This is a genomic window from Enterobacter sp. Ap-867 (assembly GCF_011752855.1).
Classification (GTDB): domain Bacteria; phylum Pseudomonadota; class Gammaproteobacteria; order Enterobacterales; family Enterobacteriaceae; genus Cedecea.
Genome location: NZ_VWWS01000010.1, coordinates 1 through 113081 on the forward strand (window position 1 = coordinate 1; position 113081 = coordinate 113081).

The following is a 113081-nucleotide window of genomic DNA, read 5'->3' on the forward strand; positions in this document are numbered from 1 at the left end:
GAGTCAGTCGCTTTCGCTTGCTAACTCGAGGTGGCGTATAATACGCTTTCCTCTTTCAGAGTCAAGCGTTTATTTTCGCTTTCGTCTGACTGACTACCGGGTTGTGAAGCCGCTTTCGAAGCCGCTTTCGAAGCCGCTTCGCCGTGTCAGTGGAGGCGCATTATAGGGAGTTCTCAGAGCCTGACAACCCCTAATTTGAAAAAAACTTTCAAGCGTCGTTTTTTTACTCAAAACGGCACTAAAGTGCCAGTTTTTCGAGCCTTTCAAAGCCGTAACGTTGTAAAACGGGCATTAATTGCGCAGTTTCAGGCGTGAATGCCATACAATAGGCAATATTCGGATCTGCAGACGCCGCTTCAGGCGCTTCATGTTCCAGTAACCAAACGGTACGCCTTGCAATCGCGGCACCGGAATCGATCAGCCTCGTCCCCTCAGGTAACACTTCCAACAGTTCTTCCTGTAATAAAGGGAAATGCGTGCAGCCTAATACAACAGTATCCGGCGGCTCCGACATCCGTAACCACGGCCGCAGGATTTTACGCAGCTCGTCCAGCGGTACAGGCTCACCATGAAGCTTCGCCTCCGCCAGCTCCACCAGTTCGGCAGACCCCAGCATCTCAATTTTGCATTCGGTAGCAAATCGGGAGATAAGCTCGTGGGTATAAGGACGCTTGACCGTGCCGCGTGTTGCCAACAGACCCACAACCCCATTTGTCGTCAAACGCGCAGCCGGTTTAATCGCAGGCACAACGCCAACAACAGGGAAGTCGAACTTTTCGCGTAAAGCAGGGAGGGAAACAGTGCTTGCGGTATTACAGGCAATAACAGCGAGGGCTAAAGGATAATGCTGCTGGACAGCAGTCACTATTGAGACCACCCGGTCGACGATAAACTCTTCGCTCTTTTCGCCGTATGGAAACGCCACGTTATCGAAGGCGTAGATGTAATGAAGATCCGGCAGAAGCTGCCGAATCTCATTGTAGACGGACAGCCCACCAACGCCGGAGTCAAAAACCAGCACGGTGGGATGTGCATCAGAAGGTGTAGCTGCCAGACAAGTAGTATTCCCGTCCTGCAGTATGGTAGCCATAAACCGTCTCGTAATCTTTATCGAACAGGTTAGCTATTCTACCACGAACGGTCAGCTGTGACGTGACTGGATACGACAAGGCAACATCCCACAGGCTGACACCGCCCATTTTCACGGTTTGATAGGTATTGAAATCGGTGTCGTAGCGTGAGCCCAGGTAATGATAAGTTACGCTCCAGTCCAGATCGTAGAGCGCCCAGTCAAGCTGGTACTTCACCTGTTGCTTAGCGCGACGCGCCAGCGGTGCATCGGTCAGGCCATTGCGAGCGTCAACATAGTCATAGCTAACGCTGTGCTGTACTGGCCCGGTATCAAAGGAAGCCGTCCCTTCAATGCCTTTGATATTGGCCTTGCCTACGTTGTAATAGCTGTTCGTCCCGCTGTTGAAGTCGATCAGGTTATCAACAAGGTTGCGGTAACCCGAAACGCGCCAGTTCACACCGGAAGTTAACCCTTCAAATGCGCCTTCCCACTGACGGCTTTCTTCTGGATTCAGATCTCTGTTCCCGTAGAAGCCAAACAGCTGCCCCTGGTTTGGCGCCTTAAACGCCGTACCGTAGGAGGCAATAAAGCGATACCCCTCAACAAATTCCCATGCCGCACTACTCTGCCAGGTGCCGTGATTACCGAACTCTGAGTTGTTATCGTTACGCGCGGCGCCTTCAAAGGTGAAATCACCCAGCTTTTGCAGCGCTGTCAGATAGACGCCGGTATTACGCTGGTCGTAGCCGTCAGTTACATAGTTAGTACCCGGTTCAGTGCTTTGCTTCTGCCAGTCAACGCCCGCCCCAACATTTCCTGCACCGAGATCAACAGAGTTAGTCCACTGCAGGTTGTACTGCTTAATTTCATCCAGGGTAGCGCTTGAGTCGTAGCGCCCGAGGCGTGGATCGAAATTGTAATCTTTGCTGTGGCCGTAGCTGGAAATCAGCTGTGAGTGGAAGATATCGTTATTAAAGCGCAGTCCCGCGTCCCATGTCTGACTGTAGAGCTGACGGGTGTCCACCAGTTGGTTTGGCGTAAAGCTGCTATAAAGGCCGTCATAGGCCGTACGGTTATCGTAGCCGTAGCCACGCACAAAGCCGCTCCATTGCTCAGAAAAGCTGTGCTCAAGTGCTCCGTAAAGAGATTTACTCATAAAGCCGTCGCGATCGGGCTGACGCAGGCCGCCGGTATTACCCTCAGCCACAACGTCAAAACCTTTGGTGTACTCATAGTTGCCAGCCAGAGTCACGCGAGTGCTATCCCCCAGCTTTTGCTGCGTGCTGGCGTCATAGTTCTGGTAGCCGTTTGAGCCCACTCCCGCCGTCAGCGTTGTGCCGTCTTTATCTCGGGTGGTGATAATGTTGATGACACCGCCGATAGCATCAGAGCCATAGACAGCTGAACGAGGCCCACGGATGTACTCTACGCGCTGAACAAGAGAGACTGGAATCTGGCTGAGGTCGGAAGAGCCGGTCACGCCGGCCTGATTAAGGCGGATGCCGTCAATCAGCACCAGCACATGGCTGGAATTAGTCCCGCGAATAAACACTGAGGAGAGCTGACCAAGGCCACCATTTTGCGCAATATCTACCCCCGGCAGGCGGCGCATCACGTCAGTCAGAGATTTTGACTGCCAGCGATCGATATCTTCACGCGTGACCACCGAAGTCGGCGCCAGAACGCTATTCACCGGCTGCTGAAAACGATTCGCAGTCACTACCAGGGTATTGTCAGTGTTGCTGTCCTGCGCCCAAACTGAAAAAGCCGTTGCGGACAGAGCCGTCAACAGCGAAACCTTCTTTATCATCATTTATATAAGCACCCGCTTTCGACCAGGATGCCGCAGACATGGCAAATAGCACGCGATAGCCATATCACTTGCGACGTCGTTCCGGCAGGTCTTCGGGCTTGGGGGCTTAATTAAGATGAGGACTTCCCGCTTATATAAGAAAGCAGTGTCTGCTGAGTGCGTTCATCTTGCCGTTCCTTACCGCTGCGCGTCAGCCCCAGAATCACACTGGGTTCCCTTTTAACTCTCAGGAGGCCGGAAAAGCCATGCTACCGTTAGGCTTATACGGATGTCCAGACTTCCGGCCGAACTTCTTAACGCGATCGGGCTGGACATCCCGGGGCGAATCCCTACAATCGCCGCGTAGTTTGTATTCATTGACCGACTGGATGGCTAGCCATGACCCCTGAACACCTCCCGACAGATCAGTACGACGCGCAACTGGCGGAAAAAGTCACTCGCCTCGAAGGCATGATGGCGCCTTTTGCCGCACCGGCCCCGGAGGTATTCCGCTCACCGGTAAGTCACTATCGCATGCGAGCTGAGTTCCGCATCTGGCATGAAGGTGACGACCTGTATCACATCATGTTCGATCAGCAGACTAAAAGCCGCATCCGGGTCAACAGCTTCCCGGCGGCCAGCGAGCTGATTAACGCCCTGATGCCAGCTATGCTGGATGGCGTCCGCGATATTCCAGCCCTGCGCCACAAGCTGTTCCAGATTGACTACCTGACTACCCTGAGCAATCAGGCCGTAGTGTCTTTGCTCTACCACCGCAAGCTGGATGATGAATGGCAGCAGCATGCCGAGGCGCTGCGCGACAGCCTGCGCGCCCGCGGCTTTAACGTGCATTTGATTGGCCGTGCAACAAAAACCAAGATTGAGCTGGACCAGGATTTTATCGACGAACGCCTGCCGGTTGCCGGTAAAGAGATGATTTACCGCCAGGTTGAGAACAGCTTCACTCAGCCAAACGCGGCCATGAACATTCAGATGCTGGAATGGGCGCTGAGCGCGACAGAAAATTCAAGCGGCGACCTGCTGGAGCTCTACTGCGGGAACGGCAACTTCTCGCTGGCTCTGGCCCGCAACTTCGACCGTGTGCTGGCGACCGAAATCGCTAAACCGTCCGTGGCTGCGGCGCAGTACAACATCGCAGCCAACAATATTGATAACGTGCAGATTATCCGCATGGCGGCGGAAGAGTTTACCCAGGCGATGAACGGCGTAAGGGAGTTTAACCGCCTACAGGGAATCGATCTCAAAAGCTATCAGTGCGAAACCATTTTTGTCGATCCGCCGCGCAGCGGCCTGGATGCTGACACGGTAAAAATGGTTCAGGCCTACCCGCACATCCTTTATATCTCCTGCAATCCACAGACGCTGTGCGAGAACCTGGAAACATTATCCCAGACTCACAGCATCACCCGTCTGGCGCTGTTTGACCAGTTCCCGTACACGCATCACATGGAATGCGGCGTACTGCTCACGCGCAAATAGAAAAAGGACGCCTCGGCGTCCTTTTTGCTATTTATCGGGCTTACTCAGCCGCTTCTGATTTGCGGGAGCGAACTTTAAACAAAATCCAGAACAGCACAACCACCGACAGAATCGAAGGGATAAAGTTAGAGCCAATCGCCGGGTATTCAACGCGAACCACTGAACTATAAAGCAACACACCTAACACAAAACAGGCTGCAGCAAGGCTCGGTAACCCAACCGGCATCGTACGGTTCTGATAGCGCTGATGCAGGCAACAAACCGCCAGCACCAGAGCAATAATAGGAAATATCGAGAACGGAACAACCGAGCTGAACAGCGCGGCAAAAGATCCGTTAATCGACAGACCAGCGATTAACGCCAGCGCCAGCGTACCTCTATCTTGTAACTGTTTCATTGCTCGTTCCTTCACTCTTCGGATAAATGAGCCAGTGCCATTTTTTCTTGTTCCCGGCGATACCAGTAGTAAGCCCCTTTCGAGATCATACGTAGCTGCAACACCAGTCGCTCTTCGAGCTGGCGACGCTGTTCAATATCAACGTCCAGCGCTTCGGCACCTGCACTAAAAACAATCGTGACCATCGCTTCCGCCTGCGCTTCGGTGAAGCTGCGAGGCATGCGATTTTCGAGTTCTAAATAGTCGGCAAGTTCCGCAATGAAGTGCTGAATTTCACGGGCCACCGCGGCACGAAACGCCGCAGACGTGCCTGAACGTTCACGCAACAACAGGCGGAAAGCGTTAGGGTTATTGCCGATAAACTCCATGAACGTTGACACTGAGGTACGGATCACGCTGCCGCCTTTGGCGATGCGCTGCCGCGCCTGCCGCATTAACTGCCGCAGCATCAGGCCACTTTCGTCTACCATTGTAAGACCGAGTTCATCAACATCGCGGAAATGGCGATAAAATGACGTTGGCGCAATACCGGCTTCGCGGGCAACTTCACGCAGGCTCAGGCTGGCAAAGCTTCTTTCGGCGCTTAGCTGGCTAAATGCAGCCTCGACTAAAGAACGCCTGGTTCTCTCTTTTTGTTGCGCTCTTACACCCATCATATTGCCTGAATCCTTCAAACAGAGCTGGAACTATATCAGAGAATCAAGCTACCGCTTTTATAGTGTATTGTGAATGATTGTTTACGGAACATTGACCTGCCCAGGCGGGAAAAAGCACAACGAGAATTGGGGAAATTCCTGGTTGATGTTACCATCGTGTTGCCTTTATGTATAAAAACAGGTAAGCCTTACCATGCCACAAACCTACGATTATGACGCAATAGTGATTGGTTCCGGTCCCGGAGGCGAAGGTGCCGCCATGGGGCTGGTGAAACAAGGAGCCAGGGTAGCGGTGATTGAGCGCTACCACAATGTCGGCGGCGGTTGCACCCATTGGGGCACCATCCCTTCGAAAGCCCTCCGCCACGCCGTCAGCCGCATTATTGAATTCAATCAAAACCCGTTATACAGCGACCACACTCACCTTCTTCGCTCCTCTTTTGCCGACATCCTGAACCACGCCGACAGCGTGATTAACCAGCAAACCCGCATGCGCCAGGGCTTTTACGAGCGTAACCGCTGCGAGATGCTGCAGGGCGATGCGCACTTTGTGGATGAGCACACTGTCGAGCTTCTGTGCCACGATGGGTCGGTCGAAACCTACACCGCCGAGAAGTTTGTCATTGCCTGCGGTTCTCGCCCTTACCGCCCGCCAGAAGTTGATTTTACCCACCCACGTATCTACGACAGCGACTCAATTCTCAGCCTGCATCACGAACCGCGCCATGTGATCATCTATGGTGCCGGGGTGATCGGCTGTGAGTACGCATCGATCTTCCGCGGGATGAACGTCAAAGTTGATCTGATCAACACTCGCGATCGCCTGCTGGCTTTCCTCGATCAGGAAATGTCGGATTCACTTTCCTATCACTTCTGGAACAGCGGCGTGGTTATTCGCCACAACGAAGAGTTTGAGAAGATTGAAGGCGTGGACGACGGCGTGATTGTCTCTCTGAAGTCCGGCAAAAAAGTGAAGGCGGATTGCCTGCTTTACGCCAACGGACGTACCGGGAATACAGATTCACTGGCGCTGGAAAATATCGGGCTCGAAGCCGACAGCCGTGGACTCATCAAGGTCAACAGCATGTACCAGACCGCGCTGCCGCATATTTACGCGGTGGGTGACGTGATCGGTTATCCAAGCCTGGCTTCAGCAGCCTACGATCAAGGCCGTATCGCCGCTCAGGCGCTGGTGAAAGGGGAAGCCACGGGGCATCTGATCGAAGACATTCCGACCGGCATCTACACCATTCCAGAAATCAGCTCCGTGGGCAAAACGGAACAACAGCTAACCTCGATGAAAGTACCTTACGAAGTGGGCCGGGCGCAGTTTAAACATCTCGCGCGGGCGCAAATCGTGGGTATGAACGTTGGGACGCTGAAAATTCTGTTCCACCGTGAGACGAAAGAGATTCTGGGGATCCACTGCTTTGGCGAGCGCGCGGCCGAAATCATTCACATCGGCCAGGCGATTATGGAGCAGAAAGGTGGCGGTAACACCATTGAGTACTTCGTTAACACCACCTTTAACTACCCAACAATGGCAGAAGCCTATCGGGTAGCGGCGCTTAACGGCTTAAATCGCCTGTTTTAGCGCTGAGTCGAAATGGCCATCCATCTGCGTGCGGATGGCCTCTGCCAACTGCTCATAGCGGCTGCGCAGCGGCGATCCCGGACGATAAACCAGGCCGACGGTACGACGCGGTTCTGGTTTATAACACGGCAGATAAACTACGCCGTCTCGCTGGCGTTCATGCGGCACAGCCAGGGCTGGCAAAAGCGTGATGCCACTTCCTGCAGCCACCATGTTACGCAGCGTCTCTAAGCTTGTTGCCCGGAAATGGGTATCTTCATCCGCACCCGCTTCAAAGCAAAAACCCATGGCCTGATCGCGCAGACAGTGCCCGTCTTCCAGCATCAGCAGCTTTTCACCGGCCAGATCGGACATCGGCACACGGTCGCGATTTGCCCACGGGTGATCCTGATAAACCGCCAGCACCATCGGCTCATCAAACAGCGGCACCTCGATAAACGCTTCGCTCTCTTTTACCAGCGCCAGAATGGCACAGTCCAGCTTGCCGCTGTCGAGCTGCGCCAGCAGCTGATGGGTCTGGGCTTCATGCAGATACATTTCCAGCTTAGGGAAAGTCTGATGCAGCATAGGAATAATTTGCGGCAGCAGGTAAGGCCCCACGGTTGGGATCAGGCCAATATGCAGCGGGCCGGACATGGCTTCGCCCTGCTGGCTTGCCATCTCTTTCAGTACTTTGACTTCACGCAGCACCGTCCGCGCCTGATCCACCAGCAGCAACCCCGCCTGGGTGAACAGCACTTTACGGCTGGTACGCTCCAGCAGCATAACGCCCAGTTCATCTTCCAGCTTGCGAATCTGGCCGCTCAGGGTCGGCTGGCTAACGTGACAGGCATCCGCTGCCCGACGAAAATGGCGGTGCTCGGCCAGCGCCACCAGGTATTCAAGATCTCGAATATTCATTCTCTATCCTCCTGCGCCACGATAGTTCATGGCGATAGATAGCATAGCAACGAACGATTATCCCTATCAAGCAATGTTGGTGAATAATAGCCAGCAACAGCAAGGCGCATCGCTCTGACTTACCCCAGAACGACGCGCGGCTGCAGAGACTCTCTGTTCTCTGAACCTGACGAATTATTAAAGCCAACGTGAACTTTTAGCGGACAGTATGTCCGCTTTTTTTTGTTCAAATTTCGAGGGGATTAGACCAGGCGCTGTTTCGCGTCGGCGATAGCCTGAGCAACCTGCTTAGGTGAAACACCGCCTTTCGCGGCGCGCTTGTCGAGGCAGGATTGCAACGACAGAATCGGATAAACGTCGTCGCCAATAACCGCGCTGAATTTCTGCAGGTCGGCCAGGGTTAAGGCTTCCAGCGCTTTACCTTGTTTAATTGCTTCCACGACAGCCTCGCCGACAATGTGGTGAGCTTCACGGAACGGCACGCCTTTAGCAACAAGGTAATCCGCCAGCTCGGTGGCGTTGGCATAGCCTTGCTCAGCGGCTTCCTGGCAGCGAGGACGTTTAACCTGAATGCCGTCCAGCACCAGCACGGACATATGCAGACAGTCAAGCCAGGTATCGAGGGCGTCGAACAGGCCTTCTTTGTCTTCCTGCATATCTTTGTTATATGCCAGCGGCAGGCCTTTGAGGGTCATCATCATGCCGGTCAGGGCACCCTGCACGCGGCCGCACTTGCCGCGGATCAGCTCCAGCGCATCCGGGTTTTTCTTCTGCGGCATCAGGGAGGAACCAGAAGTCACGCGATCGGACAGCTCAACAAAACCGGCCTCCCCGGTGTTGAAGAAGATCAGATCTTCTGCAAAACGGGACAGGTGAACCATGCCGATAGAAGCGTTGGACAGCAGTTCCAGCACATGATCGCGGTCAGAAACGCTGTCGAGGCTATTGCGGGTCGCGGAAGCAAAACCTAACCAGCCGGCAAGCTGTTCGCGGTCAATTTCATAGGCGGTGCCTGCCAGCGCGCCGCTGCCCAGCGGGCTGACGTCCAGGCGCTGCAGAGTGCTTTGTAAACGGCTTTCATCGCGCGCCAGCATCTCGACGTACGCCAGGCACCAGTGAGCAAAAGTGACCGGCTGCGCGCGCTGCAGGTGTGTATAACCCGGCATCACCGCATCCTGATTGGCTTCGGCTGTTTCAATTAATGCTTGCTGTACCTGGCGGGTGGCAGCCAGCAGCTCGCTGATTTGCATTTTGCACCACAGCTTCAGGTCGGTGGCGACCTGATCGTTGCGGCTACGGCCAGTGTGGAGTTTTTTACCCAGCGCACCGACTTTATCGATCAGCTTGCCTTCCACCCAGCTGTGAATATCTTCCGCGTCGCTTTCCAGAATAGCCTGCGGGTTAACCTGCACTTCTTCCAGCAAGACTTTCAGGGCCTGCTCAAGCTGCTGTTGCTCAGCTTCAGTCAGCACGCCCACGGTGACCAACGCTTTGGACCAGGCGACAGAACCTACGATGTCTTGCTCAGCCAGGCGATAGTCAAAGCGTAAAGAGTCATTGAATTGCTTAAACCGTTGATCGGCTGCCTGAGTAAAACGCCCACCCCAAAGTGCCATAGTCATGCTCCATTCATCATATTGATATTCGTTTGCCCCTCACGCATTCCCGGCCTGGGAACACGTGAGGGTAAAAAATTACTTCTTAAGTTCGTTCAGCGCACGGATACGGGAAGAGAGCGAGAACAGACGGATAAAGCCGCCCGCGTGGCTGTGATCGTAAACTTCATCTTCGCCAAAGGTCGCAAACTCTTCGCTGTAGAGGCTGTTCGGGGATTTTTTCTGAATCGCCGTCACCTGGCCTTTATACAGCTGCAGCACAACTTCGCCGTTCACTTCTTCCGCCAGCGACTCGGCAGATGCCTGCAGAGATTTACGCAGAGGTGCAAACCAGCGGCCATCGTACACAACGTAGGACATTTCGAGACCCAACTGCTCACGCCATTTGAAAGAGTCACGATCCAGCACCAGTTGCTCAACGCCACGCAGAGCAGCCATCATAATGGTGCCCCCTGGGGTTTCATAGCAACCACGAGACTTAATACCCACCAGACGGTTTTCAACGATATCGATACGGCCAATACCGTGCCTGGCCCCGATAGCGTTCAGGGTTTCCAGACACTTGAATGGACTCATCGCTTCGCCGTTCACGGCCACAACCTTGCCGTGCTTAACGGTCACAGTGACCTGTTCAGCCTGATCCGGCGCTTCCTGCGGGTCAACGGTCCACACCCAACAGTCTTTGTTCGGGGCATTCCACGGGCTTTCCAGCACGCCGCCTTCGGTAGAAATGTGCCAGGCGTTTTCGTCACGGCTGTAGATTTTTTCCAGTGAGGCAGTCGTCGGGATATCACGCTCTTTCAGGTAATCGAGCAGCGCTTCACGGGAACGCAGGTTCCACTCACGCCACGGAGCAACAACCTTCAGATGCGGAGCCAGCGCGACCCAGGTAGATTCAAAACGCACCTGGTCGTTACCTTTACCGGTTGCACCGTGGCACAGCGCATCTGCGCCCACTTTATTCGCCACATCCACCAGCGCTTTAGCGATCAGCGGACGCGCCATAGAAGTGCCGAGCAGATAGCTGCCTTCATACAGCGCCCCGGTCTGCAGCACAGGGTAAACATAGTCGCTGATAAACTCTTCACGCGCATCGACCACGTAGCACTCAGACGCCCCGGAGCGCAGCGCTTTTTGCTCAACGCCTTTCAGATCTTCACGATCCTGGCCGATATCCACCACGCAGGCGACCACTTCGCAGCCGCCGTAGTTTTCTTTCAGCCATGGAATGATGGCTGAAGTGTCGAGGCCGCCAGAGTATGCGAGAACGATTTTTTTGATGCCGTGATTTTGCATTGTCTTGTCCTTGTTAAAACTATTCTTTGTCTATGCCAGAATCCGGGTGCCGATAGCCACACCGTTGAATAAAGAGGGTAGCTGATCCGCGTGGCGCCATGAGGCAATATCCACCGGGCGTCCCAGGGTACGGGCCGCATCCAGCGCCGCGTTCACTTTCACAATCATGCCGTCGGTGATAATGCCTTGCTCAATCAGCTGTTCGGCTTTGGCCGCCGTCATCTCAGCGATGCGCTGACCTTTACCGTCCAGGATACCGCTCACGTCGGACAACAGAATCAAATCCGCGCCGAGCGTTGCGGCCAGCGCCGTTGCCGCCTGATCCGCATTGACGTTCATCAGCTCGCCTTCAGTGGTCACACCGATGGAGCTAACAATCGGCAGGAAGCCGTTTTCCAGCAGCGTATTAATCAGTTTTGGCGAACCCGGTTTAGCCAGGCCGACGTGGCCAAGCGCTTCGTCAAGCTGAGTCACCGTAACGCTATCCCCGTCCCCGAGGCTCAAGCCAACGCCGTTAATGCCATGCTTCTTCGCCCAGGCCAGCAGCGTCTTGTTGGCCGTGCCCGCCAGCGCACCGGTAATAATGTCAATCTGGTCGGCAGGCGTCACACGCAGGCCGTTTTTCTTTTGTACCGGCAGCGCCAGCTTCTTCATCAGCTCATCCACCAGGCAACCGCCGCCGTGAACAATCACCAGCGGACGCTGATGGGACTGGCGATAGTTCACCAGCGCGGTAAACAGGCGCTCCAACGCCTCTTCGCTATCCAGCAGCACGCCGCCCAATTTGATAATTAAAGGATTCATCATTTCACCCGACCGACGGTTAAATAAGGGACTGCGTTTCGGCGAAGCCAAAACGAATATTAAGACACTGTACTGCCTGAGCCGCGGCACCTTTCAGCAGGTTATCCTCGGTGGCAACAACAATCAGGTGCTCATCCTGCACGGCAAAGCCGATGTCGCAGAACGGCAGGCCAACCACATTTTTCAGCGCCGGAACGCCTTTTTCGTACAGGCGAACCAGCGGCTTGTCGCCGTAAGCCTGGCTAAACGTCTCCGCAATCTGCTGCTGCGTAACGCCAGCTTTCAGGCGACAGGTAATCGTCGCCAAAATGCCACGCGGGAAATTGCCGAGGTGCGGGGTGAAAATCACCGACGCGCCAAGATGGGTAGCGATTTCTGGTTGATGGCGATGATTAAACACGCCGTAAGGCTGCAGGCTAACTTCGCAGAAGCTGTTGGAAATCGCGGCCTTGCGCCCGGCACCGCTGACGCCGCTGGTGGCGTTGATCACCGGCCACTGGTTCAAATCCAGCAGATCGGCATCAATCAGCGGCTTCAGCGCCAGCTGAGACGCCGTCGGATAGCAGCCCGGCACGGCAATTAAATTGCTCTCTTTGAGCGCAGCACCCTGCCATTCGGCCAGGCCATAAACCGCTTTTTCCAGCAGCTCAGGATGCTGATGGGTAAAACCGTAATAACGTTCATAGAACGCCGGGTCGTTAACGCGGAACGCGCCTGAGAGATCGATCACCACGCAGCCTGCCGCCAGGAACTGCGGAGCCAGATCGTGGCTGACTTCGTGGGCGGTGGCGAGGAACACCACATCCACACCCTCGCTGAACTCGCTGATGTCGGACATCGCCTGCAGCGGCAGATCAACAATGCCCTTTAACTGCGGATGCAAATCAGATATCAATTTTCCTGCATCTGAACTTTGCGCTGAAACCGTCAAAGCGGTTATGTTCATATCAGGATGGCGATTCAAATAGCTTACAAGCTCTGCGCCTGCATAACCGCTTGCACCCACAATCAGCGTATTCAACATCTGGGTCGTTCACCTTGTCTTTTCGGTCTGCTCAGAGTGCCAGCCTGACGCTTTCACCCACGTCCGTTAGCGTGGTTTTTTATTCACCGGAACGCTTAACTGTTCCTTTACGCTCAACGTTATTGTATTTTTATTCACAATTAATGCATGAATATTGATACTATCCTAACCTAAGGCCTGTCAACAGTGAAGATGAAATTACCGCCTTTTATCGAGATCTACCGCGCCCTGATCGCGACACCTTCCATCAGCGCCACCGACAGCGCGCTGGATCAAAGCAATGAGTCTTTAATCAATTTACTGGCGGGCTGGTTCCGCGACCTCGGTTTTAACGTCGAAATTCAGCCTGTGCCAGGCACTCGCAATAAATTCAATATGCTGGCGAGCAGCGGCCAGGGCGCTGGCGGCCTGTTACTGGCAGGGCACACCGATACTGTGCCGTTCGACGATGGCCGCTGGACGCGGGACCCGTTTACCCTGACCGAGCACGACAACAAGCTTTACGGCCTGGGTACCGCCGACATGAAAGGGTTCTTCGCGTTCATTCTGGATGCCCTGCGCGACGTGGATGTGACAACCCTGAAAAAGCCGCTCTACATATTGGCCACCGCCGATGAAGAGACCACCATGGCAGGTGCACGCTATTTCGCTGAAACAACCTCGCTTCGTCCGGACTGTGCGATCATCGGTGAACCGACATCGCTACAGCCGGTACGTGCGCACAAAGGACACTTGTCTAACGCCATTCGTATTCTGGGGCAGTCCGGCCACTCGAGCGATCCGGCGCGCGGCGTTAACGCCATTGAACTGATGCATGATGCCATCGGCCACATTCTCACGCTGCGCAATACGCTGAAAGATCGCTATCACCATGACGCCTTCACCGTGCCGTATCCAACCCTCAACTTAGGGCACATTAACGGCGGCGACGCGGCAAACCGCATTTGTGCATGTTGCGAACTTCACATGGACATTCGCCCGCTGCCGGGTATGACATTAAACGATCTGAACGGTTTACTGACCGAAGCATTAGAACCGGTAAGCCAGCGCTGGCCTGGTCGCCTGACGGTCTCTGAACTTCATCCGCCGATCCCAGGCTACGAATGCCCGCCGGACCACCAGCTCGTGCAGGTCGTTGAGAAACTGCTCGGCGCGCAAACGGAAGTGGTGAACTACTGCACCGAAGCACCGTTTATCCAGACCGTATGCCCAACGCTGGTGCTTGGTCCTGGCTCCATCAACCAGGCTCACCAGCCGGATGAATACATCGATACCCGCTTCATCAAGCCAACCCGGGAGTTAATCACTCAGGTAGTGCATCATTTTTGTTGGCATTAATTAATCGCGGTAAAAGGGGGTTTTACCCCCTTTTTAATCTGGAATAATCAGTATTCCTATAAGAAATGCTTATATGCGAAGTTGGTAATTAAATTTCATAAATTCGCGTCATTTCCTCGTTTGCTGAAACGATTTCGTAGCAATTGACGAATGGTTTATGACGTGGCTTTATAAAAGGCGGTGTTGAACCTTCACGGGTGAAATTAAGTTACATAATAGATTGGGCTGGAGTCATATGAACGAACGCTATTCTGCTTTGCGAAGTAATGTCAGCATGCTCGGAAAACTGCTCGGAGATACCATCAAAGATGCGCTGGGAGAAAATATCCTCGACCGCGTAGAAACGATCCGTAAGTTATCCAAGTCCTCCCGCGCCGGTAATGAAGCCAATCGTCAGGAGCTGCTGAGCACGCTGCAGAACCTCTCAAATGATGAACTGCTCCCCGTCGCCCGCGCCTTTAGCCAGTTTCTTAATCTTGCCAACACCGCAGAGCAGTACCACAGCATCTCCGCGACGGGCGAAGCGGCCAGCAACCCAGAAGTCATCGCTAAAACGCTGCAAAAACTGAAAAGTCAGCCGGGCATCAGCGAAGCAGACATTCGGGCAGCCGTTGAGTCTCTCTCTCTGGAGCTGGTGCTCACCGCTCACCCTACCGAGATCACTCGCCGTACCCTGATTCATAAACTGGTTGAAGTGAACAGCTGTCTGAAGCAGCTCGACCACAGCGATCTCGCCGACTACGAGCGCAACCAAATCATGCGCCGCCTGCGTCAGCTGGTTGCTCAGGCATGGCATACCGACGAAATTCGTAAGCATCGCCCTTCCCCGGTCGACGAAGCCAAATGGGGCTTCGCGGTGGTAGAAAACAGTCTGTGGGAAGGGGTGCCAAACTACCTGCGTGAGCTTAACGAACAGCTCGAAGAGAATCTGAATTACAAACTGCCCGTGGACTTCGTCCCGGTACGCTTTACCTCCTGGATGGGCGGCGACCGCGACGGCAACCCGAACGTAACGTCCGAAATCACCCGTCACGTCCTGCTTCTCAGCCGCTGGAAAGCCACCGACCTGTTCCTGCGCGATATCGCGGTCCTGGTTTCCGAGCTGTCGATGGTGGAATGCACGGCGGAGCTTAGCGAACTGGCAGGGCCGGATGCGGGCCAGGAACCTTACCGCCACATCATGAAAGGCCTGCGCCAGCAGCTGCTCTCCACCCAGGCCTGGCTTGAAGCCCGCCTGAAAGGCCAGCGTCTGCCAAAGCCGGAAGGTCTGCTCATTCAAAACGAGCAGCTTTGGGATCCGCTCTACGCCTGTTATCAATCCCTGCAGGCCTGCGGCATGGGCATCATCGCTAACGGGCAGTTGCTGGACACCCTGCGCCGCGTGAAATGCTTCGGCGTGCCGCTGGTACGCATTGATATTCGCCAGGAAAGCACCCGCCACAGCGAAGCGCTGGGCGAAATGACTCGCTATCTTGGCATCGGCGACTACGAAAGCTGGTCAGAGGCTGATAAACAAGCCTTCCTGATCCGCGAACTGAACTCCAAGCGCCCTCTGCTGCCTCGCCAGTGGGAGCCAAGCGCTGACACTCAGGAAGTGCTGGAAACCTGCAAAGTGGTAGCCGAAGCGCCACGCGGTTCCATTGCTGCCTACGTTATTTCGATGGCCAAGACGCCGTCAGACGTGCTGGCCGTTCACCTGCTGCTGAAAGAAGCGGGCTGTACCTTCGCCCTGCCGGTTGCTCCGCTGTTTGAAACCCTCGACGACCTGAATAACGCCGACGACGTCATGACCCAGTTGCTGAATATCGACTGGTACCGTGGCTTTATCCAGGGCAAACAGATGGTGATGATTGGCTATTCCGACTCGGCGAAAGATGCTGGCGTGATGGCTGCATCCTGGGCGCAATATGAAGCGCAAGATGCGCTGATCAAAACCTGTGAGAAAGCCGGTATCGCCCTGACGTTATTCCACGGGCGCGGCGGCTCCATTGGCCGTGGCGGTGCGCCAGCGCACGCAGCTCTGCTTTCTCAGCCACCAGGCAGCCTGAAAGGTGGCCTGCGCGTCACCGAGCAAGGTGAGATGATTCGCTTTAAATACGGCCTGCCAGAAATCACCATCAGCAGCCTGTCGCTCTACACCAGCGCGATCCTTGAAGCTAACCTGCTGCCGCCGCCAGAGCCGAAGAAAGAGTGGATTCAGATCATGAACTCACTTTCTGCGACGTCCTGCGAGATGTATCGCGGCTATATTCGCGAGAACACAGACTTCGTGCCGTATTTCCGTTCCGCCACGCCGGAGCTGGAATTGGGCAAACTGCCGTTGGGCTCTCGCCCAGCTAAACGTCGCCCAAACGGCGGGGTAGAATCTTTACGTGCGATCCCGTGGATCTTCGCCTGGACCCAAAACCGCCTGATGCTGCCGGCCTGGCTGGGCGCAGGCGCGGCGCTGCAAAAGGTCGTGGAAGAAGGCAAGCAAAGCGAGCTGGAAACAATGTGCCGCGACTGGCCGTTCTTCTCCACTCGCCTTGGCATGCTGGAGATGGTGTTTGCCAAAGCCGACCTTTGGCTGGCGGAATACTACGATCAGCGCCTGGTGAAGCCAGAGCTGTGGAAACTGGGCAAACAACTACGTGACCAGCTGGAAGCCGACATCAAAGTCGTGCTGGATATCGCCAACGACTCACACCTGATGGAAGATTTACCGTGGATTGCCGAGTCGATTACCCTGCGTAATATCTATACCGATCCGCTGAACGTCCTGCAGGCCGAACTGCTGCACCGCTCGCGCCAGTCGGAAGAGAAAGGCGAAGCGCCTGATGCCCGCGTAGAGCAAGCCCTGATGGTCACCATCGCCGGGGTTGCCGCCGGGATGCGTAATACCGGCTAAGATTTTTTAGCTTCGTCATTTCCCCCGCAAACGCGGGGGTTTTTATTTCTAACTAGTGAAAACGCTCATCGCCACTCAACGCGCTTAACACGTTTATTGCACCCGCCATCTTCAACAAATAAACAACAAAAAACCAAAAGCATTGGCCTTATAAATATCCCCGGAACAAGCCTGAAATTACGCTGTCATTATTCCGACACATTTTCTATATTGTGCGCAAAAGTCACCCAGCAATGGGTGACTTTTTTCGTGAGTACAAGCCATCGTAGCGTTCATAACTAAGGCTTACTTAAGGTTTTCTCATTACGGTTAATGATAATTTAATAGCACAGGCAAGAGTATGCACTTCACATTGAAACAGTCTGAACGGAAGTTCAGCATTAAAGCCCTTGGATGGGTTTTACTCTACTTTTGGTATTTTTCCTCGGTTTTGCAGATTGCCATCTTAACAACAGGCTACAGCGGTACAACGGGGCTGCGTGACTCCTTACTGTTTAGCTCTCTGTGGTTTATTCCTGTATTTCTGTTTCCACAGCGTACGCGCATTATTGCCGCCTTTATTGGCGTTATCCTTTGGGCAGCCTCAATCGCCGCCCTGGGTTACTACGTCGTCTACGGGCAGGAGTTCTCGCAAAGCGTTCTGTTTGTGATGTTCGAAACAAACGCCAGCGAGGCCAGCGAATACCTGAGTCAGTATTTCAGCCTGAAGCTGCTGCTCATTGCGGTTGCCTATACGCTGGGTGCCATCTTTCTTTGGACCCGTCTGCGCCCGGTTTATATTCCAAACCCGTGGCGCTGGTTGGTTTCCTTCGCCATCCTGTTCGGCCTGGTGCTCAATCCGGTGGGTAAAGAGTGGCTTATCAACAAACGCAGCCTTGGCGAATCCTTCTCCAGTATTTCTTATCGCCTTGAGCCTGCGGCCCCCTGGCAGTTTATCGTCGCCTATACCGAATATCGCCAGCAGTTGGACAGCCTGAATAACCTGCTAACGTCCAACAATGCGCTGCCGCCGTTGGCTAACCTGAAAGACGCCTCTGGTAATGCGCCGCGCACTTTGGTACTGGTTATTGGTGAGTCAACGCAGCGTGGCCGCATGAGCCTGTACGGCTACCACCGCCAGACAACGCCAGAGCTGGATGAGCTGCATAAAACTGACCCGCAAATGACGGTGTTTAATGACGTCGTCACTTCACGTCCTTACACCATTGAAATTCTGCAGCAGGCGCTGACGTTTGCAGACGAGAAAGATCCGGACCTCTACCTGACTAAGCCTTCGCTGATGAACCTGATGAAGCAGGCCGGGTACAAAACCTTCTGGATCACTAACCAGCAGACCATGACCGAACGCAACACCATGCTGGCCGTATTCTCGAAGCAGACCGACAAACAATATTATATGAACCAGCAGCGTACCCAGAGCGCGCGCGAATACGACACGAACGTCCTCGCGCCGTTTAAAGAGGTTCTGGCCGACCCTGCACCGAAAAAATTCATTATTGTGCACCTGCTCGGCACGCATATTCGGTATGACTTCCGCTACCCGGAAAACTGGAACAAGTTTGATGGTAAAACGGACGATTTACCGGCTGGATTAACCAAAGATCAGCAAGAATCCTACAACAGTTACGATAACGCCAACCTGTTTAACGACCACGTGGTTTCCACGCTGATCAAAGACTACAAGGCCAGCGATCCTAACGGCTTCCTGCTCTATTTCTCTGACCACGGGGAAGAGGTTTACGACACACCGCCGCATCAGACCCAGGGGCGTAACGAAAACAAACCTACGCGTCATATGTACACCATCCCGTTCATCGTCTGGACGTCACCGACCTGGCAGCAGGCCCACCCGCGTGACTTCTCGGGAGATATAAACCGCAAATACAGCAGCTCAGAACTGATTCATACCTGGTCTGATTTAGCCGGTTTAAGCTATGACGGCTACGACGCAACACGGGCCATCACCAGCCCGCAGTTTGTCGAAGCGACCCGCTGGATTGGTAACCCGTATGATAAAAATGCGCTGCGGGATTACGATGCGCTGCCTTACGGCGATAGCGGCAGTAATCAGTAACGCTTTTAGCCCGTAAAGTAAAAAGCCCCGCTCACAGTTGAACGGGGCTTTTTTTATGTGAAATCAATGTCTACAGCTTGGGTCGAACGCCTAAAGTGTGGCAGATCGCATAGCTCATTTCCGCCCGGTTAAGCGTGTAGAAGTGGAAATCCTTCACGCCTTCCCGGCTCAGGATTTTCACCATATCCATGGCAATGTTCGCGCCCACCAACTGGCGGGTTTCGGCATCGTTATCCAGGCCTTCAAACATTTGTGCCATCCACGACGGAATACGCACGTTAGTCATATCGGCAAATTTCTTCGCCTGCCGGAAGTTTGAGACAGGCAGAATACCCGGGATTATCTCGACATCAATGCCTGTGGCCGCGCAGCGATCGCGGAAGCGAAGATAGCTTTCAACATCAAAGAAGAATTGAGTAATCGCGCGGTTAGCACCGGCTTCAATTTTACGGCGCAGGCTGAGTAAATCCGCCTGGGCGCTTTTGGCTTCGGGATGGACTTCCGGATAGGCCGCAACGGAAATATCAAAGTCGCCGACTTCCTTGAGCAGCCCCACCAGGTCAGAAGCATACATATCCGGCTTACCGCTGCCAGGCGGTAGATCACCACGCAATGCAACGATATGGCGGATGCCGTTGTTCCAGTAGTCCTGCGCAATCGCCTGCAGTTCATCTCGCGTTGCATCGACACAGGTCAGATGCGGGGCTGCTTCAAGGCCGGTACGCTCTTTGATGCCTTTGATGATGCTGTGGGTACGGTCACGCTCGCCGGAGTTCGCCCCGTAGGTCACAGAAACAAACGTTGGCTTCAGGATGCTTAGCCTGTCGATAGACTTCCACAGGGTTTGTTCCATTTCACTGCTGCGCGGCGGGAAAAACTCAAAGGAAACATGAATATGCCCGGCCACTTCGGCCAGACTCTGGTTCAGCGCTTCCCGCTGATTCGCGTGAAAAAAGCTCATACCCTTACCTCGTCAATCGCATCGTTATCGTGTGGTGGCGTTTTATTGCTATCCAGACGTTTAGACGTCCAGATAGAAAGATGACCGAAAAGGCGAAAGGCGTCAATGAAAATGTCACCACAAAATGTGGAGGAATTCTCACATAAGATGAATTTTTTTCAGGAGAAACGGAGAAAGGGACATGCAGGAAAACGCACTCTCTTCCAAAGAAAGAGAGTGCGGGAAAGAAACTACAGCAGTTGTGCCAGGCGGTTCAGATCGGACTGAATGGCCCCGGCGGTAACATCGCGCCCGGCGCCAGGCCCGCGGATCACCAGCGGGTTGTCACGGTACCAGCGGCTTTCAATCGCGAAGACGTTGTCACACGGCAGCAAAGCGGCAAGCGGATGCTCTGCCCGCACGGCTTCAACCCCCACGCGAGCCTTGCCGTTCGCATCAAATCGGGCCACATAACGCAGCACCAGCCCCATCTCCTGGGCAGCCTCGAGCCGCTGCAGCATTTGCTCGTTCAGCTCATCACCGTTTTCAAAGAAATGGTCAATGGAGCCGCCTTCACAACCTGCGGGCACCAGAGATTCCACACGAACCTGATCCGGCTCGATGTCATAACCCGCCTCACGGGCCAGGATCACCAGCTTACGCATGACGTCTTTACCGGACAGGTCCACGCGCGGATCTGGCTCGGTTAGCCCCTGCTGCCAGGCCTGATCAACCAGTTCTGTAAACGGCACTGTGCCGTCAAACTGCAGGAACAGCCATGAAAGCGTCCCCGAGAAAATACCGCTGATAGCCAGAATAGCATCGCCGCTGTCACGCAGGTCGCGAACCGTATGGTTAACCGGCAGCCCTGCGCCCACCGTGGCGTTATACAGCCAGTGCCGGCCCGTTTTCTCAAACGCATCACGAATCTGGCGATACTTCTGGCCGTTCCCTGCGCCGGCAAGCTTATTGGCGCTGATCACATGGAAGCCATGACTGGCGAAGTCCAGGTATTGATCGGCGAGCTGCTCGCTGGCGGTCACGTCCAGTACCACTAAATCATCATACGGATGAGCCCGCATCCACAGGAACAGCGACTCTTCGTCCTGCTGAACTGCCTCATCATTGAAGAAGGCCAACGCGCGACTGGCATCCAGACCGTCGTAATTCAGCAAGCTACGGCTGCTGTCCACCACGCCAGCCAGCACAAATTCAAACCCGGTACGGGCGGAGAGAATTTCCTGTTCGCGGGCAAACAGCTCAAGCCAGCGGGAACCGATGTTGCCTTTGCCGAACAGCATCAGACCGATACGCTTCTCAGCACGAAACAGCGAATTGTGTAGCCCCTGAATCAGGCTTTCCGTTGGGCCTACGCGCAGCACGGCCACCAGGCTAATGCCGTCTTCCGACTGCCAGATAAACTCCACGGGATGATCTTTCAACTGCTGCCAGAAACGGTGGCTATGCAGCGGGTTACGGCAAACGCCGGCCCCGACCATTGCCACCAGCGCCAGGCCTTCACGCAGACGAAGCTCGCCCTGCAGGCTGGCATTCTGGAGAAGTTGCAGCACGCTGTTGGCGACTTCCGAGGTGTAGCAGAGCTGCAGCAAATTACGGTCGGGATGCACGCCAATCGACAGCGGACGCACCTGACCGCGCTTGAGGATCATATCCAGCTCTTTTTGCGCCAGCTTGAAATCCTGATGCGACGGCACCTGGTATTCGATCAGGCAAACATCGTCATGACTGGTGACAATCCGGGCACCCGTGCCGGACGCCAGAACGCGCTCAATACGGGTCGAACCTTGCTCTGGCGAATAGCTGCAGCGCAGTTGCAGGTCAATATCGCTGCCGGATACGGGCTGTAATGTACGAGCGTGTAGCACCGGCGCGGCAAGACGAGCCAGCTCGCTGGCTTCATCCAGACGCAGCAGAGGCAACAGGCAGGCATCTTTCACTTTACGCGGATCCGCACTGTAAACCCCGGCCACGTCGCTCCAGATAGTTACGCGAGAAACGCCAGCCAGCGCGCCAATCTGCGTCGCTGAATAGTCAGAACCGTTACGCCCCAGCAGCACAGTTTCACCCGCTTCATTGCTGCAGATAAAACCGGTCACAACCAGGCGTTTATTCGGGTGCTGGGCAAGCAAGTTTTGCAGCAGCGGCCAGGAACGGCCTTCGTCAACCTGTGGCTGGGCCGCACGTTCAGCACGCATAAAATCGCGGGCGTCCAGCCAGGCGGCTTCAACGCCCTGCTGATTCAGCACCGCAGCCATCAAACGCGCCGACCAGACTTCCCCGTGACCAACAACCTCTGCATAAACGGCATCGGTCATTTTACCGTCCAGCAGAACAGCAAGGCGCTCAAGGTCGTGGATAAACCCGGCAATCAGGCCATCCGCCACTTCCGGCGGCAATAAACCGCTAATAAGGTCGCTCTGATAGCGGCGCAGCGTTTGCTGAACCTGATGCGCGGAAAGCCTGTCGCTCTGGCTCAGCTTAAGCCAGTTAATCAACTGGTTAGTGGTACTGCCGGCGGCCGAAACCACCATCATGTCACCCGGTCTGGAATATTCGGTCATGATACCCGCCACGCGCAGGTAACATTTCACATCGGCAAGACTGCTGCCCCCAAACTTGTGCAGTTGACGAACCGGCGTCCCTGCTGGTGCTGAAACACTCATGCTTACCCCTCGGCAGCGACCCGGAAGGCATTTTCCAGATCGGCAATTAAATCTTCACTATCTTCTATACCTGTTGAAACGCGCAGCAGCGTTTCAGAAATGCCGGCGGCAGCTCGTGCCTCCGGCGCCATGCCCGCATGTGTCATGGTTGCGGCGTGAGAAATCAAGCTTTCAACGCCCCCCAGCGATTCCGCCAGGGTAAACAGCGACAGCGCCCCCAGGAAACGACGCAGCGTTTGCTCGTCACCGTCGAGCTCAAAGCTTAGCATCGCGCCAAACCCTTTTTGCTGACGGGCCGCAATCTCGTGGCCCTGGTTTTCCGGCAGTGAAGGATGATACAGCTTTTTCACCAACGGTTGCTGCTTGAGAAACTCAACAATGGCCTGAGCATTACGTTGAGCCACTTCCATACGTGGCGACAGAGTGCGCAGGCCACGCAACAGCAGGTAGCTGTCAAATGCGCTGCCGGTGACGCCAATGTTATTCGCCCACCATGCCAGTTCGGTGACCGTGGCAGGATCTTTTGCAATAACAACGCCCGCAACCACATCCGAATGGCCGTTGAGGTACTTGGTGCAAGAGTGCAGAACCAGATCGGCCCCCAGCGCCAGCGGGTTTTGCAGTGCCGGGCTCAGGAAGGTGTTATCCACCACGCTAATCGCACCCGCTTCACGCGCTGCGGCACAGATTTTCGCAATATCCACGACGCGCAACAATGGATTACTTGGACTTTCTACCAGTACCAGCTTTGGTTTTTCCGCCAGCGCAGAGTTTAAAGCCTCTTCATCATTCTGATCGACGAATAAAACGCGGTAAGCCCCACGTTTTGCCAGACTATCGAACAGGCGGTAGCTGCCACCATAGCAGTCGTGAGGCGCCACCAGCAGGTCGCCGGGTTTCAGGAATACGGTGGTGACCAGATGAATGGCCGACATGCCGGTATTGGTCATTACTGCCCCAGCCCCGCCTTCCAGCTCCGCTAATGCCCGCTGTACTACGTCGCGCGTTGGGTTACCCCGGCGTGAATAATCATGGGCACGCGGTTCATTAAAGCCGGTAAAGTTATAGGTGCTGGACAGGTGAATAGGTGGAACGACGCAGCCGTATTGCTCGTCATCATTCAAACCGCTACGAACTGCGATGGTTGCCTGTTTACGCGTCATGGTGTGCCCGATCCTTGCTGGTCGAATAAAAGTCAGGCCTCAGAGTAAACAACCGCAGTATAGACGTCAATACATCTGGACATCTAAACCTCTTTGCGTATAGATTGAGCAAAAGGCAAATAGCCGTTAAAATTATGCGTTTTAGAGTGTATATGTCTGAGTTTCGCGCTCAGGAAAGGGTTATCCTGTGCTGTACACTAAAAGAGATAATCGTCAACGCCGCGGATTTACCCGGCTTTGGCACGTTTTCATAGATTAAGAGGATTAAGGTATCTCATGGCTGAATGGAGCGGCGAATATATCAGCCCCTACGCTGAGCACGGTAAGAAGAGTGAACAAGTAAAGAAAATTACGGTTTCCATTCCTCTGAAAGTGTTGAAGATCCTCACCGACGAGCGCACGCGTCGCCAGGTGAATAACCTGCGTCATGCGACCAACAGTGAATTGCTGTGTGAAGCTTTTTTGCACGCCTTCACCGGCCAGCCGCTGCCGAACGATGCTGACCTGCGTAAAGAGCGCAGCGATGAAATCCCGGAAGATGCGAAGGTCATTATGCGTGAACTGGGGATCGATCCGGATACGTGGGAATATTAAGATCTGATGTTAAGGCGTCTGCGGGCGCCTTTTCTTATTGCGTTACCGGATAACAGACACAAAAAAGGCGCCTTCAGGCGCCTTTCTCTTTCCAGGGTGCGAAACTTATTTCTTCGCGCCTGGTACGCTGAAGCGCTTGTTGAAGCGATCAACACGGCCGCCGGTAGCAACATCACGCTGTTTACCAGTGTAGAACGGGTGGCACTGACCACATACGTCCAGGTTCAGATCGTGACCTACGGTGGAGCGGATCTTGATAACATTACCGCAAGAGCAGTTTGCAGTAATTTCTTCGTATTTAGGATGGATATCTTTTTTCATGGTAAACCTCGGTAAAGGCCGCGTCGCTCTTCCAGCCCTAACGCCAGACACCACGCGATGTTAATAAATTAGGTTTTTTGATACCAAAACTGCGCATCAAAGGCGGCGAATCATACAGAAATTGCTCACCCGGTGCAAACTGATCCGCAATTTTGCAAGCGCACAGTGTACACTAATACGTCATTTTTTCAGCCTGGATGCTTTCATGCCCGTAGCCCACGTTGCACTGCCGGTTCCGCTGGCCCGTACCTTCGACTATCTGCTGCCAGAAGGCGTGCAGGTTAGCGCAGGCTGCCGCGTACAGGTGCCGTTTGGCAAGCAACGCGAAGCTGTCGGTATCGTCATGTCGGTCAGCCAGTCGAGCGATCTGCCGCTGGAAAAACTCAAGCCCGTTGGCGAAGTTCTCGATGGGCGCTCACTGTTCACGCCGTCACTCTGGCGTGTGCTGCTGTGGGCTGCGGAGTATTATCATCACCCAATTGGCGAAGTGCTCTTTCACGCTCTGCCAATTCTTCTTCGCCAGGGGAAACCTGCGCACCATGCTCCGCTCTGGTACTGGTTTGCTACGGAAGAAGGAAAAGCCGTTGATCTGAACAGTCTCAAACGCGCGCCTAAACAGCAGCAGGCACTGGCGGCGCTGCGGCACAATATCGTCTGGCGGCATCAAATCGGCGAGCTGGAAATCAGTGAGCCGGGGTTACAGGCGCTGAGAACAAAAGGCCTGTGTGATTTAAAAAGCGCGGCGCCTGCGGAAGAAGACTGGCGGGCAAGCTATGCCGTTGCCGGTGAGCGGCTGAGACTGAATACGGAACAGGCCACCGCCGTGGGGGCTATCCACAGCGAATCTGACCATTTCTCCGCCTGGCTGCTCGCCGGCATCACCGGCTCCGGCAAAACTGAGGTTTACCTCAGTGTGCTTGAAAATGTGCTGGCGCAGGGCAAGCAGGCTTTAGTGCTGGTGCCCGAAATTGGCCTGACTCCGCAAACTATCGCCCGCTTCCGGGAGCGTTTTAACGCGCCGGTTGAAGTCCTGCACTCCGGGCTGAATGACAGTGAAAGGCTCAGCGTGTGGCTAAAAGCACGCAGCGGTGAGGCGGCCATCGTCATTGGTACTCGTTCTTCTCTGTTCACGCCGTTCTGCCGTCTCGGCGTCATCGTCATCGATGAGGAACATGACAGCTCCTATAAACAGCAAGAAGGCTGGCGCTATCACGCTCGCGATTTAGCCGTTTACCGGGCGCATGCCGAAAACATTCCGATCATTCTCGGCTCGGCAACGCCAGCATTAGAAACTCTGCACAATGTTCAGGTGGGAAAATATCGCCAGCTACGCCTGACTAAACGTGCCGGAAACGCACGCCCGGCTCACCAGCAGGTTATCGACCTGAAAGGGCAGCAGCTCAAAGCCGGCTTAGCCCCTGCACTGCTCAAAAAGATAGGCGAGCATCTTGCCGCAGATAACCAGGTGATCCTTTTCCTTAACCGCCGCGGCTTCGCACCTGCCCTGCTCTGCCACGAATGCGGCTGGATTGCGGAATGCGCACGGTGCGATCATTACTACACGCTGCACCAGGGCCAGCGCCATCTGCGTTGCCACCATTGCGACAGCCAGCGCGCGATCCCGCAGCAGTGCCCGCAGTGCGGCTCCACGCATCTGGTTCCGGTGGGAATGGGGACCGAACAGCTTGAACACAGCCTTGAACCGCTGTTCCCGAACGTACCGATTTCCCGCATCGACCGCGATACCACCAGCCGCAAAGGCGCACTGGAACAGCAGCTGGCCGAAGTGCACCGGGGTGGCGCGAGAATTCTTATCGGCACACAAATGCTGGCTAAAGGGCACCACTTCCCTGATGTCACGCTGGTCGCCTTACTCGACGTAGACGGCGCGCTTTTCTCCGCAGATTTCCGTGCCGCCGAACGCTTTGCCCAGCTCTACGTCCAGGTTTCTGGTCGAGCGGGGCGAGCCGGTAAGCAAGGTGAAGTCCTGCTGCAAACGCACCATCCTGAACACCCTTTGCTGCAAACTCTGCTGACCAAAGGCTACGATGCGTTTTCCAGCCAGGCATTGAGCGAGCGCCAAACGGTATTTTTGCCGCCGTACACCAGCCATGTATTGATTCGGGCCGAAGATCAGAACAACCACCAGGCCCCGCTATTTTTGCAGCAATTGCGTAATCTGCTGGAGGCCAGCCCGCTGCGCGATGAGCAGCTCTGGATCATGGGGCCAGTTCCCTCGCTGCAGCCCAAACGCGGCGGGCGTTTTCGCTGGCAAATCTTGTTGCAGCATCCATCGCGCGGGCGCCTGCAAAAACTGGTCAGCCATTCACTCACGCTGATCAACACACTCCCCGAAGCCCGGAAAGTGAAATGGATGCTGGATGTTGACCCTATCGACGGGTAGCACAATCGGGCTGGTTATGCGAAGCCGATCGAAAAATCTAATACTCATCACATTTCTTGTGAAAAATTTGTAACCGCTTACAGCCAACTTCTGCTAAGAATGTGATGACTGTCAGACACACAGGAGTGTTGACGATAGCGGCGTGCATGTGAGGAGAAGAAGTGAAGCCGAAGAAACCGGTGGTGAATGCCACCATGAAAGATGTCGCCGTGCAGGCAAAAGTGTCTACTGCAACGGTATCCCGCGCCTTAATGAACCCGGACAAAGTTTCACAAAGTACCCGTAATCGCGTGGAACAGGCGGCGATTGAAGTGGGGTATTTGCCTCATTCTCTGGGGCGTAACATCAAACGCAGCGAATCACGCACTATTCTGGTCATCGTGCCGGATATCTGCGATCCGTTTTTCAGCGAAATCATTCGCGGTATTGAAGTTACCGCAGCTTCACACGGCTATCTCGTGCTGATTGGCGATTGCGCCCACCAAAATCAGCAGGAAAAAACCTTCATCGACCTGATAATCACAAAACAAATTGATGGCATGCTGCTGCTGGGCTCACGCCTGCCGTTTGACGCCAGCAAAGAAGAGCAACGCAATCTGCCGCCGATGGTCATGGCCAATGAGTTTGCCCCTGAGCTGGAACTGCCCACGGTGCATATCGACAATCTGACCGCCGCCTTTAACGCCGTTTACTATCTGCAAGAGCTCGGGCATCAGCGCATTGCCTGTATTGCCGGGCCTGAAGAAATGCCGCTTTGCCATTATCGCTTACAGGGATACGTTCAGGCGCTTCGCCGCAACGGCATCGTCGTCGATCCTCACTATATTGCGCGCGGTGATTTTACCTATGAAGCAGGCGCCGCAGCGCTGGCACAGCTTATTGCCCTGCCCGAACCCCCAACCGCCATTTTCTGCCATAGCGACGTGATGGCGCTAGGGGCGCTTTCTCAGGCAAAGCGCAGCGGGCTTAAAGTCCCGGAAGATTTATCGATTATGGGCTTCGACGATATTGCCCTGTCGCAGTTCTGTGACCCGCCCCTCACCACCGTCGCACAACCCCGTTTCGATATTGGTAAGGAAGCTATGCTGCTATTGCTGGACAACATGAACGGCCAAAACGTTAACAGCGGCTCACGCCTGCTGGACTGCGATCTTATTGAGCGAGGCAGCACTGCCGCGCCCGGCAGCAGAAATTGAGCCGTTTTTAAGACTGCATAAACTGGTCAAAGCCCCGCCCCTTAAGTAACATGGCGGACTGATAAACGAATAAAGACAGCGAAACGATAGTGGCACAACGAGATTATGTAAGCCGCGGGCAATCGGCAGGGACGCGGCGCAAAAAAAGTACACCCCGCAAAAAGCAACGTAGTCTGCCCTCCGTCTCTCCAACGATGGTTGCCATTGCGGCCGCAGTCGTGGTGGCCTTTGTCGGCGCTCTTTACTTTATTACTCACCATAAGAAAGAAGAGATTGACGCGCTCCCTGGCCACAAAGTGACCGGCAATGGCCTGCCGCCAAAACCGGAAGAGCGCTGGCGTTACATTAAAGAGCTGGAAAACCGCCAGCCTGGCGTACGTGCGCCTACCGAACCGACAGCCGGCGGCGAAGTCATGAATCAAAGCCAGCTAACCAACGAACAGCGCCAGTTGCTGGAGCAAATGCAGGCGGATATGCGCCAGCAGCCTACGCAGCTGAATGAAGTCCCGTGGAATGAGCAAACCCCTGCCCAGCGCCAGCAAACGCTGCAGCGCCAGAAACAGATTGTGCAGCAAACTCAGCCTGTGCAACAGCAGCAGTGGAACACGCAGACGCAGCAGCCTCGCGTTCAGCAGCGTGTAGCGGAACAGCCATACCAGCAGCCGCGTAACACGCAACAAACCACGCAGCCTTATCAACAGCCAAAAACTGTGCCGCAGCAACAGCCGAAAACCTCTACGGCAAATAATCAGCAGCCGTATCAGGATCTGCTGCAAACGCCACCGCACAGCCAGCAAAAAGCGCCACAGCAAACCAAACCGGTTCAGCGTGAAGCTCAGCCTGCACCAATTACGCGTGAGCCAGAAGTGGCTAAGCAGGCTCCTGCTGCTCAGGAGAAAAAAGATGAAAAACGCTGGATGGTGCAGTGTGGTTCATTTAAAGGCAGCGAGCAGGCGGAAACCGTTCGTGCTCAGTTGGCGTTTGAAGGCTTTGACTCCCGCATTACCACCAACAACGGCTGGAACCGCGTCGTTATTGGGCCAATCAAAGGTAAAGACAATGCCGATGGCACCATCAATCGGCTGAAGATGGCTGGGCATACCAGCTGTATTCGTCTTGCCGCCGGGGGTTGAAACCCCAAAATTGCCCCCCATTTATAATGGCATTAGGCCCTGCGCACCGCGCAGGGCTCCTGTTTAGCTGATGCAAAAGGGGTCCGATCGTGACAACAATAGTAAGTGTACGTCGTAACGGCCATGTGGTTATTGCCGGCGATGGCCAGGCCACGCTGGGTAATACCGTCATGAAAGGTAACGTCAAAAAAGTACGTCGCCTGTACAACGATAAAGTGATCGCGGGTTTTGCCGGCGGTACTGCGGATGCCTTCACGCTGTTCGAACTGTTTGAGCGCAAGCTGGAAATGCATCAGGGTCACCTGGTGAAAGCCGCCGTTGAGCTGGCGAAAGACTGGCGTACCGACCGCATGCTGCGCAAGCTTGAAGCGCTGCTGGCCGTGGCCGACGAAAGCGCGTCGCTGATCATCACCGGTAACGGGGACGTCATCCAGCCTGAAAACGATCTGATTGCCATTGGCTCCGGCGGCCCATACGCCCAGGCCGCAGCCCGTGCCCTTCTGGAAAATACCGAAATGGGCGCGCGCGATATCGCTGTGAAAGCGTTGGATATTGCAGGTGATATCTGCGTTTATACCAACCACTTCCATACCATCGAAGAATTACCGTCTAAAGCGTAAGGATCTCCCATGTCTGAAATGACCCCACGCGAAATTGTTAGCGAGCTGAATAAACACATTATCGGCCAGGACAACGCTAAGCGCTCCGTCGCTATCGCCTTACGTAACCGCTGGCGCCGTATGCAGCTTGATGAAGAGCTGCGCCATGAAGTTACCCCTAAAAACATTCTGATGATCGGCCCAACCGGCGTGGGTAAAACCGAAATTGCCCGCCGCCTGGCAAAACTGGCCAACGCGCCGTTCATCAAAGTTGAAGCGACCAAATTCACCGAAGTCGGCTATGTGGGCAAAGAAGTGGACTCCATTATCCGCGATCTGACCGATGCCGCAGTCAAAATGGTGCGCATGCAGTCTATCGAGAAGAACCGCTACCGCGCTGAAGAAATGGCCGAAGAGCGTATTCTCGACGTGCTGATCCCACCGGCGAAGAACAACTGGGGTCAGGCGGAAGCCCAGCAGGAGCCATCGGCTGCTCGCCAGTCGTTCCGCAAGAAACTGCGCGAAGGCCAACTGGATGATAAAGAGATCGAAATCGATCTCGCTGCTGCACCGATGGGCGTAGAAATCATGGCACCTCCTGGCATGGAAGAGATGACCAGCCAGCTGCAATCCATGTTCCAGAACCTGGGCGGCCAGAAGCAAAAGCCACGCAAGCTGAAAATCAAAGATGCGATGAAGCTGCTGGTGGAAGAAGAAGCGGCGAAGCTGGTGAACCCGGAAGAGCTGAAGCAGGACGCCATCGACGCAGTTGAGCAGCACGGGATCGTATTTATCGACGAAATTGACAAAATTTGTAAGCGCGGCGGCAACAGCTCCGGCCCGGATGTGTCCCGCGAAGGTGTACAGCGTGACCTGCTGCCGCTGGTAGAAGGCTGCACCGTATCCACCAAGCACGGCATGGTAAAAACTGACCACATCCTGTTTATCGCTTCCGGCGCGTTCCAGGTTGCTAGCCCGTCAGACCTGATTCCTGAGCTGCAGGGGCGTTTGCCTATCCGCGTTGAGCTGCAGGCGCTGACCGTAGATGATTTCGAGCGCATCCTGACCGAACCTAACGCCTCCGTGACCGTACAGTACAAAGCGCTGATGGCAACCGAAGGCGTGAACATCGACTTTACCGAGGACGGTATTCGTCGTATTGCTCAGGCAGCCTGGCAGGTAAACGAATCTACCGAAAACATCGGGGCGCGTCGCCTTCACACCGTGCTTGAACGTCTGATGGAAGATATCTCCTATGACGCCAGCGAGTTAGATGGTCAGTCCATCCTGATCGATGCCGAATACGTCGGTAAACATCTGGATGAGCTGGTTGCAGATGAAGACCTGAGCCGTTTTATCCTATAATCCGGCTAACGCATTTTCTTCATTTGAAATGGAGGGCTTATGCCCTCCATTTTTTTATCTAAACTGGCAACCAAATAATGAGCGATTCGCAACCTACAAGTGTCACCCAGGCCTGGCTGGAAAGCCTTCGCCCACGCACGCTACCTCTGGCGTTTGCTTCAATCGTCTGCGGTTCGGCCCTGACTTACTGGCAAGGTGTCTTTGACCCGGCTGTGGCGCTGCTGGCGCTGCTGACCGCCGGACTTTTGCAGATCCTGTCTAACCTCGCCAATGACTATGGCGACGCGGTCAAAGGCAGCGACAAAGAAGACCGTCTCGGGCCACTACGCGGGATGCAAAAAGGAATGATTACTCAGGCGCAGATGAAACGTGCGCTGGTCATCACCGTCATCCTCATTTGTTTGTCGGGTCTGTCGCTGGTCGCCCTTGCCTGCCATACCTTCTCGGATTTCATGGGCTTCTTGCTACTTGGGCTGCTGTCTATCGTCGCCGCCATTACCTACACCGTCGGCACCCGTCCTTATGGCTACATGGGGCTGGGAGATATCTCAGTGCTGGTGTTCTTTGGCTGGATTAGCGTGGCGGGTACCTGGTATCTGCAGGCTAATTCGCTGGCGGCGCTGGTGATTCTGCCGGCCACGGCCTGTGGGTTACTCGCCACCGCAGTGCTGAATATCAATAACCTGCGTGATATCGATAGCGATCGTGAGAACGGTAAAAATACCCTTGCTGTACGTCTTGGGCCCATTGTTGCACGCCGCTATCATGCCGCTCTGCTCATCGGGGCTTTGGCCTGTCTCGCCCTGTTTAACCTTATCTGGCTCAAGAGCCTGTGGGGATGGTTATTTGTTCTGGCCGCGCCGCTGCTGCTCAAGCAGGTTACCTACGTCATGCGGGAGCAAGATCCCGTGGCGATGCGTCCGATGCTGGAACGCACCGTCAAAGCCGCGTTGCTGACGAATCTGCTGTTTGCACTGGGCGTCGTCCTCAGTACCGTTGTGTTATGACTGACAAATATCAATTAACAATTGATGATTTTGCCAACAGTTAACAGAACGCGATATACTGACAACTCCTGCAGCAAATGAACCTTAATCCTATGAAATACGATACTTCTGAGCTTTGTGACATCTACCAGGAAGAGGTCAACGTCGTTGAGCCGTTGTTCTCCAACTTTGGTGGCCGCTCGTCATTTGGTGGGCAAATCATCACGGTGAAATGTTTCGAGGACAACGGGTTGCTGTACGATCTGCTCGAAGAGAATGGCCGTGGGCGAGTCCTGCTGGTAGACGGCGGTGGTTCAGTACGCCGCGCGCTGATTGATGCGGAACTGGCTCGTCTTGCGCTGCAAAACGAGTGGGAAGGCATTGTGGTTTACGGCGCGGTGCGCCAGGTGGATGACCTGGAAGAGCTGGACATTGGCATCCAGGCGATTGCCGCCATCCCGGCTGGCTCCGCGGGAGAAGGCATCGGCGAAAGCGATGTGCGCGTCAATTTTGGTGGCGTGACCTTCTTCTCAGGCGACCATCTGTATGCCGATAACACCGGCATCATTCTCTCCGAAGATCCGCTGGATATTGAGTAATCCGGTCGATGAATAGCAAAACGGGCGCCTCAGGCGCCCGTTTTTTTGTCGGAAGCAGGAATTACACTTCTTCCATTTTGCCCAGCAGCGCGTGTAAACGCTCCTGCCAGACATGCTGTTGTTCTTTCAGGCTGCTGTTTTCACGCACCAGCTCTTCATGGTTGCTTTGCGCCTGCTGAACTTCCTGAGCCAGACCGTTATTTTTCTCTTTCAGCTCTTCGATTTCCATCTGTAACAACGTAATCGTGTCAACCGCCTGCTGAACTTTTGCTTCCAGTTTCTCAAACACTTCAAATGACATTTCGAACTCTCCTGAATGGCAAGGCGTTGATGGATGGCTATCCTCGTCCCGATTCTACGGCGACGCCTTTATGAACGTATGCACAACACGTAGCGTAACTCGATTGTAAGTAGCCCGGATGCCCGTGTCCAGCGGCTTACCGCGCTCTTTGCGTAACATGACGTTTTTCAGCCTATGCTGAAAGCCAGGGTTCACGGTCGATTCGAATTGTTAAAAAACACGTTAACAAAACGCGTAATTCCCCCTTCTTTCCCATGAGGCACCGCTCATTTTTTAGCGCGAAAACGCTCATTTTCTTGACGCACCACGCACATTTTAAGTTCGATATTTCTCGTTTGTGCTCGTTAACGATAAATTAACACCATGCCTACATGGCATAAAGGTGACAAGGATGCTCGACAACAATAATCATCAATTTGCCTTCAGGACCCCACTATGAGTCAGACCGCTACAACAACCTTAAAAGGCCAGTGCATCGCCGAATTCATGGGTACCGCGTTGTTGATCTTCTTCGGTGTGGGATGTGTTGCTGCATTGAAAGTGGCCGGTGCCACGTTCGGGCAGTGGGAGATCAGCATCATCTGGGGCTTAGGGGTGGCAATGGCCATCTATATGACCGCAGGGGTTTCCGGCGCACATCTTAACCCGGCAGTAACGATCGCACTCTGGCTGTTCGCTTGTTTTGACGGACGCAAAGTCGTGCCGTTTATTATTTCACAGTTCCTTGGCGCATTCTGCGCCGCCGCGTTGGTTTATGGCTTATATTACAATCTGTTCCTCGACTACGAACAAACGCACCATATGGTGCGCGGCAGCGTAGAAAGCCTGGATTTGGCGGGCATCTTCTCCACCTATCCGAACCCACACATTAACTTCGTCCAGGCATTCGCCGTAGAAATGGTGATCACTGCCATTCTGATGGGCGTCATTCTGGCGCTGACCGACGATGGCAACGGCGTGCCGCGTGGCCCACTGGCTCCGCTGCTGATTGGCCTGCTGATTGCGGTGATCGGCGCGTCCATGGGACCACTGACCGGGTTTGCGATGAACCCAGCGCGTGACCTTGGGCCGAAGACCTTTGCGTGGCTGGCTGGCTGGGGCGACGTCGCCTTCACCGGTGGGAAAGATATTCCTTACTTCCTGGTGCCGCTGTTTGCGCCTATTCTCGGCGCTTCCCTCGGCGCATTCGGCTACCGTAAATTGATTGGTCGCCACCTGCCATGCGACGTCTGCGTTGTCGAAGAAGACAAGCCGGACAGCAAGGTGACCTCTCAGCAAAAAGCACTGTAATACTGACTTCAGGACTTGATTATGACTACAGAAAAAAAGTACATCGTCGCTCTCGACCAGGGAACAACCAGCTCGCGTGCCGTCGTCCTGGATCATGACGCCAACATCATTAGCGTTGCACAGCGTGAATTTGAGCAAATCTATCCTAAGCCAGGCTGGGTAGAGCATGACCCCATGGAAATCTGGGCCACCCAAAGCTCCACGCTGGTAGAAGTGCTGGCGAAAGCCGACATCAACTCCGACGAAATCGCGGCCATCGGCATCACCAACCAGCGTGAAACCACAGTAGTTTGGGAGCGCGAAACCGGTAAGCCAATTTACAACGCTATCGTCTGGCAGTGCCGCCGTACCGCTGATATCTGTGAAGAGTTGAAGCGCAACGGCATGGAAGAATACGTGCGTCACAACACCGGCCTCGTGGTGGACCCGTACTTCTCCGGCACTAAAGTTAAATGGATCCTCGACCACGTCGAAGGCTCCCGCGAGCGTGCTCGCCGTGGCGAACTGCTGTTCGGTACCGTGGATACCTGGCTCATCTGGAAGATGACTCAGGGGCGTGTACACGTCACCGACTACACCAACGCTTCTCGTACCATGCTGTTTAACATCCACGAGCTGGACTGGGATGACCGCATGCTGGAAGCGCTGGACATTCCTCGCGCTATGCTGCCGGAAGTGCGCAAGTCTTCCGAAGTCTATGGCCAGACCAACATCGGCGGTAAGGGCGGCACGCGTATTCCTATTGCCGGGATCGCGGGTGACCAGCAGGCCGCGCTGTTTGGCCAGCTGTGCGTGAAAGAAGGGATGGCGAAGAACACCTACGGAACCGGCTGCTTTATGCTGATGAACACCGGTGAGAAAGCCGTGGCCTCCACCAATGGCCTGCTGACGACTATCGCCTGCGGCCCGAAAGGTGAAGTGAACTACTCGCTGGAAGGCGCCGTATTCATGGCGGGGGCATCCATTCAGTGGCTGCGTGACGAAATGAAGCTGATTGGCGATGCGTTCGACTCCGAGTATTTCGCCAACAAGGTGAAGGATACCAACGGCGTCTACGTTGTGCCTGCGTTCACCGGCCTCGGCGCACCTTACTGGGACCCGTATGCACGTGGGGCTATTTTCGGCCTGACCCGCGGCGTGAACTCTAACCACATCATTCGCGCCACTCTGGAATCAATCGCCTACCAGACCCGTGACGTGCTGGAAGCAATGCAGGCAGACTCAGGTATTCGTCTGCACGCGCTGCGCGTGGACGGCGGTGCGGTAGCCAACAACTTCCTGATGCAGTTCCAGTCCGACATTCTGGGTACCCGTGTTGAGCGTCCTGAAGTTCGCGAAGTCACTGCGTTGGGTGCGGCTTACCTGGCCGGTCTGGCCGTGGGCTTCTGGCAGAACCTCGATGAGCTGCAGGAGAAATCCGTCATCGAGAAAGAGTTCCGCCCTGGTATCGAAACCACCGAGCGTAATTACCGCTACGCCGGCTGGCAGAAGGCGGTTAAACGCGCCCTTGCCTGGGAAGATCACGAAGAGAAATAATCCCTACAAGGCCCCTGAAAAGGGGCCTTTCAGTCTCTGCCTTTCCCGTCCCTTTTCTCGCCTGTGCTAAACTCCCCGGCAATTCTGTTTGCTAAATGAGTCTGCTATGAAACGAGAACTTGCCATCGAATTTTCCCGCGTGACCGAAGCCGCCGCCCTTGCTGGCTACAAATGGCTTGGCCGCGGCGATAAAAATGTCGCCGACGGCGCAGCGGTAAACGCCATGCGTATCGTCCTTAACCAAATCAATATCGACGGTGAGATCGTCATTGGCGAAGGCGAAATTGACGAAGCGCCGATGCTCTACATTGGTGAAAAAGTCGGGACCGGGAAAGGCGACGCGGTAGATATTGCCGTTGACCCCATCGAAGGTACGCGCATGACGGCGATGGGCCAGGCCAACGCTCTGGCTGTGCTCGCGGTGGGAGATAAAGGCACGTTCCTCAATGCGCCCGATATGTATATGGAAAAACTGATTGTTGGGCCTGGAGCCAAAGGCGTCATCGACCTTAATCTCAGCCTCGAGGACAATCTTCGCCGCATCGCCGCTGCGCTGGAAAAACCGCTTAGCGAATTGACCGTAACCATTCTGGCCAAGCCACGTCACGACGAAACGATCAAAGAGATGCAAAAGCTTGGCGTGCGCGTGTTCGCTATTCCGGATGGCGACGTAGCGGCTTCTATTTTGACCTGCATGCCGGACAGCGAAGTGGATGTCCTCTACGGCATCGGCGGTGCGCCGGAAGGTGTGGTTTCAGCGGCAGTAATCCGCGCGCTGGACGGCGACATGCAGGGCCGCCTGCTGGCTCGCCACCACGTAAAAGGCGACAGTGAAGAAAACCGCCGCATCGGCGAACAGGAACTGGCGCGCTGCAAAGCAATGGGCATTGAGGCTGAACGCGTGCTGAAGCTCGATGAAATGGCGCGTAACGACAACGTTATTTTCTCCGCTACCGGCATCACCAAAGGCGATCTGCTGGAAGGGATCACCCGTAAAGGCAATATGGCCACCACGGAGACGCTGCTGATTCGCGGTAAATCCCGTACGATCCGCCGCATTCAGTCTATTCATTATCTCGATCGTAAAGATACCGAGGTACAGAAGCATATTCTGTAACGTTTCTCGTTTGTTGGTTCGAGCTTTCCGGCTCGTTTGGGCTGGAAATGCTGCCACATTCTGGTGAAGATAGGTAAAAAGCAACGACGGGAGTACAACATGGCGGAGTGGGTTACAGGTAAAGTTACCAGAGTTCAAAACTGGACGGATTCTCTCTTCAGCCTGACGGTTCATGCGCCGGTGCATGCGTTTACCGCCGGGCAATTTACCAAGCTTGGGCTGGAAATTGACGGCGAACGCGTACAGCGTGCCTACTCCTACGTGAATGCCCCCAGTAATCCCGATCTCGAGTTCTATCTGGTCACCGTTCCCGAAGGGAAACTCAGCCCACGTCTGCATGCGCTCAAGCCTGGCGATGAAGTGCAGCTGGTAAGCGAAGCCGCCGGGTTCTTTGTTCTGGAAGAAATTCCTGAGTGCAAAACACTCTGGATGCTGGCGACCGGCACCGCGCTGGGGCCTTATCTTTCAATCCTGCAGGAAGGCAAAGACCTTGAACGTTTTGAGAATATCGTGCTGCTCCATGCGGTCCGCTATGCCAACGATTTAAGCTATCTGCCGCTGATGCTTGAACTACAAGAACGCTACCAGGGCAAACTGCGTATTCAAACCGTGGTCAGCCGCGAAACGGTCGCAGGTTCGCTCACCGGGCGTGTTCCGGCGCTGATAGAAAGCGGTGAGCTGGAGGCCGCCGTTGGTTTACCGATGGATATTGAAACCAGCCATGTGATGCTATGCGGTAATCCGCAAATGGTGCGTGACACGCAACAGCTCTTGAAAGATACCCGGCAGATGGCCAAACATCTGCGCCGCAGGCCTGGCCACATGACCGCCGAGCATTACTGGTAAATCAGCGGAATTTAACTTCGCTGGTCTCTTTCCCGAAACGGTTTTCACCCTGGGTGCCAACAAAAGCGCCCAGGTCCATCAGCACCATGACGAAAATCAGCGTCGGGATAAAACGCCCCAATCCCCACTGCCACAAGGTGCCAAAGGTTTCCCAGTTTCCCGCCACCAGCAGCCAGGCAGGAATAAAGAGCAACGCCCACCAGCCTTTTTTATCTCTGTCATGCAGGCGCTTCACAATCACCGCCGCGGTTGGAATCAGCGAGCCGGTGAGGAAGAAGCCCGCCGTGGAATACGGCATGATTTCGGCCCCGGCCAGGGTAAACAGAATAATCAGCCCGACTATCCACGCGCCGATCCAAATCCAAAAATCGCGGCGTCCAATACGCCCTTTAAAAGAGAACAACCATTGCTGTATGGTCATGGGTAAGGTCCTTATTATTTTATCGCGGCGTAGTGTACCCTGGTCACCGCCCGTTTTGACAAGCCAACGGATTGCCGATTTAATCGGGATGATGAACCCATCAGGAGAAGTGTGTCGATGAAATACCTGCTGCCTGCCCTCGTGCTGCTGGCGCTGCCTTTGGCGGTGAGCCGGGCAGATCCTGCGTCAGACGCAGTTTCTCAGCTTCCGGCGGCGCCTTATCTGCTGCCCGGCGCACCCACTTTCGATCTGACCATTACCCAGTTTCGTGGCAAATTTGATATTGATAATCCGTCGCTACCGCTGAACGAATTTCGCGCCGTGGAGAAGAGCCGTGACAAAGCCAATCTGACCCGCGCCGCTACCAAGATCAACGAAAACCTTTATGCTTCTGTGGCACTGGAACTCGGCACCCTAAAAATTAAGTCGATGCAGATAACCTGGCTCCCCATTCAGGGGCCGGAGCAAAAAGCCGCCCGTGGCAAAGCGCTGGAATACATGGCTGCGATCATCCGCAGCTTCACGCCAACGCTTTCCAAAGCGCAAAGCCAGCAGAAGCTGACCAAACTACTCAACGACGGCAAAAATAAACGCTATTTCGCGCAGAACGACGGTGCTATTCGCTATGTCGTGGCAGATAACGGCGAAAAGGGGCTAACTTTCGCCGTTGAACCGATTAAGCTAACGCTATCTGAGACGCTAAACAGCGGCGAATAAATGACAAAAAGCAAAGCCTTTCGCCCGCCGACTCTCTATACTGTTTCACAGACCAAGCTGCCCGACGGGCAGTGATTCTTTTTATTGCTTACCGCGTGGAGAATTAAAATGCGACATCCTTTAGTGATGGGTAACTGGAAACTGAACGGCAGCAAACACATGGTTAACGAGCTTGTTGCTAACCTGCGTAAAGAGCTGTCTGGCGTGGAAGGCTGCGGCGTGGCTATCGCCCCACCAACCATGTACCTGGACCTGGCGAAACACGCTGCTTCCGGTAGCCACATCATTCTTGGCGCGCAGAACGTAGACGTTAACCTGTCCGGCGCGTTTACCGGTGAAGTTTCTGCAGAGATGCTGAAAGATATCGGTGCTAAATACATCATCATCGGTCACTCTGAGCGTCGTACCTATCACGCTGAGTCTGATGAGTTCATCGCTAAGAAATTCGCCGTGCTGAAAGCAGCAGGCCTGGTGCCAGTTCTGTGCATCGGTGAAAGCGAAGCTGAAAACGAAGCGGGCAAAACCGAAGAAGTTTGTGCACGCCAGATCGACGCCGTGCTGAAAACTCAGGGCGCAGCAGCATTCGAAGGTGCGGTAATCGCTTACGAACCAATCTGGGCTATCGGTACCGGTAAATCTGCAACCCCAGCTCAGGCTCAGGCGGTACACAAATTTATCCGTGATCACATTGCTAAAGCTGACGCGAAAGTGGCTGAGCAAGTGATCATCCAGTACGGCGGCTCCGTTAACGATAAAAACGCTGCAGAGCTGTTTGCTCAGCCAGACATTGACGGCGCGCTGGTTGGCGGTGCATCCCTGAAAGCTGACGCTTTCGCGGTTATCGTTAAAGCAGCAGCTGAAGCGAAAAAAGCGTAATCACGCCAATAATATTGATGAACGGCTCCGCTTGCGGAGCCGTTTTTTTTTAGAGTTTGTGCAGCAGTTGGAACCAGCCATAGTCCAGCGGCAGCAAAATCGAAAACGTCACCACGGCCAGCGCCAGGCAAAGCTTCATCCCTTCCCTTGCCGGGACTTTTCCCAACCCCATCGCCACCACAATCGGCGACGCCATATACGGCAGAAGCGGCGTTGAGTAACCCAGCACCTGAATCATAATCACCGACAAAAGTGGAAAACCGGTCGCCTGTGAGAAGCTTTCGGCAAAAGTGGTATAGAGCGCCGGAACGCCGTTCGCAGTGACGATGAAGTTGAGCAGGCTGGTGATACCGGTTAGCGCGGCAAAGCTGGTGAACGGCCTGCTGGCCTCCAGGGGCATAATCGCCATTAGCTTCTCACCCACAAGTGCCCCAAGACCGATATGCGTCACAGTCGTGGCCAGCGCTAAAATGCCCGCCACATAGAAGCAGGTACGCACATTCACACCGCTGGCAAACTCCTCGCCGGAGATAAACCCCACTCGCGGTAACAGCGTCATACAGGCGGCAATCAGCCCTATCCATGCAGGACCAATGCCGTGCCAGCTTTCCGTCACCCACAGCCCGAGCACAACGACCAGCAGCCACGCCAGCCGTTTTTCTTCAGGGCTCATCGGTCCTGGACTCTCAATTTGCTTTGGCGGCTGCGGTTTGCCAGGAAATAGCCAGACAATCAGGCCTATCAGCACTAATCCTTTCAGAATGCCAAGCACCGGAGTGTGCAGCAGCAAATAAGGCAGATAGTTAAGATGCAGGCCATAAGACCCTTCCGCCGCTCCGCTCATCACCAGATTCGGCACATTCGCCGGTAAGATCGTCGCCGAGAGCTGGAAAGTGCCAAACCCCACGGCCAGCGCCAGACCGTACCAGGCGCGGGTGCCGTCGCCGATGGACGCTCTTTTCGCCATCGCCGCAACAATCGGCATCAACAGGGCAATGCGCCCCATATTTGAAGGCATAACAAATGCCAGCGCATAGCTTAGAAGCACGACGCTGCCGACCATATGTAGCCAGGAGTCGGTCAGCCGGGCGGACAGCGCCCGCGCAACTCGATCGGCCAAACCCGTTTTGCGAATCGCAATCCCCAGCACAAAACCGCTGAACACCAGCCAGAAGGCCGACGAGGCAAAACCACTAAAAATCACCTCGGCCGGGGCTATCTTTGCCACCATCGCCGCGGCAAAAAATAACAGTGCAGTCAGGTATTCCGGGAGGGCAGAAGTGGCCCAAAGGACAATGGTGATAAGGATAATAATGCCGGGCAGGATTAGAGGGTCCGACAACCAGAGCGACATACCTGTCTCCTGTAGAGTTTTTCAGCACTCTACGGGAAGATATTCTGCGAGTAAATGTCAGACCGTGGAAACAAAAATGGCCCCGTAGGGCCATTTAACGTTAACGCTTGCTGATTTGGTCGAAACTGCCGCCGTTGGAGAAGTGATCCTGCTGTGCTTTTGCCCAGCCGCCAAACTCTTCATCTATCGTGTAGAGCTTCAGTTTCGGGAATTCTTTTTCGTATTTCTTCGCGACTTCAGGATCGCGCGGACGATAGTAATTCTTCGCCGCAATCTCCTGGCCTTCAGGTGAGTAGAGATACTTCAGGTATGCTTCTGCCACGGCCTGAGTCCCTTTCTTCTCAACAACCTTGTCCACAACGGACACAGTCGGTTCCGCAAGAATAGATTCGCTCGGGGTCACAATCTCAAATTTGTCTTTGCCCAACTCATTGGTAGCCAGTAACGCCTCGTTTTCCCACGCAATCAGCACATCACCAATGCCGCGCTCAACAAAGGTGTTGGTCGAACCACGGGCACCGGAGTCCAACACCTCTACGTTTTTGAATAAGGCTTTTACGAAGTCCTGTGCTTTCGCCTGATCGTTATTGTTGTGGTGCAGCGCATAACCCCACGCCGCTAAATAGTTCCAACGTGCGCCGCCGGAGCTTTTCGGGTTTGGCGTGATGACAGACACACCCGGTTTGATCAGGTCGTTCCAGTCATGAATTTGTTTAGGGTTGCCTTTGCGCACCAGGAATACGATGGTGGATGTATATGGCGCAGAGTTGTCTGGCAGGCGCTTGATCCAGTTTTTATCAATGCGCCCGCGCTCGGCGATGGCATCAACGTCATAGGCCAGCGCCAGGGTTACGACGTCGGCTTCAATGCCATTAATGACCGACGTTGCCTGCTTCCCGGATCCGCCGTGTGACTGGCGCACGGTGACCGTATCACCGGTTTGCTGCTTCCAGTGAGCACTGAACGCTTTGTTGTATTCTTCATATAGTTCACGAGTCGGATCGTAAGACACGTTGAGTAACTGAATATCCTTCGCTAATACGCCACCAGAAGCCAAAAGTAATGTTAAACCCACGCCCCACTTGTTCATCGCACGCTCTCTTTATGAAGTTTGATGCGACCAGCCTGCCAGAAACTATTTCAAGGATTAAAGAATAAAAAAAGATTGGCTATAACTTTTGGCGATATAACAGGCAATAAAAAACCGGGCCATGCCCGGTTTTTACTGACAGCTATCTGGATTAATACAGCTTTTTAGCGCAATCCAGCCAGTCACCTTTGAACGGACGCTTCATGTTTTCAATCGCGTCGATGATGTCATGGTGAACCAGTTTTTCGTTCTGAATACCGACGCAGCGGCCGCCGAAGCCCTGTAGCAGCAGTTCGATGGAGTAAGCCCCCATGCGGGATGCCAGAATACGGTCATACGCTACCGGGGAACCACCGCGCTGGATGTGGCCCAGAACGGTAGCACGGGTTTCGCGTTTGGTTTCGGTTTCGATGTATTTAGCCAGTTCATCAACATCGCAAATGTGCTCGGTAATAGCCACAATGGCGTGTTTCTTACCTTTCGCAATCCCGGCTTTGATTTCTGCCACCAGATCTTCACGGCTGAATTCAACTTCCGGCAGCACCACAAACTCACAGCCGCCGGCGATAGCCGCAGCCAGGGTCAGGTCGCCGCAGTAACGCCCCATCACTTCAACGATGGAGATACGCTGGTGTGAAGAGGAGGTATCGCGCAGGCGGTCAATCGCTTCAACCACGGTTTCCAGCGCAGTGAAGTAACCGATGGTGTAATCGGTACCTTTAATATCGTTATCGATGGTGCCCGGCAGGCCGATGCAAGGGAAGCCCATTTCGGTCAGGCGCATCGCCCCCATGTAAGAACCGTCACCGCCAATAACCACCAGCGCATCAATGCCGCGTTTTTTCAGGTTTTCGATAGCCACGGCGCGAATGTTTTCATCGCGGAACTCAGGGAAGCGAGCAGAGCCGAGGAATGTACCGCCACGGTTGATCATGTCGGACACGCTGTAGCGGTCCAGCTGCACCATGCGATCTTCGTACAGACCCAGGTAGCCATCATAGACACCCATGACTTCCAAACCTTCTGACAGCGCTGCACGCACCACACCGCGGATAGCCGCGTTCATGCCCGGCGCATCACCGCCACTCGTCAACACACCAATTTTTTTGATCATGACTACCTCTGAACTTTGAAAGCAAAATTAATCCTGTTGCCGGAAAACGCTGCGGGCAATCCGAAACTTCGACGCTGCCCAAATAGTATAACAACGGCTCCCAGCTGAATTGATTCAGGTCAGGCCAAATGGCGGTACATTATGCAAAAACTGCCAGTCAGCGCCAACTTTCCAACGTAAAACTAAAGCTCGAAATGCCCCTGCCGTCCCGTCGGAACAACAGAGCAAGGATCCTGGTGGATAATCACATCCGATCCTGGGAAACGCTGCAGAATCGCCTGCTCCACCTGTTCAGCCACAACATGCGCCTGAACCAGCGGTAAATTATCTTCCATCTCAATATGAAGCTGTATAAAGCGGGTCGGCCCTGACTGCCGCGTTCGGAGATCGTGGGCTCCTCTGACACCGGGCCACGCGTTCACGATATCAATAATAGCCTGACGTTCCTCGTCTGGTAACGCCCGATCAAGCAGCGATTGCACGGCTTCATAACCCATTCGCAGCGCGCTATACAAAATGTACACGCCAATACCCAAAGCAAACAGCGAATCAGCACGATGCCAACCGTACCAGGAAAGGGCCAGCGCAATAAGAATTGCGCCATTCATCATAACATCAGACTGATAATGAAGCATATCGGCCCGGACGGCCTGGCTTTGTGTTTTTCGTACCACCCAGCGCTGGAACGTCACCAAAACTAAGGTACTTATCAGTGCCACAATCGTCACCGCCACGCCAATGCCAGGATCTTTCATAGGTGAAGGGTCAGCCAGATGCTGAATACCGGTTAAAAACAGGAACAGGGCCGAGCCTGAGATGAACATGCTTTGTGCGAGAGCGGCCAGCGATTCCGCTTTGCCGTGACCGAATGTATGTTCTTCGTCTGCGGGCTGGAGTGAATAACGCACCACAAGCAAGTTCGTCAATGAAGCTGCGATATCGACCAGTGAGTCCACCAGCGCCGCCAGAATACTCACCGAGCCGGTATACCACCAGGCGAAAATTTTTATTAAAAGTAGCAACGACGCCATGACGGTCGCCGCGATTGCAGCCCGGCTAACCAGCTGCCCATATTGTTGATTCATGGGGGCTCCCGCAGGTGAATGCCGGTAGTATAGCGGATCAGGCTTGAGCGTCAGGCAAAAAAAACCCGCCTGGTGAGGCGGGGAAGACAGGGATGGTGTCTATGGCAAGGAAAACAGGGTTTGTTACTGGTTACTACGGGTACTGCTACTACTCATGGCCTGCAGCGAAACACCCTGCTGCAGTTCCGACAGTTCACGGAGATGGTCCATGCGCTGCTGGTGTTTCTCATTTAAAGCGGCTTGCTGTTCAGGACTGAGTAAGTGGTACATTTGGTTGCGTACTTTTGCCATCTCGACCTGGCGGGCAACCTGTTCTTGTGCCATTTTTTCAGCCTGAGCTTTCACTGCCACTTCATCAAATTTATCGGCGGTGATCAGACGATGCATGATCTCCATTTCGCTAACATTAACGGGTGGGCTATCATGCCTTGCCCGGTGCATAAGATCTCGCATCTGTTGGCGCTGTTGCTCAGTCAAACTTATGCCGTCAAACATGTGGTTCTGAGCGTTGTTTCGTTTTGCCAGATTATCGCTTTGTGGCCAGTTAACGCCGGTCGGCAAATCATCGGCCGAGCTGGCTAAAGAGATAAATGCCAGTGTTGAGGCCATGACGACAGCGGTAACATTGCGCATCACTTGCTCCCGAAATCTGTGTGTGCTGCGATTCAACGAGAGCCAGTCTACGATTCCCGCTGCAAACTAGCGTCAGGGGGTGTAAAACAACGTAAAGTCATGGATTAGCGCGCCTTGATGACGTAATTTCTGCCTCGGAGGTAATTTCACAATGAATAAAATCCTGTTAGTTGATGATGACCGAGAGCTGACTTCCCTGCTAAAGGAATTGCTCGACATGGAAGGTTTTGACGTGATTGTTGCTCACGATGGTGAGCAAGCGTTAACGCTTCTGGACGACAGCATCGACCTGTTATTGCTTGACGTAATGATGCCCAAGAAAAACGGTATTGATACGTTGAAAGAACTTCGCCAGACACACCAGACACCCGTCATTATGCTTACCGCTCGCGGTAGCGAACTTGACCGTGTACTCGGCCTTGAGCTGGGTGCCGATGACTACTTACCAAAACCCTTTAACGATCGTGAGCTGGTCGCCCGTATTCGCGCCATCCTGCGTCGTTCACACTGGAGCGAGCAGCAACAAAACAGCGACAGCAGTTCACCGACGGTAGAAGTCGATGGGCTGAGCCTCAATCCAGGCCGCCAGGAAGCGAGTTTCGACGGACAAGCGCTGGACTTAACCGGCACAGAGTTTACGCTGCTGTATCTCCTCGCTCAGCATCTGGGCCAGGTGGTTTCTCGTGAACATCTGAGCCAGGAAGTATTGGGTAAACGATTAACACCGTTCGACCGCGCCATAGACATGCATATTTCCAACTTGCGTCGTAAATTGCCGGATCGCAAAGACGGTCATCCGTGGTTTAAAACCTTACGTGGTCGCGGCTATCTGATGGTTTCCGCTTCATGATAAGTAGCCTTACCGCGCGCATTTTTGCCATCTTCTGGCTGACACTGGCTCTGGTACTGATGTTAGTTTTGATGCTGCCGAAGCTGGATTCACGCCAGATGACCGAGCTGATGGAAAATGAGCAACGTCAGGGCTACATGATTGAGCAACACGTCGAAGCTGAACTGGCAACCGATCCACCGAATGATTTGATGTGGTGGCGGCGTCTGTTCCGTGCCATCGACAAATGGGCACCTCCAGGCCAGCGTTTGCTGCTGGTCACCAGCGAAGGGCGTGTCATTGGCGCCCAACGCAACGAAATGCAGATCATCCGTAACTTTATCGGCCAGTCCGATAACGCCGATCATCCCCAGAAAAAGAAATATGGGCGAGTTGAGCTGGTTGGCCCATTTTCGGTGCGAGATGGTGAAGATAACTACCAACTTTACCTGATTCGCCCGGCCAGCAGCTCGCAATCTGACTTTATCAACCTGCTGTTCGACCGCCCTTTACTGCTGCTAATTGTCACCATGCTGGTAAGTTCTCCGCTGTTACTTTGGCTGGCCTGGAGCCTTGCGAAACCTGCCCGCAAGCTCAAAAATGCAGCAGATGAAGTCGCCCAGGGCAACCTACGCCAGCATCCAGAACTCGAGGCTGGGCCACAGGAATTCCAGGCCGCGGGCGCGAGCTTCAACCAAATGGTGACTGCGTTGGAGCGAATGATGACGGCGCAGCAGAGGTTGCTGTCGGATATCTCCCATGAACTCCGCACGCCGCTGACCCGCCTGCAGCTTGGAACCGCGCTACTGCGTCGCCGCAGCGGTGAGAGCAAAGAGTTAGGGCGCATAGAAACAGAAGCCCAGCGTCTGGACGGCATGATTAATGACCTGCTGGTGATGTCGCGCAATCAGCAAAAAAATGCGCTGGTCAGCGAAACAATGAAAGCGAACCAAATCTGGGCAGAAATGCTGGATAACGCTGCGTTTGAAGCAGAGCAAATGGGTAAGTCGTTGGAAGTCACCTACCCGCCGGGTCCGTGGCTGATGTACGGTAACCCAAATGCCCTGGAAAGTGCGCTGGAGAATATTGTTCGCAATGCTCTGCGTTACTCGCACACCAAGATAGCTGTGAATTTCTCCGTCGATAATCAGGGCATTACCGTCACCGTTGACGATGACGGTCCGGGTGTCAGTCCGGAAGACAGAGAGCAGATTTTCCGTCCTTTTTATCGTACGGATGAAGCACGCGATCGCGAGTCGGGGGGGACAGGTCTCGGTCTGGCTATCGTGGAAACCGCCGTGCAGCAGCATCGTGGCTGGGTAAAAGCTGACGACAGCCCGCTGGGCGGCCTGCGCCTGACGCTCTGGCTGCCGCTTTATCACCGCTGACAAACAGGATAAACATTCGCAATACCAGGCTCTACGGAGCCTGTTTTCATTTCTGCTCAGGCGCTATTTTGCTATTCTGCGCCCCTAGTTGATGGGGGTTGTATGTTAAATATCGTTTTGTTTGAGCCAGAAATTCCACCCAATACCGGGAACATTATCCGCCTGTGCGCCAACACTGGTTTCCGCCTGCACATCATCGAGCCAATGGGCTTTCCCTGGGATGATAAACGCCTGCGTCGCGCCGGGCTGGATTATCACGAATTTACGACAGTGCTGCGCCATCGCGACTATAACGCCTTTCTGGAAGCCGAAACCCCTCAGCGCCTGTTTGCTTTAACAACCAAAGGAACACCCGCCCACAGTGCTGTGAGCTATCAGGCTGGAGATTATTTGATGTTTGGCCCGGAAACTCGCGGGCTACCCGCTGAGATACTGAACGCCATGCCGCCAGAACAAAAGATTCGCATTCCCATGATGCCGGACAGCCGCAGCATGAACCTCTCTAACTCGGTGTCCGTGGTGGTCTATGAGGCCTGGCGCCAGCTAGGGTATCAGGGCGCTGTTCTCAGAAGCTAAATGCCGTCGCCGTATTCAAAGCCTGCGCCGTTGAAGTGCTGATCCATATCTATCGCTGGCTTGTCACTTCCCGGCGTACCCACTATTCGCGCCGGCACGCCAGCTGCCGTTGTATGCGGCGGAACAGGCTGGAGCACGACGGAGCCTGCGCCAATTTTTGCGCCGGTTCCAACCTCAATATTGCCGAGGATCTTGGCACCCGCACCAATCATTACGCCTTCGCGGATTTTCGGATGGCGATCGCCACTTGTTTTACCGGTACCGCCCAACGTGACCGATTGCAGAATAGACACATCGTTTTCGACGACCGCAGTCTCACCAATGACAATCCCGGTGGCATGGTCAAGCATAATCCCGCACCCAATTTTTGCCGCAGGGTGAATATCAACCTGGAAAGAGACGGAGACCTGGTTCTGCAAGAAGATAGCCAGCGCCTGTCGCCCCTGCAGCCAAAGCCAATGGCCAATGCGATACGCCTGCAGCGCATGGAAGCCTTTAAGATAAAGCAGCGGCGTTGAATACTTGTCTACCGCAGGGTCACGCGTACGCACCGCCTGGATGTCGCAAGCGGCAGAGGCAATCATCTGCGGATCGGCAGCATAGGCCTCTTCAACCACTTCGCGAATGGCAATGGCCGGCATAATCGGTGAAGCCAGCTTATTGGCCAACATGTAGCTGAGCGCGTTTCCAAGATTATCGTGCTTGAGGAGCGTCGCATGATAAAAACTGGCCAACATGGGTTCACAATCCGCAAGCGCTCGCGCTTCGGCTTTAATATTGCTCCACACCAAATCCAGTTCTTCAGACGACATTGCTCTCTCCAGACAGAAAAACAACGCCCGACACCAGGGTCGGGACGTTTCAGTTATTGCGGTGTATTAGGCGATCCTTCATTTGCCGCTTCGTTCATCCTTACGAGTACGGCCAAGCAACGTTAATGCTGCCTCGCGCGCATTTTTTCCGCAATACAATACCTGATAAATTTCCTCGGTTATTGGCATTTCGACGCCTACCCGAGCCGCCAGCTCGCGAACTTCTTTGGTATTGCGATAGCCTTCAACCACCTGGCCAATCTTTTGCTGTGCTCCATCTACATCCATTCCCTGACCGAGCATCATGCCAAAGCGACGGTTGCGGGACTGGTTGTCGGTACAGGTCAGTACCAGATCGCCCAAGCCGGCCATGCCCATAAAGGTTTCCGGCGAAGCACCGAGCGCGCAGCCAAGGCGAGTCATCTCCGCGAGACCACGGGTGATAAGCGCGGTACGCGCATTGGCGCCAAACCCGATGCCGTCCGACATCCCTGCGCCAATAGCGATAACGTTTTTAACCGCACCGCCAAGCTGAACGCCGATGAAATCAGGATTGCTGTAGACACGGAAGCTTTTACCGCAGTGCAGAAGATGTTGGAGGTCATCCGCAAACTGGTCATCGGTTGCCGCAAGCGCAATCGCCGTCGGTAAACCTGCTGCCAGCTCTTTCGCGAATGTTGGGCCAGAAATGACGGCCAGGGGAACATCATCCCCCAGCGCCTCACGGGCAACATCCTGCAGTAGACGACCCGTTTCAGCTTCCAGCCCTTTTGTCGCCCACACAATACGTGCATCCGGGCGCATCAGCGGCTTGATTTGGCGCAACACTTGCCCAAACACATGGCTCGGTACAACCACCAGAATATTACGGCTGGCGGCCAACGCTACGGCTAAATCACTCTCAAGATGTAAAGTGTCGGGAAAAGGGACATCGGGCAGGAAAGCCGCATTGCAGCGATCGGCCTGCAGCGTGGCAATATGTTTGGCATCATGACCCCACAACACAACGTGGTGGCCATTTCTCGCAAGGGTGATTGCGAGAGCGGTGCCGTAAGAGCCGGCACCGATAACAGTCATTGAAGCATTAAGGCTGTTCATCAGGCATCCTGATGGTTTTCAGCACCTTCGCCAGCTTGCTGCTGCAGATAATTCATGAACAACGCATCGAAGTTAACCGGTGCAAGGTTCAGCTGCGGGAAAGTGCCGCGAGAAACCAGGCTAGTGATACATTCACGCGCATATGGGAACAGAATGTTCGGGCAGTATGCGCCCAGGCAATGCGCCAGCTGCGTGCCTTCGATACCGTCAACGGAGAAGATACCCGCCTGCTGAACTTCACACAGGAAAGCGGTGTCTTCACCCAGCGTAGCGGTCACGGTTACGCGCAGCACAACTTCATAAACATTTTCAGCCAGTTGGCTGGATGCAGTATCCAGATCCAGTTTTACTTCCGGCTGCCAGTCTTTCTGGAAAACGTGCGGTGCGTTAGGTGCTTCGAAAGAGACATCCTTGGTGTAAACACGCTGAATCTGGAAACCCATTTCTGTATTGTTTTGTTCTGACATTGTTAACCCTTAAATTTAAACGTCCTTACTCTGCGATACACGGCAGACAAACCGCACTAGCTCAGCAGGGGATCGAGTCCACCACGCGCATCCAGTGCGTACAAGTCATCGCAACCGCCAATGTGCTGTGCGTCAATAAAAATCTGCGGTACCGTGGTGCGACCACTGCGTTTGATCATCTCTTCCCGCTTAGCGGCATCACCATCAATAGGTAATTCCTGAAACGCCACGCCTTTTTCGTTCAGCAGGGCTTTTGCACGGTGGCAAAAAGGACAAGTCGCTTTGGTATAGATCTCAATATTCGCCATGGTTTACCTCAGTTTTCCAGATTATTTACCGCGAACCAGCGGCAGGTTTTCCCCGCTCCAGCCGGCAATACCTTCTTTTAGCAGCGCAACCTGCTCAAAACCAGCCTTGTGCAACAAAGCCGCTGATTCTTGTGAAGAAACACCGTTAGCGCATACCACAATAATGGGCTTCGCTTTATGCTTTTCAAGTTCACCCAAGTTGCCGTTTTTGATTTCAGTTGGCAGCACGTTCAGTGAATTTGCAATGTGGCCTTTACGGAAGTCGTCACGCTGGCGCACATCAACCACCACCGCATCTTCTTTGTTAATTAAGCGAGTAGCTTCACCACGAGTGATCACTTTAACTTTAGAGGCCAGGCCTTTAAAGGTCATGAAAAGTACCGCGGCCAGCAGGCCAACCCACGCCAGACTAAGTATGGGGTGGCGACCAACGAATTGCATAATTTCTTGCATGGGGGGTAATAACTCCCGACTAAGTAATGATGAGAAAACCAGGTGGGGAGTATACCTTCGCGTTGTGGCAATTACAGCCAGTCTGAATAATGTTATGTGGATTCTGCGGGCTGTTACGGAAAAAAAGAACCAGACTGATGAAATCCGATCGCCATCCAACCTCTTTCTTTGATCTTCTGCGGCTATTCGCCCGGATCGGCTGTAGTAAAATTACGCAAATTTTGTCTTAGACTCAGAGGTTGTTGCAATGTCGGTTACTAAAAAACCTATGGTCCTGGTCATTCTCGATGGCTATGGCCACCGCGAAGAGCAGCAGGATAACGCGATTCTTAATGCTAAAACGCCGGTGATGGATAGCCTGTGGGCCCAGCGCCCGCATACCCTGATCAACGCATCAGGCCTGGAAGTCGGCCTGCCAGACGGGCAAATGGGTAACTCCGAAGTGGGCCACGTCAACCTCGGTGCCGGCCGCATCGTCTACCAGGATCTGACTCGCCTGGACGTTGAAATTAAAGAACGTGCTTTCTTTGCTAACCCGGTCCTGACCTGTGCGGTAGACAAAGCCGTTGCCGCCGGTAAAGCGGTACATATCATGGGTCTGGTTTCTCCCGGTGGCGTTCACAGCCATGAAGACCATATTCTGGCGATGATCGAGCTGGCGGCCGAGCGAGGCGCTGAAGCTATTTATCTGCATGCTTTCCTTGATGGCCGTGACACGCCGCCACGCAGCGCAGAGTCTTCCCTGAAGAAATTTGCCGACAAGTTCGCTGAGCTGGGCAAAGGCCGCGTTGCCACCCTGATTGGCCGTTACTACGCTATGGACCGCGACAACCGCTGGGATCGCGTTGAGCTGGCTTACGACCTGATGACTCAGGCCAAAGGGGAATTCCAGGCAGACAATGCGGTTGCTGGTCTGGAAGCCGCTTACGCTCGTGACGAAAACGATGAATTCGTTAAGCCAACCGTGATTCGCGCCGCAGGTGAAGCCGAATCTGCTATGAACGACGGCGATGCATTAATCTTCATGAACTTCCGTGCTGACCGTGCCCGCCAGATCACTCGCGCCTTTGTTAACGGCGATTTCGACGGCTTCAGCCGCAAAAAAGTGGTGCAGTTTGGCGACTTCGTGATGCTGACTGAATATGCCGCAGACATTAAAACGGCCTGCGCTTACCCACCAGCGTCACTGACCAATACTTTCGGTGAGTGGATGGCGAAACACAATAAAACTCAGTTACGCATCTCCGAAACAGAGAAATACGCTCACGTGACCTTCTTCTACAACGGCGGCGTTGAAGAGCCGTTCGCGGGTGAAGATCGCGTCCTGGTGAATTCTCCGAAAGTGGCAACCTACGATTTGCAGCCTGAAATGAGCTCTGCTGAACTGACCGATAAGCTGCTGAGTGCCATCAACAGCGGTAAGTACGACACCATCATCTGCAACTACCCGAACGGTGACATGGTTGGCCACACCGGCGTCTATGATGCTGCGATTTCCGCCGTTGAAGCCCTCGACAACTGTGTCGCTCAGGTGGTTAAAGCCGTTGAGGCCGTTGGCGGTCAGCTGTTGATCACTGCAGATCACGGTAACGCTGAGCAAATGCGCGACCCGGCTACCGGCCAGGCCCATACCGCGCACACCAGCCTGCCGGTCCCGCTGATCTATGTGGGTGAAAAAACCCTGAAAGCTGTCGCTGGCGGCAAGCTTTCGGACATCGCGCCAACCATGTTGAGCCTGATGGGAATGGAAATCCCGCACGAGATGACTGGCAAGCCGCTGTTCATCGTGGAATAATCCCTCCCCATGAGGGGAAAGGCGATTTTTTCAAAGACATGGGCTGTGAAGCCCGTTATCTACGCCAGCGTGTTTAGCGCTGGCGTCTTGTTATGGCCTTTTTCCAGCCACGCTGACGACAAGCAGCAGCTGCAATCCATTCAACAGGATATCGCTGCCAAAGAGCGTGCGGTGCGTCAGCAGCAGCAGCAACGCTCCGTTTTACTCGCTCAGCTCAAAGCTCAGGAAGAAGCGATTTCCGCGGCCAGCCGTAAGCTGCGCGAAACCCAGAACACCCTCGCCGATTTAAACAATCAAATCGCGACGCTGAACAACTCCCTCGCCAAACTGCAAAAACAGCAGGCAACCCAGGAACGTAACCTGGCTGCTCAGCTAGATGCGGCGTTTCGTCAGGGTCAGCATACTGGTATTCAGTTGATTCTTAGCGGCGAAGAAAGCCAGCGTGGCCAGCGCCTGCAGGCCTATTTCGGTTACCTTAATGCTGCGCGTCAGCAGACTATCGAAGCGTTAAAACAGACCAAAGCAGAAGCCGCACAGCAGAAAACCGAGCTGGAAAGTAAGCAAAGCGAGCAGCAAACCTTGCTGTATGACCAGCAGGCGCAACAGGCCAAGCTGGAGAGCGCCCGCAACGAACGCAAAAAGACGCTGGCAGGCCTGGAATCCTCCATTCAGCAGGATCAGCAGAAGCTGAGTGAGATGCGCCAGAACCAGACGCGCTTACAAAATCAGATAGCCCGTGCAGAAGCAGCGGCAAAAGCTCGAGCCGAGCGTGAGGCACGCGAAGCAGAGCAGGTTCGTAATAAACAGCAGGAAGCCTCCAACAAAGGCACAACATACAAGCCAACCGAAAGCGAACGTTCATTAATGTCGAGAACAGGTGGCCTGGGTGCGCCACGTGGGCAGGCATACTGGCCGGTTCGCGGTTCGTTACTGCATCGCTATGGCGAACAGCTGCAAGGTGAACTACGTTGGAAAGGTATCGTTATTGCGGCGTCAGAAGGCACAGAAGTTAAAGCCATTGCCGACGGACGCGTGATCCTTGCCGACTGGCTTCAGGGCTATGGTCTTGTTGTCGTCATTGAACACGGTAAAGGCGATATGAGTCTCTACGGCTACAACCAGAGCGCGTTGGTCAGCGTCGGCACCCAGGTACGTGCCGGACAACCTATTGCACTGGTCGGTAGCAGTGGCGGCCAGGGCCGTCCGTCACTCTATTTCGAAATTCGTCGCCAGGGCCAGGCAGTGAATCCACAACCGTGGTTGGGAAGATAAGTTTTGCCTCAGTTCCGCACCGTTTTTTTCGCCGCCGCCAGCGGGCTAATGCTGGCAACCTCCGCGTGGGCCGGTAAGCTCTCAATCGTCATCGACGACTTCGGCTATCGTCCTCAACAGGAAAACCAGGTTCTGGCCCTGCCGACTAACGTCTCTGTCGCCGTGCTACCCAACGCACCACACGCTCGCGAAATGGCCACTAAAGCCCATAATGCCGGGCACGAAGTTCTGATCCATCTGCCGATGGCGCCACTTAGCAAACAACCGCTAGAGAAAGATACGCTCCGCCCGGACATGAGCAGCAGCGAAATCGAGAGAATTATCCGCGACGCGGTGAACAAAGTCCCTTATGCAGTTGGGATGAATAACCATATGGGCAGCGCGATGACCTCCAGCCTGTTCGGTATGCAAAAAGTGATGCTGTCGCTGGAGCAGTACAATCTCTATTTCCTGGACAGCATGACCATCGGTAACAGCCAGGCCACGCGCGCCGCGGCCGGCACTCGCGTCAAAGTGATTAAGCGGAAAGTGTTCCTCGACGATACTCAGAACGAAGCGGATATTCGCTTTCAGTTCAATCGCGCTATCCAGCTTGCTCGCAAAACCGGGTCAGCAATCGCCATCGGTCACCCCCATCCTTCAACGGTTCGTGTCCTCCAGCAGATGGTGTACAACCTGCCGCCGGACATCACCCTGGTGCGGCCGAGCAGCCTGCTTAATGAGCCACAGGTAGATACCTCAACGCCGATTAATACTCAGCCGGGGAAACTGCCACCGCCGCGTAACCCGTTCCGTGGCGTGAAGGTGTGTAAACCGAAACAGCCTCTTGAGCCGGTGTATGCCACCACCTACTTTAAAGTCATCAGTGAAAGTATTGCCGAGAGCGCGCTGGTGAAGTATCTCCAGCATCAGTGGCAGGGTTGGCCTAAACAGGCCTGATTGAAAAACCAGAGGGCGCGATGCCCTCTGGTTCAATGATTAATCCCAGCTCAGGATAACTTTGCCTGACTGCCCGGAGCGCATCGCGTCAAAGCCTTTCTGGAACTCATCAATAGAGAAGCGGTGGGTGATAATCGGGGACAGATCCAGGCCAGACTGAATCAGGGCGGCCATCTTGTACCAGGTTTCAAACATCTCGCGGCCATAGATACCTTTAATAAACAACCCCTTAAAGATAACTTTGGTCCAGTCGATAGACATATCTGACGGCGGGATCCCCAGCATCGCAATACGGCCACCGTGATTCATGGTGTCAAGCATGGTGCGGAACGCCGGTGGTGCGCCGGACATCTCCAGACCCACGTCAAACCCTTCGGTCATCCCCAGCTCGCTCATCACGTCCTGCAGGCTTTCTTTGCTGACGTTGACCGCACGAGTGATTCCCATTTCACGCGCCAGCTCGAGGCGGTATTCGTTCACGTCGGTAATCACTACGTTACGCGCACCGACATGCTTTGCTACTGCCGCCGCCATGATCCCGATAGGGCCCGCGCCGGAGACCAGCACATCTTCGCCCACCAGGTCGAACGAAAGTGCCGTGTGCACTGCGTTGCCGAACGGGTCGAAGATGGAAGCCAGGTCGTCTGAGATATTGTCCGGGATCTTGAACGCATTAAACGCCGGGATAACCAAATACTCAGCAAAACAGCCAGGGCGGTTCACACCCACGCCGGTAGTGTTACGGCACAGGTGGGTACGCCCACCACGGCAGTTACGACAGTGTCCACAGGTGATGTGCCCTTCGCCGGAAACGCGATCGCCAATCTTGAAGCCTTTCACTTCCTGGCCTATGCCGACCACTTCACCCACGTATTCGTGGCCCACAACCATAGGAACAGGAATGGTTTTTTGCGACCATTCGTCCCAGTTGTAAATATGGACGTCGGTCCCGCAAATCGCCGTTTTACGAATTTTGATCAGCAGATCGTTATGACCCATTTCCGGCTTGGGAGCATCCGTCATCCAGATGCCTTCTTCCGCCTTCAGTTTTGCTAATGCTTTCATGACCGCTCCCTTAAGCGATAACGCCTAATTGCTTACCGATGCGCGTAAACGCATCTACCGCACGTTCAATTTGCTCAGGAGTATGCGCCGCCGACATTTGGGTGCGAATACGCGCCTGACCTTTTGGCACCACCGGGTAGAAGAAACCGGTGACATAAATACCTTCTTTTTGCAGCTCGCGCGCAAAGTTTTGCGCCACAACTGCTTCACCAAGCATCACTGGAATAATGGCGTGATCTGCACCTGCAAGCGTAAATCCGGCAGCGCTCATTTTTTCACGGAACAGACGAGCGTTTGACCACAGACGCTCACGCAGCTCTTCGCCTGACTCCAGCATTTCCAGTACCTTGATAGAGGCGGAAACAATGGCTGGCGCGAGTGAATTTGAGAAAAGGTAAGGACGGGAACGCTGGCGAAGCCATTCGATAACTTCTTTGCGACCTGCGGTATAGCCACCAGAAGCACCGCCCAGCGCTTTACCCAGCGTGCCGGTAATAATATCAACCCGGTCCATGACATCGCAGTATTCGTGCGTACCGCGCCCATTGGCACCAACAAAGCCCACGGCGTGGGAGTCATCGACCATAACCAGCGCATTGTACTTATCCGCCAGATCGCAAACGCCCTGCAGGTTGGCAATCACACCGTCCATTGAGAACACGCCATCGGTGGCAATCATCACATTGCGAGCACCGGCCGCACGAGCCTCTTTCAGGCGAGCTTCCAGTTCCTGCATATCGTTGTTGGCATAGCGATAACGCTGTGCTTTACACAGGCGCACACCGTCGATAATTGAGGCATGGTTCAGTGCGTCAGAAATGATGGCATCTTCCGGCCCGAGCAGCGTCTCAAACAGGCCGCCATTGGCGTCGAAGCAGGAAGAGTAAAGAATCGCATCGTCCGTTCCCAGGAAATCGGCCAGCTTGCTTTCCAACTGTTTATGGCTGTCCTGAGTACCGCAAATAAAGCGGACCGAAGCCATCCCAAAACCGTGTTTATCCATCCCCTGTTTAGCCGCTTCAATCAGCTGCGGATGGTTAGCAAGACCCAGATAGTTGTTGGCGCAGAAGTTAATAACGTGGCTACCGTCCGCGACGGTGATGTCCGCCTGCTGGGCGGAGGTGATAATACGTTCTTCTTTAAAAAGCCCTTCTGCTCGAGCGGTTTCGAGTTGGGAAGTCAGCTGTTGGTAAAAATCTTCGCGCATCGCGATTCTCCAGGCATGGCAAGTTTTGGCACATCTTACCCAAACCTATATCACCAGGCGAGATGACGCTTCAGGGATTCTTAATTTTGCAGGATAAATCACGCTAGAATGCGAGGCGGACAGGGGCTTTAAGCGGTATGAAGACCGTGCAGGAATTATCATTAACACATTGAATAATAATAAAAATATTGAAATCATTAAAATCCTGACAGGTCAGATAGATTCCCGTATATCTGACCTGTTGAAATCATCTTCAGATGATTTATTCCCTCAGCAGGGGCTACTTCCTCGAGAGAAAAATTCTAAGCGCCTGCAGTCTGGCGCCTAAAGCGGAGTGCCTGAAGCAACGGAACAGGTCGAACCATTTTCCTTTCCCAAGATAATTCAGGGTGAATAATTCAGGGCGTTTGTAATAACAGAGAACAAATATACCCTGATCATCATCCACGATATTATTTTTCAGCGTAATTTTCTGGCTTTCCGTTACCAGAGAATAAAACTCTTGCCATTTACTCTGAGAACCGACAATAGCACCGCCGATAATATAAACATGGTTGCCAATCATAAAGTCAAATGCCTGTTTCAACGACGTAACATTTAGCCCTTTCTTGATGGTAAAAAGATGCATGGTATTTTTATTAAATGGAAAATCCCACACTTTTAAACCACGAATTACTTTAGATTCCCGGCAATAGCCAAAATCAACCCATGCAACCAGTGGTGTTTTTATTAACCCATCATTAATGGCTTTGTTAACAAAGTAGGATTTTAAATTACAGACTAGCACGTACTCTGGCGACCAATATTCAGGGTTTTTTAACTGATGGGTCTCTAATTGATTGATAAAACTCTCGTCCTGCTGAACCCTCTCAATAAGACGCCGAATATGTTTAAATTTGTTTTTTATATCAATGGCAATAACCGTAGTAGGCTTTCCCTGTCGAATGGCTTCAACTCTTTCCTTGAGATCGGGTGAAGTGAATACCACCATATCATTTTCTAAAGCGGCCAATCGCTCGAAGTAATTAAAATAAACATCTACAGAGCGGGCAAGATTATCACGGAACCCTTTATTAGCAGTCCACACCCCTCTACCGAGGTCAAAATAAGCCGTTACAATTGTGGTAGATGATTTCATCGCTAATAAAAACCATTAATATAAATAAATATTATATCACAATCATTTACCTTCTGTACACAGTACGCTTTGCGTTCAGTTCGGCCTTAACGAATACAATAATTCCCCGGCAAACATTAAAATAAAAATAATATGAAATTAAATAGCAGGTAAACCCAGGAAAAGTCAATCGGGCTTAAACCACCTGGATGACAAACCTGGCGCATTGTGTAAATGGCTGAAGCGATGCAAATGTAATGGTATGATTATGCACATTCATGTCTGAGATTGTCTCTGACTCCATAATTTTAAGGCTACAGTTATGATCATCGTTACTGGCGGCGCCGGCATGATCGGCAGCAACATTGTTAAGTCACTGAACGAACAAGGCTATCGCGATATCCTGGTGGTAGATAACCTGAAGGATGGGACTAAATTTGTTAACCTGGTTGATCTGGACATCACCGACTACATGGATAAGGAAGACTTCCTGATCCAAATTATGGCCGGGGAAGAGTTCGGTGATATCGACGCCATCTTCCATGAAGGGGCCTGCTCGTCCACGACCGAGTGGGACGGCAAGTACATGATGGACAACAACTATCAGTACTCTAAAGAAATCCTGCACTACTGCCTGGAGCGCGAAATTCCGTTCCTGTATGCCTCTTCTGCCGCCACCTACGGCGGGCGCAATGCAGATTTCATCGAATCCCGCGAATATGAACAGCCGCTGAACGTGTACGGTTACTCAAAATTCCTGTTTGATGAATATGTTCGCCAGATCCTGCCAGAAGCAAACTCTCAGGTGACCGGCTTCCGCTACTTTAACGTCTACGGGCCGCGCGAAGGCCACAAAGGCAGCATGGCGAGCGTGGCATTCCATCTCAATACTCAGTTGAATAACGGTGAGAACCCAAAACTGTTTGAAGGCAGCGACGGCTTCAAGCGTGACTTCATCTATGTGGGTGATGTTGCCGCCGTTAACCTCTGGTTCTGGCAAAATGGCGTTTCCGGTATTTTCAACTGCGGTACCGGTCGTGCGGAATCCTTCCAGGCCGTGGCAGACGCAGCGCTGGCGTATCACAACAAAGGCAGCATCGAGTACATTCCTTTCCCGGAAAAGCTAAAAGGTCGCTATCAGGCTTATACTGAAGCTGACTTAACCAATCTGCGCGCTGCGGGTTACGACAAGCCGTTCAAAACCGTTGCCCAAGGGGTTGCGGAATACATGAAATGGTTAAATCGCGACGCATAAGCTGCACAGGAAAAGCATGAAAATTCTGGTGATTGGCCCGTCATGGGTGGGCGACATGATGATGTCGCAAAGTCTTTATCGCACGCTCAAGGCGCGTTATCCCCAGGCGATTATTGACGTGATGGCACCCGCGTGGTGCCGTCCGCTATTATCGCGTATGCAGGAAGTGAACGAAGCCATCGCCATGCCTTTGGGCCACGGTGCGTTGCAAATCGCAGAGCGTCGTCGCCTTGGACGCAGCCTGCGGGACAAACGCTATGACCATGCGTACGTTCTGCCAAACTCGTTTAAGTCCGCGCTGGTGCCTTTTTTTGCCAACATACCTCACCGTACGGGTTGGTTGGGCGAGATGCGTTACGGCCTGCTGAATGACAGCCGTAAGCTGGACAAACAAGCCTGGCCATTGATGGTAGAGCGCTACGTCGCCCTGGGTTATGAAAAAGGCATAATGCAGTCGGCTAAAGACCTCCCGCAGCCGCTCCTGTGGCCTCAACTACATGTTAGTGAAGGTGAAAAAACACAGACTTGCGCTGCTTTTAATCTTGATCCACAGCGTCCGATGATTGGTTTCTGCCCTGGAGCAGAGTTCGGCCCGGCAAAACGTTGGCCGCACTATCATTACGCCGCGCTCGCAGCAAAACTCATCGATGCGGGCTATCAGGTTGTGCTCTTCGGCTCAGCCAAGGATAAGGACGCAGGTAAAGAGATTCTTGCTGCTCTCACCACTGAACAGCAGGCATGGTGCCGTAACCTTGCCGGGGATACCCAGCTTGAACAGGCCGTGATATTGCTTGCCGCTTGCGAGGGTGTGGTCACCAATGATTCCGGCCTGATGCATGTCGCAGCTGCGCTCAACCGTCCTCTGGTCGCACTTTATGGTCCCAGCAGCCCGGATTTCACCCCACCACTTTCCCACAAAGCGAGAGTTATTCGCTTGATCAGCGGCTACCATAAAGTGCGTAAAGGCGATGCTGCTGAGGGCTATCATCAAAGCCTGATCGATATCACACCAGAAAGCGTGCTGGTTACATTGACTGAACTGCTAACCAGCAGCAAGGAAGACTAATGCGCGTCCTTCTCGTTAAAACGTCTTCGATGGGCGATGTTCTCCACTCTCTTCCTGCGCTTACAGACGCGATGCTGGCAATGCCGGGAATTTCGTTCGATTGGGTGGTAGAAGAAGGTTTCGCACAGATACCAGGCTGGCACCCCGCCGTAGATAAAGTGATTCCCGTCGCGATCCGTCGCTGGCGTAAAAGCTGGTTCTCCGCTGAAACCCGCGCGGAACGAAAAGCTTTTTATTATCAGCTTGAAGCAAGAAAGTACGACTGCGTCATTGATGCTCAGGGCCTGGTAAAAAGCGCAGCGTTGGTGACTCGAAAAGCACATGGCATCAAGCATGGCATGGACTGGAACAGTGCCCGTGAACCTCTGGCAAGCCTGTTTTATAACAAACGCCATAATGTGGCCAGGCAGCAGCACGCCGTGGAACGTACTCGTGAACTTTTTGCCAAAAGTTTGGGTTACGCAAAACCGCAATCTCAGGGTGATTATGCGATTTCAGGGCATTTTCTTACTAATCCGAAAGAAAGTGCGGAAAAGTATGCGGTATTTTTACACGCAACAACTCGAGATGATAAACACTGGCCAGAAGAAAATTGGCGGGAGCTGATTGAGCTATTGAAGGCAACCGGACTGCGGATAAAACTCCCTTGGGGGGCACCGCACGAAGAAGAACGAGCCAAACGACTGGCGGCAGGATTTAGCTTTGTGGATGTTCTGCCAAAATTAACGCTTGAAGAAGTCGCCAAAGTTCTGGCGAATGCCAAATTTGTGGTTTCTGTTGATACAGGATTAAGCCATCTTACGGCAGCATTGGACCGACCGAATGTGACGCTTTACGGACCTACAGATCCGGGCCTCATTGGCGGGTATGGAAAAAATCAGGTCGTGTGCCGCGCACCGGGTAACAGACTTGAAAATTTGACTGCCTTTACAGTCTTGAATCAACTTACGACAAGCCTGTAAGTACGCGAATTTCGATATCGGAGAAGAGATGGCCCTCACATTATTTTTTTCTAATGAGAAAAAAAACTGGACCTTATACTGGAATAGAACGCTTGTATTCTTATTTATTGCCACTTATTTTTTAGGTGGCATAACGCGTTATAAACACCTCATTGTTATATTGATGACGCTCACAACTCTTGTATATCTGTGTAAGCAGCCTAGACAATTTCTGCCAGAATTCAAAAATTTTCTATTTTTTAGCATAGCTGTTTTGACTTTCGCCGTGTTTCTTTCGCTGTTTCAGACACCTGATTTCAAAGCAACCCTGAAGGAAATCAGCAAGTCTGTCCTGGAAAACACTCTTTTATGTACAATTTCCATTCCCGTACTGCTGAGAAATGAAAGCAAAGAGTTAATTTCAAAAATAATTTTCTTTTCATTTATTACAGCGCTGAGTCTACGTTGCATATCAGAGATCGTGCTTTACTACCAAGAGTACACACAGGGTGTCATGCCATTTATCGATTTCAGACATCGTGGTATATCCGACTCGTTGGTATTCCTTTTCCCTGCCTTATTGAGCATGTGGTTAATAAAATCTGTTAAGTATAAGGTTGCCTTTGTTCTGCTAAGCGCGGTCTATCTGTTTCTTATTTTAGGCACACTTTCCCGTGGCGCTTGGCTTTCTGTATTAACTGTTGGCTTACTGTGGGTTGTGTTAAACCGGCAATGGAAATTATTGATTGCCGGGATTTTAATTTCTACCTTGACACTCGGCGCAATTTTGACGCAAGAAAAAATACCAACAACTTTAATGACTAAACTTCAGCAGACAGACAGCTCCAATCGTTATTCAAATGGTGTGCAAGGTAGCGCAATGAATCTTATCATGGAAAACCCTTTGCTGGGATACGGCTTTGGAAATACAGCCTATAAAGATGTCTATAACAAACGTGTGGTTGATTATCCCAACTGGACCTTTAGAGAGTCTCCCGGGCCACACAACCTGGCATTGTTTGTCTGGTTTGGCGCCGGCTTACTCGGATTCGCAGGCCTGCTACTCACCTATGCAGCGATAATTAAAGAATGTACTTCCAACGCCTTCAAGAAAAGCTCGTCCTTCCCGGTAAATGCACACATGATAATCTTGTTATCATTTATCGGCTATTTCCTCATTCGAGGAAATGTTGAACAAATACAGCTAGACCTGCTTGGCGTATTGGTTGGGTTATTGATAGCACTGAATAAAAAATAACAAAAAAAAAGGCTACATCACGTAGCCTTTTTTATGCTTAAACTAAAGCAAGTATGTAAGAGAAATTTTAGTTAGTGAAACCAATTATTAATCACGTCTTCAAATCTCTGAGTGACTCCGGCCCAACTAAAATGATTATAAACAAAGTGTTGCCCACATTTTGCCATGTCATTTATATCCGGACTTTGCAGTGTGCTCATAATATCTTGAGCAATAGAGTCTGCAGTCATGGGCTCTCGCAGATGAAAACCTGTCTCTTTTTCCCTGACGAATTCAACCATGCCGCCACGGGTGCTGACCAATACCGGCTTGCCTGCCCCCATTGCCTCAATAGCCACCATGCAAAATGGTTCCTGAAACTGAGAAGGAATGACAACCAGGTCAGCCAGAGGATAGTAACGGTGCATATTTTCCGGCGCTATGCTTCCTAACATAATACATCGCCCCTGCAAACGCTCGGCAATCTCTCTGACCTCACGCTGATAAGCGCCATTATCCGCTTTGTTCACCTCCAGGTGATCGCCAACCACTACGAGTTTCATATCGTCATGTTCTCTGGCCAACTTTTCAAACGCCTGCATGAGCAATAAAATCCCCTTATCCGGAACAATACGCCCCGCATAGAAGAGGACTTTATCATTCTCAGAAATGCCCAGATCTGCTTTAGAAACAGGGGTATAAGCAGATTGATAAACATCCAAATCGATGCCATTAGCAACCACTTTAATATCGGCTTTCGGCAAAAGATTCTGATAAAAATCTCTTAAGAAATTGCTCGGCACAATCATTTTTACATCCTGGTCCAACCCTTTGGGTTCGAACGCATTATGCATATGGATGACGATTTTCTGCTGAGGAGCACGTTGTCTGATTTGCCGATAAAGCTTCATGCTGTTATGCACAACGACAATGCTGTCATCCGTAATATGAAAATCTTTCGCAATATTCAGTATTCGCTGCGAATACGGCAGTGGATCAAGGCGAGTCCACTTCTGGAAGATACGCTTATAAATGCGGCTGAATCCAATGCGATGTATACTACAGTTATCGTTTACAGGGGTAAAATCTGTATACCCTTCATTTTTAATGCATACCAAGCGATTGGGAATAGACGTTCTCTGTGCGACCTGGTACATCCACGTTTCAACTGCAGCGGCACCGCGCGGAGGAATAGAAAATATAGGTGTGACAGTAAATATAATTTTATCAGTCATATAATTTTCAACCCTGCATTAAATTATATTTAATCGCAGCGCAGAGGCCACCAAAAACTTTGCCTTGATAAAGCAAATGTTTATATTTCTCTCTATACTCATGCTTTTTAACTGCACTTTGATAAGGTATATTCTGCCACGGGGAAACATCATAAACGTTACGGAAAAACTGTGCTGACGGATAATTAGCCCAGTCATGCCAGGGTTTTGTCACGCCCGTATAATGTATAAACACCGTGCTTTCCTTAATGAACTCACTGTAATATTTACTGTTTTTATTCTCAAACTCAGATTTTAGAGAGTAGATGGTATTGTATTCCCGGGGCAATACTCTTGCGTGATGAAGGAATATAATATTAAGAATATCCTGGTCCGGATACTTTAATTTTCCAACCACACTCTCATCTGAGAGTAAGTTGAAAAACCTTTCCGTTAAGCTTGATTTTAGCCATTGGTTTAAGTTTATGTACATTACACCAGAATTGAAGTAATTCCCTTCGAATTCTGGATTTTGTAGACGCACAGCACTTTTCTTTTGCATAGTGTCAACATCAATAACCACCGCGCCGTACTCTTCATTAAATTCTAAAGAAGCTAAAGATTGCAATGAGCCTTTACATATAACATCGGCATCCAGATATAAAAGACTATCAAGACGCTCAGAGAAATAATCAAAAGAAAGCAAGCGATAGTATATTGATACTGGCCAAATGTTTGTTTTCGGCAAAGACCTTAGCGGGGCAGAATCAATGTGATAGATTTTTATAACCGTCTTATATTGCTCGGCTAACTGTGTTAAAAGCTCAACATACTCATTATCTAAGTAATCAGCGATAATATGAAAGGTAAAATCAATATCACTCTTTTTATTATTCTCAAGAATGGAAGCAATCGATATCGCGGCACCTATCTGATAATTTTTATCGATACCCCATGAAATATTGAATGTTTCCCGATCATCACACTTTACAAGGCGCCGATCCAGAACAATGATTTCGTTAAATTGTGTGATTTGTTTAAAGTTCAATGTCAATTACCTTCCATCACCATTAGTCGTGTAGCATGATTATTTTCATAATATCCCATGCCAGCAATACTGTCGCGAGCACAACTATTCTTTAAATTTAGCCACATAATAGTTAAAGTAGTTCGACAGCCCCTGCAGATAAAGCTTTTGATTGAACTTATGTTTTGCAGAGTATCGATATTGGTGACTATTAATTGGCTTTAGAAGTTCGACATTACGCCAGGGTGAAGCCTCTTTCGCCGTTAAGAAGCTCTGAGAGACGGGATAAGTGCCCCAGTCATGCCACGGTTTTGTCGGACCGACATAATGAATAAAAACAGTTTCATCATTGACAGGATTCACTACGTTGTCTTTAAGCTCATAATTAATACTGAAACGAGTGTTATATTTCCCTTCAATGAATTTAACTTTCCCTACCAGCAAGACATTCAGCACATCCTGGTCAAGGTGAGTGATTTTTTCTGCCCACTGAGGATCCCGCAGCATCTCGATTGCTTTATAAGAAATATTGTTGATATTCCATTCATTGATGTTTATAAGCAAAAAACCCGCATTGAAGTAACCAGACACTAACTCCGGTGTTGAAAGTGTTGCAGCCCGGTTCGACCACCACTCAATGTCCCTTTCCACAACCACAGCGGCAATTTCGTTCTCTGCAAAAACATAATCAACTAACGGCTGAATACTTCCTTTGCAGGCGATATCCGCATCCAGATAAAGAAGTTTATCAACTTTGTGATACAGATAATCTGCAATAATAAAACGGAAGTATGTCGCGTAACTCCAGTTTTTTGTACTCGGTAATGATTTTAGCTTCTCACAGTTAATGACATAGATATTAATATGTGTTTTATATTGTTTAGCTAATGCTTCGAATCGAGCCTTATCGGCTTCACTGAATGAATCAGTGAACACATGAAACTCAAAAGATGCAGATGCATTACTCAACAAGACTGAGGAGATAGCAACGCCACAGCCGAAAAGGAAATTCTTATCAATACCAAATGCTATATTGAGAACATTGGCAGCTTTCTTTTCCTGGTAGTTAAAATCGAAAACAGAGAGGATGATATCTTCATCACTGAATTGAGACATGTTGATTCTTATCCGACTAAGATGAATAGACGACTGTAACCGGCAATGATGCCCCTTACAGGCTACTACAACGATTTTCTAATCGTTCGTTCTTTGATTTTTTCCGCTTTATCTTCTGCTTTAGCCAGCAATGCATGTTCCGTTTCTAGCACACCTCTAAGTGGCTGATTAGAATACGTCATCATAAAGCGCCAAATATCACGCTGTGTCAGCCCAATGTTCATCGATGAAAAATAGAGTCCAATGAGATCTTTATCCCGCCAGCGTCGAGGAACTTTTGTTCGAATCTGCGCACGATGCAGGTCAATCACCGAAACCTTCAGTTCGCTTTCCCGACCAGAAAAGGGGAGATGCAATAAGAAATGGCAAATATAACAATCCCGATGATTTACGCCACCACCGTGCATTTTACGTACCATTGTGGCTACACGCTCAATCAGCATCCGCTTGATTTTTACGTCAGGTGGATTCGTCGCCCAATCAGCACAGTAATCTTCGAGACTGATCGTAGGCGTTAAATCTTCAGTAATGATGAACGACGTTTTGTTGATTGGGTTTAACCCCTTTTCACCAAAACCAACGCCCTGCATCGTGTCGACATCCAGAGTTTTCAGCCGGTGAATCGCCTTCCACTCGCGATCGGCCCCTAAAACCGGCATTCGCAGCGAAATAAGATTTTTTATCACTTCGTTGATAGACGTTCCCTGGTGCCATTTTAAGAAATAGCTTTTTCCTGCGGCCTCGAAACGTAGCGTGCGGCGTGTTTCCAGTTCGCGGAAAATTTCCCCCTGAAGTTTTCTGACTTCAGCAAAAACGTCCTTTCCTTTCCAAAGAGAGGTAAAAGGTTCTTTTAACTCAACCATGCGGCTCTCCCACAATGATATCTGCTGCCTTTTCGGCCAGGCTATAAATATCCTGGGTTGAGGCATAATGACGAGCGTGACTCGCCCAGCTCAGGCGCTGCTCTGCATTACCCAGAACGTCAGATAAAGCCGCATTAAGCGATGTCTGGCTAAACGGTTCTTTGATAACAACCCCACACTCAGCGTCTGCAATATAATGTGCATAGCCGCAAACTTCCGTCACAAGGATTGGCAATCCGGCAGCTATCGCCTCAAGCAAGACAATACCGGCAGCTTCCTGGTAGGCAGGATGAATCAAAACATCCGCAGCCATCATCAGTTCAGAGACGTCATCTCTTCCGGAGAAGAAACTAACCCGGCTCTCTACGCCACGTTTCTGCGCTAATGTCTTAAACCGCCCGGGTTTATCCTGCCCGACAACAAACAAAGTGGTTCGACTACGGATGGCCTCAGGCAAAGCAGCCAACGCTTCAATAGAGCGATCAACGCCTTTACGCGAGAAATCGGAGCCTACCTGCAAAACGAGGTAGTCATTCACACCAATGCCGTTTTTTTCTCTGTAACGCTCCCGGCTACCCTGCGGATGGTTGTCGAATCGACGATCGGGGTAAATACCTGGAGGCAGGATCAGAAAACGCGAAGATTCCGTACCATAGTGTTTTTCAAAATCAGCAATTTGCTTATCAGTCAGCATCAGCAACTTGGTTGATTTTCCTTGCTCGAATGTGGCTTTTTCAAACTGTGAATAATGCCGATATCGGGCGGTCAGGCGATAAAAGAAACCTTTCTCTTGTGCTACTTTTTCGGCGTAACAAACGTCTGCTGCATAATAAACATCGAGACCCGGCATTTTATTAAAACCCACTACGCGGTCTACCGGATGCTGACTCAGATGAGCCTTCACCCATTGATAATATTCAGCATTACGACCGTGGTTCGTTTTTGACCGCACAGGAACGATGACGATATCAAAGGCATCAGGTTTCTCGCCCTGCCAGGACTGCACATAAACCCGGACGTTATGCCCACGCGATGCAACAGCCCCGGCAATACGCATAAAATCGCGCTGCAGGCCGCCAAAGGGAAAATATTTATACAGACAAAAAGCAACTGTCATCATGCTTCGTCTCTTGGTGATAGCGCCGCAGCGGCAGGAAGCATTTTAGAAATGGCGGTAATCACATCCTCAGCAGGGATCACCGACATATATTTTTTATTGCGGTCGAGTTGAGCACGGGACGGCATAGATTGATAGTTACCTGCCCAGAATTGCGTAATTTGCTCTGTCCATGGACGCCAGTAAACATGGTCCGTTGCACCAAACAGGCTAATGACAGGCGTTTTTACCGCCGCAGCAATATGCCCAGGCGCTGAGTCCACCCCAATAAACAATGCTGCATGATCGATTAAAGCGCCCAACTCCGGGAAGGTTGTTTTGCCGGCAAGCGCCACAACGGGCATTATTTTGCATCCTTGAGCTATCTCATTAACGCAGGCGAGATCGTCCCGACCCGGTCCAGAGGTCAATACAACCGGGAATCCTTCATCCTGCAAGTAATCAATGATCTGAGAAAACTTATCGTTGTCCCAACACTTAAAGAGCTGTCGGGCCGTGGGCTGAATGACAACATACTTGTCAGCAACGCTTTCAGCATCAAGCACTTCACGGATCTTTTGCCAATCGGCCTCAGTGTAGTACAGCGTTGTTTCTGTAAAAAAATCCGTAATTCCTAAAGGAGAGAGCACTGAGAGGCTAGCTTCAACGACATGCTTACCAACGACAGGGGCAACGTGAGTGAAGCTTTTTTTCCAGAATGAAGACTGCCGGTGAGCGTAATCCTGGGAAATTTTTACTGCCGGCCCAAGGCAGCGAACCATCCATGCCACGCTCCGCTGATCGGTCAGATTAACAATCAGGTCATAATGATTGCTCCGCAAGCGGCGAATCAAGGAAAGAAAATTACTGATTTTCTTTCCTGTTTTAACGCCTTTGTTGCTTATACCGTAGCGCGCATTTATTTCTGGATTTCCAGAAAGAATGGGAAGGGTATCCTGATACTGCAGGACATCTATTTTTGCTTCAGGATAGTTGCGCTTAAGGGTACTGATCACAGGCGTTGTCAGCAACATGTCGCCGTGAAAGCGCATTTTAATCACTAAAATTCTTTTAAATGTCGTATTCACCGTCAGCTCTTAATATCAGCAATACCGAAAAATAAAAAACACGCTACCGCCCCAGGCTCCACAGCTACCTGTTCACTGACAACGTGTTCATTTTTACGTGTAGTGTACCACTTATCGCTCCCATTCCGAAGGATACGCAAGCCAAGACAATTCATTGATAAATATATGAATTAAAATAATTTATTTTCCTTAAACTCAAAGACCATTCACTTTTGACTTTTGCACAACTGCTCAATCCAACCATTGCCTGGCAATACATACCTTTGATGCACGCCATCAACCTGGTTTTCGCCCAATTTCCGCAAAAGTAATGGCAAAGCTCAGGTTAAATACATAGAATCCCCAGCACATTCATAATGCCAGCCGTGTCCTATGCTCCAATTGCTTTACACCGTACTGCTTTACCTCATACAGCCACTCATCTGGCTGCGATTATGGGTGCGCGGTCGTAAAGCTCCTGCATACCGCAAACGCATTGGCGAGCGCTACGGTTTCTATAAAAAGCCGCTCAAGCCAGGTGGTATTATGTTGCATTCGGTTTCCGTTGGGGAAACTCTGGCCGCCATACCTCTGGTTCGCGCGCTTCGCCACCGCTATCCAGAATTGCCGATTACCGTCACGACAATGACACCAACCGGCTCAGAAAGGGTCATGTCCGCTTTCGGAGAAGACGTCCAGCACGTCTATCTGCCTTACGATTTGCCGTGTGCGCTCAACCGCTTCCTGGATAAAGTCGATCCAAAGCTGGTGCTTATTATGGAAACCGAACTTTGGCCAAACCTGATAGCCGCGCTGCACAAACGCTATATCCCATTAGTGATTGCCAATGCCAGGCTTTCCGCACGCTCGGCAAAGGGCTACGCAAAACTTGGTGACTTTGTCAGAACGCTGCTGCAGCGCATTACGCTTATCGCCGCACAGAACGAAGAAGATGGTGAACGCTTCATCTCACTAGGTGCAAAACGGAGCCAATTGACGGTTACCGGTAGCCTTAAGTTTGATATTTCGGTGACACCACAGCTGGCCGCTCGAGCCGTGACGCTGCGCCGGCAGTGGGCGCCGCACCGCCCGGTCTGGATAGCTACCAGCACGCACGAAGGCGAAGAAAGCATCGTCGTGCAAGCTCATCAGTCGCTTTTAAAGCAGTTTCCTAACTTACTGCTGATCCTTGTACCACGCCACCCGGAACGCTTCCCGGATGCCATCAATCTGGTCAGAAATGCTGGATTAAGCTACATAACTCGCTCTTCTGGAGAGGTACCGTCTTCCAGTACGCAGGTCGTCATTGGCGATACTATGGGTGAGTTAATGTTACTGTACGGGATTGCCGATCTGGCTTTTGTTGGCGGCTCGTTAGTTGAGCGTGGTGGCCATAATCCCCTCGAACCAGCCGCACACGCTATTCCAGTGTTAATGGGTCCACATACCTTTAACTTCAAAGATATCTGCGCGCGCCTGTCGCAGGCAGATGGCCTAATCACCGTGACGGACGAGCAGTCATTAGTAAAAGAGATTGCGTCTTTGCTCACAGATGAGGATTATCGTAACTTCTACGGGCGCCATGCTGTGGAAGTGCTTTACCAGAACCAGGGTGCATTGCAGCGCCTGTTACAGCTACTGGAACCTTATCTCCCCCCTAAAACACACTAAGGTCAGATATGCAAAAGCGGGCAATCTATCCGGGGACTTTCGATCCCATCACCAACGGCCATATTGATATCGTTACCCGTGCAGCCAGTATGTTTGACCAGGTGATCCTTGCGATTGCAGCAAGCCCCAGCAAGAATGCCTTGTTCACCCTGGATGAACGCGTTGCGCTGGCGCAGCAGGCACTTGCGCATTTACCCAACGTTCAGGTTCTCGGTTTCAGCGATTTAATGGCAAGCTTTGCACGTAACCAGCAGGCGAACGTGCTGGTGCGTGGGTTGCGTACCGCGGCTGATTTTGAATATGAAATGCAGCTGGCCCACATGAACCGCCATCTCATGCCTGAACTGGAAAGCGTGTTCCTGATGCCATCTAAAGAGTGGTCGTTTGTCTCTTCTTCCCTTGTCAAAGAAGTGGCGCGCCATCACGGAGATGTCGCCCACTTCCTGCCAGAGCATGTCTGTAAAGCGCTTATCGAAAGGCTTAAATAGCTATCGCTGACAGCGGCGACAATAGTAAGTGCTACGCTGGGCGTGCTTAGCAGCGGAAATCGGCGTACCGCATACCCTGCAAGGCTCTCCTTCCCGGCCATATACCTGCAGCTCCTGAGCAAAATAGCCGGGTTTGCCATCGGACTGAAGGAAGTCTTTTAAAGTGGTTCCACCTTGTTCTATTGAGCGTTGCAATACAGCTTTGATAGCTGCGACCAGAGTTTCAGACTCTTTTTTTGATAGCGACTGCGCGCTACGGTCGGGATGGATCCCCGCTGCGAACAAGGATTCGCTGGCATAGATATTCCCCACCCCAACAACCAGTTTGTTATCCATTAGCCAGGGCTTGATAGCCGTTTTCTTTTTGGCCGATTTTTCGCGCAGGTATTCTGCACTGAATGTGTCGCTCAAAGGCTCCGGACCAAGGTGAGACAATACATTGCTCCCTTCCAGCTCTTTGACCCACAGCCAGGCGCCAAAGCGGCGGGGATCGGTATAGCGCAGAACTTTGCCGTTACTCATGATCAGATCGACATGATCGTGCTTTTCCGCAGGAAGTTCTTCCGCGAGGATCCTCAGGCTGCCGGACATTCCCAGATGAATGATGATCCAGCCATCCGGTAGCTCCAGCAGCAAATACTTCGCCCGCCGCTGTACGCTCAACACCGGCTTATCGCTCAGAGCATGTATTTCATCAGAAACCGGCCAGCGCAGTCGAGCATTGCGCACAACGGCATACAGGATGGTTTCACCCACCAGGTGCGGCTCAATACCGCGACGACTGGTTTCTACCTCTGGTAATTCAGGCATCTCTCCTCCGGGAAGCAGGCATAAAAAAACCCGGCCTGAGCCGGGTTTCTTCAACAAAGTTACCAGAATTATTTAATTTTGGCTTCTTTGTATACAACGTGCTGACGGACAACTGGATCGAACTTTTTCAGTTCCAGTTTTTCCGGCTTAGTACGTTTGTTCTTCGTGGTGGTATAGAAGTGACCAGTACCAGCAGAAGAAACCAGCTTGATTTTCTCACGAATACCTTTAGCCATGATTTATTTCCTCTAAGTACTTAGTACTTTTCGCCACGGGCACGCAGTTCGGACAGAACTGTATCGATGCCTTTCTTATCGATTACACGCATACCTTTAGCAGATACACGCAGGGTGACAAAACGCTTCTCGCTCTCAACCCAGAAACGGTGAGAGTGCAGGTTCGGCAGGAAACGGCGTTTAGTCGCGTTCAGTGCGTGGGAACGGTTATTACCGGTCGCCGGACGCTTGCCAGTAACTTGGCAGACTCGGGACATGTCTATTCTCCAAAAATCAAATTAGCTCGAGCTTCGTATAGGGTTAGGCGCCTCGTCAGGCTGCAAGCCTGGTCCCTGGCGGTTCAATGTGAACCACAGTGCCAGGCGCATAATGCCAAACCCGAGATTCTCAAAGGTGGCGTAGTATACGCTGTGTGAGGCATGTGCTCAAGTCCCGAACAGACAAAGATCCCAATGGATCGCGCCTGATGGCTTAAATCCACCCTCGTTCAGCGAAAGAAACGTATTCTCCGTGACCAATAACCAGATGATCAAGCACTCGAATTTCCATAAACAGGCAAACTTTCACGATGCGTTCCGTAATAGCCCGGTCTGCTTTACTGGGTTCGGCCTTACCTGACGGGTGGTTGTGCGCCAGTATAATGGCACCGGCGTTGCATTTCATCGCTTCACGGACAATTTCTCTCGGGTGAACTTCAACGTGACTTAGCGTTCCGGCAAACAACCGCTCACATTTAATAACCTGATGCTGATTATTCAAAAATAGCACCATAAAGATTTCACGCTGCTCGGTCGTCAACTGACTCTGCACATACTCCCGCACCTTTCCAGGCGTAAGCAATGAGAGTTCTTTGATACCCTGAGACGAGTAATAACGCCTCGCCAGCTCGGCAATCGCGTTTAGTTGAGTGTATTTCGCTTCACCAATCCCCTTCACGCCCTTGAAATGGGAATAATCTGCCGACAACAAGCGGTACAGGGAACCAAACTCACGCAGCAGCATATTGGCAAAAACCAAAACGTGCATTCCCTGATGGCCCGTACGTAAAAAGAGCGCAAGCAGCTCAGTATCGGTGAGAGCACCCACACCGAATTGCAGCAGCTTTTCCCTGGGTAAATACGCGTTTTCAATCTCATTATCCCTGTCCATCGCACCTCTCCCTCTCTTAACACTCTCATGATGCGGCCTTTTTTATTATCAGGCGATGAGCGGGTTTTGGTCTTGCGTAGTGCCTCGCAAACTGCAAAAAGTCGCCTGTCAGGGATTGTGATAAAATGGCCATTCGACTGTGACTTCCAACGGATAAAAATCATGATGGGACTTTCCGGCAAGAAAATTGTTCTTGGTGTGAGCGGCGGTATTGCTGCCTATAAAACACCTGAGCTGGTTCGTCGTCTGCGCGATCGCGGAGCGGATGTACGAGTGGTAATGACCGAGGCGGCGAAGGCCTTCATCACGCCACTAAGTTTGCAAGCAGTGTCCGGTTATCCTGTGTCCGACAGTTTGCTAGACCCCGCAGCAGAAGCCGCCATGGGCCACATCGAACTCGGCAAATGGGCAGATTTAGTGATACTCGCACCTGCGACAGCAGACCTGATTGCGCGCGTGACTGCAGGCATGGCAAACGACCTGGTCAGCACTATTTGCCTGGCAACCGCCGCACCGGTTGCCGTTGTTCCGGCAATGAACCAACAAATGTTCCGCGCGGCCGCCACTCAACATAATTTGGACGTGCTAAGCGCTCGTGGTCTCCTGATTTGGGGCCCGGATAGCGGAAGCCAGGCCTGCGGCGATACTGGACCAGGCCGAATGTTAGATCCGCTAACGCTGGTTGATATGGCCGTTGAACATTTCTCCGTAGTCAAAGATCTGCAACATCTGAACGTCATGATTACCGCCGGCCCAACGCGCGAACGCCTGGATCCCGTCAGATACATTACTAACGACAGCTCAGGAAAGATGGGGTTTTCTATAGCCGCCGCAGCGGCAGCTCGCGGGGCAAACGTAACCCTGATTTCAGGCCCGGTAAATCTGCCTACTCCGGCATGGGTCAACCGCATTGACGTCACTACGGCGCTGGAAATGAATGAAGTGGTCCAAAAACGCGTCACCGGGCAGCATATATTCATTGGCTGTGCCGCCGTTGCCGACTATCGAGCAGCCGTGGTTGCTGACGAGAAAATTAAAAAGCAAGGCGATGAAATTACGCTAAAAATGGTCAAAAACCCGGATGTTGTTGCGGGTGTTGCGGCGCTTTCTGAAGGACGTCCCTATGTAGTAGGGTTTGCCGCCGAAACAAATAATGTGGAAGAATACGCCCGGAAAAAACGTGCCGCTAAAAACCTGGATCTGATCTGCGCTAATGACGTATCTCAGAATAATCAAGGGTTTAATAGCGATAATAACGCATTGCACCTTTTCTGGCAGGAGGGAGACAAAGTCTTACCGCTTGAGCGTAAAGCACTCCTTGGCCACCTTTTACTGGACGAGATCGTTACCCGCTATGATGAAAAAAATCGACGTTAAAATTCTGGACCCGCGAGTTGGTCAGCAATTCCCGTTACCAACTTACGCCACCTCCGGCTCTGCCGGTCTTGACCTGCGCGCTTGCCTGGATGACGCCGTAGAACTTGCACCTGGTGCAACAACGCTGCTGCCAACCGGCCTGGCTATTCACATTGCTGACGCCTCTCTGGCAGCGGTCATCCTGCCTCGTTCCGGCCTGGGCCACAAACACGGTGTTGTGCTGGGTAACCTGGTGGGGCTGATTGACTCCGATTATCAAGGCCAGCTGATGGTTTCTGTCTGGAACCGCGGCCAGGACAGCTTCACCATTCAGCCCGGCGAACGCATTGCGCAGATGGTCTTTGTACCTGTTGTGCAGGCCGAATTTAACCTGGTTGAAGATTTTGACGCCAGCGACCGTGGCGAAGGCGGATTTGGTCATTCAGGCCGCCAGTAATACCGTTTTATCAACGTAACCCTACCGCGTAGATAACGTTAAAACAGACCGCAAACCAAGCGTTTGTGGACGCGGTTCGGTGCTTGCCTGACAAGGTATTTTTCAGGGGTATTTTAGAACATGGCAGAAAAACAGACCGCGAAAAGGAATCGTCGCGAGGAAATACTTCAGTCTCTGGCTCAAATGCTCGAATCCAGCGACGGCAGCCAACGCATTACGACCGCTAAACTAGCGGCAACCGTTGGCGTATCCGAAGCCGCACTTTATCGGCATTTCCCCAGCAAAATGAAAATGTTCGATAGCCTGATTGAGTTTATCGAAGACAGCCTGATTACCCGCATTAACCTGATTCTAAAAGATGAAAAAGACACGCTGGCCCGCCTGCGGTTGATCGTACTTTTGGTGTTGGGTTTTGGTGAACGGAACCCTGGTCTGACGCGTATCCTCACCGGGCACGCGCTGATGTTTGAGCAAGATCGCCTGCAGGATCGCATCAACCAGCTTTTTGAACGCATTGAGGTTCAGCTGCGCCAGGTTATGCGTGAAAAGAAAATGCGCGAAGGCGAAGGGTTTAGCACCGATGAATCCTTGCTGGCGAGCCAGCTACTGGCTTTCTGTGAAGGAATGCTGTCACGATTTGTGAGAAGTGATTTCCGCTATCTGCCTACGGATGATTTTGATACCCGCTGGCCGCTCATTGCTGCTCAGCTTTACTAGTCAATAAGGGCCGGAAGGCCCTTATTTATTTTCCGACTTAGACGCCGAACTCTTCGCGATATTTACGCACTGCAGCCAGCTTGTCCGCCATTTCTGGCTTCTCTTCCAGGTAAGAAATCAGGTCTTTGAGCGTAATGATCGAAATGACTTTGCACTGATAGTCGCGCTCAACTTCCTGAATGGCGGAGATATCCGCACGGCCACGCTCCTGTCGGTCGAGAGAAATAAGCACCCCGGCAAGGCTCGCACCGTTCGCGGCAATGATCTCCATTGACTCACGAATAGCGGTCCCAGCCGTTATCACGTCGTCCACCAGCATAACGCGGCCCTGAAGCGCACTGCCCACCAAATTACCGCCTTCGCCATGATCTTTCGCTTCTTTGCGGTTAAAGCAGTAAGGCACATCGCGCTCGTGATGCTCAGCCAGTGCCACCGCGGTCGTTGTCGCGATAGGAATACCTTTATAAGCCGGGCCAAAGAGCAGATCAAAATCGATGCCGGAGTCCATCAGAGCGGCAGCATAGAAACGCCCTAATAACGCCAGATCGCGCCCGGTATTAAACAGCCCGGCGTTGAAGAAATAGGGGCTAGTGCGCCCGGATTTCAGCGTGAATTCGCCAAACTTGAGTACCTGTTTGTTAAGCGCAAACTCAATAAACTGGCGCTGATACGGTTTCATGGATTTGCTCCTTAGCATTGTGACACGGACATAAAAAAAGCGACTTCTCAGTCGCTTTTAAAAAATTAATTTTCTAACGCCGCCTTCTGCGACGCGATGATGGAATCAATGCCCCCTCGAGCCAACGCCAGTAGCGCCAGTAACTCTTCGTGGGAGAACGGCTCACCTTCCGCAGTACCCTGCACCTCAATCATGCGCCCGTCTTCCATCATGACAACATTCATGTCGGTTTCGGCTGCCGAGTCTTCGACATATTCCAGATCGCAGAGAGCTTCACCGTTGACGATACCAACGGAAACCGCCGCAACCATCCCTTTCATAGGATTAGTTTTCAGTTTGCCAGAAGCGACCAGACCGTTTAACGCATCGGCCAGCGCTACACAGGCACCGGTGATGGACGCGGTGCGAGTGCCGCCGTCGGCCTGCAGAACGTCGCAGTCCAGGGTGATGGTGAATTCACCCAATGCTTTTAGGTCCACCGCTGCGCGTAGTGAACGGGCGATGAGACGTTGAATCTCGAGAGTACGGCCACCTTGTTTGCCTTTTGCCGCTTCACGGGCATTACGGCTATGGGTTGCACGCGGCAGCATGCCGTATTCAGCGGTGATCCAGCCCTGACCCTGGCCTTTCAGAAAGCGAGGCACGCCTTCTTCAAGGGTCGCGGTGCACAACACTTTGGTATCACCGAACTCGACAAGCACGGAACCTTCAGCGTGTTTAGTGTAATGACGGGTCAGGGTAACTGGGCGCACTTGTTCGGCGCTACGACCTGATGGACGCATGGGCTTTTCTCCGGCTAAAACGAATGTGGCTGCGCATTATACGGACTTCAGGCGCTTATTCCTATCCTGCAAGACCCCTGATGGCTATAATCCCCCCATACATTAGCTGAAAACGGGTACGTACTATGATCCGCAGTATGACCGCCTACGCCCGGCGTGAAGTAAAAGGTGAATGGGGCTCCGCCTCCTGGGAATTACGCTCGGTAAACCAGCGCTATCTCGAAACGTATATCCGCATGCCGGAACAGTTCCGCAGTCTTGAGCCTGTTGCTCGTGAGCGAATTCGCAACCGCCTCACCCGCGGAAAAATTGAGTGCAACCTGCGCTTTGAGCCCGATGCCCGTTCACAAGGATCGCTGATTCTTAATGAAAAGCTGGCTAAGCAGCTGGTTGAGGCCGCTAACTGGGTCAAAATGCAAAGCGATGAAGGTGAAATCAACCCGGTTGATATTCTACGCTGGCCAGGCGTGATGGCCGCTCAGGAGCAGGATCTTGATGCGATTACCGCTGAAATCCTTTCCGCCCTTGATGGCGCCCTGGACGACTTTATTGTTGCCCGTGAAACCGAAGGTCAGGCCCTGAAAGGGCTGATTGAACAACGCCTGGAAGGCGTCAGCGCCGAAGTGGTTAAAGTCCGTGCTCAAATGCCAGAAGTAGTGAAATGGCAGCGCGAGCGCCTGGTTAACAAGCTGGAAGAGGCCGAAGTTCAGCTTGAGAACAACCGCCTTGAACAAGAACTGGTGCTGATGGCACAGCGCATTGACGTCGCGGAAGAGCTGGACCGTCTGGAAGCCCACGTCAAAGAGACCTACAACATCCTGAAAAAGAAAGAAGCCGTTGGTCGTCGCCTCGACTTTATGATGCAGGAGTTTAACCGCGAGTCGAATACTCTGGCCTCCAAGTCTATCAATGCCGACGTGACCAATTCAGCTATCGAGCTGAAAGTCCTGATCGAGCAGATGCGCGAACAGATTCAGAATATCGAATAGCGTGACATAAGCCTGCGTTCAGCAGGCTTTTTCTTTTGATGCGTACTAGGTATACGCCAATAGCTGCTCCGCAGTGATAAGCCTCATCTTTTCAAGCTGAATAGCTACCGCTCTCGGAGAACGTTCAAACTCATCCCCCAGGGTTTCGATAGCGCCAGTTTGCTCAAATCGCTCTGCAAGAATCAGTTTCTCTTCTTCGGCCCAGGGAAAGTGAGACTTAGCCGGACGTCCTTCGGCAAGGTTACGCTGCTGTCTCTCCTCAGGGGTTAGCCTGGGCTTTTTCTGTTTTTCCGGGCTCACCGACAGCTCCTCAGCCAGGGCAAACAGCGCTCTTATCGCTTCCGGCTTATTGGCTGTTGATTTAGCGCCAAGCACCTCTCCAGTTTCTGGATTGACGCCATTTGCTAGCGCTTTTAACATCGCCGATATTTTCATTGCGCCTCCTTAAATACTTCTACTAATCCATTTAATTTGAAAAGAACCTGACAACCCATAAATATAAAGGACAAGTTTTATATTTTGGATAAATAAAACTAATCCATATTCATTCAGCTTAGAAAATCTCAATCGTGACATAGTGCACAAAACGTTACCCTCTGCCGGTATTCTGAGGGGACAAATATGCTTCTACACATTCTTTATTTGATTGGTATTACGGCGGAAGCCATGACCGGGGCCCTGGCCGCCGGGCGTCGTCGCATGGATACGTTTGGCGTCATTATTATCGCCACTGCCACGGCGCTGGGCGGCGGTTCTGTTCGCGATATTCTGCTGGGCCACTATCCCCTCGGCTGGGTGAAACACCCTGAGTACGTAGTGATTGTTGCCGTTGCGGCAGTACTCACAACCATCATGGCTCCCGTAATGCCGCACCTACGCAAACTCTTTTTGGTACTGGATGCGCTGGGTCTCGTTGTCTTTTCTATTATCGGTGCGCAGGTTGCTTTGGATATGGGCGAAGGCCCAATCATTGCGACCATTGCCGCCGTTGTCACCGGCGTCTTTGGCGGTGTGCTGAGAGATATGTTCTGCAAACGAATTCCCCTCGTGTTCCAGAAAGAACTGTACGCTGGTATCGCCTTTGCTTCAGCCGTGCTGTATATCGCGCTGCAGCACTACGTCAGCAGCCATGACGTCGTGGTTATAGCAACCTTATTGTTCGGCTTTAGCTCTCGGCTACTGGCACTGCGTCTGCGGCTTGGTCTACCTGTATTCCATTACAAACACGCCGATCACTGATGACCAAAACCCGGGATGTTATACTGGCCAAGGAAGGCGGCCAGGGCAATCACCTGTGGATGCTTCATAAAATCGACTAACTGACTTGCCCGCTTAGCTCCCACACCGGGTAAAGTTTGCCATCGGGATTGATCCCAGTCGCCAAGCTGCTGCCAGTGCTTGTCTTTAAGAACGGCATGCGAACTTCGCGGCAGCGGCATCCCTAAGGCCAATACCCAGCGGATAAACGGCTGTTTTCGGGACAGAGAAAACTGATGCCATAACAGCTCGGCTTTTTTCACTGAAATTCCCGGTAAACCAGACAGAATTGTCTTGTTCAAATCCAGCCATGAAAAAACGTGCTGAAAGCGTGACGTCATGTGTAAATGGCGCCAGGTGCTTTGACTAACGCCAGCCAAATCCAGAACTTGCTTTTGGCTCATCCCCGTCAGACGGGCAATAAATTGTTCTGCGCATTCAGATGAAGCATAAAGACAAGTCACCGGTGTAAAAGCCACCATTTCCGGTATGGATGAGTCTCGCTGGCTGACGCGCCAGACGACTTCGTCTATCCGAGGTATTCCCTGTCCCGCCAGACTTATTTTTACTTTATCACCGGCCACAACATCCCATTCCTGCCAGCGCTTTAGTGAACCGATATTCACTCGTCGAACACGTTTATCGTCGAGCTGAACCTCTTCCAATTCAAGCACGACGGACACCTTACCCGTTCGCCCTACGGCAAAATCAACGTTATGGACCACGGCGATTTGCTCAGCAGGAGGATATTTCCACGCGATGGCCCACTCCCCCTGCCCCGGCTGCCAGAATTTAGCCTCGGGTTCACGTTCCTGACGAATCACAATGCCATCCGTGACAAAGGGAAGAGACTGGCGAAACCACCCCTCACGTAAGCGGGCAATTTCATCAATGTTTGTTACAGGCCGGGACCATAGAGCCGTCAGAGAAAACCCGGCATCACGCAATATACTGCCTTTTTCAGCATGGCTTTTGGGGCCATCTGGCCATGCCCAGATAAAAATGCCCAGCGCGTCTGGATCGCTAACCACCCCGGTACGAAGCATTTCCCCGGCAACTTTAGATCTCGCATTCACACCTCCAGCCAGGCTTTGAATATGGCCTTCCCGTTTCAGGAAAAGCTCGCCTTGCAGCACGCTGTTCGCAAGAGGTCCGGCAAGATGAAGGGGTATGGCATCAATACCGGCAGCTTTATGCGTCCAGTCCTCTCCTTTAATGCCATTGCCACGGCTTAGCATTTTCACCAGCCGCCCTTGTTGATAGACCAGTGTGATAGCCACCCCATCTACTTTGGGCTGTACCCATAAGTTCTGTCGGCCTGCAGCCCATAGCTCGACTGCACGTTTATCCGGTAACTTTTTCAGCCCTGTATGCGCAACAGGATGAGACGAGTTTCCTGCTGCTCCCATCCTTGCAGACTCTGCCTCTTGCCCCTGTTTAATGCAGCGCCTCCAGACAGACAGTGTCTCCTTTAAGTCATCGTAAACGGCATCGCTCACCAAACTTTTTCCCCGCTGGTAATAGGCGTCATCCCAGAGGGATAGCTGGTGCGTAAGGCGTTCAATCTCCTTCTGTGTTCTGACATCAGACCATGCTGGACACGATGCCATTACCGTTGATGAAACCCCCAGTAAAATGACAAAAACTGCTAACGCGACCCCTTTCATACCACCCTCCATTTCCTTTCTCCGGGGAGGTATAACCGTGTCCAGCATCAATCGCGAGCATGAAAGATCCTGCGTACGAGATACGTCCCTAAAAACTAATCTCGTTGCATCGAGAATGACAAAAAGGTGGAAAACATCGCGTAAAACACGAGAAAAAACGTACCTGGCAATGACAAAACCTACGTACTGGGGCAGCGGTGTGTATAATATGCCGGTAGACGCTCTTCCCTTTATGCATACCGATTAAGTTAGAACTCATGGCTCAAGGCACGCTTTATATTGTTTCCGCTCCAAGTGGCGCGGGTAAATCCAGCCTCATCCAGGCTTTGTTAAAGACGCAACCGCTGTATGACACCCAGGTTTCCATCTCGCACACCACTCGCGGTGAACGCCCAGGTGAAAATCACGGGGAACATTACTTCTTTGTCAGCAAAGACGAATTCCAGCAGATGATCGCTGAAGACGCTTTTCTTGAGCACGCGGAAGTATTTGGTAACTACTACGGTACATCCCGCCAGGCGATCGAAAATGTGCTGGCGACCGGCGTAGATGTGTTTTTAGATATCGACTGGCAGGGTGCAGAGCAAATTCGTAAGAAAATGCCGCAATCCCGCAGTATCTTTATTCTGCCGCCGTCAAAAGACGAGCTGGACCGGCGCCTGCGTGGTCGCGGTCAGGATAGCGAAGAGGTGATTGCAAAACGCATGGCGCAAGCCGTTGCAGAAATGAGTCACTATGCGGAGTATGATTACCTTATCGTTAATGATGACTTCGACACTGCCCTGTCTGATTTAAAGATAATCATTCGTGCCGAGCGTCTACGAATGGGTCGCCAAAAGATGCGACATGACGCTTTAATCAGCAAACTATTGGCAGACTGACACCAGTTTCAGTATCATGCCCAGTCATTTCTTCACCTGTGGAGCATTTTAATTATGGCACGCGTAACCGTTCAGGACGCTGTAGAGAAAATTGGTAACCGTTTTGACCTGGTACTTGTGGCCGCGCGTCGCGCTCGTCAGATGCAGGTTGGCGGTAAAGATCCGCTGGTACCGGAAGAAAACGATAAAACGACCGTTATCGCACTGCGTGAAATCGAAGAAGGGTTGATCACCAACCAGATTCTCGATGTTCGTGAGCGCCAGGAACAGCAAGAGCAGGAAGCCGCAGAACTGCAGGCCGTGACTGCTATTGCTGAAGGTCGTCGTTAATTAGCCTGCGGGTAGCCCTTGTATCTGTTTGAAAGCCTGAATCAGCTGATTCAAAACTATCTGCCAGAGGAGCAAATTAAGCGCCTCCGGCAGGCATACCTTGTCGCACGTGATGCTCACGAGGGACAAACACGTTCAAGCGGTGAACCCTATATCACCCATCCCGTCGCCGTTGCCTGTATCCTGGCCGAGATGAAACTCGACCATGAAACGCTAATGGCAGCGCTTCTGCATGACGTGATTGAAGACACCCCGGCCACCTACCAGGATATGGAACAGCTGTTTGGCAAAAGCGTTGCCGAACTGGTGGAAGGGGTTTCTAAGCTAGATAAACTGAAGTTCCGCGATAAGAAAGAGGCTCAGGCCGAAAACTTCCGCAAAATGATCATGGCGATGGTGCAGGATATTCGCGTCATTTTGATCAAGCTTGCCGACCGCACGCACAATATGCGCACGCTTGGGTCATTGCGCCCAGATAAACGCCGCCGTATTGCCCGTGAAACCCTCGAAATTTATAGCCCACTCGCTCACCGTCTCGGTATTCATCACCTGAAAACCGAACTGGAAGAGCTTGGCTTTGAAGCGCTTTATCCGAACCGCTACCGCGTTATTAAAGAAGTGGTAAAAGCGGCGCGAGGTAACCGCAAAGAGATGATTCAAAAAATCCTCTCTGAAATCGACGGGCGTCTTCAGGAGGCAGGCATTGCCTGCCGCGTTAGCGGTCGCGAAAAGCACCTTTACTCCATTTACTGCAAGATGACGCTCAAAGAACAGCGTTTCCATTCGATCATGGATATCTACGCGTTTCGCGTCATTGTCCATGACATGGATACCTGCTATCGCGTCCTCGGGCAGATGCACAGCCTCTATAAACCTCGTCCAGGGCGGGTGAAAGACTATATCGCCATCCCGAAAGCGAACGGCTATCAGTCCCTGCACACCTCAATGATTGGGCCGCACGGCGTCCCGGTTGAAGTGCAAATCCGTACTGAAGACATGGATCAGATGGCGGAAATGGGGGTTGCTGCGCACTGGGCTTATAAAGAGCAAGGCGAAAGCAGCACGACGGCACAAATCCGCGCTCAGCGCTGGATGCAAAGCCTGCTGGAGCTACAGCAAAGCGCCGGTAGTTCATTTGAATTCATCGAGAGCGTAAAATCCGATCTGTTCCCGGATGAGATTTACGTTTTCACCCCGGAAGGCCGCATTGTAGAGCTGCCCGCAGGTGCAACGCCGGTGGACTTCGCCTACGCGGTACATACCGATATCGGTCACGCCTGCGTAGGCGCTCGCGTCGATCGCCAGCCTTACCCGCTTTCACAGTCGTTGACCAGCGGGCAGACTATCGAAATCATCACCGCACCCGGGGCGCGTCCAAACGCCGCATGGCTTAATTTTGTTGTCAGTTCCAAAGCTCGCGCCAAAATTCGCCAAATGCTGAAAAATCTGAAGCGTGATGATTCCGTCAGTTTAGGGCGTCGCCTGCTCAACCATGCGCTCGGTGGCAGCCGTAAACTGGCTGAAATTCCTGCCGAAAATCTCCAGCGTGAACTGGACCGCATGAAGCTTGCGTCACTTGACGACCTGCTGGCCGAAATTGGCCTCGGGAACGCAATGAGCGTCGTCGTGGCGAAAAACCTGCAAGGGGAATCACCGGTTGCTGCTCAGTCAGGCACAGCGCCTTCAGCAAATCACAGCAACTTGCCAATCAAAGGTGCAGACGGCGTTCTGATTACCTTTGCCAAGTGCTGCCGCCCAATTCCGGGAGATCCTATCGTCGCTCACGTCAGCCCAGGTAAAGGGCTGGTTATCCACCATGAGTCTTGTCGAAACATTCGTGGCTACCAGAAAGAGCCCGAGAAGTTTATGGCCGTGGAATGGGATAAAGAGATCGAGCAAGAGTTTATCACCGAGATCAAGGTGGACATGTTTAACCACCAGGGTGCGCTGGCAAACCTGACCGCGGCAATAAACACTGCGGGCTCTAACATCCAGAGCCTGAACACCGAAGAGAAAGACGGCCGCGTATACAGCGCCTTCATTCGCCTGACAGCCCGGGATCGCGTCCATCTGGCGAACATCATGCGCAAGATTCGCGTGATGCCGGATGTGATTAAAGTGACCCGCAACAGAAACTAGAGTTATGAATCCTCAACGTTATGCGCGTATTTGCGAGATGCTCGCCAGACGCCAGCCGGACCTGACCGTTTGTATGGAGCAGGTGCACAAGCCCCATAACGTCTCCGCCATCATCCGTACCGCCGACGCCGTAGGCGTGCATGAAGTGCACGCCGTTTGGCCAGGAAGCCGTATGCGCACCATGGCGTCTTCCGCCGCAGGAAGTAATTCCTGGGTTCAAGTCAAAACACACAAAACTATCGGCGAAGCCGTCCGGCAGCTCAAAAGCGGCGGCATGCAAATTCTGGCGACTCATCTTTCCGATAAAGCCGTCGACTTCCGTGAGATAGATTACACTCGCCCCACCTGCATTCTGATGGGTCAGGAAAAAACCGGCATTACCGAAGAGGCGCTCGCGCTTGCCGATCAGGACATCATTATTCCTATGATCGGTATGGTGCAATCCCTGAACGTGTCCGTCGCCTCGGCGCTGATTTTGTACGAAGCCCAGCGCCAGCGCCAAAACGCAGGCATGTATCAGCGTGAAAACAGTACGTTACCGGAAGCTGAGCAGCAGAGACTGCTGTTTGAAGGTGGTTATCCTGTGCTGGCGAACGTTTCCCGCCGGAAAGGCTTACTGTACCCACATGTGAATCAGCAGGGTGAGATAGAAGCTGATGCCGCATGGTGGGCCACGATGCAGTCGGCGAAATAAGCCATGAAAGGCCGCCTGCTGGATGCCATACCGCTAAGCACGCTTGCCGGAGTAGGCGCCAGCCAGAGCGGAAAGCTGGCCAAAATAGGCCTGCATACCATCCAGGATCTGCTGCTGCACCTGCCGCTTCGCTACGAAGACCGTACCCATCTTTACCCCATTAACGACCTTCAGGCGGGCCTGTACGCCACGGTGGAAGGCGAAGTGCTGAACAGCAATATCACCTTCGGCGGACGCCGGATGATGACCTGCCAGATTAGCGACGGCACCGGCATTCTCACGATGCGTTTCTTCAATTTCAACGCCGCGATGAAAAACAGCCTTTCTGCCGGCAAGCGCGTGCTCGCCTACGGTGAAGCCAAACGTGGCAAATACGGTGCCGAGATGTTCCACCCTGAATACCGCATTCAGGGCGACCTCAGTACGCCGGATCTGCAGGAAACGCTCACGCCGGTTTACCCGACGACCGAGGGAATCCGCCAGGCTACGCTACGTAAGTTGACCGATCAGGCACTCGAGCTGCTGGATACCTGCGCAATTACCGAACTTCTGCCCGCCGAACTGAGTCAGGGCATGATGAGCCTGCCGGAGGCATTACGCACCTTGCACAGGCCGCCGCCGGACATGAAACTGGCCGATCTGGATACCGGTAAACACCCGGCTCAGCAGAGATTAATCCTCGAAGAGCTACTTGCCCATAATCTGAGTATGCTGGCGCTACGAGCCGGGGCACAGCGCTATCATGCGCTACCGCTGGTTAATCACGACGCACTAAAAAACCAGTTACTTGCTGCCCTGCCCTTTAAGCCTACCGGAGCTCAGGAGCGAGTCGTCGCAGAAATAGAACGAGATATGGCGCTGGACGTACCTATGATGCGTCTGGTGCAGGGCGACGTAGGTTCCGGTAAAACGCTGGTTGCCGCCCTGGCAGCCCTTCGTGCTATCGCACACGGTAGGCAGGTTGGCCTGATGGCCCCCACAGAATTGCTGGCTGAGCAACACGCCAATAACTTCCGTCAGTGGTTTGAACCATTAGGTATCGAGGTAGGCTGGCTGGCCGGGAAGCAAAAAGGCAAAGCCCGGATTGCGCAACAGGAAGCCATTGCCAGCGGCCAGGTTTCGATGGTGGTTGGCACTCACGCTATTTTCCAGGAGCAGGTTCAGTTTGCCGGGCTGGCGCTGGTTATCATTGATGAGCAGCACCGTTTTGGCGTGCATCAACGCCTGGCGCTGTGGGAAAAAGGTCAGATTCAGGGCTTCCATCCTCATCAGCTGATCATGACCGCAACGCCGATTCCACGCACGCTGGCGATGACTGCCTATGCTGACCTCGATACCTCAGTCATCGATGAATTGCCGCCGGGACGAACGCCAGTCACTACCGTGGCAATAGCGGACACCCGCCGCAGCGAGATAATTGAGCGAGTACGCAACGCCTGCCGCGACGAAAAACGTCAGGCATACTGGGTTTGTACGCTGATTGAAGAGTCTGAACTGCTGGAAGCCCAGGCTGCGGAAGTGACCTGGGAAGAGCTAAAAACCGCCCTCCCGGAGCTTAACGTTGGTCTGGTACACGGACGCATGAAGCCACAGGAAAAACAGGCGGTAATGCAGGCCTTCAAGCAGGGCGAACTGCATCTTCTGGTCGCCACCACGGTGATTGAAGTCGGCGTGGATGTGCCCAACGCCAGCCTGATGATCATCGAAAATCCTGAGCGTTTAGGGCTTGCGCAACTCCACCAGCTCCGCGGCCGTGTTGGCCGTGGCGCCGTGGCCTCTCACTGCGTGCTGCTGTATAAATCCCCGCTATCCAAAACGGCACAGCTTCGCCTGCAGGTGCTGAGAGACAGTAATGATGGTTTTGTGATCGCGCAAAAAGACCTGGAGATCCGCGGGCCTGGCGAGCTGCTAGGAACTCGCCAGACGGGTAACGCAGAATTCAAAGTGGCCGATCTGCTGCGGGACCAGGGAATGATCCCGCAGGTTCAGCGCCTGGCGCGCCACATCCACGAACGCTATCCTGAACAGGCTAAGGCGCTGATCGAACGCTGGATGCCGGAAACCGAGCGTTACTCCAACGCTTAAGCAAACAGCGGTAGCATCAGGAACAGCTTGATCACCACCGCATTCACGATGTCGATAAAGAACGCCCCCACCATCGGCACCACCAAAAATGCCATATGCGACGGACCAAATCGCTCGGTAATCGCCTGCATATTAGCAATCGCCGTCGGTGTGGCGCCCATGCCAAAACCACAGTGACCGGCGGCCAGCACCGCCGCATCGTAGTTTTTGCCCATCAAACGCCAGGTAACAAAGATAGCGTACAGCGCCATAAACAACGTTTGTACGGCCAGAATAGCCAGCATCGGTAACGCCAGAGAGGCCAGTTCCCAAAGTTTAAGGCTCATTAACGCCATCGCCAGGAACAGCGAAAGGCTGACGTTGCCCAGTACGGAAACCGCCCGTTCGAAGACACGATAGAAACCCACGGCCGCGAGCAAATTACTGAGAATCACGCCAATAAACAGCACGCAGACAAACGTCGGCAGCTCAAAAGGTGTGCCCTGCAATAACCCAGCAACGACACGCCCTATCGTCAGGCAGATAGCAATCAGGGCGATGGTTTCAATCATCACCAAAGAGGTAATGACCCGCCCGACATCTGGCTTTTCAAACGCGCCTGGGATCTCGTTGTCTTCAGGCGCACCATTCGGCGTAGACGAATGTTTAACCAGGTAGCGGGCAACCGGGCCACCAATTAAACCGCCCAGCACCAGGCCAAAAGTCGCACAGGCCATAGCGACTTCCGTCGCATTCTGGAAACCATAGCGTTCGGTAAAGAGTTTGCCCCAGGCTGCACCGGTACCGTGCCCGCCGGACAACGTTATCGAACCTGCCAGCAGCCCCATCAGCGGATCGAGCCCCAACATGCTGGCCATACCGATGCCAATGGCGTTCTGCATGACCAGTAGCCCAACGACGATAAACAGGAAAATCCCCACCACTTTCCCGCCTTTGCGCAAACTGGCGATATTCGCATTCAGGCCGATTGTGGCAAAGAAAGCGAGCATCAAAGGATCTTTGAGGCTCATATCAAACTCAATTTCCCAGCCCATGCTCTTTTTCAGGACAAGCAGGGCTATCGCCACCAGCAGCCCACCGGCCACGGGTTCAGGAATAGTGTATTTTTTGAGGAAAGGGACCGAGTGGACCATTTTACGCCCCAGAAGCAGCACTAACGTGGCGGCCACCAGGGTAGAAAGGGTATCAAGATGAAACATTGCAGGGCTCCTTTTATTGCGCATCCATCATTCGCGCTTAATTATCCTTCGCTGTTATTTCCTTCATGGATGAAATCAGCCGGCGCATTTTAACCAAAAAATGCGCCTTCGTTATAACTAATGCTCAATTTATGACATTTCGCTCTTATCCCATCAGGCTAGCAATCGTTTGCTTTTACCGTTCAGTCCGTTAAAATCAGCGCTTTTCCAGCCATGAGATCGTCACTGATGTCCGTGAATGCCGTAGAGTCAGATAATGCGCAACCGGTTGCGCAGACTCGCCCGAGCGAACTAATTTATCGCCTTGAAGACCGCCCGCCGCTGCCACAAACCCTTTTTGCCGCCTGCCAACACCTGCTGGCGATGTTTGTGGCTGTGATTACACCGGCATTGTTAATTTGCCAGGCGTTGGGGTTACCGGCATCGGACACACAGCACATTATCAGCATGTCTTTGTTTGCCTCTGGCGTGGCTTCGATTATTCAAATCAAAGCCTGGGGGCCAGTAGGTTCAGGTTTGCTGTCGATTCAGGGCACCAGCTTTAACTTTGTCTCTCCGCTGATTATGGGCGGCATGGCGCTGAAAAATGGCGGTGCGGACGTGCCGACGATGATGGCGGCACTCTTTGGCACGCTGATGCTTGCCAGCTGCACGGAAATGCTGATTTCACGCGTGCTGCATCTTGCTCGTCGTATCATCACTCCTCTGGTTTCCGGCGTGGTGGTCATGATTATCGGTCTGTCCCTGATTCAGGTTGGGCTGACCTCTATCGGCGGTGGCTATGGCGCCATGGCCGATCACACTTTCGGCGCACCGAAAAATCTGCTGCTGGCAGGCGCAGTTCTGCTGGTTATTATCCTGCTGAACCGCCAGCGTAATCCGTACCTGCGCGTAGCGTCCCTGGTCATAGCGATGGCCGTGGGTTATCTGCTCGCCTGGGCTCTGGACATGCTGCCAGCCACGACTCAGGCCGCGAACACCGACCTCATCATGGTTCCTACGCCGCTGTATTACGGACTTGGCATCGACTGGAGCCTGCTGATCCCGCTGATGCTGGTGTTTATGGTGACTTCGCTGGAAACCATCGGCGACATCACCGCCACCTCCGACGTCTCCGAACAGCCCGTTTCCGGCCCGCTGTACATGAAACGCCTGAAAGGCGGCGTACTGGCTAACGGTCTGAATTCCTGCGTTTCTGCCGTGTTCAATACCTTTCCGAATTCCTGCTTTGGCCAGAACAACGGGGTTATTCAATTGACCGGCGTTGCCAGCCGCTATGTGGGCTTTGTTGTCGCCCTGATGCTGATCGTGCTGGGCCTGTTCCCGGCAGTAAGCGGCTTTGTACAGCATATTCCTGAACCTGTTCTCGGCGGCGCAACGATTGTGATGTTCGGCACCATTGCCGCTTCCGGGGTGCGTATCGTCTCCCGCGAGCCGCTGAACCGCCGCGCGATTATGATCATCGCCCTGTCGCTCGCCGTTGGCCTTGGCGTATCTCAGCAGCCACTGATCCTTCAGTTCGCGCCTGACTGGCTGAAAACCCTGCTCTCTTCAGGCATTGCTGCCGGTGGGATCACGGCCATCGTGCTGAACCTGATTTTCCCGCCAGAAAAAGAATAATCCTCTCACGCGCCGGCAATGATTTTTTGCCGGCGCGAAATCTCCTTTGACAATCCCCTCCTTGAGCTACAGCGGTAAATCGGGCATAACACCCTTAGCGAAACTGAAAGGGGTGGAAGGCAATGAAATTCCTCGGAAAGCTGGTTCTTATCCTGTTGGGCCTTGTGATACTGGCGCTGGTTGCCTTTTACATCCTGCTGCAAACCCGCTGGGGCGCGGGCCAAATTAGCAGTTGGGTGAATGAAAAAACGAGCTACCACCTCTCTTTCAATGAGATGGCGCATGACTGGTCTTCGCCCACCCATCTGGTGTTCCATAACGTTACTTTTGGCCGCACCGGCCAGCCCGCGACTCTGGTCGCGAAGAGCGTGGATATTGGCCTGAGTACGCGCCAGTTTTCTCAGCCTCTCTATGTCGACACTATTTTGCTCCAGCAAGGGACGTTAAATCTCAGCGCAAATGCGGTTCCACTCCCGCTTGAGGCAGATAAGCTGCAGTTGCAGGGTATGGCGATTAACAGCCCGGATAGCGAGTGGAATCTCAGCGCCCAGCGCGTTGAAGGCGGCGTGGCCCCCTGGCTGCCGCAGGCCGGAAAAGTGCTGGGTAACAAGGCCACTATCGCTTTCAGCGCAGGTTCTCTGACGCTCAACGGGATTAACGCCAGCAACGTCCTGCTGCAAGGGACGCTGGATAATGAACAGGTCACGCTGACCACTATCGGGGCGGACGTTGCTCGCGGCTCGCTGACGGGTAATGCCCACCGCAACGCCGACGGCTCATGGCAGGTGGGCAGCCTGCGCCTCAATGACATTCGCCTTCAAACGGCAAAATCACTCACCGATTTTCTTGCGCCAGTAACATCTGTTCCCTCGTTAACTATCGATCGCCTTGAAATAACCGATGCACGACTGGAAGGGAAAGAGTGGGCGGTAAGCGACCTTGCCCTTAGCCTGCGGAATCTGTCGCTGGCGAACGGGGGATGGCAAAGCGATGACGGCCAGCTGTCGATGAACGCCAGCGAATTCATTAACGGTTCGCTGCATTTGCAGGATCCGATCGTGAACGTCGATTTTGCCCCGGCAGGTGCCACGCTCCGGCAATTTAGTTCGCGCTGGGAGGGCGGCCTGGTTCGAGCTTCCGGGCAATGGTTGCGCGACGGTAATCAAGCGGTGATGGATGAAGTGGTCGTAGGCGGGCTGGAATACACGCTCCCGTCCAACTGGAAGGCCCTGTGGATGGAGAAACTGCCTGACTGGTTGAACAGCGTTACGGTGAAAAAGTTTTCGGCAAACCGTAATCTGGTTATCGATATCGACCCAGACTGGCCATTCCAGTTCACCGGGCTGGATGGCACCGCCACGAATATCCAGCTGGCACGAGATCATCAGTGGGGTATTTGGTCCGGCAATGCCTCGTTTAATGCCGCGGCGGCCACCTTTAACCGCGTTGACGTGCGGCGCCCGTCGCTGTCGCTGACGGCGAACCAGAGCCAGATCGCGATCACGGAGCTAAGTGCGTTCGCGGGTGAAGGCTTACTGGAAGCCAGGGCAAACGTAAGCCAGACGCCTCTGCGTGCGGTGAGCGTTAGCCTGAAGGGCCAGAGCGTGCCGGTGAATGTGTTGCACGCCTGGGGCTGGCCTGCTCTGCCGCTCGAGGGGAACGGAAATCTGCAGCTTTCGGCGACCGGGCAGGTGGCCGCAGGCACTGCGCTGAAGCCCACCGTAAATGGCACCTTGCAGGCCACCAGCGCCAGTGGGCCACAGATTCAGCAGACTATGCGTAACGGAGATGTGCCCGGCGCGTAGCTTGTATCCTAAACCTATTCCTCTTCGTTTCCGCCCTCTTCCAGAGGGCCAAACGGCTTAGCTGGCAGCACCAGATAGACGCCTTCAAACACCGCGCCGGGCGTGTCATTGCCGTAAAGCTCGACTTCAAGCGCTACGCGAGCTTTGCGGCCCCGGGCCAGCCTGTCCAGATCGCCACTCAGCGACCCCAGGTCAGCCGTAGCCCCCGGTTTTCCGGTGATCGGTTTGCTATAACGGATATGGGCATCGGCCAGAATAATCGTCCCGCCGAGATGCCGCTCACGCAGCATCAGCCAGATAAGCCCCCAGCCGGTTAACGTGGCCAGCGAGAACAAACTCCCCGCAAAAAGCGTGTGGTGCGGGTTTTGGTTGCCCGTTTCCGGCATCGTGGTGATAAATTTTTGCCCAGTGTACTGCTGAATACGCACGCCCATTTTCTCGCTCAGCGGAATATGTTCGTACCAGGCCTGTTGAAGCTGTCCGCACCAGTCGCCCCGATGCAAGATGTCATCAAGCGTAGCGACCGGCTTAATCATCAGGAAGTGGCGTACCGGCGTGGTTTGCGGGGTGGTGATTTCCCCTTGATTCACAAAGCCAAGCTTGGCAAAAAATGGAACGGCATCTTCACGTGCGCTACAGGTCACGCGCTTAACGCCTTCCTGGCGCGCCACGGACTCCAGCGCCATCGCCACCAGCGTCCCTAAGCCTTTATCCTGAACCGACGGGTGCACCGCCATAAAGCGAATCGCGGCTTCATTATCGGCATTGATATAGAGGCGGCCCACGGCAACGGTATTGCCCTCTTCATCGACCACCATCTGATGATGCGCCATTGCATCCCAGGCATCGCGCTCGGAACCTTTTGGCTGATGCAGCGGTTTGCGCAACATTTCCCAGCGGAACTGGTAATAACGATCTAGTTCTTCTTCTGTTTGTGGCACACGAAGGTGATACATACATTGTTCTCTCGTTGCGCGAGCCGGATGGCGAGGGTTACACCTGCAGCCAGAACGTCACCGGCCCGTCATTAATTAGCGAAACCTGCATATCGGCGGCGAAACGCCCGGTTGGGGCGTCGATACCTTGTTGTTTGCAGCGCTCGACAAAATATTCATAAAGGGCTTCAGCCTGCTGTGGCGCTGCGCCACCGGAGAAGCTCGGACGCATCCCGCGTTCCGTGTCCGCCGCCAGCGTAAATTGAGACACCACCAGCAGGCTGCCGCCCGCCTGCTGGACGTTCAGGTTCATCTTGCCCTGCTCGTCGCTGAAAATTCGATACCCTAATACACGCTCGCACAGGCGATTGGCTTTCTGTTCGTTATCTTCTTTTTCGACACCCAGCAACACCAAAAGTCCGGGACCAATTTCACCAGTCACTTCACCCTCCACGGTGACGCTGGCACATGTAACACGCTGAATTAATGCAATCATTGTTCTTCCAGTTCTTCCTGCTCTGCAGCCTGTTGCAATTTACGGTAGTCGCCCAACGAAGCGGTGATTTCCGCCCCCAGCAACACGATACACCAGGTCCAGTAGACCCAGACAAATAATATGGGGATCACCGCCAGCACGCCGTAAATCAGCTGGTAAGAGGGAAACATGGTGATATAGAGGGCAAACCCCTTCTTACCCAGTTCAAACAGCAGCGCGGCAACCAGCGAGCCTATCATGGCGTCCTTTGCCCGCACGCTGGTCGTCGGCACCAGGCTGTAGAGCAGCCAGAACGCAAGCCAGGACAGCAGCAGAGGAAAAATACGCAGGACTTCATCAAGCATGCTGTTGAGTTCTGAGGCCCAGCGTAGAGAAAGGAGGTAAGAGCTTATCGCCAGGCTGGCCCCGGCCAGCAGCGGCCCGAGCGTCAGGATCATCCAGTAAATGGCAAAGGAGTACACCTTTGGCCTCGCGCGCTTACTGCGCCAGATAGTGTTCAACGCGCTATCTACCGCATACATCAGCAGCAGCGAGGTGACGATCAGACCAATGGCCCCCACCGCCGTCATTCTGTTGGAGTTCGCGACAAACTGTTCGATGTAGCGCTGAATTACATCGCCAGTGGCGGGCATAAAATTGGCAAAAATGAAGTGGCGCAGCTGAACGCTGATATCGGCAAACATCGGGAAGGCGGCAAACAGCGCAAAGACAACCGCCACCAGCGGCACCAGAGACAGCAATGACACATAGGCAAGGTTACCCGCCAGGGTCGTCATGTTGTCCTGGTCGATACGCTGCCACAGCAGTTTGCCCCAGGCCCAGAGAGGCCTGAGGCGATGCACAGTTTTACGGGGCACGCTTTTAATCATCCCTGTTTAGCAAACCAGTCGGGGATAGTTTGCTTGTCGATCACCTGAATGCTGGTGATGCCCAACGCTCGTGCACCGTGAATATTGTCGGCATTATCATCGAAGAATACGGCCTGATCGGCAGAGAAGCCTTCTTCCTCTAGCACCTTAAGGTAGATTTCCGCGTCCGGCTTGCGCATCCCCATTTCCTGGGAGAGGTAGATTTTATCGGCCGACTGCGCCACTTCCGGGTATTCATCAGGCCAGAAACCCGTATGCAGGCGGTTGGTGTTGGAAAGCACCACCACGCGATGCCCCTGCTCGCGCAGCTTCTGCATGACGCCAATGGTCTCTTTGCGCAGGCCAATGAAAATCGCCTGCCAGCCCGCGGCAAACTGCTCGTAGCTCAGCGCCACGTCCATCTCGTGGCATAAGCGTTCGGCAAACACTTCGTCCGTTATCTGCCCACGTTCATGCTGATGGAAGGTTTCTCCCATCGCGAAACTTTTCTGCAGGTTGGCTAACGGCACCCGGCTGTAATCGCTCCAGACGCCGAGCACGCGATTAAAGTCGATATCAACGATGACGTTACCTAAATCAAAGATATACAGCATGCGCACCTCCTTTCCGACATGGAGAAATAACTGTAGCGGGAAAGGCTGACTTTGACTATCAGAGGAAGGCGAGGTTGCGCATTCTAAGGCAGAAATAAAAAAGCCCCGCCTTTACAGGCAGGGCTTCAGCAGACTGCAGAAAAGAAACTTAAGCTTCTTTGCTACCACGACCCGCACGTTTACGGTCGTTTTCAGTCAGGTGGCGCTTACGGATACGCACGGACAGCGGGGTCACTTCAACCAGTTCGTCGTCATCGATGAACTCCAGAGCTTGCTCCAGGGTCATTTTCTGCGCAGGAACCAGGGTGGTCGCTTCGTCAGTACCGGAAGCACGCATGTTGGTCAGCTTCTTACCGGTCAGGCAGTTTACGGTCAGGTCGTTAGAACGACTGTGAATACCGATGATCTGGCCTTCGTAAACTTCAGCCCCGTGGCCCAGGAACAGCTTGCCGCGATCCTGCAGACCGAACAGCGCAAACGCAACCGCTTTACCCTGACCGTTGGAGATCAGTACGCCGTTCTGGCGCTGACCCACTTCGCCCTGACGAATATCGTCATAGTGGCTGAAGGTGGAGTACAGCAGACCGGTACCGGAGGTCATGGTCATGAATTCGTTACGGAAGCCGATCAGACCACGGCTTGGGATAACGTAGTCAAGACGCACGCGGCCTTTGCCGTCTGGATTCATGTTTTTCAGGTCGCCTTTACGCTCACCGAGCGCCTGCATCACGGAGCCCTGATGCTGCTCTTCGATATCCAGCGTCACGTTTTCGAACGGCTCTTGTTTACGGCCGTCGATTTCGCGGAAGATAACTTTCGGACGGGATACCGCCAGCTCGAAACCTTCACGACGCATGTTTTCGATCAGAACGGAGAGGTGCAGTTCACCACGACCGGAAACGCGGAATGCGTCCGCATCTTCGGTTTCTTCAACACGCAGCGCAACGTTGTGAACCAGCTCTTTGTTCAGACGATCCAGAATCTGACGAGAGGTCACGAACTTACCTTCTTTACCGCAGAACGGAGAGGTGTTGACGTTGAAGAACATGGAAACGGTTGGTTCATCAACGGACAGCGCCGGCAGCGCTTCAACATTTTGCGGGTCGCAAATGGTGTCGGAGATGTTCAGCTCGCCCAGGCCGGTGATAGCAATGATGTCGCCAGCTTCAGCTTCGGTAGACTCGATACGCTCCAGACCCAGGTGGGTCAGCACTTTACCGACTTTACCGTTACGGGTTTTCCCTTCGCTATCAATGATAGTGATCTGCTGGTTTGGCTTCACTTTACCGCGCTTGATACGGCCGATGCCGATAACACCAACGTAGTTGTTGTAGTCCAGCTGGGAAATTTGCATCTGCAGTGGACCGTCGAGGTCAACGTTCGGTGCCGGTACGCGATCGACAATGGCCTGGTACAGTGGAGTCATATCCGCCGCCATATCATTGTGATCCATACCCGCGATGCCGTTCAGTGCGGATGCATAGATGATTGGGAAGTCGAGCTGTTCGTCGGTCGCATCAAGGTTAACGAACAGGTCGAAGACCTGATCCACAACCCAGTCAGGACGCGCGCCAGGGCGGTCAACTTTGTTGATAACCACGATCGGCTTCAAACCATGGGCAAACGCCTTCTTGGTTACGAAGCGCGTCTGCGGCATTGGGCCATCCATTGCGTCAACCACCAGCAGAACGGAGTCAACCATTGACATTACGCGCTCAACTTCACCACCGAAGTCGGCGTGTCCTGGGGTATCAACGATGTTGATACGATAGTCATTCCATTTGATAGCGGTGTTTTTAGCGAGGATGGTAATCCCACGCTCTTTCTCCAGGTCATTGGAGTCCATCACGCGTTCAGTGGCTTCAGCACGTTCGTTACTGAAAGTACCAGATTGCTGCAGCAGCTTATCAACCAGGGTAGTTTTACCATGGTCAACGTGCGCGATGATGGCGATATTACGCAGATTTTCGATCACAACTTTGCCTCAGGCATTAGAAATAGCGCGTTATTGTACACGTATTAATCGAAGGACAGAACAGGATCACAAAGAACCTTTACAAACAATGCAGAAAGTAAGGGTTTGTGATCGCTTTCACGGAGCTAAAAAGGGAGCCATAACGTAAATTGCACCAATATGGTGCTCAGGTTTCACACTGAAGCACTATATTGGTGCAAATTATTCATCCTGGTGCAGCCCTTTTGCACTATGGTGCGCATGATAGCGCCTTTTTAGGGTGATTTAAAAGTTGGCACAGATTTCGCTTTAAACATTTTATGGCGAAAAGCCACATTAAGAAGTGTTTGATTACCTCGTTACCACGACGACTACACCAATCCGGGAGAGTTTAAGTATGTCCGCTGAACACGTTTTGACGATGCTGAATGAGCATGAAGTTAAGTTTGTTGATCTGCGCTTTACCGACACTAAAGGTAAAGAACAGCACGTCACTATTCCTGCTCATCAGGTAAATGCTGACTTCTTCGAAGAAGGCAAAATGTTTGACGGCTCCTCGATTGGTGGCTGGAAAGGTATCAACGAATCCGACATGGTGCTGATGCCAGACCCAACGACGGCGGTAATCGACCCGTTCTTCGCGGACTCTACCCTGATTATCCGCTGTGACATTCTCGAGCCAGGCACTATGCAGGGCTACGACCGTGACCCGCGTTCTATTGCAAAACGCGCTGAAGACTACCTGCGCTCTACCGGCATCGCAGACACCGTTCTGTTCGGGCCAGAGCCAGAATTCTTCCTGTTCGACGACATTCGCTTCGGCAGCTCTATCTCCGGCTCCCACGTAGCTATCGATGATATCGAAGGCGCATGGAACACCGGCACCAAATACGAAGGCGGTAACAAAGGCCACCGTCCAGCGGTGAAAGGCGGTTACTTCCCAGTGCCACCGGTCGACTCTTCTCAGGACCTGCGTTCTGCTATGTGTCTGACCATGGAGCAGATGGGCCTGGTTGTTGAAGCTCATCACCACGAAGTGGCGACCGCTGGTCAGAACGAAGTGGCAACCCGCTTCAACACCATGACCAAAAAAGCTGATGAAATTCAGATCTACAAATACGTTGTACACAACGTGGCTCACGCTTACGGCAAAACCGCGACCTTTATGCCAAAACCAATGTTTGGCGATAACGGTTCCGGCATGCACTGCCACATGTCCCTGTCCAAGAACGGCGTAAACCTGTTCTCCGGTGACAAATATGCTGGCCTGTCTGAGCAAGCGCTGTACTACATCGGGGGTGTTATCAAACACGCTAAAGCGATCAACGCCCTGGCGAACCCAACCACCAACTCCTACAAGCGTCTGGTCCCAGGCTACGAAGCTCCAGTTATGCTGGCTTACTCTGCCCGTAACCGTTCTGCTTCTATCCGTATCCCGGTGGTTGCGTCTCCGAAAGCACGTCGTATAGAAGTGCGCTTCCCGGACCCAGCGGCTAACCCATACCTGTGCTTCGCAGCGCTGCTGATGGCCGGTCTGGACGGTATTAAGAACAAGATCCACCCAGGCGAAGCCATGGATAAAAATCTGTATGACCTGCCGCCAGAAGAAGCGAAAGAGATCCCACAGGTTGCGGGCTCTCTGGAAGAAGCACTGAATGCACTGAGCGAAGACCGTGAGTTCCTGACTGCGGGTGGCGTATTCACCGACGACGCTATCGATGCTTATATCGCGCTGCGCACTGAAGAAAACGACCGCGTGCGCATGACTCCGCATCCGGTAGAGTTCGAGCTGTACTACAGCGTCTAATTGAAGTTGTTTTTTGTTGCCGTGGAAACTTTGGCCCATCTTCGGATGGGCTTTTTTCTCCATCGGATCCTCCTGTGACGCTGTTTTTTGTCACTCAAAGACTATAATGCACTAAAACGGTGCACGGAGACTGCTGTATGGCAACTGGCGCGCTGCCCGATGCTGGGCAGATTCTGAATTCTCTCATCAACAGCATCCTGCTCGTGGATGACGAGCTGGCGGTTCACTACGCCAACCCTGCGGCTCAGCAGCTGCTGGCGCAGAGTTCACGCAAGCTGTACGGCACACCTTTGCCGGATCTATTGAGTTATTTCTCGTTGAATATTGGCGTCATGCAGGAAAGCCTGATGGCAGGCCAGGGGTTTACCGACAACGAAGTGACGCTGGTCATTGATGGCCGATCGCACATTCTTTCTCTGACGGCGCAAAAGCTGCCGGAAGGGTACATCCTGATGGAAATGGCGCCGATGGATAATCAGCGCCGATTGAGTCAGGAACAGCTGCAACATGCGCAACAGATTGCTGCCCGAGATTTAGTTCGTGGCCTTGCGCATGAGATTAAAAATCCGTTAGGCGGCTTACGTGGCGCGGCGCAACTGCTGAGTAAAGCGCTCCCCGACCCGTCGCTGACGGAGTACACCAAAGTCATTATTGAGCAGGCGGACCGCCTACGTAATCTGGTGGATCGTCTGCTAGGGCCTCAGCAGCCGGGCATGCACGTCACCGAAAGCATTCATAAAGTTGCCGAACGCGTGGTGAAACTCGTGTCGATGGAGCTGCCGGATAACGTCACTCTTGTGCGGGATTACGATCCGAGTTTGCCGGAGTTTGCGCACGACCCTGACCAAATTGAGCAAGTTTTACTGAATATCGTACGCAATGCGCTGCAGGCGCTGGGTAGCGAAGGGGGCGAGATTATCTTGCGTACCCGTACCGCTTTCCAGCTGACGCTGCACGGTTCTCGCTACCGCCTCGCGGCACGCATAGATATTGAAGATAACGGCCCGGGTATCCCGGCACATTTGCAGGACACGTTGTTCTACCCGATGGTCAGTGGGAGAGAAGGCGGCACCGGGCTGGGTCTTTCCATCGCGCGTAGCCTGATCGACCAGCATTCGGGGAAAATCGAATTCAACAGTTGGCCTGGTCATACCGAATTTTCGGTTTACCTGCCTATTCGGAAGTAGAGGTCATTATGCAACGAGGGATAGTTTGGGTCGTTGACGACGATAGCTCCATCCGCTGGGTCCTTGAGCGCGCGTTAACCGGAGCCGGATTAAGCTGCACCACCTTTGAGAGTGGCAATGAGGTGCTGGACGCGCTGGCGACCAAAACCCCGGACGTGTTGCTGTCGGACATTCGTATGCCCGGCATGGACGGTCTTGCCCTGTTAAAGCAGATTAAGCAGCGCCACCCGATGCTGCCGGTCATCATCATGACCGCGCATTCTGATTTAGACGCAGCCGTTAGCGCCTATCAGCAAGGGGCTTTCGATTATCTGCCAAAACCGTTTGATATCGACGAGGCGGTAGCGCTGGTTGAACGCGCGATCAGCCACTATCAGGAACAGCAGCAGCCGCGAAATGCGCCGGATAACGGGCCAACGACCGACATCATCGGCGAAGCCCCGGCGATGCAGGACGTGTTTCGTATTATTGGCCGTCTGTCGCGCTCCTCCATCAGCGTACTGATTAACGGCGAATCCGGGACCGGTAAAGAGCTTGTGGCGCACGCGCTGCACCGCCACAGCCCGCGGGTTAAATCGCCGTTTATCGCGCTCAATATGGCGGCTATTCCCAAAGATTTAATCGAGTCAGAGCTGTTCGGGCATGAAAAAGGGGCTTTCACCGGCGCCAACCAGATTCGCCAGGGGCGCTTCGAACAGGCTGACGGCGGCACGCTGTTTCTCGACGAAATAGGTGATATGCCGCTGGACGTTCAAACTCGTTTGCTGCGCGTGCTGGCAGACGGACAGTTTTACCGCGTGGGCGGCTACGCGGCGGTAAAAGTGGATGTCCGCATCATTGCGGCAACCCACCAGAACCTTGAGCAGCGGGTACAGGAAGGCAAGTTTCGTGAGGACTTGTTCCACCGTCTGAACGTCATCCGCGTGCACCTGCCTCCGCTTCGCGAGCGTCGGGAAGATATTCCGCGTCTGGCACGCCATTTCCTGCAAGTGGCCGCGCGCGAACTGGGCGTGGAAGCAAAGCTGCTGCATCCGGAAACGGAAAACGCCTTAACGCGTCTCGCCTGGCCCGGCAACGTGCGCCAATTGGAAAACACCTGTCGCTGGTTGACGGTCATGGCAGCGGGTCAGGAAGTGCTTATTCAGGATCTCCCGAGCGAGCTGTTTGAAACGACAGTGACCGAAAGCGGCGGGGTCACGCAGACTAACCCGGACAGCTGGGCCATGCTGTTGGCACAGTGGGCGGAACGAGCGTTGCGCTCCGGCCATCAGGATCTGCTTTCCGAGGCTCAGCCGGAAATGGAACGCACGCTGCTAACCACTGCGCTGAGACATACTCAGGGGCATAAACAAGAAGCAGCTCGCCTGCTGGGATGGGGCCGAAACACGCTGACTCGTAAGCTAAAAGAGTTGGGTATGGAGTAACGTTCGGCCATTTTGTAAAGAAGCAAATCAGCCCGCAAATTGCTGCTATTTTGTACTTTACTGCCGCGCCGGGTTAAGTATGATCGGGCGCGTTCAGGCAGGAGAGTCAGTTATGTTGGAATCCGTAATTCATATGGTCACGCGCGGCGCCGAAGCTGGTGCAGCCGCTGGCCATTCGCCACAGACGGCAGTAGCCGCAGTGATGTGCGCGTTACTGGTGAGCTTCTTTAGCTAAAAGAGAAGGCGGGGAAACCCCGCCTTTTTTATATCACTCTGGAAAACTGCTGCAGGCGCGCCTTTTGCCTCAGGTAGGCATCAAAGCACATGCAAATGTTGCGAATCAGCAGGCGTCCCTTGCCGGTCACCTGAATCCCCTGCTCACTGACCTCCACCAGCCCATCTTTCGCCAGCGGCGCCAGCAGGCCTAAGTCCTCGGCAAAGTAATCCGCAAACGTCAGCGACCATACCTGCTCAATGTCGGCGAAGTTAAGCTGGAAGTTGCAGATCAGCGCCTTGATAACATCGCGGCGAATGCAATCGTCCCGCGTGAGCGCCAGGCCACGCCACAGCGCATTGCCCTGCTCATCCACCTGCTGATAATAGCGCTTTAGCTCTTTCTGGTTCTGCGCGTAACAGTCGCCAATCATGCTAATTGCCGACACGCCAAGCCCCAGCAGATCGGTATCCCCTTGAGTGGTATACCCCTGGAAATTACGGTGTAGTTTGCCTTCCCGCTGGGCAATCGCCAGTTCATCGTCCGGGCGGGCAAAGTGATCCATCCCGATAAACTGGTAACCAGACCCCGTCAGCGAGTCGATGGTTTCCTGCAGGATATCCAGCTTCTGCTGCGCGCTCGGTAAATCAGCGTCTTTAATCTTGCGCTGGGCGGCGAATAGCGTCGGCAGGTGCGCATAGTTGAAAACGCTAAGGCGATGCGGGCTTAGCTCGGCTACGCGCTTGAGCGTGAAGGCAAAGCTTTCCGGCGTTTGCTTTGGCAGGCCGTAAATCAGGTCAATGTTGGTGGAAGTAAACCCCAGTGCCCGCGCACGCTCGATCAGCGCGAAGATAAACGCTTCGTCCTGCTCGCGGTTGACGAGGCGCTGCACTTCTTTATTGAAGTCCTGAACGCCCATACTAAGGCGGGTAAAGCCTTCCTGCCGAAGATGGTCGAGCACATCCAGTTCAATTTCACGCGGGTCAACTTCAATAGACAGTTCCGCGTCATCATTAAAATGGAAATTGCCACGCAACAGCGCCATCAGGCGGCTTATTTGCGCTTTGCTCAGATAAGTTGGCGTCCCGCCGCCCCAGTGCAGCTGGCTAACCTGCCGGCCCGCAAACAGCGGCGCACGGTGGATGATTTCCTGCTCCAGAGCATCGAGATACTGGTCGGCCTTGTGCTGCTGGCGGGTCACAATTTTATTGCAGCCACAGAAATAGCAAAGCTTGTGGCAGAACGGGATATGCACATAAAGCGACAGCGGCCGCTCCGGGTAACGGGCAACCGCCTGCAAAAATGCCGGTTCGCCAAAGGCTTCAGAAAATTCCAGTGCGGTTGGATAAGAGGTGTAACGCGGCCCTGAATAATTATATTTCTGGATCAGAGCCAGATCCCAGTCGATTAACTGCTCAGACATACTCACTCCTTGCGGTGTTGTCGCCGGCGCCGACGAGGCGAAGCTGGCCCGCTCATTCCACGAGCCATAACCCTTCGCCGCAGCGAATTCTGCAGCCGCGATAGCCGCCGTAGTTTAACGAATAACCACAGCAGATAACACACCAGCGGAATAACCATAATAAGAACAGGTAATCCCATAGGAGTAAACGTCAGTTACCGCCCTTCAGCAGACGCATCAAATCATCCGCTTTTTCTTCTTCTTCCTCTTCATCGTCTTCCCAGGCGATGCCGAGCTGTTCCATTAGTGCATCGATGCGATCGAGCTTCGCATCCACCCAGGACTGCTCTTCCTTGCTAAGGGTTTCGCCTGCTTCCAGACGCTCCAGCAGCCCATCCAGGCGCTCATCGTTTTCCAGCATATCCAGCTCAGCCTGTGGTGTTAGCATAGGTTTCTCGCTCTTCGGTTTGTGCTGTTTAGCGACCGGTGCTGCATCGGTTACGCCCAGTTGAATAGGTTTTTTACTGCCAATGCGAGGGTCTTTCGCCTGACCCGATGATTTGCCGCCTTTCGCCTGATTGCCACCATTCGCGCGGCTCCCCGCTGCGTGGCCGCTGTGTTTTTTCTGGCGCTTACGCTCACGCGCTTCCTGGTCAAGCTCTTCGCGTGATTTACGGCGTGCTTTTGCCGGTTTTTTACCTTGTGGTGCCGAGTTTGGTTGCTTCATGATAAGTCGTCTTAAGCCATTTTATTCAGTATAGAATTGCGGCGGAATCTAGCAGAAAGCAAGCAAAGAAAAAAGGCGACAGGTTAACCCGTCGCCTTTTTCTTATTCTGGCCCCCGTAAAGGAGCAAATATTCCATGTTAGCTTGAGACAACCCTGTCCTTCCTTCGCCGACACACTCACTTTACCGCTACGCTTGTTATTAACAAGGTGGCCGCCCACGTTCATGGCTTCCCCCACAATGAAATAATCAGTTAATTATTTGAAAATAAAGCACTCTTGAATAAATCGTTGCCAATATTCACCGGGATATCTGCCATTTACCATAGCAAATGACTTACAAAATCAATCCACTTCGCTGTAAGCCTTCTGCTTCTGGCGAGAAACACGGCGTTTTCTGCTCGTTCAGGTATAATCCCCGGCAAATGATTACCTGACGGAGACAACCGTTTTGAAAAACTGGAACTATCAACTGACTAAGTTCGTGCTCAGCGCACCGGACATTCGCCATCTGCCTTCTGATACCGGTATTGAGGTTGCTTTCGCAGGCCGCTCTAACGCGGGGAAATCCAGCTCGCTGAACACGCTGACCAATCAGAAAAGCCTGGCGCGTACCAGTAAAACCCCTGGCCGTACGCAGCTCATCAACCTGTTTGAAGTTGCCGAAGGCAAACGCCTGGTAGATTTACCTGGCTACGGCTATGCCGAAGTCCCGGAAGAGGTGAAACACAAATGGCAGCGCGCGCTGGGGGAATACCTGCAAAAGCGTAACAGTCTGAAAGGCCTGGTCGTGCTGATGGATATCCGTCATCCACTGAAAGATCTCGATCAGCAGATGATTGAGTGGGCAGTAGCCAGCAATATCGAAGTCATGCTGCTGCTGACCAAAGCCGATAAGCTCGCATCAGGCGCGCGTAAAGCACAGCTGAATATGGTGCGTGAAGCGATTCTGGCGTTTGGCGGAAATATCGAGGTCGAGGCGTTCTCTTCCCTGAAGAAAACCGGCGTTGATAAACTGCGCCTGAAGCTGGATAGCTGGTACAACGATCTTCCGCCGGCGGTGGAAGAGGAAGCGGCTGAAGAGTAATTCGTCCCTTCAAGGATCGTCTGCTCACTCTCAGTTCACAACGCGGCCCTGGCCGCGTTTTCCTTTTCTTTCGCGCAATAAAAAACGCCCCAGTCATTTCTGACTGGGGCGGCTAAATATTCAGCCAAATCCGATTACGTGAAGTAAAAGGTCTGAAAGATAGAACATCTTACCTCTGTACCCTACGCGAATAACTTTACTCCTTTTTAATCGCTCAAAAAAGCATTTTTTGTAGTTTTTTTTCACTTTTTGCATCACATTCTTGAATCATCATCACAAAAAGCTATGACTTATGTTGCTTAGTTACAAAAACATGACCTGAGCAATTGTCGATTAATGCGCCTCATCCCAGTTTTTGCCACTGCCGACTTCCACCAGCAACGGCACGTCGAGCTTCATGCTGCTTTCCATCAGCTCATGCACCTTTTTAGACACCGCTTCCACGTCGTCTTTGTGCACTTCGAACACCAGTTCATCGTGCACCTGCATGATCATTTTTACACGTGGCTTGTCTGTCTCCAGCCAGCCGTCGACTGCAATCATCGCGCGCTTGATAATATCGGCGGCAGTACCCTGCATAGGGGCGTTAATCGCAGCACGTTCCGCGCCGGCGCGGCGAGCACCGTTGCTGGAGTTGATATCCGGCAGATAGAGACGGCGGCCATCCAGCGTCTCAACATAACCCTGATCTTTCGCCTGAGCACGCGTACGCTCCATATACTCCAGCACACCCGGATAACGCTCGAAGTAGAGATCCATATACTTCTGGGACTCTTTCCGCGGAATATTGAGCTGGCGGGAAAGGCCAAAGGCGCTCATGCCGTAGATCAGACCAAAGTTAATTGCCTTCGCACTGCGACGCTGTTCGCCGGTGACGCTTTCTAGCGGCAGACCAAACACTTCCGCAGCGGTGGCGCGGTGGATATCTTTGCCTTCGGCAAAGGCGCTTAACAGGCCTTTATCGCGGGAGAGGTGGGCCATGATACGCAGTTCAATTTGCGAGTAGTCCGCAGAAAGAATCACGTAGTACTCAGGCGCAATAAAGGCCTGACGAATACGGCGCCCTTCTTCGTTGCGAACAGGAATGTTCTGCAGGTTAGGATCGGTAGAAGATAAGCGCCCGGTGGCCGTAACTGCCTGGTGATAAGATGTATGCACGCGCCCGGTTATCGGGCTAATCATCAGCGGTAGCTTGTCGGTATAGGTGGATTTCAGCTTCGCAAGGCCACGGTATTCCAGGATCACTTTCGGCAGCGGATAGTCCAGCGCCAGCTCTTCAAGCACCTCTTCGGACGTAGAAGGCGCTCCGCCCGGCGTTTTCTTCAGCGGCTTAATGCCCTGCTTTTCAAAGAGAATGGTTTGCAGCTGCTTTGTAGAAGAGAGATTAAATTCTTCTCCGGCGATTTCATGAGCTTTGCGTTCAAGCTCGGCCAGGCGCTTAGTCAGCTCACCAGAATGCGCGTGCAAAATAGCCGGATCGATTTTCACGCCGTTGCGTTCAATGCGCGAAATTACCGGCACCAGCGGCATTTCAACGTTTTTAAAGATGCTTAATGGGCCTGCAACCTTCTCAAGTTTCGGCCACATCTTCAGGTGCAGCTGCAGGGTGACATCCGCATCTTCTGCCGCATAGCGCCCGGCAGTTTCCAAATCGATCTGGTTAAAGGTCAGCTGTTTTTTGCCTTTGCCGGCAATCTCTTCAAACGAGATGGTTTGGTGCTTCAGCCAGCGATCGGCCAGGCTGTCCATATCATGGCGGCCTGCGACGCTGTCCAGCGTGTAGGATTCCAGCATGGTGTCAAAAGCGATACCCCGCAGTTCAATGCCATAGTTCTGCATGATGCCACGGTCGTATTTCAGGTTTTGCCCGACTTTCAGCGCCTTCTCATCTTCCAGCAGCGGCTTAAGTAGTTCCAGCGCACGTTCGCGAGAAATTTGCTCCGGCGCATCGAGATAGTCATGCGCAACGGGGATATAGCAGGCCACACCCGGTTCTGTCGCAAAGGAAAGCCCGACCAGATTGGCACTGACGTTGTCCAGGCTGTCGGTCTCGGTATCAAACGCAAACAGCGGCGCTTTTTTCAGCCGCTCAATCCATTCAAGCAGTACGCGCTCGTCCAGGATAGTGACGTAGTTGTCATAAGAGAGCTGGCTGGCTGGCACTTCAGGTTCGGCTTCAACCTCACCGGCTTTCTGCGGTTGTGCGGCCGGCTTAGCCCCTTTGGCCTGCATCCATTTCCCGGCCTCTACGTCGGTTATCCAGCGTTTGAATTCATACTGCTTGAAGAGTGTCAGCAGTTCGTCTGCCGCCGGCTGCTGGACTTCAAGCTGCTCGCAGCCCAGTTCCAGCTCAACGTCGGTCTTAATGGTGGCGAGCTTATAGGAGAGGTAGGCCAGCTCTTTGCTTTGCTCCAGCTTAGCGGCCATCGTTTTCGCGCCACGGAAGGTGAGTTCGGCAATTTTTTCAGGATTGGCGTAAAGCGTATCCAGCCCACCCAGCCCCTGAAGCAGCGCCTGAGCCGTTTTTTCACCCACGCCCGGTACGCCAGGGATGTTGTCCGAAGAGTCACCCATCAGCGCCAGGAAGTCGATAATCAGCTCCGGAGGTACGCCGTATTTGGTCAGTACCTCTTCCGGCCCAAGGATGGTATTGGTCATGGTGTTAATCAGCGTCACGCCCGGCGTCACCAACTGCGCCATGTCTTTATCACCGGTACTGATCAATACCGGGCGGCCGGCTTTTTCAGCCTCCAGCGCCAGCGTACCGATAACATCATCAGCTTCAACACCTGAGACGGCCAGTAAAGGCAGGCCCATCGCTTTAACCATCGCATGCAGCGGCTCAATCTGCGCTCTGAGATCGTCCGGCATTGGGGGACGGTGCGATTTATAGTCCTCAAACAGCTCATCACGGAACGTTTTGCCTTTGGCATCAAACACTACGGCAGCGTGCGTCGGCTGGTATTGCAAAATCAGGCTACGCAGCATGTTCAGCACACCGTACATCGCCCCTGTTGGCTCGCCACGGCTGTTCGTCAACGGTGGGAAGGCATGATATGCCCGATAAAGATAGGAAGAGCCATCAACGAGGATAAGCGGGTTGTCTGCGATCTGGACCATAATGTTCCGTTCCATGCCTGTGATTAATGTATTGCTAAAGGATGCCATAGCCTGGCCAAAAACATGAACTATTGGGCGCAATATGCTGAAAAGAATTCCAGGATTGGGGGATCCTGTGTGAGATCGTTTTTGTGGATAACTTTGTGTATATTTTTTTAACTAACTAATTTCACGGCATTATTTTTATTGATCCTTTATTAAATACATTTTAATTTCAGTAAGTTAAATGAATGTGAGTTTAGCCTTACTGAATTAACCAACGATCGTTTGATGTGGATATATACTCAGGCGAGTAAGAAAAACGGGCCACTGTTCTCCCCATAAATGCGAACGGTGAAAATCCTGTTCATTTGGCGAGTCGCCATTATCGGTTTTCTGGTAAGATCCGCCCCTTATTGCCGCTAATATCAGCATTCCATACACCCTAACCAGCAAAAACATTACCTATGTCGAGATTACTCGCCGCGATCACATTGGTGTTAAGCATTGCACTGACTATTCTGGTCACGGTTGCCTGCTCTGTTCCTATCATTTTAGCCGGGATCGTTAAGCTGATGCTGCCCGTTCCGTCTATCTGGCGCTCGATCTCGGTATTCGCTGATTTCATGATGTACTGCTGGTGCGAAGGGCTCGCATTGCTGCTGCGCCTCAATCCTTATTTGAAATGGGATGTCGAGGGATTAGAAGGCCTGAATAAAAAGAACTGGTATCTGTTAATCAGCAACCATCAGAGCTGGGCAGATATCGTGATCCTTTGCGTGTTATTCCGCAAACATATCCCCATGAACAAGTATTTTCTTAAGCAGCAGCTTGCCTGGGTTCCTTTTATGGGGCTGGCCTGCTGGGCGCTGGATATGCCGTTTATGAAACGTTATTCAAGAGCTTATTTGCTGCGTCATCCTGAACGCAGGGGTAAAGATGTCGAAACGACCCGTCGTTCATGCATGAAGTTTCGTGCTCACCCCACCACTATTGTGAATTTCGTTGAGGGCTCGCGCTTCACTGCTGAGAAAAAGAAGCAGACCCGTTCACCGTTTAACTACCTGTTACCGCCGAAAGCGGCAGGTATAGCGATGGCGATGAATGTGCTGGGCAAACAGTTTGATAAGATGCTGAACGTTACGCTGTGTTACCCGGACAATAGTCTTCTGCCGTTCTACGATATGCTTTCAGGCAAAATGACAAAAATCGTTGTGCGGGTTTCTTTGGTGCCGATTACCGAAGAGCTTCACGGAGATTATGTTAACGATAAGAGCTTTAAGCGCCGTTTTCAGCTCTGGCTGAATATGCTGTGGAGCGAGAAAGATAAGCAGCTGGAAACGCTACTCTCTGGGGATAAAAAAGCCGGTCAATGACCGGCTTTTTTAAGCTTATTTCTTCTCAACCAGGTATTTCACGGTGTCAGCATACTGCTGCACGAAGATATCCATGCTGCTGGTGTCCATGCCCTGCATATTCAGCTGATATTTGCCGTTAACGTACATAGCCGGGACGCCCTGCAGCTGGAGATCGGCTGCCGCTTTTTCTTGCTGAGCAACCAGAGATTTCACCACAAAGCTGTTCCAGGCCGCATCGTACTCTTCCGGTTTCACGCCCGCATCGATGAACACTTTGCGGATGTCGGCATCATTCTGCACGGTTTGAGTTTTCTGAACGGCTTCAAACATTGGGGAGGTGATTTTATCTTCTACGCCCAGCGCCATAGCAACAGCCCAGGCTTGAGTCAGATCTTTACCTAATGGGCCAAGGAACTCAACGTGATACTTGGTCATTTTGGTGCCTTCAGGCAGTTTTTTCTTCACGTTATCAGACACATGAAGAACCTGTTCAAACTGGTAGCAGTGTGGGCAGTAGAATGAGAAAAACTCTAATACCTGTGGTTCACCAGCCACCGGTTTATCCAGGGTGATGTACTGCTTACCGTCGGTAAACTGTGCCGCAGAGGCGCTAAATGCCAGGATCATGCCTGCCAGCGCCAGCCAAATCTTCTTCATAATCAACTCTCTCCTGAATTTTACTGATTAATACATTGGCGTTAATTGTAATGGAGGTTCTCGTAGAACCCGGACCTGCTCTGTAAAGCTTACAGTCTGTCTTCTCCAGAAATCTTCTTCACTAAACCACGGGAAATTTCGGGGGAATGCGGGGTCATCCCAGCGTCGCATTAGCCACGCGAGATAATAGACGATGCGCATAGCGCGCAACGGTTCAATCAGGGTTAGCTCGCTGGTATCAAATGACGAAAACTCTTCGTAAGCTTCAATAATGGTTTCTAACTGCATCCGCTGTTCGGCTTTATCTCCATTAAGCAGCATCCAGATATCCTGCACCGCTGGGCCATTACGAGCATCATCAAGGTCAACAAACAGCGGTCCGTCGCGCCAGAGGATATTGCCAGGATGGCAATCGCCGTGCAGGCGCAGTGGTTCAAAATCAGTGTGCCAGGTGCGTTTAACTTCCTCTATCAACGCATCCGTTGCAGTCAGAAAATCTTTCTTAAGAGCGCGGGGAATGAGCTCGCTATTTTCAAATAGCTCGCGCGGCTGGAAGAGATATTCATCCAGACCAAAGGTTGGACGATGCTGAAAGAGCTGCTGACGACCCGTTTGATGAATGCGGCCAAGATAGCGGCCCACCCATTCCATCTGGTCGATGTTATCAGTTTCATATTGCCGCCCTCCCAGGCTTGGGAACACGGCAAACATAAAGCCCTGATGCTGCAGTAGAGTGTTTCCAGCAAAACAAAGAGGTGCAGCCATAGGCACTTCATCGGCCAGCAGTTCCAGCGCAAAGTGATGTTCTTCTTCAATTTGCGCCGCGGACCAGCGATGTGGGCGATAAAACTTGACCACAAAACGCTGGCGTTCTTCATCCTGGAATTGATAAACGCGGTTTTCAAAACTGTTTAACGGCGTCAGTCCCGAATCCACCCGAATGCCTTGTTCAAAAAGAGCATCGAGGATTGTATCCGGATGTAGGGTCTGGAAATTAAATGCGTTGTCTGTCATCCCGGCAACCGGAAGTAAATACGAATGCTTCAGGATAACATTTCAAAACCGCTTAAGTGTTTCGACTTACAAGCTTTTACTCTTTTATTCCTTAATGACACCGCGAGCGCGCAGCAGTGCCGTTTTGAAGTCTTCTTCATAATCTTTTTTAAGGCCAGGGATCGCATCATCTTTTGCAGAATCACGCATTTTCAGGTGATAGATCAGTACATCGTCAGTGAGCTCAGCCAGTTCACCGCGATAGCCTGACTCAGCGGCCAATTTCTGCAAGAATTGTATCAGGTTCAGATCTGGCTCTTTTTGCCATGCAGGCTGAAGCAGCTCAAGAAGTTCGTTAAGGCGCTTACATTTCATGTTGGTGTCCCTTATCACATGTGAAAGACAACACGTTAGCAGGCTCAAACCCACATTAAAAGAGGCGATATTCGTGCAGCGATTAACAGAAGTCACCGGCGTTGTGCTAGCCGGTGGCAGGGGAAGCAGAATGGGCGGCAATGATAAGGGATTAGCCCTGCTTAACGGCCAGCCACTTTTCCAGCACGTCCTCAATGTATTAAAACCACAGGTAGGCGATGTTGTCATCAGTGCCAACAGAAACCTTGAGATCTATCAGCAAAGCGGGATTTCGGTTATTCAGGACTCAATGAGTGGTTACCAGGGACCATTGGCCGGTATGTTAGCCGTAATGGAACAAACTGAAAGTGAGTGGCTGCTATTCTGCCCTTGCGATACACCCAATATTCCTGCCGATGTGGCACGCAGGCTTTGGCAAGCGCGTGGGAGCGCGTTGGCAATATGGGCAAATGATGGGCTACGGGATCACCCCGGCGTAGCTTTGCTTCATCATTCGCTTTGTTTGCCATTGAGAGAATATCTGCTCGCTGGCGAAAGGCGAGTGATGCATTTCTTACTGAGCGCAGGAGGGCATTCAGTCTCTTTTGATGGCCAGGCTGCTTGTTTTACCAATATAAATACTCTCGATGAGCTTTCACAATGGCAGAAAAAAGGATAACGCCGCCTTTACTGGCTATTTCAGCCTGGAGCGGAACAGGAAAAACCACATTACTGAAGCAGCTGATCCCACTGCTATTGGATAAAGGCATCAGGCCCGGACTCATTAAGCACACGCATCATGATATGGATGTGGACAAACCCGGGAAGGATAGCTATGAACTCCGTAAAGCTGGCGCCGCGCAGACCATTGTCGCCAGCCAGAAGCGCTGGGCACTAATGACTGAAACCCCCGAAGAGCCTAATCTGGATTTACATTATCTCGCCTCAAGAATGGATAACCGCAAACTGGATTTAATTCTGGTCGAAGGTTTCAAACACGAAGCCGTGGCTAAGATTCTTTTATTCAGGCAGGAAACTGGCCATAAAGCTGAAGCATTAGAGATCGATCGGCATGTCATGGCTATAGCCAGCGATGTGCCGCTCACCGCTTCTGTCCCTGTATTGGATCTTAATAATGCAGAGGAGATTGCTGATTTTATCTATGAATGGGTAGAACTGCAGTAATACGGAGAAAATATGCGGCTTATGGTCTGTTTTAATCTTTAAAAAGCAAAAAACCCCGGCCTTTCGGTCGGGGTTAATGCTGATTTGATGCCTGGCAGTTCCCTACTCTCGCATGGGGAGACCCCACACTACCATCGGCGCTACGGCGTTTCACTTCTGAGTTCGGCATGGGGTCAGGTGGGACCACCGCGCTACGGCCGCCAGGCAAA

At 52.8% G+C, this 113081-nt stretch carries 106 protein-coding genes, 1 rRNA gene and 1 riboswitch; of the genes, 51 read left to right on the forward strand and 56 right to left on the reverse strand.

Annotated features, from left to right (window positions below; genetic code table 11):
• Positions 1–238: 238 nt before the first annotated feature.
• Both murI and btuB read right to left on the reverse strand, forming a co-directional pair.
• Complete coding sequence (murI, locus tag F3J26_RS20620; RefSeq protein ID WP_166879262.1) at positions 239–1090, reverse strand: glutamate racemase; 852 nt, start codon at positions 1088–1090, stop codon at positions 239–241.
• Entirely contained in the window at positions 1035–2882 is a 1848-nt protein-coding gene (btuB, locus tag F3J26_RS20625; protein WP_166995830.1) for a TonB-dependent vitamin B12 receptor BtuB, read from the reverse strand. Before btuB ends, murI begins: the two co-directional genes overlap by 56 nt.
• Positions 2883–2951: 69 nt before the next feature.
• Positions 2952–3139, reverse strand: a riboswitch (cobalamin riboswitch).
• 124 nt (positions 3140–3263) lie between these two features.
• Between btuB and trmA the strand changes: the two genes are divergently transcribed.
• A complete protein-coding gene (gene trmA, locus F3J26_RS20630; protein WP_008457579.1) occupies positions 3264–4364 on the forward strand; it encodes a tRNA (uridine(54)-C5)-methyltransferase TrmA in 1101 nt (366 codons plus the stop codon).
• A 40-nt stretch (positions 4365–4404) separates the two neighbouring features.
• Here the strand turns inward: trmA and F3J26_RS20635 are convergent, their stop codons facing one another.
• The gene (locus F3J26_RS20635) at positions 4405–4761 is read right to left on the reverse strand and encodes a YijD family membrane protein (RefSeq protein ID WP_008457577.1); all 357 of its coding nucleotides are present in this window, start codon (positions 4759–4761) and stop codon (positions 4405–4407) included.
• Between the two features lie 11 nt (positions 4762–4772).
• Positions 4773–5414: an HTH-type transcriptional repressor FabR gene (gene fabR, locus F3J26_RS20640; protein WP_039289193.1), complete on the reverse strand. Its 642-nt coding sequence runs from the start codon at positions 5412–5414 to the stop codon at positions 4773–4775.
• A gap of 196 nt (positions 5415–5610) precedes the next feature.
• On the opposite strand from fabR, the gene sthA reads away from it, so the two are divergent.
• Complete coding sequence (gene sthA / locus F3J26_RS20645; RefSeq protein WP_008457573.1) at positions 5611–7011, forward strand: Si-specific NAD(P)(+) transhydrogenase; 1401 nt, start codon at positions 5611–5613, stop codon at positions 7009–7011.
• On the opposite strand, the gene oxyR is transcribed toward sthA, so the two are convergent.
• From oxyR to argC, 5 genes are all read right to left on the reverse strand, one after another.
• Positions 6994–7911, reverse strand: coding sequence for a DNA-binding transcriptional regulator OxyR (gene oxyR / locus F3J26_RS20650; protein ID WP_008457571.1), 918 nt, complete (start codon positions 7909–7911; stop codon positions 6994–6996). The two genes, sthA and oxyR, sit on opposite strands and share 18 nt — an antisense overlap.
• Before the next feature lie 242 nt (positions 7912–8153).
• On the reverse strand, positions 8154–9527 hold the full coding sequence (gene argH / locus F3J26_RS20655; RefSeq protein ID WP_008457569.1) for an argininosuccinate lyase: 1374 nt from the start codon (positions 9525–9527) through the stop codon (positions 8154–8156).
• Between the two features lie 78 nt (positions 9528–9605).
• The gene (locus tag F3J26_RS20660) at positions 9606–10823 is read right to left on the reverse strand and encodes an argininosuccinate synthase (protein ID WP_166995751.1); all 1218 of its coding nucleotides are present in this window, start codon (positions 10821–10823) and stop codon (positions 9606–9608) included.
• A gap of 30 nt (positions 10824–10853) precedes the next feature.
• Positions 10854–11630 carry an acetylglutamate kinase gene (gene argB / locus F3J26_RS20665; protein ID WP_156107012.1) on the reverse strand — a complete coding sequence of 259 codons (777 nt, stop codon included), beginning with the start codon at positions 11628–11630 and terminating at the stop codon, positions 10854–10856.
• A gap of 16 nt (positions 11631–11646) precedes the next feature.
• Positions 11647–12651: an N-acetyl-gamma-glutamyl-phosphate reductase gene (gene argC, locus F3J26_RS20670; protein WP_166995753.1), complete on the reverse strand. Its 1005-nt coding sequence runs from the start codon at positions 12649–12651 to the stop codon at positions 11647–11649.
• Positions 12652–12837: 186 nt separating this feature from the next.
• On the opposite strand from argC, the gene argE reads away from it, so the two are divergent.
• The 3 genes from argE (at position 12838) to F3J26_RS20685 (ending at position 18950) form a co-directional block, all read left to right on the forward strand.
• A complete protein-coding gene (gene argE, locus F3J26_RS20675; RefSeq protein ID WP_034808745.1) occupies positions 12838–13989 on the forward strand; it encodes an acetylornithine deacetylase in 1152 nt (383 codons plus the stop codon).
• A 235-nt stretch (positions 13990–14224) separates the two neighbouring features.
• Positions 14225–16876 carry a phosphoenolpyruvate carboxylase gene (ppc, locus tag F3J26_RS20680; protein ID WP_166879269.1) on the forward strand — a complete coding sequence of 884 codons (2652 nt, stop codon included), beginning with the start codon at positions 14225–14227 and terminating at the stop codon, positions 16874–16876.
• Positions 16877–17216: 340 nt separating this feature from the next.
• Positions 17217–18950: a phosphoethanolamine transferase CptA gene (locus F3J26_RS20685; RefSeq protein ID WP_008457558.1), complete on the forward strand. Its 1734-nt coding sequence runs from the start codon at positions 17217–17219 to the stop codon at positions 18948–18950.
• Positions 18951–19020: 70 nt separating this feature from the next.
• Here the strand turns inward: F3J26_RS20685 and metF are convergent, their stop codons facing one another.
• The 3 genes from metF to metB form a co-directional block, all read right to left on the reverse strand.
• Positions 19021–19911 carry a methylenetetrahydrofolate reductase gene (gene metF / locus F3J26_RS20690; RefSeq protein ID WP_008457556.1) on the reverse strand — a complete coding sequence of 297 codons (891 nt, stop codon included), beginning with the start codon at positions 19909–19911 and terminating at the stop codon, positions 19021–19023.
• A gap of 230 nt (positions 19912–20141) precedes the next feature.
• Entirely contained in the window at positions 20142–22574 is a 2433-nt protein-coding gene (locus F3J26_RS20695) for a bifunctional aspartate kinase/homoserine dehydrogenase II (RefSeq protein ID WP_166995755.1), read from the reverse strand.
• Between the two features lie 2 nt (positions 22575–22576).
• On the reverse strand, positions 22577–23737 hold the full coding sequence (metB, locus tag F3J26_RS20700; protein ID WP_039289182.1) for a cystathionine gamma-synthase: 1161 nt from the start codon (positions 23735–23737) through the stop codon (positions 22577–22579).
• A 276-nt stretch (positions 23738–24013) separates the two neighbouring features.
• Between metB and metJ the strand changes: the two genes are divergently transcribed.
• On the forward strand, positions 24014–24331 hold the full coding sequence (gene metJ / locus F3J26_RS20705) for a met regulon transcriptional regulator MetJ (protein WP_008457553.1): 318 nt from the start codon (positions 24014–24016) through the stop codon (positions 24329–24331).
• Between the two features lie 105 nt (positions 24332–24436).
• Here metJ and rpmE read toward each other — a convergent pair whose 3' ends face one another.
• Positions 24437–24652 (reverse strand): 50S ribosomal protein L31, encoded by a 216-nt coding sequence (gene rpmE / locus F3J26_RS20710; RefSeq protein WP_008457552.1) that lies wholly within the window; start codon positions 24650–24652, stop codon positions 24437–24439.
• A gap of 205 nt (positions 24653–24857) precedes the next feature.
• On the opposite strand from rpmE, the gene priA reads away from it, so the two are divergent.
• The 7 genes from priA to rraA all read left to right on the forward strand — a co-directional run bounded on the left by priA (position 24858) and on the right by rraA (position 32934).
• On the forward strand, positions 24858–27056 hold the full coding sequence (priA, locus tag F3J26_RS20715; protein WP_166995758.1) for a primosomal protein N': 2199 nt from the start codon (positions 24858–24860) through the stop codon (positions 27054–27056).
• A gap of 161 nt (positions 27057–27217) precedes the next feature.
• Positions 27218–28252: a DNA-binding transcriptional regulator CytR gene (gene cytR, locus F3J26_RS20720; RefSeq protein ID WP_008457548.1), complete on the forward strand. Its 1035-nt coding sequence runs from the start codon at positions 27218–27220 to the stop codon at positions 28250–28252.
• An 89-nt stretch (positions 28253–28341) separates the two neighbouring features.
• Entirely contained in the window at positions 28342–29385 is a 1044-nt protein-coding gene (gene ftsN, locus F3J26_RS20725; protein ID WP_166879279.1) for a cell division protein FtsN, read from the forward strand.
• Positions 29386–29474: 89 nt separating this feature from the next.
• Entirely contained in the window at positions 29475–30005 is a 531-nt protein-coding gene (hslV, locus tag F3J26_RS20730) for an ATP-dependent protease subunit HslV (RefSeq protein WP_008457544.1), read from the forward strand.
• A 9-nt stretch (positions 30006–30014) separates the two neighbouring features.
• On the forward strand, positions 30015–31349 hold the full coding sequence (hslU, locus tag F3J26_RS20735) for an ATP-dependent protease ATPase subunit HslU (protein WP_008457542.1): 1335 nt from the start codon (positions 30015–30017) through the stop codon (positions 31347–31349).
• Between the two features lie 77 nt (positions 31350–31426).
• Positions 31427–32356 (forward strand): 1,4-dihydroxy-2-naphthoate polyprenyltransferase, encoded by a 930-nt coding sequence (gene menA, locus F3J26_RS20740; RefSeq protein ID WP_166995760.1) that lies wholly within the window; start codon positions 31427–31429, stop codon positions 32354–32356.
• Positions 32357–32448: 92 nt separating this feature from the next.
• On the forward strand, positions 32449–32934 hold the full coding sequence (rraA, locus tag F3J26_RS20745; protein ID WP_008457535.1) for a ribonuclease E activity regulator RraA: 486 nt from the start codon (positions 32449–32451) through the stop codon (positions 32932–32934).
• 61 nt (positions 32935–32995) lie between these two features.
• Here rraA and zapB read toward each other — a convergent pair whose 3' ends face one another.
• Complete coding sequence (gene zapB, locus F3J26_RS20750) at positions 32996–33235, reverse strand: septal ring assembly protein ZapB (RefSeq protein WP_008457532.1); 240 nt, start codon at positions 33233–33235, stop codon at positions 32996–32998.
• A 435-nt stretch (positions 33236–33670) separates the two neighbouring features.
• Between zapB and F3J26_RS20755 the strand changes: the two genes are divergently transcribed.
• From F3J26_RS20755 to fpr, 4 genes are all read left to right on the forward strand, one after another.
• A complete protein-coding gene (locus tag F3J26_RS20755) occupies positions 33671–34525 on the forward strand; it encodes an MIP/aquaporin family protein (protein WP_008457530.1) in 855 nt (284 codons plus the stop codon).
• A gap of 21 nt (positions 34526–34546) precedes the next feature.
• Positions 34547–36061: a glycerol kinase GlpK gene (gene glpK / locus F3J26_RS20760; RefSeq protein ID WP_166995762.1), complete on the forward strand. Its 1515-nt coding sequence runs from the start codon at positions 34547–34549 to the stop codon at positions 36059–36061.
• Between the two features lie 106 nt (positions 36062–36167).
• Entirely contained in the window at positions 36168–37178 is a 1011-nt protein-coding gene (glpX, locus tag F3J26_RS20765) for a class II fructose-bisphosphatase (protein WP_008457517.1), read from the forward strand.
• Between the two features lie 99 nt (positions 37179–37277).
• The gene (gene fpr, locus F3J26_RS20770) at positions 37278–38024 is read left to right on the forward strand and encodes a ferredoxin--NADP(+) reductase (RefSeq protein WP_008457514.1); all 747 of its coding nucleotides are present in this window, start codon (positions 37278–37280) and stop codon (positions 38022–38024) included.
• A 1-nt stretch (position 38025) separates the two neighbouring features.
• Here the strand turns inward: fpr and F3J26_RS20775 are convergent, their stop codons facing one another.
• Entirely contained in the window at positions 38026–38445 is a 420-nt protein-coding gene (locus F3J26_RS20775) for a DUF805 domain-containing protein (protein WP_008457512.1), read from the reverse strand.
• A gap of 117 nt (positions 38446–38562) precedes the next feature.
• On the opposite strand from F3J26_RS20775, the gene F3J26_RS20780 reads away from it, so the two are divergent.
• Together F3J26_RS20780 and tpiA are read left to right on the forward strand one after the other, a co-directional pair.
• Complete coding sequence (locus F3J26_RS20780; RefSeq protein ID WP_166995832.1) at positions 38563–39162, forward strand: DUF1454 family protein; 600 nt, start codon at positions 38563–38565, stop codon at positions 39160–39162.
• Between the two features lie 108 nt (positions 39163–39270).
• Positions 39271–40038, forward strand: a complete 768-nt coding sequence (tpiA, locus tag F3J26_RS20785) for a triose-phosphate isomerase (protein ID WP_008457509.1) — start codon at positions 39271–39273, stop codon at positions 40036–40038.
• Between the two features lie 49 nt (positions 40039–40087).
• Here the strand turns inward: tpiA and F3J26_RS20790 are convergent, their stop codons facing one another.
• The 5 genes from F3J26_RS20790 to cpxP form a co-directional block, all read right to left on the reverse strand.
• Complete coding sequence (locus F3J26_RS20790; protein ID WP_166995764.1) at positions 40088–41392, reverse strand: SLC13 family permease; 1305 nt, start codon at positions 41390–41392, stop codon at positions 40088–40090.
• A gap of 100 nt (positions 41393–41492) precedes the next feature.
• Complete coding sequence (locus F3J26_RS20795) at positions 41493–42482, reverse strand: sulfate ABC transporter substrate-binding protein (protein WP_008457502.1); 990 nt, start codon at positions 42480–42482, stop codon at positions 41493–41495.
• 151 nt (positions 42483–42633) lie between these two features.
• A complete protein-coding gene (pfkA, locus tag F3J26_RS20800; RefSeq protein ID WP_008457500.1) occupies positions 42634–43596 on the reverse strand; it encodes a 6-phosphofructokinase in 963 nt (320 codons plus the stop codon).
• Between the two features lie 182 nt (positions 43597–43778).
• Entirely contained in the window at positions 43779–44681 is a 903-nt protein-coding gene (gene fieF / locus F3J26_RS20805) for a CDF family cation-efflux transporter FieF (RefSeq protein WP_008457498.1), read from the reverse strand.
• 123 nt (positions 44682–44804) lie between these two features.
• A complete protein-coding gene (cpxP, locus tag F3J26_RS20810; RefSeq protein ID WP_008457489.1) occupies positions 44805–45314 on the reverse strand; it encodes a cell-envelope stress modulator CpxP in 510 nt (169 codons plus the stop codon).
• 151 nt (positions 45315–45465) lie between these two features.
• Between cpxP and cpxR the strand changes: the two genes are divergently transcribed.
• The 3 genes from cpxR (at position 45466) to trmL (ending at position 48107) form a co-directional block, all read left to right on the forward strand.
• Complete coding sequence (cpxR, locus tag F3J26_RS20815) at positions 45466–46164, forward strand: envelope stress response regulator transcription factor CpxR (protein ID WP_008457487.1); 699 nt, start codon at positions 45466–45468, stop codon at positions 46162–46164.
• Positions 46161–47531, forward strand: a complete 1371-nt coding sequence (cpxA, locus tag F3J26_RS20820) for an envelope stress sensor histidine kinase CpxA (protein WP_008457485.1) — start codon at positions 46161–46163, stop codon at positions 47529–47531. Before cpxR ends, cpxA begins: the two co-directional genes overlap by 4 nt.
• A 102-nt stretch (positions 47532–47633) precedes the next feature.
• A complete protein-coding gene (gene trmL, locus F3J26_RS20825) occupies positions 47634–48107 on the forward strand; it encodes a tRNA (uridine(34)/cytosine(34)/5-carboxymethylaminomethyluridine(34)-2'-O)-methyltransferase TrmL (protein ID WP_166995766.1) in 474 nt (157 codons plus the stop codon).
• Here trmL and cysE read toward each other — a convergent pair.
• From cysE to F3J26_RS20850, 5 genes are all read right to left on the reverse strand, one after another.
• Complete coding sequence (cysE, locus tag F3J26_RS20830) at positions 48104–48919, reverse strand: serine O-acetyltransferase (protein WP_008457483.1); 816 nt, start codon at positions 48917–48919, stop codon at positions 48104–48106. The two genes, trmL and cysE, sit on opposite strands and share 4 nt — an antisense overlap.
• 78 nt (positions 48920–48997) lie before the next feature.
• Positions 48998–50017, reverse strand: a complete 1020-nt coding sequence (gpsA, locus tag F3J26_RS20835) for an NAD(P)H-dependent glycerol-3-phosphate dehydrogenase (RefSeq protein WP_166995767.1) — start codon at positions 50015–50017, stop codon at positions 48998–49000.
• The gene (gene secB, locus F3J26_RS20840) at positions 50017–50484 is read right to left on the reverse strand and encodes a protein-export chaperone SecB (RefSeq protein ID WP_008457481.1); all 468 of its coding nucleotides are present in this window, start codon (positions 50482–50484) and stop codon (positions 50017–50019) included. Before secB ends, gpsA begins: the two co-directional genes overlap by 1 nt.
• Before the next feature lie 56 nt (positions 50485–50540).
• A complete protein-coding gene (grxC, locus tag F3J26_RS20845) occupies positions 50541–50792 on the reverse strand; it encodes a glutaredoxin 3 (protein ID WP_008457480.1) in 252 nt (83 codons plus the stop codon).
• Positions 50793–50813: 21 nt separating this feature from the next.
• Positions 50814–51245, reverse strand: coding sequence for a rhodanese-like domain-containing protein (locus F3J26_RS20850; protein ID WP_166995768.1), 432 nt, complete (start codon positions 51243–51245; stop codon positions 50814–50816).
• 247 nt (positions 51246–51492) lie between these two features.
• On the opposite strand from F3J26_RS20850, the gene gpmM reads away from it, so the two are divergent.
• The 3 genes from gpmM to F3J26_RS20865 are packed head-to-tail and all read left to right on the forward strand — an operon-like array spanning position 51493 to position 55251.
• Positions 51493–53040, forward strand: coding sequence for a 2,3-bisphosphoglycerate-independent phosphoglycerate mutase (gene gpmM, locus F3J26_RS20855; protein WP_166995769.1), 1548 nt, complete (start codon positions 51493–51495; stop codon positions 53038–53040).
• A gap of 9 nt (positions 53041–53049) precedes the next feature.
• On the forward strand, positions 53050–54312 hold the full coding sequence (gene envC / locus F3J26_RS20860) for a murein hydrolase activator EnvC (RefSeq protein ID WP_166995771.1): 1263 nt from the start codon (positions 53050–53052) through the stop codon (positions 54310–54312).
• A gap of 48 nt (positions 54313–54360) precedes the next feature.
• Positions 54361–55251, forward strand: coding sequence for a divergent polysaccharide deacetylase family protein (locus tag F3J26_RS20865; protein ID WP_286180346.1), 891 nt, complete (start codon positions 54361–54363; stop codon positions 55249–55251).
• A 39-nt stretch (positions 55252–55290) separates the two neighbouring features.
• Here F3J26_RS20865 and tdh read toward each other — a convergent pair whose 3' ends face one another.
• The 3 genes from tdh to yibB form a co-directional block, all read right to left on the reverse strand.
• On the reverse strand, positions 55291–56316 hold the full coding sequence (tdh, locus tag F3J26_RS20870) for an L-threonine 3-dehydrogenase (protein WP_008457475.1): 1026 nt from the start codon (positions 56314–56316) through the stop codon (positions 55291–55293).
• A gap of 10 nt (positions 56317–56326) precedes the next feature.
• Entirely contained in the window at positions 56327–57523 is a 1197-nt protein-coding gene (gene kbl, locus F3J26_RS20875) for a glycine C-acetyltransferase (RefSeq protein ID WP_166995775.1), read from the reverse strand.
• Between the two features lie 280 nt (positions 57524–57803).
• Positions 57804–58661: a protein YibB gene (gene yibB / locus F3J26_RS20880; protein WP_166995777.1), complete on the reverse strand. Its 858-nt coding sequence runs from the start codon at positions 58659–58661 to the stop codon at positions 57804–57806.
• Between the two features lie 301 nt (positions 58662–58962).
• Between yibB and rfaD the strand changes: the two genes are divergently transcribed.
• The 4 genes from rfaD to rfaL are packed head-to-tail and all read left to right on the forward strand — an operon-like array spanning position 58963 to position 63160.
• Positions 58963–59895: an ADP-glyceromanno-heptose 6-epimerase gene (gene rfaD, locus F3J26_RS20885; protein WP_008457465.1), complete on the forward strand. Its 933-nt coding sequence runs from the start codon at positions 58963–58965 to the stop codon at positions 59893–59895.
• A gap of 16 nt (positions 59896–59911) precedes the next feature.
• Entirely contained in the window at positions 59912–60961 is a 1050-nt protein-coding gene (rfaF, locus tag F3J26_RS20890) for an ADP-heptose--LPS heptosyltransferase RfaF (RefSeq protein ID WP_166995779.1), read from the forward strand.
• Positions 60961–61923, forward strand: coding sequence for a lipopolysaccharide heptosyltransferase RfaC (gene rfaC / locus F3J26_RS20895; RefSeq protein ID WP_166995781.1), 963 nt, complete (start codon positions 60961–60963; stop codon positions 61921–61923). The genes rfaF and rfaC overlap by 1 nt, the downstream gene beginning before the upstream one ends.
• Positions 61924–61951: 28 nt before the next feature.
• Complete coding sequence (gene rfaL, locus F3J26_RS20900; protein ID WP_166995783.1) at positions 61952–63160, forward strand: O-antigen ligase RfaL; 1209 nt, start codon at positions 61952–61954, stop codon at positions 63158–63160.
• 71 nt (positions 63161–63231) lie between these two features.
• On the opposite strand, the gene F3J26_RS20905 is transcribed toward rfaL, so the two are convergent.
• The 6 genes from F3J26_RS20905 to rfaQ all read right to left on the reverse strand — a co-directional run bounded on the left by F3J26_RS20905 (position 63232) and on the right by rfaQ (position 69543).
• Positions 63232–64374, reverse strand: a complete 1143-nt coding sequence (locus tag F3J26_RS20905) for a lipopolysaccharide N-acetylglucosaminyltransferase (RefSeq protein WP_166995785.1) — start codon at positions 64372–64374, stop codon at positions 63232–63234.
• A 7-nt stretch (positions 64375–64381) separates the two neighbouring features.
• Entirely contained in the window at positions 64382–65401 is a 1020-nt protein-coding gene (locus F3J26_RS20910) for a glycosyltransferase family 8 protein (RefSeq protein WP_166995788.1), read from the reverse strand.
• An 84-nt stretch (positions 65402–65485) separates the two neighbouring features.
• Positions 65486–66496 carry a lipopolysaccharide 3-alpha-galactosyltransferase gene (gene waaO / locus F3J26_RS20915; protein WP_166995790.1) on the reverse strand — a complete coding sequence of 337 codons (1011 nt, stop codon included), beginning with the start codon at positions 66494–66496 and terminating at the stop codon, positions 65486–65488.
• Positions 66497–66561: 65 nt separating this feature from the next.
• The gene (gene rfaP / locus F3J26_RS20920) at positions 66562–67359 is read right to left on the reverse strand and encodes a lipopolysaccharide core heptose(I) kinase RfaP (protein ID WP_166995792.1); all 798 of its coding nucleotides are present in this window, start codon (positions 67357–67359) and stop codon (positions 66562–66564) included.
• Positions 67352–68476: a glycosyltransferase gene (locus F3J26_RS20925; RefSeq protein ID WP_166995834.1), complete on the reverse strand. Its 1125-nt coding sequence runs from the start codon at positions 68474–68476 to the stop codon at positions 67352–67354. Before F3J26_RS20925 ends, rfaP begins: the two co-directional genes overlap by 8 nt.
• The gene (rfaQ, locus tag F3J26_RS20930; protein WP_166995794.1) at positions 68476–69543 is read right to left on the reverse strand and encodes a lipopolysaccharide core heptosyltransferase RfaQ; all 1068 of its coding nucleotides are present in this window, start codon (positions 69541–69543) and stop codon (positions 68476–68478) included. The genes F3J26_RS20925 and rfaQ overlap by 1 nt, the downstream gene beginning before the upstream one ends.
• A gap of 372 nt (positions 69544–69915) precedes the next feature.
• Between rfaQ and waaA the strand changes: the two genes are divergently transcribed.
• Complete coding sequence (gene waaA, locus F3J26_RS20935; RefSeq protein ID WP_166879358.1) at positions 69916–71193, forward strand: lipid IV(A) 3-deoxy-D-manno-octulosonic acid transferase; 1278 nt, start codon at positions 69916–69918, stop codon at positions 71191–71193.
• An 8-nt stretch (positions 71194–71201) separates the two neighbouring features.
• Positions 71202–71681: a pantetheine-phosphate adenylyltransferase gene (gene coaD / locus F3J26_RS20940; protein WP_008457448.1), complete on the forward strand. Its 480-nt coding sequence runs from the start codon at positions 71202–71204 to the stop codon at positions 71679–71681.
• On the opposite strand, the gene mutM is transcribed toward coaD, so the two are convergent.
• The 4 genes from mutM to radC form a co-directional block, all read right to left on the reverse strand.
• A complete protein-coding gene (gene mutM, locus F3J26_RS20945; RefSeq protein WP_166995796.1) occupies positions 71682–72491 on the reverse strand; it encodes a bifunctional DNA-formamidopyrimidine glycosylase/DNA-(apurinic or apyrimidinic site) lyase in 810 nt (269 codons plus the stop codon).
• A 68-nt stretch (positions 72492–72559) separates the two neighbouring features.
• Positions 72560–72727 (reverse strand): 50S ribosomal protein L33, encoded by a 168-nt coding sequence (gene rpmG / locus F3J26_RS20950; protein ID WP_002436700.1) that lies wholly within the window; start codon positions 72725–72727, stop codon positions 72560–72562.
• Between the two features lie 20 nt (positions 72728–72747).
• A complete protein-coding gene (gene rpmB / locus F3J26_RS20955; protein WP_008457442.1) occupies positions 72748–72984 on the reverse strand; it encodes a 50S ribosomal protein L28 in 237 nt (78 codons plus the stop codon).
• Between the two features lie 214 nt (positions 72985–73198).
• Positions 73199–73876: a RadC family protein gene (gene radC, locus F3J26_RS20960; protein ID WP_166995798.1), complete on the reverse strand. Its 678-nt coding sequence runs from the start codon at positions 73874–73876 to the stop codon at positions 73199–73201.
• Between the two features lie 165 nt (positions 73877–74041).
• Between radC and coaBC the strand changes: the two genes are divergently transcribed.
• The 3 genes from coaBC to slmA all read left to right on the forward strand — a co-directional run bounded on the left by coaBC (position 74042) and on the right by slmA (position 76406).
• Entirely contained in the window at positions 74042–75253 is a 1212-nt protein-coding gene (gene coaBC, locus F3J26_RS20965; protein ID WP_205246591.1) for a bifunctional phosphopantothenoylcysteine decarboxylase/phosphopantothenate--cysteine ligase CoaBC, read from the forward strand.
• Complete coding sequence (gene dut, locus F3J26_RS20970) at positions 75231–75689, forward strand: dUTP diphosphatase (protein ID WP_034808728.1); 459 nt, start codon at positions 75231–75233, stop codon at positions 75687–75689. Before coaBC ends, dut begins: the two co-directional genes overlap by 23 nt.
• Positions 75690–75809: 120 nt before the next feature.
• On the forward strand, positions 75810–76406 hold the full coding sequence (slmA, locus tag F3J26_RS20975; protein ID WP_008457430.1) for a nucleoid occlusion factor SlmA: 597 nt from the start codon (positions 75810–75812) through the stop codon (positions 76404–76406).
• A 37-nt stretch (positions 76407–76443) separates the two neighbouring features.
• Here the strand turns inward: slmA and pyrE are convergent, their stop codons facing one another.
• Together pyrE and rph are read right to left on the reverse strand one after the other, a co-directional pair.
• On the reverse strand, positions 76444–77085 hold the full coding sequence (gene pyrE, locus F3J26_RS20980) for an orotate phosphoribosyltransferase (protein WP_008457428.1): 642 nt from the start codon (positions 77083–77085) through the stop codon (positions 76444–76446).
• 65 nt (positions 77086–77150) lie between these two features.
• On the reverse strand, positions 77151–77867 hold the full coding sequence (rph, locus tag F3J26_RS20985) for a ribonuclease PH (protein WP_008457427.1): 717 nt from the start codon (positions 77865–77867) through the stop codon (positions 77151–77153).
• A 125-nt stretch (positions 77868–77992) separates the two neighbouring features.
• Between rph and F3J26_RS20990 the strand changes: the two genes are divergently transcribed.
• Positions 77993–78856 carry a YicC/YloC family endoribonuclease gene (locus F3J26_RS20990; protein WP_008457425.1) on the forward strand — a complete coding sequence of 288 codons (864 nt, stop codon included), beginning with the start codon at positions 77993–77995 and terminating at the stop codon, positions 78854–78856.
• 45 nt (positions 78857–78901) lie between these two features.
• Here the strand turns inward: F3J26_RS20990 and F3J26_RS20995 are convergent, their stop codons facing one another.
• Positions 78902–79291 carry a hypothetical protein gene (locus F3J26_RS20995; RefSeq protein WP_008457423.1) on the reverse strand — a complete coding sequence of 130 codons (390 nt, stop codon included), beginning with the start codon at positions 79289–79291 and terminating at the stop codon, positions 78902–78904.
• A gap of 186 nt (positions 79292–79477) precedes the next feature.
• Here F3J26_RS20995 and F3J26_RS21000 point away from each other — a divergent pair, with 186 nt between their 5' ends.
• Complete coding sequence (locus tag F3J26_RS21000; RefSeq protein ID WP_008457422.1) at positions 79478–80095, forward strand: trimeric intracellular cation channel family protein; 618 nt, start codon at positions 79478–79480, stop codon at positions 80093–80095.
• Here the strand turns inward: F3J26_RS21000 and ligB are convergent.
• Positions 80089–81780 (reverse strand): NAD-dependent DNA ligase LigB, encoded by a 1692-nt coding sequence (gene ligB, locus F3J26_RS21005; protein ID WP_166995802.1) that lies wholly within the window; start codon positions 81778–81780, stop codon positions 80089–80091. The two genes, F3J26_RS21000 and ligB, sit on opposite strands and share 7 nt — an antisense overlap.
• Positions 81781–82037: 257 nt before the next feature.
• Here ligB and gmk point away from each other — a divergent pair, with 257 nt between their 5' ends.
• Genes gmk through recG form a run of 5 tightly spaced genes read left to right on the forward strand, consistent with a single transcriptional unit; the run spans position 82038 to position 87909 of the window.
• A complete protein-coding gene (gmk, locus tag F3J26_RS21010; RefSeq protein WP_008457418.1) occupies positions 82038–82661 on the forward strand; it encodes a guanylate kinase in 624 nt (207 codons plus the stop codon).
• A 54-nt stretch (positions 82662–82715) separates the two neighbouring features.
• Positions 82716–82991 (forward strand): DNA-directed RNA polymerase subunit omega, encoded by a 276-nt coding sequence (rpoZ, locus tag F3J26_RS21015; RefSeq protein ID WP_008457417.1) that lies wholly within the window; start codon positions 82716–82718, stop codon positions 82989–82991.
• An 18-nt stretch (positions 82992–83009) separates the two neighbouring features.
• Entirely contained in the window at positions 83010–85130 is a 2121-nt protein-coding gene (gene spoT, locus F3J26_RS21020; protein WP_166995804.1) for a bifunctional GTP diphosphokinase/guanosine-3',5'-bis pyrophosphate 3'-pyrophosphohydrolase, read from the forward strand.
• Between the two features lie 4 nt (positions 85131–85134).
• Positions 85135–85824, forward strand: coding sequence for a tRNA (guanosine(18)-2'-O)-methyltransferase TrmH (trmH, locus tag F3J26_RS21025; RefSeq protein ID WP_166995806.1), 690 nt, complete (start codon positions 85135–85137; stop codon positions 85822–85824).
• A 3-nt stretch (positions 85825–85827) separates the two neighbouring features.
• The gene (recG, locus tag F3J26_RS21030; RefSeq protein WP_166995808.1) at positions 85828–87909 is read left to right on the forward strand and encodes an ATP-dependent DNA helicase RecG; all 2082 of its coding nucleotides are present in this window, start codon (positions 85828–85830) and stop codon (positions 87907–87909) included.
• Here recG and gltS read toward each other — a convergent pair.
• Positions 87906–89108: a sodium/glutamate symporter gene (gene gltS / locus F3J26_RS21035; RefSeq protein WP_166995811.1), complete on the reverse strand. Its 1203-nt coding sequence runs from the start codon at positions 89106–89108 to the stop codon at positions 87906–87908. The two genes, recG and gltS, sit on opposite strands and share 4 nt — an antisense overlap.
• A gap of 228 nt (positions 89109–89336) precedes the next feature.
• Here gltS and F3J26_RS21040 point away from each other — a divergent pair, with 228 nt between their 5' ends.
• Entirely contained in the window at positions 89337–90728 is a 1392-nt protein-coding gene (locus F3J26_RS21040; protein ID WP_008457403.1) for a nucleobase:cation symporter-2 family protein, read from the forward strand.
• A gap of 122 nt (positions 90729–90850) precedes the next feature.
• Entirely contained in the window at positions 90851–92533 is a 1683-nt protein-coding gene (locus tag F3J26_RS21045) for an AsmA family protein (RefSeq protein WP_166995813.1), read from the forward strand.
• 14 nt (positions 92534–92547) lie between these two features.
• On the opposite strand, the gene fabY is transcribed toward F3J26_RS21045, so the two are convergent.
• From fabY to typA, 5 genes are all read right to left on the reverse strand, one after another.
• Complete coding sequence (gene fabY, locus F3J26_RS21050; RefSeq protein WP_008457400.1) at positions 92548–93489, reverse strand: fatty acid biosynthesis protein FabY; 942 nt, start codon at positions 93487–93489, stop codon at positions 92548–92550.
• Positions 93490–93526: 37 nt separating this feature from the next.
• Positions 93527–93964, reverse strand: a complete 438-nt coding sequence (dtd, locus tag F3J26_RS21055; RefSeq protein WP_166995815.1) for a D-aminoacyl-tRNA deacylase — start codon at positions 93962–93964, stop codon at positions 93527–93529.
• Positions 93961–94833 carry a virulence factor BrkB family protein gene (locus tag F3J26_RS21060; RefSeq protein ID WP_166995817.1) on the reverse strand — a complete coding sequence of 291 codons (873 nt, stop codon included), beginning with the start codon at positions 94831–94833 and terminating at the stop codon, positions 93961–93963. Before F3J26_RS21060 ends, dtd begins: the two co-directional genes overlap by 4 nt.
• Complete coding sequence (gene yihX, locus F3J26_RS21065) at positions 94830–95426, reverse strand: glucose-1-phosphatase (protein WP_166995819.1); 597 nt, start codon at positions 95424–95426, stop codon at positions 94830–94832. The genes F3J26_RS21060 and yihX overlap by 4 nt, the downstream gene beginning before the upstream one ends.
• 148 nt (positions 95427–95574) lie before the next feature.
• Complete coding sequence (typA, locus tag F3J26_RS21070; RefSeq protein ID WP_008457395.1) at positions 95575–97401, reverse strand: ribosome-dependent GTPase TypA; 1827 nt, start codon at positions 97399–97401, stop codon at positions 95575–95577.
• 376 nt (positions 97402–97777) lie between these two features.
• Between typA and glnA the strand changes: the two genes are divergently transcribed.
• From glnA to F3J26_RS21090, 4 genes are all read left to right on the forward strand, one after another.
• The gene (gene glnA, locus F3J26_RS21075) at positions 97778–99187 is read left to right on the forward strand and encodes a glutamate--ammonia ligase (RefSeq protein WP_008457394.1); all 1410 of its coding nucleotides are present in this window, start codon (positions 97778–97780) and stop codon (positions 99185–99187) included.
• Between the two features lie 137 nt (positions 99188–99324).
• On the forward strand, positions 99325–100374 hold the full coding sequence (glnL, locus tag F3J26_RS21080) for a nitrogen regulation protein NR(II) (protein WP_008457392.1): 1050 nt from the start codon (positions 99325–99327) through the stop codon (positions 100372–100374).
• Between the two features lie 8 nt (positions 100375–100382).
• Positions 100383–101798 (forward strand): nitrogen regulation protein NR(I), encoded by a 1416-nt coding sequence (gene glnG / locus F3J26_RS21085; protein WP_008457391.1) that lies wholly within the window; start codon positions 100383–100385, stop codon positions 101796–101798.
• A 112-nt stretch (positions 101799–101910) separates the two neighbouring features.
• Complete coding sequence (locus F3J26_RS21090; RefSeq protein ID WP_008457389.1) at positions 101911–102033, forward strand: YshB family small membrane protein; 123 nt, start codon at positions 101911–101913, stop codon at positions 102031–102033.
• Positions 102034–102061: 28 nt separating this feature from the next.
• On the opposite strand, the gene hemN is transcribed toward F3J26_RS21090, so the two are convergent.
• Together hemN and yihI are read right to left on the reverse strand one after the other, a co-directional pair.
• Positions 102062–103435 carry an oxygen-independent coproporphyrinogen III oxidase gene (hemN, locus tag F3J26_RS21095; protein ID WP_008457387.1) on the reverse strand — a complete coding sequence of 458 codons (1374 nt, stop codon included), beginning with the start codon at positions 103433–103435 and terminating at the stop codon, positions 102062–102064.
• A gap of 190 nt (positions 103436–103625) precedes the next feature.
• Complete coding sequence (gene yihI / locus F3J26_RS21100) at positions 103626–104141, reverse strand: Der GTPase-activating protein YihI (RefSeq protein ID WP_008457385.1); 516 nt, start codon at positions 104139–104141, stop codon at positions 103626–103628.
• A gap of 449 nt (positions 104142–104590) precedes the next feature.
• On the opposite strand from yihI, the gene yihA reads away from it, so the two are divergent.
• Positions 104591–105226 (forward strand): ribosome biogenesis GTP-binding protein YihA/YsxC, encoded by a 636-nt coding sequence (yihA, locus tag F3J26_RS21105; protein WP_008457383.1) that lies wholly within the window; start codon positions 104591–104593, stop codon positions 105224–105226.
• Between the two features lie 120 nt (positions 105227–105346).
• Here the strand turns inward: yihA and spfP are convergent, their stop codons facing one another.
• Together spfP and polA are read right to left on the reverse strand one after the other, a co-directional pair.
• Positions 105347–105394 carry a small protein SpfP gene (spfP, locus tag F3J26_RS22885; protein WP_071892919.1) on the reverse strand — a complete coding sequence of 16 codons (48 nt, stop codon included), beginning with the start codon at positions 105392–105394 and terminating at the stop codon, positions 105347–105349.
• Between the two features lie 165 nt (positions 105395–105559).
• Entirely contained in the window at positions 105560–108346 is a 2787-nt protein-coding gene (gene polA, locus F3J26_RS21110) for a DNA polymerase I (protein ID WP_166995821.1), read from the reverse strand.
• 446 nt (positions 108347–108792) lie between these two features.
• Here polA and yihG point away from each other — a divergent pair, with 446 nt between their 5' ends.
• Positions 108793–109701: a 1-acylglycerol-3-phosphate O-acyltransferase, YihG family gene (yihG, locus tag F3J26_RS21115; RefSeq protein WP_166879432.1), complete on the forward strand. Its 909-nt coding sequence runs from the start codon at positions 108793–108795 to the stop codon at positions 109699–109701.
• A gap of 15 nt (positions 109702–109716) precedes the next feature.
• On the opposite strand, the gene dsbA is transcribed toward yihG, so the two are convergent.
• From dsbA to F3J26_RS21130, 3 genes are all read right to left on the reverse strand, one after another.
• On the reverse strand, positions 109717–110340 hold the full coding sequence (gene dsbA / locus F3J26_RS21120) for a thiol:disulfide interchange protein DsbA (RefSeq protein ID WP_166995823.1): 624 nt from the start codon (positions 110338–110340) through the stop codon (positions 109717–109719).
• A gap of 27 nt (positions 110341–110367) precedes the next feature.
• Positions 110368–111354 carry a serine/threonine protein kinase gene (locus F3J26_RS21125; RefSeq protein ID WP_166995825.1) on the reverse strand — a complete coding sequence of 329 codons (987 nt, stop codon included), beginning with the start codon at positions 111352–111354 and terminating at the stop codon, positions 110368–110370.
• An 84-nt stretch (positions 111355–111438) separates the two neighbouring features.
• Positions 111439–111708 carry a YihD family protein gene (locus F3J26_RS21130; RefSeq protein ID WP_008457378.1) on the reverse strand — a complete coding sequence of 90 codons (270 nt, stop codon included), beginning with the start codon at positions 111706–111708 and terminating at the stop codon, positions 111439–111441.
• Between F3J26_RS21130 and mobA the strand changes: the two genes are divergently transcribed.
• Together mobA and mobB are read left to right on the forward strand one after the other, a co-directional pair.
• Positions 111707–112366, forward strand: a complete 660-nt coding sequence (gene mobA, locus F3J26_RS21135) for a molybdenum cofactor guanylyltransferase MobA (protein WP_205246588.1) — start codon at positions 111707–111709, stop codon at positions 112364–112366. The genes F3J26_RS21130 and mobA overlap by 2 nt on opposite strands.
• Positions 112348–112872 (forward strand): molybdopterin-guanine dinucleotide biosynthesis protein MobB, encoded by a 525-nt coding sequence (mobB, locus tag F3J26_RS21140; protein WP_166995827.1) that lies wholly within the window; start codon positions 112348–112350, stop codon positions 112870–112872. The genes mobA and mobB overlap by 19 nt, the downstream gene beginning before the upstream one ends.
• 89 nt (positions 112873–112961) lie before the next feature.
• Here the strand turns inward: mobB and rrf are convergent.
• Positions 112962–113077: ribosomal RNA gene (gene rrf, locus F3J26_RS21145) — 5S ribosomal RNA — on the reverse strand.
• Positions 113078–113081: the final 4 nt, after the last annotated feature.

What these genes read in the sequence shown, in the direction of transcription:
- F3J26_RS20865 (WP_286180346.1), top strand. Translation starts at nt 54,361, where the DNA reads ATGCTGGCAACCTCCGCGTGGGCCGGTAAGCTCTCAATCGTCATCGAC.
- metJ (WP_008457553.1), top strand. Translation starts at nt 24,014, where the DNA reads ATGGCTGAATGGAGCGGCGAATATATCAGCCCCTACGCTGAGCACGGT.
- F3J26_RS20695 (WP_166995755.1), bottom strand. Translation starts at nt 22,574, where the DNA reads ATGAGTGTTTCAGCACCAGCAGGGACGCCGGTTCGTCAACTGCACAAG.
- rpmG (WP_002436700.1), bottom strand. Translation starts at nt 72,727, where the DNA reads ATGGCTAAAGGTATTCGTGAGAAAATCAAGCTGGTTTCTTCTGCTGGT.
- yihG (WP_166879432.1), top strand. Translation starts at nt 108,793, where the DNA reads ATGTCGAGATTACTCGCCGCGATCACATTGGTGTTAAGCATTGCACTG.
- zapB (WP_008457532.1), bottom strand. Translation starts at nt 33,235, where the DNA reads ATGTCATTTGAAGTGTTTGAGAAACTGGAAGCAAAAGTTCAGCAGGCG.
- glnL (WP_008457392.1), top strand. Translation starts at nt 99,325, where the DNA reads ATGGCAACTGGCGCGCTGCCCGATGCTGGGCAGATTCTGAATTCTCTC.
- F3J26_RS20685 (WP_008457558.1), top strand. Translation starts at nt 17,217, where the DNA reads ATGCACTTCACATTGAAACAGTCTGAACGGAAGTTCAGCATTAAAGCC.
- F3J26_RS20925 (WP_166995834.1), bottom strand. Translation starts at nt 68,476, where the DNA reads ATGACAGTTGCTTTTTGTCTGTATAAATATTTTCCCTTTGGCGGCCTG.
- F3J26_RS20660 (WP_166995751.1), bottom strand. Translation starts at nt 10,823, where the DNA reads ATGCAAAATCACGGCATCAAAAAAATCGTTCTCGCATACTCTGGCGGC.
- grxC (WP_008457480.1), bottom strand. Translation starts at nt 50,792, where the DNA reads ATGGCGAATATTGAGATCTATACCAAAGCGACTTGTCCTTTTTGCCAC.
- F3J26_RS20795 (WP_008457502.1), bottom strand. Translation starts at nt 42,482, where the DNA reads ATGAACAAGTGGGGCGTGGGTTTAACATTACTTTTGGCTTCTGGTGGC.
- cpxP (WP_008457489.1), bottom strand. Translation starts at nt 45,314, where the DNA reads ATGCGCAATGTTACCGCTGTCGTCATGGCCTCAACACTGGCATTTATC.
- F3J26_RS21125 (WP_166995825.1), bottom strand. Translation starts at nt 111,354, where the DNA reads ATGACAGACAACGCATTTAATTTCCAGACCCTACATCCGGATACAATC.
- murI (WP_166879262.1), bottom strand. Translation starts at nt 1,090, where the DNA reads ATGGCTACCATACTGCAGGACGGGAATACTACTTGTCTGGCAGCTACA.
- trmL (WP_166995766.1), top strand. Translation starts at nt 47,634, where the DNA reads ATGTTAAATATCGTTTTGTTTGAGCCAGAAATTCCACCCAATACCGGG.
- F3J26_RS21000 (WP_008457422.1), top strand. Translation starts at nt 79,478, where the DNA reads ATGCTTCTACACATTCTTTATTTGATTGGTATTACGGCGGAAGCCATG.
- F3J26_RS21060 (WP_166995817.1), bottom strand. Translation starts at nt 94,833, where the DNA reads ATGATTAAAAGCGTGCCCCGTAAAACTGTGCATCGCCTCAGGCCTCTC.
- glpK (WP_166995762.1), top strand. Translation starts at nt 34,547, where the DNA reads ATGACTACAGAAAAAAAGTACATCGTCGCTCTCGACCAGGGAACAACC.
- F3J26_RS20990 (WP_008457425.1), top strand. Translation starts at nt 77,993, where the DNA reads ATGATCCGCAGTATGACCGCCTACGCCCGGCGTGAAGTAAAAGGTGAA.
- mutM (WP_166995796.1), bottom strand. Translation starts at nt 72,491, where the DNA reads ATGCCTGAATTACCAGAGGTAGAAACCAGTCGTCGCGGTATTGAGCCG.
- metF (WP_008457556.1), bottom strand. Translation starts at nt 19,911, where the DNA reads ATGAGCTTTTTTCACGCGAATCAGCGGGAAGCGCTGAACCAGAGTCTG.
- F3J26_RS20995 (WP_008457423.1), bottom strand. Translation starts at nt 79,291, where the DNA reads ATGAAAATATCGGCGATGTTAAAAGCGCTAGCAAATGGCGTCAATCCA.
- mobB (WP_166995827.1), top strand. Translation starts at nt 112,348, where the DNA reads ATGGCAGAAAAAAGGATAACGCCGCCTTTACTGGCTATTTCAGCCTGG.
- coaD (WP_008457448.1), top strand. Translation starts at nt 71,202, where the DNA reads ATGCAAAAGCGGGCAATCTATCCGGGGACTTTCGATCCCATCACCAAC.
- fieF (WP_008457498.1), bottom strand. Translation starts at nt 44,681, where the DNA reads ATGAATCAACAATATGGGCAGCTGGTTAGCCGGGCTGCAATCGCGGCG.
- glpX (WP_008457517.1), top strand. Translation starts at nt 36,168, where the DNA reads ATGAAACGAGAACTTGCCATCGAATTTTCCCGCGTGACCGAAGCCGCC.
- pfkA (WP_008457500.1), bottom strand. Translation starts at nt 43,596, where the DNA reads ATGATCAAAAAAATTGGTGTGTTGACGAGTGGCGGTGATGCGCCGGGC.
- gltS (WP_166995811.1), bottom strand. Translation starts at nt 89,108, where the DNA reads ATGTTTCATCTTGATACCCTTTCTACCCTGGTGGCCGCCACGTTAGTG.
- gpmM (WP_166995769.1), top strand. Translation starts at nt 51,493, where the DNA reads ATGTCGGTTACTAAAAAACCTATGGTCCTGGTCATTCTCGATGGCTAT.
- F3J26_RS21045 (WP_166995813.1), top strand. Translation starts at nt 90,851, where the DNA reads ATGAAATTCCTCGGAAAGCTGGTTCTTATCCTGTTGGGCCTTGTGATA.
- priA (WP_166995758.1), top strand. Translation starts at nt 24,858, where the DNA reads ATGCCCGTAGCCCACGTTGCACTGCCGGTTCCGCTGGCCCGTACCTTC.
- rfaL (WP_166995783.1), top strand. Translation starts at nt 61,952, where the DNA reads ATGGCCCTCACATTATTTTTTTCTAATGAGAAAAAAAACTGGACCTTA.
- glnA (WP_008457394.1), top strand. Translation starts at nt 97,778, where the DNA reads ATGTCCGCTGAACACGTTTTGACGATGCTGAATGAGCATGAAGTTAAG.
- fabY (WP_008457400.1), bottom strand. Translation starts at nt 93,489, where the DNA reads ATGTATCACCTTCGTGTGCCACAAACAGAAGAAGAACTAGATCGTTAT.
- argC (WP_166995753.1), bottom strand. Translation starts at nt 12,651, where the DNA reads ATGTTGAATACGCTGATTGTGGGTGCAAGCGGTTATGCAGGCGCAGAG.
- pyrE (WP_008457428.1), bottom strand. Translation starts at nt 77,085, where the DNA reads ATGAAACCGTATCAGCGCCAGTTTATTGAGTTTGCGCTTAACAAACAG.
- fabR (WP_039289193.1), bottom strand. Translation starts at nt 5,414, where the DNA reads ATGGGTGTAAGAGCGCAACAAAAAGAGAGAACCAGGCGTTCTTTAGTC.
- F3J26_RS20755 (WP_008457530.1), top strand. Translation starts at nt 33,671, where the DNA reads ATGAGTCAGACCGCTACAACAACCTTAAAAGGCCAGTGCATCGCCGAA.
- gpsA (WP_166995767.1), bottom strand. Translation starts at nt 50,017, where the DNA reads ATGAACAGCCTTAATGCTTCAATGACTGTTATCGGTGCCGGCTCTTAC.
- rfaC (WP_166995781.1), top strand. Translation starts at nt 60,961, where the DNA reads ATGCGCGTCCTTCTCGTTAAAACGTCTTCGATGGGCGATGTTCTCCAC.
- coaBC (WP_205246591.1), top strand. Translation starts at nt 74,042, where the DNA reads ATGGGACTTTCCGGCAAGAAAATTGTTCTTGGTGTGAGCGGCGGTATT.
- cpxA (WP_008457485.1), top strand. Translation starts at nt 46,161, where the DNA reads ATGATAAGTAGCCTTACCGCGCGCATTTTTGCCATCTTCTGGCTGACA.
- trmA (WP_008457579.1), top strand. Translation starts at nt 3,264, where the DNA reads ATGACCCCTGAACACCTCCCGACAGATCAGTACGACGCGCAACTGGCG.
- rfaD (WP_008457465.1), top strand. Translation starts at nt 58,963, where the DNA reads ATGATCATCGTTACTGGCGGCGCCGGCATGATCGGCAGCAACATTGTT.
- dtd (WP_166995815.1), bottom strand. Translation starts at nt 93,964, where the DNA reads ATGATTGCATTAATTCAGCGTGTTACATGTGCCAGCGTCACCGTGGAG.
- rpoZ (WP_008457417.1), top strand. Translation starts at nt 82,716, where the DNA reads ATGGCACGCGTAACCGTTCAGGACGCTGTAGAGAAAATTGGTAACCGT.
- F3J26_RS21130 (WP_008457378.1), bottom strand. Translation starts at nt 111,708, where the DNA reads ATGAAATGTAAGCGCCTTAACGAACTTCTTGAGCTGCTTCAGCCTGCA.
- recG (WP_166995808.1), top strand. Translation starts at nt 85,828, where the DNA reads ATGAAAGGCCGCCTGCTGGATGCCATACCGCTAAGCACGCTTGCCGGA.
- waaO (WP_166995790.1), bottom strand. Translation starts at nt 66,496, where the DNA reads ATGTCTCAATTCAGTGATGAAGATATCATCCTCTCTGTTTTCGATTTT.
- waaA (WP_166879358.1), top strand. Translation starts at nt 69,916, where the DNA reads ATGCTCCAATTGCTTTACACCGTACTGCTTTACCTCATACAGCCACTC.
- yihX (WP_166995819.1), bottom strand. Translation starts at nt 95,426, where the DNA reads ATGCTGTATATCTTTGATTTAGGTAACGTCATCGTTGATATCGACTTT.
- rfaP (WP_166995792.1), bottom strand. Translation starts at nt 67,359, where the DNA reads ATGGTTGAGTTAAAAGAACCTTTTACCTCTCTTTGGAAAGGAAAGGAC.
- F3J26_RS21040 (WP_008457403.1), top strand. Translation starts at nt 89,337, where the DNA reads ATGTCCGTGAATGCCGTAGAGTCAGATAATGCGCAACCGGTTGCGCAG.
- argH (WP_008457569.1), bottom strand. Translation starts at nt 9,527, where the DNA reads ATGGCACTTTGGGGTGGGCGTTTTACTCAGGCAGCCGATCAACGGTTT.
- sthA (WP_008457573.1), top strand. Translation starts at nt 5,611, where the DNA reads ATGCCACAAACCTACGATTATGACGCAATAGTGATTGGTTCCGGTCCC.
- polA (WP_166995821.1), bottom strand. Translation starts at nt 108,346, where the DNA reads ATGGTCCAGATCGCAGACAACCCGCTTATCCTCGTTGATGGCTCTTCC.
- secB (WP_008457481.1), bottom strand. Translation starts at nt 50,484, where the DNA reads ATGTCAGAACAAAACAATACAGAAATGGGTTTCCAGATTCAGCGTGTT.
- trmH (WP_166995806.1), top strand. Translation starts at nt 85,135, where the DNA reads ATGAATCCTCAACGTTATGCGCGTATTTGCGAGATGCTCGCCAGACGC.
- menA (WP_166995760.1), top strand. Translation starts at nt 31,427, where the DNA reads ATGAGCGATTCGCAACCTACAAGTGTCACCCAGGCCTGGCTGGAAAGC.
- F3J26_RS21090 (WP_008457389.1), top strand. Translation starts at nt 101,911, where the DNA reads ATGTTGGAATCCGTAATTCATATGGTCACGCGCGGCGCCGAAGCTGGT.
- F3J26_RS20775 (WP_008457512.1), bottom strand. Translation starts at nt 38,445, where the DNA reads ATGACCATACAGCAATGGTTGTTCTCTTTTAAAGGGCGTATTGGACGC.
- mobA (WP_205246588.1), top strand. Translation starts at nt 111,707, where the DNA reads ATGTTGGTGTCCCTTATCACATGTGAAAGACAACACGTTAGCAGGCTC.
- yibB (WP_166995777.1), bottom strand. Translation starts at nt 58,661, where the DNA reads ATGAAATCATCTACCACAATTGTAACGGCTTATTTTGACCTCGGTAGA.
- rfaF (WP_166995779.1), top strand. Translation starts at nt 59,912, where the DNA reads ATGAAAATTCTGGTGATTGGCCCGTCATGGGTGGGCGACATGATGATG.
- F3J26_RS20905 (WP_166995785.1), bottom strand. Translation starts at nt 64,374, where the DNA reads ATGACTGATAAAATTATATTTACTGTCACACCTATATTTTCTATTCCT.
- dsbA (WP_166995823.1), bottom strand. Translation starts at nt 110,340, where the DNA reads ATGAAGAAGATTTGGCTGGCGCTGGCAGGCATGATCCTGGCATTTAGC.
- envC (WP_166995771.1), top strand. Translation starts at nt 53,050, where the DNA reads ATGAGGGGAAAGGCGATTTTTTCAAAGACATGGGCTGTGAAGCCCGTT.
- glnG (WP_008457391.1), top strand. Translation starts at nt 100,383, where the DNA reads ATGCAACGAGGGATAGTTTGGGTCGTTGACGACGATAGCTCCATCCGC.
- kbl (WP_166995775.1), bottom strand. Translation starts at nt 57,523, where the DNA reads ATGCGCGAAGATTTTTACCAACAGCTGACTTCCCAACTCGAAACCGCT.
- rpmB (WP_008457442.1), bottom strand. Translation starts at nt 72,984, where the DNA reads ATGTCCCGAGTCTGCCAAGTTACTGGCAAGCGTCCGGCGACCGGTAAT.
- dut (WP_034808728.1), top strand. Translation starts at nt 75,231, where the DNA reads ATGATGAAAAAAATCGACGTTAAAATTCTGGACCCGCGAGTTGGTCAG.
- ppc (WP_166879269.1), top strand. Translation starts at nt 14,225, where the DNA reads ATGAACGAACGCTATTCTGCTTTGCGAAGTAATGTCAGCATGCTCGGA.
- F3J26_RS20850 (WP_166995768.1), bottom strand. Translation starts at nt 51,245, where the DNA reads ATGCAAGAAATTATGCAATTCGTTGGTCGCCACCCCATACTTAGTCTG.
- hslU (WP_008457542.1), top strand. Translation starts at nt 30,015, where the DNA reads ATGTCTGAAATGACCCCACGCGAAATTGTTAGCGAGCTGAATAAACAC.
- tdh (WP_008457475.1), bottom strand. Translation starts at nt 56,316, where the DNA reads ATGAAAGCATTAGCAAAACTGAAGGCGGAAGAAGGCATCTGGATGACG.
- metB (WP_039289182.1), bottom strand. Translation starts at nt 23,737, where the DNA reads ATGACGCGTAAACAGGCAACCATCGCAGTTCGTAGCGGTTTGAATGAT.
- F3J26_RS20780 (WP_166995832.1), top strand. Translation starts at nt 38,563, where the DNA reads ATGAAATACCTGCTGCCTGCCCTCGTGCTGCTGGCGCTGCCTTTGGCG.
- tpiA (WP_008457509.1), top strand. Translation starts at nt 39,271, where the DNA reads ATGCGACATCCTTTAGTGATGGGTAACTGGAAACTGAACGGCAGCAAA.
- cysE (WP_008457483.1), bottom strand. Translation starts at nt 48,919, where the DNA reads ATGTCGTCTGAAGAACTGGATTTGGTGTGGAGCAATATTAAAGCCGAA.
- hemN (WP_008457387.1), bottom strand. Translation starts at nt 103,435, where the DNA reads ATGTCTGAGCAGTTAATCGACTGGGATCTGGCTCTGATCCAGAAATAT.
- F3J26_RS20635 (WP_008457577.1), bottom strand. Translation starts at nt 4,761, where the DNA reads ATGAAACAGTTACAAGATAGAGGTACGCTGGCGCTGGCGTTAATCGCT.
- F3J26_RS20790 (WP_166995764.1), bottom strand. Translation starts at nt 41,392, where the DNA reads ATGTCGCTCTGGTTGTCGGACCCTCTAATCCTGCCCGGCATTATTATC.
- fpr (WP_008457514.1), top strand. Translation starts at nt 37,278, where the DNA reads ATGGCGGAGTGGGTTACAGGTAAAGTTACCAGAGTTCAAAACTGGACG.
- radC (WP_166995798.1), bottom strand. Translation starts at nt 73,876, where the DNA reads ATGGACAGGGATAATGAGATTGAAAACGCGTATTTACCCAGGGAAAAG.
- argB (WP_156107012.1), bottom strand. Translation starts at nt 11,630, where the DNA reads ATGATGAATCCTTTAATTATCAAATTGGGCGGCGTGCTGCTGGATAGC.
- btuB (WP_166995830.1), bottom strand. Translation starts at nt 2,882, where the DNA reads ATGATAAAGAAGGTTTCGCTGTTGACGGCTCTGTCCGCAACGGCTTTT.
- rraA (WP_008457535.1), top strand. Translation starts at nt 32,449, where the DNA reads ATGAAATACGATACTTCTGAGCTTTGTGACATCTACCAGGAAGAGGTC.
- slmA (WP_008457430.1), top strand. Translation starts at nt 75,810, where the DNA reads ATGGCAGAAAAACAGACCGCGAAAAGGAATCGTCGCGAGGAAATACTT.
- gmk (WP_008457418.1), top strand. Translation starts at nt 82,038, where the DNA reads ATGGCTCAAGGCACGCTTTATATTGTTTCCGCTCCAAGTGGCGCGGGT.
- rpmE (WP_008457552.1), bottom strand. Translation starts at nt 24,652, where the DNA reads ATGAAAAAAGATATCCATCCTAAATACGAAGAAATTACTGCAAACTGC.
- cpxR (WP_008457487.1), top strand. Translation starts at nt 45,466, where the DNA reads ATGAATAAAATCCTGTTAGTTGATGATGACCGAGAGCTGACTTCCCTG.
- ligB (WP_166995802.1), bottom strand. Translation starts at nt 81,780, where the DNA reads ATGAAAGGGGTCGCGTTAGCAGTTTTTGTCATTTTACTGGGGGTTTCA.
- yihI (WP_008457385.1), bottom strand. Translation starts at nt 104,141, where the DNA reads ATGAAGCAACCAAACTCGGCACCACAAGGTAAAAAACCGGCAAAAGCA.
- rph (WP_008457427.1), bottom strand. Translation starts at nt 77,867, where the DNA reads ATGCGTCCATCAGGTCGTAGCGCCGAACAAGTGCGCCCAGTTACCCTG.
- oxyR (WP_008457571.1), bottom strand. Translation starts at nt 7,911, where the DNA reads ATGAATATTCGAGATCTTGAATACCTGGTGGCGCTGGCCGAGCACCGC.